Origin of the sequence: Massilia mucilaginosa, from assembly GCF_011682145.1 — a bacterium.
Taxonomy (GTDB): Bacteria; Pseudomonadota; Gammaproteobacteria; order Burkholderiales; family Burkholderiaceae_D; genus Telluria_A; species Telluria_A mucilaginosa.
Genome location: NZ_WHJH01000001.1, coordinates 1 through 115343, shown reverse-complemented (window position 1 = coordinate 115343; position 115343 = coordinate 1). Strand labels below are relative to the sequence as shown.

The following is a 115343-nucleotide window of genomic DNA, read 5'->3' as shown; positions in this document are numbered from 1 at the left end:
GGCCATCGCGCACGGCGACGAGCGCGACTTCGATCGCCTGCCGGACCGCTATACCAGCGCCGCGCTGCTGGAACTGGCGGTCAATCAATACAAATGCGCGCTCGACGCCATTCCCGGCCACCGCGTCGATGCGGCGCTGTTTGCCTTTGCCGCGCAGCGCTACGGCAGCGACGCCGACTGGCCCGCGATCGTCGCGCGCCACGGCCGCGACGCCATCGAGCGCGATGCCGGCGCCGACTGCGCGGCGCAGTGCTGGAACGTGTTCTGGACCGAACCCTTCATGCTTGCGCAGATCGCCAGGAAGTCCGGTGGACTGAGGCCGTACAACATCCCCGACGCCAGCTTCACGCAAGCGCTGGCCAAGGCTTGCCTCACGCTGCACCCGGCGTATTTTTACTGCATCCCCAAGCGCTGGGTGACCCAGTCCATGAGTAACGCCGCCAGCAAGGACCGGCCCGGCGAGATCGAGCATATTCCCGTGGCCCAGCGTACCAGGGCGATCTGCGAACGCGCCATCGAGAACGATGCCGCAACGGCGCTGGCGCTGGTGCCGCTGGCCCTGCGCAGTGTGGCGATGTGCGTCGCCGCGATGCGCGCCGACGGCGACGACAACCTGGTGCCCGGTGCGCTCTACCGCGAGGTGATCGACACCCTGATCGAACAGCACAGCGACGAGTTCAACGCCGGCTGGCTGTATCTGAGCCGGGCCGAAGGCGCGCTGCGCGCCACGCCGCCCCGGATCGACCTGGCCATCGCCGATTACCAGTTCGTGGCCGATGCCACTGAACATGCGGAGGTCGACGAGGAAAGCCGCGAGCACGCCCGCGAGGCGCTGGCGGCCTTGCAGTCGCAAACACCGGAACAATGGGCCAGCGGCGATCTGTTCGACTTCGTGGAGCCTTCCGAGCCGGTCGATTTCGACCGCCGCCGCTACGACCGGCTGATGGAAGACCTGATGGTTCTGGTGCGCCGCGGCGACAACCGCCACGCCCTGCCGCAGGTGGAGGAGGCCGAGCGGATGCTGCTGCGGACCGGCCACAGCGACGTTGTCAGGTGGGCCTATCTGCTCGATAAGAAAATCCACGTCGCGTCCGAACTTGGCCGCTGGGACGTGCTTGAGGCAAGCTGCCGCGCCGCCATCGCACGCCTGGGGAAAGAGCGTCTGTGGCAGTACCTGGCCGAGCATGACACGGTCCGCCACACCCTGCGCTGGAGCTACTTCCGCCTGGGTACCATGCGCGAGCACCACGGCCTGCCGCTGGCCGAGCTGCAAGCCGACCTGGCCCTGGTCGAGAAGGCGCTGGCGCTCATCGGCCCCACCGAAGACGCCAGCGTGCTCGATCCGTTCAGAAAAGACCATGCCGCGCTGCTCGGCATCCTGGCGGAGCGAGAGCTGTCCTACAAGGCTGCGTACCACGCCGCCGCAGCATTGACCGACTGAGCACATGAACAAGAGCCACACCCCGCTGGGCCCCGTGAGCGGCTATCCGACCATCACCATCGAGGAATTCATCGCGCGCTTTCCACATGTGGAAACCAACGAAGACGGCGCCGGGGACGGCGACGACGCCTTCAGCGACTACTACGCGTCAGAGAGCATCATCCTGCTCACCGGCGATGTGTTCATTTCCCAGGAGCGCCTGAAGGATCTGCATGAGCATTTTCATCTGAAGCTGGCGGTGGACGGCAATGTGCATGTCGACGGCGCGCCGGCCAACCTGTTTTATGTCAGCGGCGACCTGTTTTGCACCACGGTCGACCTGGCCGGCTTCGACTTGCGCGAACCGATTGGCGGCGCCATCGTCGCCACCGACTGCGCATGGCTCAGCGGCGAAGAGCCGGCCATGGTGCTCGATCCGCCCCTGGTGCGGCTGGACACGCCGTATCTGTTCGCGTGCTGGTACCGGGTCGGCCAGCTGGCGCTGTCGCCGCGCACCGTGCTGTTCATCTGCGGCGAGTGGCGGTACTCGGGCGTCTTTGCCGATCCGCGCGCGGTATTCATCGGTGCCCAAATGGTGTTCGTCCTCGACCAGCGCTTCCTGTGGCCATTCGAGCACGCGACGGTCAACGAGCCGCAGTGGCACACGCGCGAGATCGAAAGCGCCCTGCGCGCGGGCGAGGACATCCTGCGCAAGGATATGTCGATGGCCAGCGTTCCATTCGCGCAGGGCGCCGCCGACGCCATGCTGCTCGGCGACTACCGCAACGCATATCTGCTGTACAAGCAGGCGGCGACCCTGTCGCCTGGCGACTACATGGCGTGGTTCGGCATGGCCGACGCCCTGTTTGCAGAATGCGCATTCGCCCAGGCCTTGCCCTTGTACCAGAAGGCCAGCGCGCTGTTCCCGGACAACCAGACTGGCCTGGTCAACGAGGCAGCGCAAAACGCCGCGCTGTGCGCGGTTCGCTGCGGCGACGCGGCAACGGCGGTGCGCATGGCCACGCTGGCGATCGGGCACGCCACCACCTTGCGCGAAGACCCGTCGGTGCTTTCGTTCGCCTACGAACTGCGCGCCGAGGCCTGTCTGCAAACGAACGAGCTGGCGCTGGCCGAGGCCGATCTCACGCAAGCGCTGGCGCTCGACTGCGGCACGGGCTACGGCAACTGGCTGATGGGCGCCCTGCATTACCGCCGCGACGAGCCGGCGCTGGCGGCCGCCTGCCAGGCGAGGGCGGTGGCGGTCAATCCCGCCTTCGCCGCACCGTACGCCAGCCACGCCGGGATCGACTTCCTGTATCCGGCCCAGGTTCACGTCGACTGGACCGGCCAGCCTGGAAGCGCCGGTGTGGCGCCGGTGCGCGACGAAGCATTCTGGGGTGTGTATTTGCGCTACGAGGATCCCAACTGCATCCAGCGCGTGCCGGTGGCGCTGCGCACGCCGGCCCTGTGCATGGCTGTTCTTGAGCAGTACTCGTGGGGCCCGAACGTCAGCTTCACCCAGTATTTCCCGGACGCGGCGTTCACGCGCGAGATGGCTGAACACATGGTGCGGCGCTCTCCCTCGAACATCGCCGATGTTCCCGTGCGTCTGGTCGACGCCGCGCTGCTCGACCTGGTGGCGAACTCCGAACATGGCCTGCGCCTGTGCCACCTGCCGCCTCACCTGGTCGACCCTGCGGTCTGCCTGCGCGCGGTCATGGCCGGCGAAAATCTCGACCAGGTGCCGCCCGAACTGCAGGACGACGCCATGCGGGCGGCCGCGGTCCTGCACATCGGCGAAGGCGCCAGCGAAGTGCCTGAATGGGCCACCAAGCCCGTGCTGCGGCTGGCCGTGGCGACCTGCAAACAGGCTCTCGACAGCATCCCGGGCTTTGCTTTCGACCGCGACCTTTACGAACTGGCGCAGGCGACCTGGGGCGCCGACGCCGACTGGCCCGGGATCGTGGAAAGGCACGCGCAAGCGGCCTGCGTGGACGACAACTTCTGGACCGGCGCGGCCCGGAAATGCTGGCGCGTGTTCTGGGACGAGGACTTCATCCTGCGGCAAATGGCGCGCACCGACGGCGCCCATCTCCAGCCCAGGCATATTGCGCCGGAATGCATGACGCGCAAGGTCGCCGAGGCCTGCCTTGCGCAGCATCCGGACTGCCTGGAGTACGTTCCCGCCATCTGGATTTCGCAGTCCGCCTGCGAGCGTTTCATCACAGCTTATCCAAAGCGCCTCGGCAGCGTGCCGGTCGCCATGCGCAGTGCCAGCATATGCGCGGCCGCCATGGAGGCCGCGCCCGCCCAGCTGGCACTGGTGCCGATCGCGCTGCGCAGCGTCGCCTTTTGCGTGGCCGCCGTGCGCGCCGAACCGGATTGCGCGGACGAGGTGCCGAATGCGCTGATGCGCGACGTATTCACCGTCCTCCTCGATCAGCACGGCGACGAGCTCTATCGCGACTGGCTGACCATGCGCCGGGGCGACGGCGCCTTGTGCGCCGAACCGCCCGATATCGACCTGGCGCTGGCCGACTTTCACAGCGTGGCCGAGGCGCCGCCCAGCGAGGACTTCGACGGCGGGAATGTGGCCGAGGCACAGTGGATGATCGGCTACTGCCATCATCTGCGCGGCATGCATGCGCAGGCGGCGCAGTGGCGCGAGATGTCGGGTCTTGACGACGGCTACGACGAGATGGGCTTCGATGAACCTGTCGCGCCGTGCGACGCCGCCACCCGCCCGGCCGACCGCGAGGCGGCCCTGTCATGATCGACGATGGGCTGTTGCAGCACGCCGCCGATGACAGCTGGACCCACATTGCGGTCGAAGGCGACCTGTATCTGGACGGACGCGACGCCGGCGTGCGCGAAGCGCGCGGTATCGACCGGGTGTATCTTGCCGGCGGCGACCTGCATGCGCGCTCGGTCGGCCTGACCCGCATCCCCAGCAACGCAGTGGCGGGTCGCATCGTCGCCGACTGGGCCTGGCCGGAGGCCGAGTGGCGACGCTGAAAGACCAGGCCTACTGGGATGAGTTCATGCGCAAGCAGCCGGGCAATCCGTCCATGCTCGGCAGCGTGCCGGTGGAGTTCCGCAGCACCGGGATGTGCGAATGGCTGATGCAGAACTGCGGCGACAACGCCAGCTTTGTCAGGTTCATACCGGAGCAGGCATTCACGCGCGCCCTGGCGGAAGCGGCGCTGGTGCGATCGGCCCGGCTGTTCGGGTACATTCCGGCGCGGCTGATCGACAAGCAGGTATGCATGTCGGCGCGCGTCGGCGACGACGGCTTCGACCTTGCGCATGTACCGGCCCAGGTCATCGACCGCGAGGTGTGCGTGCACGCCCTGCGATGCGGCGCCAGGCTCGCCGACGTACCTCCCGCCCTGCTGGACAAGGCCATGTGCATGGCCGCCGTTACGCTCGGGCGCCATGCGCTCGACGAGCTGCCGATGGCGATGATCGACGACGACCTGATTGCTGCCGCCATCGCGCACGGCAGTTACGACAGCTTCAACGACGTCCTGCCGGAACTGTTCAAGTCACCGGACTACCTGGTCATGGCCATCGAGCGCGACAAGATCGCACTCGACGCCATCCCCGGTTGCCGCATCACCCGGCAAGTGTATGACTGCGCCCAGCGCCTGTACGGCGCCGACGCCGATTGGCCAGCCATCGTGGCGCGCCATGACGAATCGCGTATCGCGCAGGAGCCGGACGCCTTGTATGCCGAGGTATGCTGGAGCGTGTTCTGGACCGAGCCGGTGATGCTCGCGCAGATCGCCATGAAGAAGAGCGAGGGACTGTGGCCGTTCGAGATTCCGGCCGAGCGCTTTAGCAAGGCCGTCGCCCAAGCGTGCGTGGACGTGCATCCGCTCCATCTGAATTCGGTTCCTGCGCACTGGATCGACCAGGCCATGTGCGAACGCGTCAGCCTGGCGCCCCCCGACCTGCTCGACCTGATTCCGCTGGCCCGCCGCACCGACAAGATATGCGTGCGCGCGATGAAGGCCAATTACACCACGCTGGGCATGGTGCCGCTGGCGCAGCGCAGCGTCGGAATGTGCGTCGCCGCCCTGATCGCCAACCAGGACCGCTCGGACCAGGTTCCACTGGCCCTGCGGCGCGAGGTGTTCGACACGCTGGTCGCCAAACATGGCAGGCACTTCGACGCCAGCTGGCTGTACCTGAATCGGGGCGACGCCGCCCTTGGGGTCGAGCCGCGCCGGGTCGACCTGGCGCTGGCCGATTACCGCCATGTCGTCGACAGCGGCGCGAGCGAGGAGGCGAGCGAAGAACAGATCGACGCCGCCCTTTACATGATCGAGTATTGCCGCTATCTGCTCGGCGACACGGCAGGCATGTCTGCCGAGGACTGCGCCGAACATGCCAGGTCGTGGTTCGGCGAGGCGATCGCGCCGGTCGATGTCGACACCCCGCGCCTGTTCCTGCTGGTGGGAGACGCGCAGACTTTCAACGAGCGGGGCGACCACGCCCGCGCCCTGGCGCAGGCGCAGCGTGCCGGCGACCTGCTTCACGCCGCCGGCTGCGCCGACCCGGTATTGCTGGCCGAGGTGGCCGGCCAGAAGCGGCTTGCATTGAACGGTCTTGGACGCCGCGACGAGAGCGATCAGCTGTGCCAGGACGTGCTTGACACGCTCGGCGAAGAGTCGATGTACGACGACAGCGAGGCTTGCAACCGCTTGCGCGTGGCGGTGCGCGCCTGCTACCTGCAACTCTCCACGCGCCCCTTGGACAACGACCCCGCGCCGGGAGCGCTGGAACAGATCCTGGCGCTGCTCGACGGCGGCGCCGCCGTGGAAGCCGGCCCCGGTGAAGACGATGATGTGGCGCGCCCGTTCATCGAGTACCGGGCCGCGCTGCTGGCGCGCCTGGCCGCCGGGGATGGCTGAGGCCAGCGCATCCGCGCCGCCGGTGGTATACTTCAGCTACCCTTTTCTCCGGCGGGGACGACCCTGCCACTGACGGAGCCAGGCTTGGACGACCTTGCCAATCAAGGAGTTTGTCATGGCATGGATCTATTTGTTCGTCGCGGGTTTGCTGGAAGTCGGCTGGGCCGTCGGCCTGAAATACACACACGGTTTTTCGCGCCTCGTTCCCTCTGTACTGACCCTGACCGCCATGGCCGGCAGCGTCGGTTTGCTCGGCCTTGCGCTGCGCAACCTGCCGCTGGGGACCGCGTACGCCATCTGGACCGGTATCGGCACGGTCGGCACGGCGATCTTCGGCATGCTGGTGCTGGGCGAACCGGCCGGCGCCATGCGCCTTGGCTGCATCGCCCTGATCGTCGCCGGCATCCTGGGGCTCAAACTGCTCTCGCCGGGCTGATTCGCACGAACCTGGAAGAAGACTGACTCCGGCCCTGTGCCAATTTCGCCGCGGCGCCGCCGCCGCGGCACAAGACAATTGCGCGATCCCGGGGTATGCTGGGTACATGAAAACGATCACCATCATCGACTCCCATACCGGCGGCGAACCGACCCGCCTGATCATCGACGGCGGCCCGGACCTGGGTAGCGGGCCGCTGGCCGAACGGCGCGAGCGCTTCCGGCGCGACTTCGACCATGTGCGCTCGGCCGTCGTGTGCGAGCCGCGCGGCTCCGATGTGCTGGTCGGCGCGCTGCTGTGCGAGCCGTTCGCGCCCGACTGCGTGGCCGGCGTCATCTTCTTCAATAACGTGGCCTACCTCGGCATGTGCGGGCACGGCATGATCGGCGTGGTGGTCTCGCTCGCGTTCATGGGGCGCATCGCGCCCGGACGGCACCGCATCGATACGCCGGTCGGCGTGGTCGAGGCTCAGCTGCACGACGACGGGTCGGTCACCATCGACAACGTGGCCTCGTACCGCACGCGCCACGCGGTGACCGTGCAGGTGGACGGCATTGGCGCCGTGACGGGCGACGTGGCGTGGGGCGGCAACTGGTTTTTCCTGGTCTCCGGCCATGGCCTGGCGCTGCGCCGCACCAACGTCGACGCGCTCACCGCCTACTGCGTGGCGCTGCGCGATGCGCTCGAAGCGAGCGGCGTCAGCGGCGACGATGGCGCCCTGATCGATCATATCGAATTGTTCGACCAATCAAGCACGGGCGCCGACAGCCAGAGTTTCGTGCTCTGTCCCGGCAAGGCCTACGACCGTTCGCCCTGCGGCACCGGCACCAGCGCCAAGCTGGCATGCCTGGCGGCCGACGGCAAACTGGCCGAACACGCCCAATGGCGCCAGGAGAGCATTATCGGCAGCGTTTTCGAGGCCTCGTACCGCTACGACGGCGCACGCATCATGCCCAGCATTCGCGGCAAGGCCTGGGTCAACGCCACGGCGCAGATGCTGTTCGACGAGAGCGACCCGTTCGTGTGGGGCATTCGCTGAGCCGCGCCGCTGCTTACTCGGTAAAGCGTTCGAAGTCGGTGTTGGCGCGGGTCAGGTAGTACCACTCCGAGTTCGGCCCCGCGTTCACATCGGGGAACAGGATCTTGCCGTCGAATTCGGCCAGCACCGGCGTGCCGTCGGCGCGCGTGCCAATTCGGTCGCCCGTGGACACCGGGTCGAAACTGGCCCACACGCGGCTGAACTGGTCGCCCGCATCGAGCTTGTCGTGCACCACCACCATCGACAGCGCTTCCATCCGGTCGAGCGCGATCGGCTCGGGCTGCGGCGCGTCGATCAGGCCGAGGAAGGCCAGCGTATTGACGATGGCGCGGTAGCCCACGTCGGGCGCGGCCGGGTCGAGGTGCTGGCCGCATTCGAGCGTGAGCGCGTAGCCGCCGGTGCTGCGCATGTATTCGGTGGTGCCCATCCCGTAGCGCAGCACCAGGTCGAGGGTCGATGCGTCGCCGCTTTTCAGGCGCCGCCGCACGCCCTGGCCGTAGGTCGCCAGCCAGCCGTCCACGAAACGGCGCACCCCGAGGCGGCGCGCCAGCGCGCGTTCCTGTTCGGCGTGGCGGAACGGTTGCAGGGTGCCTTCGTTGTTGCGCGGGCCGACCATGACGAAGGGCTGGCTTTGCGCATTGAAGGAGTGCAGGTCGAGCAAGACGTCATGCTGTCCGAGCAGGGGGCACAGCCAGTTGGCGACGCGGTCTTCGAAGTCCCGCGGCTGCGGATTGGGGAACAGGTTGCGGTTCAGGTTACGCTCGCCCGAACGCTGGTTCAGCGCGTAGGCGAGGGGATTGGTCACCGGGACGAAGGTCACGCTGCCGGCCGCCACGTGCAGCGCGCCGCTGTCGATTTCTTCCATCACGCGCAGGATCGCCCTGGTGCCGCAAGTCTCGTTGCCATGCACGGCGCCGGTGACGATCAGGCGCGGGCCGGCGCCAAGGCCGGTGTAGTTGATCGATTTGAACTGCAACTCGCGTGCTGTGGTCATGGTCTGGGCTGGCCCTGTAGATTGGTGGTCGTCTATTTTAGCGGACATCGCTGGCGCCTGCCGGCGCCCCATGGCATCATCTGGCGCATGAAAAATCCCGCCTCCACAGAGCGCATCGAAGGTCTCGACACCCTGCGCGCGCTGGCCGTCACCCTGGTCGTGCTGCACCACTACGTGCTGTTCGTCAGCCGCGCCGATACCTTCGGCTGGGTGGGCAAGATCGGCTGGGTCGGGGTGGACCTGTTTTTCGCCCTGTCCGGTTACCTGATCGGCAACCAGATCTTCGCCGCCATGCGCTCGCCGCGCGCGTTTTCGCTGGCGCGCTTCTACGGCCGCCGCGCCCTGCGCACGCTGCCCGTGTTTTATGTGATGCTGGCGATTTACTACTTTTCGCCGTGGTTTCGGGCGGGCCTGGAACTGCCGCCGCTGTGGCGCTTCCTGACCTTCACGCAGAATATCAACCTGGCGCCCGGCACCGCGTTTTCGCACGCCTGGTCGCTGTGCATTGAGGAGCAGTTCTACCTGGCGCTGCCGGCGCTGGCCCTGGCGATCGCCTCGCTGCGCGGTTCCCTGCGCTGGGGCTGGGCCGCCATCGCGGCCGCCATCGTGGCCGGCATACTGGTGCGCGCAACGCTTTGGCGCGAGCTGGTCGATGGCCATCCGCACGGCTCGCGCAACTACTACCAGTACATCTATTACTCGACCTTGTGCCGCTTCGACGAACTGGTGGCCGGCGTGGCGCTGGCGCTGCTGAAAAATTTTCATCCGCGCCAGTGGCGCACGCTGACCTCCAGCGGCAACCTGGCCTGCGGTGCCGGGGTGGCAGTGCTTGGCCTGGCGATCTGGCTGTTCCTCGACGAGCGCCAGGGCTTCGGCGTGACGGTGTTCGGCTATCCGCTGCTGGCGCTGGGCTTTTCGCTGCTGATCGTGGCGGCCCTGAGCCGCGATTCGCTGCTGCGTTCCACGCGCGTGCCGGGCGCGGCCAGCATGGCGCTATGGTCGTATGCGATTTACCTGACGCACAAGCAGGTGTGCATCCTGGCCGCCACGCCGCTCAGGGAGCACGGTTACGGGGCCGGCTCGCCGGTGGCCATCGGCACCATGCTGGCGCTGTCGGTGTTGTCGGGCTGGGTGCTGTACCGCTGCGTCGAACGGCCGTTCATGGCGGTGCGCGGGCGCTACCTGCCGACCAACTTCAAGCCGCTCTGACGGGGCACGGCGTCGATCACGCCGAATGCGGCCGCACTCTCGCCCAGGAAGTCGAGCACGGCGCGCGGGTCGCCGTTGCTTTCTTCGATGGCGGCGCGCAGGCCGGGCAGGGCTTCCCTGGTGTACGGGCTGCGGTAGGCACTGGCCAGCAGCGCGACCAGGTCGAGCGGCTGGCCGCCGTGCTGTACGCGGCTGCCGATCATGCCCAGGATGACGCGTTGCATGTCCGGCGTGGGATTGGCGATGTGCGTGAAAATCATCGGTGTGTTGGCGATTTTTTCACACACGGCGCGCTCGATCTGGTCCGGCTTGAGGTCGGACGCGATGTCGAAATGCGCGCCGCTCCAGTGGGTACGCGCGTGGGCGTGCCCGGGAGGGAAGGAGTCGAGGGTGTCGAAGCCGCACACGCGGCTCACGTAGGCCAGGGCCTGGGTCAGGATTGGGAACATGCCTCCAGTGTAGCGCAAGATGTTCTCCTTGTGGTTGCGGGCGCCCGGTGCGTCAGGCGCCGAAGTGCCCGGCATGGAAGTGCCCGGCGCGGAAGTCCTCGACCGCCTGGAACACCTCGGCCTGGGTATTCATCACGAACGGGCCGTATTGGGCAATCGGTTCGTTCAGTGGACGCCCGGCGATCAGGATCAGGCGACTGTCCTGGGCGGCCATGATGCGCACGCCGTCGGCCTGCGCCGCATTGGCCAGGATCGCCATGCGGCCCGCGGGCACCGGTTTTTCGTCGACCAGCACCTGGCCCCGGAATACGTATAGAAACGCGTTGTGCCCCGGCGGCAGTACCTGATCGAACGTCGCGTTGGCCGGCAGGTCGACATCGAGGTAGAGCGGCTCGGTGCCTTCGCGCTGCACCGCGCCTGGCACGCCGTGGCTTTCGCCGGCGATCACCTGCACCGTTACCCCCGCCCCGGTGGTGAAGCGGGGGATCCCGGCGTTGGGAATGTCGCGGTACCAGGGCGCGGTCATCTTGTCCTTGGCCGGCAGGTTAAGCCACAGCTGGAAGCCTTCCATCAAGCCGTCGGTCTGCTCCGGCATTTCGGAGTGGGCCACGCCGCGCCCGGCCGTCATCCACTGCACGCCGCCGTCGGTGATCAGGCCTTCGTTGCCGGCGCTGTCGCGGTGGCGCATGCTGCCGGCGATCATGTACGAAATCGTCTCGAAACCCCGGTGCGGGTGTTCGGGGAAGCCGGCGATGTAGTCGCCCGGCTTGTCACTGCCGAAGGCGTCGAGCATCAAGAACGGGTCCAGCCGGCGCTGCAGCGATTGGGTGAGCACGCGATTGATCTTCACGCCGGCGCCGTCCATCACGAACTGGCCGCCCACCAGGCGCTCGACGGCGCGCGGCGTGTGCACGATGTTCATTTCTTGTGTCATTTTTCTCTCCTGCGTGTTCACTGTGATGCAGCTTCGTCCGGGGTGACTCAGGCCACTGCGGCTTCGATCTGGGCGTTCGCTTCGGCTTGTGCCTTGACGACGGCTTCCGGACCCATGGCCATGCCTTCCGAGTACACGAATGTGACATCGGTCATGCCGAGGAAACCGAGCAGCATCTTCAGGTGCGGGGTCTGGGTGTCGTTCGGGGTATCGCGGTACATGCCGCCACGGGCAAACGCCACGTACACTTTTTTGCCGGTCAGTTTGCCGACAGGGCCGGTGGCGGTGTAGGCGAAGGTGACGCCGGCACGGGCAATCGCATCGAACCAGCCTTTGAGCTGCACCGAGCTGCCGAAGTTGTACATCGGGGCGCCGATGACGATGGTGTCGGCGGCCTGCGCCTGGGCGATCAGGGCGTCGTCGAGGGCCACGCGCGCCGCTTGTTCCGGCGTGCGCTGGTCGGCTGGCGTGAACAATGCGCCCAGGGTCGGCTCGTCGAGCGCCGGATGCGGGTTGCTGGCCAGGTCGCGGCGGGTCAGTTGCGCGCCTGGGTTGGCCGCTTGCAGCTTGGCGACGATGGCGTCGGCCATGCGGGTGGACTCGGAACCGGTCGAACGGGCGCTGGAATTGATTTGCAAGATGTTCATTTTATTTCCTTTTTCTAAGTTGAACTGCGATGGTGTGACTTTACGCGTCCCATAATCAATGCGGAAGCCTGTAAAATGGATATCATTATTCAGCCATTGGGACAATCAAATGGATGTGGAACCGAATGACCTGCTCTTGTTCGCACGGATTGTCGAAGCGGGCAGTTTCAGCCAGGCCGCGCTGCGGGTCGACTTGCCCAAGTCAACCGTCTCGCGCCGGATCGCGCTGCTGGAAGCGAAACTCGGGGAGCGCCTGCTGCAGCGGACCACGCGCAAGCTGATGCTCACCGAGTTCGGCGCCAGCCTGCTCGATCACGCGCGCAAGGTGGTCGAGGAAGTCGAGGCGGCGGGTGCGCTGGTGCAGCACCGCCAGCAGGCGCCGAGCGGGCGGCTGCGCATTTCGATGCCGGCCGATTTCGCCAGCCTTGGCATGACCCAGGTGATGACTGAATTCATGGCGCAGTACCCGGCCATCACCCTGGAGCTGGACCTGTCGCCGCGCCGGGTCGACCTGGTGAGCGAAAATTTCGACATCGCGATCCGCATGGGCGACCTGCCGGACGACGCCTCGCTCAACGCGCGCCGCGTGGCGCTCGAAAAAATGGCGCTGTACGCGGCGCCATCCTACCTGGCGCTGCGCGGCTTGCCGGAGCATCCGGACGACCTGCTCAAGCACGACCTGCTCTGTCTTTTGAGTCGCGGCGGCGGCCCGGCGCCGTGGTGCCTCACGCGCGGCAAGACCGTGTGGGAGCGCGATTTGCCCGGCCGCCTGACCGCCAATTCGCCCGACCTGCTCACGCGCGTGGCGTGTGCCGGCGCCGGCATCGCGGCCAGTTCCGACCTGTTTGCGGCGCCCTCGGTGGCCAGGGGAGAGCTGGTGCGCGTGCTGCCCGAGTGGGATTTGCCGCAGGTGACCGGGTGGGCCGTGTTCCCCGGACGGCGCTTGATGCCGGCCAAGACCCGCGCCTTCCTCGACATGATGGAAGGGCTGTGCTGCACCGAAGCGCGCAAGCGCATGGGGATGGTTTAGGGAGAATTTTCGGCCCGGATACGCTGGATCGGGGAATCGCAGATAATAGGTCCCCCGCGGCGCCGCTCTCGTGTGCGCCCTGGCCTTGACACTACCCGAACGACTATACAAGAGGATATTCCATGCTGCTTGAAAAACTCCACTGGCGCTACGCCACCAAAAAATTCGACGCCACCAAGGTCGTATCGGAAGATAAAATCGACCGCATCCTGGAAGCCGTGCGCCTGGCGCCGACGTCGAGCGGCCTGCAGCCGTTCGAGCTGATCGTGGTCAGCAACCCGGAGCTGCGCGAAAAAATGCGTCCGATCGCCTCCAACCAGGGCCAGGTGGCCGATGGCTCGCACATGGTGGTTTTTGCGGCGTGGGACAACTACACCGAAGAACGCATCAACGCGATGTTCGACCTGGTGAACGAAGAGCGCGGCACGGTCAATGAAGGCTGGGAGAACTACCGCAAGTTCATCCTGTCGATCTATCCGCAGCGCGACCCGAAGGTCAACTTCGAGCACGCCGCGCGCCAGGCCTACATCGGCCTTGGCATCGGCTTGACGGCGGCCGCTTTCGAGCAGGTCGATGCGACCCCGATGGAAGGCTTCAATCCCGAGCAGCTCGACGAATTGCTTGGCTTGCGCGCACGTGGTTTGCGCTCGGTGGCGATCATGGCGCTCGGTTACCGCGAGGCCGAGGGTGACTGGCTGGTTGACCTGAAAAAGGTGCGCCGTCCGAACGAAGAGTTCATCACCCGCATGGCATAAATCCAGTCGTTGGCGTGGCGGCCGGCTTGTTGCCGGCTGCCCGCACGCCCTTTGGAAGGAAGAATGGTGCGGCAATATATACCGAAGGTGCAGATTGGGACCATCTGGCTCGGCCCCTTGGAAGACAGGGCCCATGTGCTCGAGGCATTGAATCAATATCATGTCGCATTGAAGCGGCGTCGCGTTTCACTGCCTGATCAGTTGGACAGTCAATTCCAGCGGATTGCCGATCATGTCGAGTACAAGCTCGATCATGGTGAGATGATGGCCTTGCCAGATATAGTCGATGACCTGTTACGACGTTGTGGTTATGGACACGAAAATACCAGCCTGTTTCTCTCGGCGCTCGCAGCGGGTGGAGAGGTTTGGGTCTGGCAGACGAAGTCCCCAGGTCGCTACAGAGTCGAGCACAGCGAGGGATGGTGTGTCGCGCTCGACGGACAAATTGCCGCAACCATTTGTTATACAAGCTGATTTACGTTCACATTCTGTTTGGACGCGTCAGCGGCCGATAATCCGAACGCGTGAAGCGCACTTTTACCTGTTTTGATTGCGCTGTCGCCGGCGCTTGCTGCCCAGGTAGTCATACGCTCCCTGAGACCACCACAACACGGATAACAGCACTTTCATATGCGGCGCTGCAAGTCTGTCCGCACCGTTTTCACGGCTTTTCCGTCAGCCGCTTGTTCATCCGCTCCAGCACCGGCACGATCTTGCTGCCCACCTTGATCTGCGGGTTCGAATAGCCATCGTCCTTGCCGGCTTCCGTTTCGCGTTGCAGGATGATCTTGCGCGCGGCGGCGTGCGCCTCGGTGAACGAACGCGTGGTGGTGCGCAGCTGTTCGTCGTACATGGCCCGGCCGAAGAACGTCAGCGGCGATTTTTTGCCGCAGCCGTAGGACGTATGGTCGGCGTCCGACGCCGTCATCACCAGTGTGCCGTCGGCCGCCAGCGGCGCGATCCAGTTGCCGGCGAAGCAGGCCGAAATCGACAGCACGCGGTAGCGGATGCCGGCCGCATCGAGCCATTCCTTCAACTCCGGCGGCATCACCGGCTCCACATCGATCGGCCAGAAATTGGCCGCCAGTTCGCCGTCCGACGCCCCGTGCGAGGTCAGGTGGATGAACAGCACATCCTCGTCGCGATCCATGATATCGCCGATGCCTTCAATGGCGCGCTGCAGGTTCAGCGGCGTGGCCCACGGCAGTTGTTCGGCCGTCTTGCGATGGTTGATCAGTTGCAGGCCGCGGCCGGCGGCGTCGAAGCGCTTCGCCATCACGTCGGCCACCATGGCGCTCTCGCGCCGGAACACTTCTTCGCCCTGGTAGGGCGCGAAGGTAATCGTGTACATGTCGATCATGCCCGGGCGCTGCGGCTTGAGCGCGTCGAGCTGCTCGTCCAGCAAGGACAGCTGGGCTTCCATCACCTCCTGGCTGAGCGTGAACGGCTCTTCCTGGGGCTGATCCTCGACTTTGGGTACGGCGCGCCACGCTGTCGGCGCGGGAGCGAGGTGATACTCCATCACCGCGATCAGCATCAGCACGCCGATAATGACCATCGTGCGCAGTGGCGCCAACGGACGGGCGGCGCGCAGCAGCAGCACCAGCCTTGCCAGCTCACACCACAGCAGCGGCAGGGACCAGGCCAGCGACTGGCCCCACGGGCTGTCCTCGGCGAATGCGCCGCTGCGAATCAGGGCGAAATACAGCCCCCAAATCAGCAGCGTGAAGCAGGTCGACAGCGCGATCAGCAAGGTGAACAAGTGCGCCGCGCCGGGCGCGCTGTGAGGGCCGCGCCGGACCTGCGGGTCGGGCTGGATCAGGTAGCACAACCACGCGTTGAGGATGGCGCCGAACCAACCCGCCACCAGGGCGCGCCAGATAAAGACAGCATCGCCATCGACGGAGATGCGTTGCAGCAGAACGCTCAGCCCGAGCTGGAGCAGCATCTGGAACGCCATCTGCCACGGCGACGCGGTCAGCCGCTGCCAGCGTGGCGCCAGGAACAGGGCCGAGCGCGCGCCTTCAAGCAGCCAGCCGGCTGCGGCCAGCACGCCAGGGCGTGGCGCGGACACTGTCTGCATCACCGGTGTCCCGGCGCTGTGGTCCAGCACGACGTCGCTCATGCCGCTGCCTCGTCAATCAGGCGCGTTTGGCGGACAGCTTGTCGCCCATCGCCTCACCGAGGCGCACCGGGCGTTCCGGCGCCCACTCGGGATTGAAGGCGATCGTGTCTTTTTTGAACAGCATGACGATGGTCGATCCGAGCAGGAAGCGGCCCATTTCTTCGCCTTTTTTGAGGACGATGTTCTTGTCGTCGTAGCGCCATTCCTTGATTACGCCAGGGCGCGGCGGGTTGACCAGGCCGTGCCAGGTGGTAGCCATGCTGCCGACGATGGTCGCGCCCACCAGGACCAGCACAAAGGCGCCATGCTCCTTCGAGTTGAACACGCAAACCACGCGCTCGTTGCGGGCGAACAGGCCGGGAATGCCGCGCGCGGTGGTCGGATTGACCGAGAACAGCGCACCGGGCACGTAGATCATGCGGGTCAGGCGGCCCTCGCACGGCATGTGCAGGCGGTGGTAATCCTTGGGGCTGAGGTACAGGTTGGCGAAACTGCCATGCTGGAACTGCGCCGCCAGTTCCGCGTCGCCGCCCACCAGCGCGGTGGTGCTGAACTTGTGGCCCTTGGCCTGGAAGATCTGGTCGTCGTCGATGCTGCCGAATTGGCTGATCGCGCCGTCGACCGGGCACACGAAATCGGCCTTGGCCAGGGGGCGCGCGTCCGGGCGCAGGGGACGGGTGAAAAATTCGTTGAAGCTGGCGTAGCTGGCGATGTCCGGATTGGCCGCTTCTTCCATGTTCACGCCGTATTGGCCGACGAACCAGCGAATCAGGGTGGTGGTGTACTGGCCGCCCTGGTGGCCGGCGACGCGGCCCGCGAACCGGGTCAGACCTTGCTTGGGAAGTAAATACTGGGGAATGACTTTTATGCGATCGGACACGGGCTTCAACCTGTTTAAAAAACGATGGCCAATTATAACGGCGCGCCGCGCCTGTGCAGCGCTTTCCGCTGCCTTGAGAGGCCAATGCAATGAAAAATAGTCAAGAAGAAGGCTTGGTGGCGCGTGAGCGTTGTCAGCGCGGTGTCAGGTCTGACATTCGCACACGACCTCGACAATCATCGGTCTCCGGTGGCATGCAGTGCTGACGAACGTCCAGCCCGTGTCCGAATGTCAGACCTGACACCGGGGTGAGATACCGGGGCGACACCGACGGCGGGGCGAACGACTGCCGAGCTCGTGTCCGAATGTCAGACCTGACACCGGGGGGGAGGCGACACCTGGGGAAAGGATCAGGCAGCGTAGAAATGTCAGTCAGCGCTGGCGCACGCCGCCGGCCAGCACGGCGGACGGATAGTGGCGCTTCAGGCTTTCGTACACGGCCCCCGATTTGACCGCGCCCGCCAGCAGGTTCTGGAGCGCGGCGCGGTCGCCCGCGCCGACCGTCTGCTTGGAGATATAGATGCCGCTCTCACCCCACGGCAGCTCTTCGAGCGGCTCGATGCGCAGCTTGGGCACCATCCAGGCGAAGCGCTTGTCGTCGGCGATGGCGCTGGCAAAGACCGTCGGCGCCATCAGGGTCACGTCGGCAAAGCCGGCATCGAGCACGCGCGCCACGGCGGCGCCGTCCTTTTCCAGCAGCAGGCGGCCCTGGGCCGACAATTGAACGACCAGCTCCAGGTAGGCGGTGCCGTAGTCGAAGCCGCGCACCAGCACCACGCGCAGCTCTTTGCGCGCCAGCAGTTCGCGGATCGAGCGCACCGGCGCGCGCGCGCCGTCGACCGAGAGCAGGGTGGCGCGGGTGCCGATCACGGGAACGAAGTAGCCATGCTGGTCGCGCCGCGGGGTGCGCACGGCCGGCAGCAGCAGATGCGATTTGCCGGCTTCGAACATGGCTTCCTGGCGCGCGCGCGGCACCACCGAAAACGTGAATTTGCAGTCGCTTCTGGCGCTCACGCCGCGCAGCAGGTCGGGGTAGATCCCGGCCACGGAATCGCCCTTGACCGTGACGCTCACGCCCGTGGGCGCGACCGGGACCAGGAACGGCTGCCCGCAGGAGGCCGTCGCCATGGCGCTGGCGCCGGCGGCGATGACGGCTGCGATCAGCGCGGCTGCGCGGGTCCCGCTGCGAGTGGAGGATTTGTCCATCTGCCAATTCTAGCGCATGCCTGCCTCACGTGCGCATCCGATGTGATTTGAAATAGAAAAGTGCAACGCCCACCGCCACGGCCTGCATCGCGGCGCACAAAAAGAAGGTGCTGCCGATGCGCCAGTCGTGCGGCGGCAGGTGGCTGGCCAGCCCCAGGATGGCGGTGCCCAGCAGCGGCATGAAGATCACCCCCAGGCTGCTGATCGATTGCAGCGAGCCCATCAGTTCCCCTTGGGAACTTGCATCGGAGCCGCGCGAGATGATGCTCTGCAACGCGGGTGCTACGGTAAACGACAACAAATTGCACAAGATGAAAACGTACATCATCCAGCCCTCGGTCGCCAGGCCATACAGGATGAAGGTGATGCAGCCCGAGACCATGCCCAGCAGCGACAGGCGCACCTCGCCGAAGCGCTTCATCAGCATGCCCAGCAAGCCCGCCTGCACCACGGCCGCCGACAGGCCCACGCAGAACAGGGCGATGCCGTTGTCGCCCGTGCTCCAGTTGAAGCGGAAGGTGGTGTAGAGCACCCAGGTCGATTGCAGCATCATCTGGGCGAAGCTGGTCAGGGCGAACACGATCACCACCGCGCGAATATCGGTGCGGCGCACCAGCTTGAGCAGCGACGTGAAGGGGTTGATCTTCGCGATCGTAAACGCCGAGCGGCGCGACAGCGGCAGCGATTCGGGCACCGCAACGTAACCGTAGACGAAGTTGGCCGCGCACAGGGCGGCGGCCACGTAGAACGGCAGTTGCAGGTTGATTTCGCCCAGCATGCCGCCCAGCGCGGGGCCGCAGATGAAGCCCAGGCCGAAGGCGGCGCCCACCTTGCCGAAGCTTTTGGCGCGCGTTTCCGGCGTCGATACGTCGGACGCATAGGCCGAGGCGACCGACATGCTGGCCGAGGACATCCCGCCGATCACGCGGCCGATGAACAGGAAGGCCAGGTTGGGCGCCCAGGCGGTAAACAGGAAGTTCAGGCACATGCCGGCCATGGAATAGAGCATCACCGGACGGCGCCCCACGCGGTCGCTGGCGGCGCCCAGCATGGGCATGAAGATGAACTGCATCAGCCCGAACACCATCGCCAGCACGCCGAACCAGAAGGCCTGTTCGTCGCGCCCGTTGACAAACTGGCCGACCAGCGCAGGCATGACGGGGATGATCAGGCCGATGCCGAGCATGTCGATGAAAACCGCGACCAGCACGAAATTGAGACTGGCCGGGACGGCGGGTGCGACGGGTGCGGCGGCGGGGCTGCTGCTCATGGAGGAAAGCCCGGGACCGGGCGCGAAAGGGCGATCCGCTATCTTAACGTACTACGCCCGTGCGGGCGCAGCCGTGCCTACAAAGCCCACTCCTGCGCAAAGGCGGCCCGGAATGTCGTCAGTTGCGCCAGACGCGCCGCGCCCAGCGCGCGCCCGGCTGCGGTCTGCATCATGCCAGGTAGTTTGGCCAGCTTGACTTCGATGTGGTCGAGCGCATAGGCGCGGTCGTCGCGCTCGCGGTGCTCGGCCAGCGGATCGTCGGGATGGGCCAGCGCGCTGCCCATCTGGCCGGCGATATAGAACAGGCGCGCCAGCCCGACCGCGCCCAGGGCGTCGAGGCGGTCGGCATCCTGCACCAGCTTCGCTTCGATGGTGTGGGGTGGCAGCGCCGCCGAAAAGCTGTGGGTTTCGATGGCGTGCGCCACCGCGTCCAACTGCGCGGCCGGGAAGCCGATGGCGGCCAGCTCGCGCCGCGCCAGTTCGGCCGAGCGGCGCGAGGCCATGCTGCGCTCCGGATGGTTCTTCGGCAGGTTGACCAGGTCGTGCAGGTAGCACGCCGCCATCACCGCCAGTGCGTCCGCTTCCGGGTGACTGGCCAGCAGCGCCTGCGCATTGCGCCAGACGCGGTGCAGGTGATTGATGTCGTGGGCGCCGTCGTCGCCGCAGGCGGCGCTGGCCAATGTTTGCAGGCGGGGCTGCCAGGCACTCAATTCGTCGGTGGTCATTCCATGCTCCTTGTAGGAGCGCGATTATGCCATGTCCGCGGGTCTGAACGCGGCCACGGCGCGCTGCGAGAGGGCGTCGGCGGCCTGGTTCTTGTGGCGCGGCAGCCAGCGCACGCAGGCGCCGTCGATCCGTGCCAGCAGCGCTTGCGCGCGCACGCGGTAGGCGCGCAGCGATGGCGCGCCGGCCGCGTCAAGGCCGTTCACATCGTCGATCACGACCCGGCTGTCGCCATGCACGCTCACGCCGCGCGCACCCGATTCGAGGGCCGATTCGAGCACCGCGATCAGCGCCAGGTATTCCGCTTCGCTGCTGTTGCCATAACCGGCCGGCTGCGCGATTTCGACGACTTGCCCGGCCGGGCCGGTGAGCAGGGCGCCGATGCCGCAGCGTCCCGGATTGGGATGGGCCGATCCGTCGAACCAGGCGCGCCAGGCGGATGGCGGTCCATCGTGTTTGACGGCAGTGGCGCTGCGCGCGCGTGCGCGCCTGGCGTCGCGCGCGGCCAGGCGCGCCGCCTCCATGGCCGCCAGCGCGGCGCGCTGGTCCAGCAGGTGCGCCAGGCCGTGCGCGCCGGCGCGTTGTTCGAGCGTGGCGCGCAAGGCCTGCTCTTCGCTGATGCCGGCGCGCGCGGCGAGCTTGCGGCTGGCGCTGCGTTCGGACTTGAAGGCGGCCGCCAGCAAATGGGTGAGTTCGGTCATGCCGACAGCATAACCGTAACGGCAGTTTGTTGCCAAAATGACGCGCTTGCGCCGGCTGGAATCCTTCATCAGCACGATTGTGACGCATCAAACTGCCGAGTCCGTCAGTGCCTAGTATGGCCCTTAGCGGTCCGCACGAGGCGAGTGGCATGTCCACTCGACCAGTTTCAATTATTCAAGGAGAACATCATGCGTAACCTGACCAGCACTGAACTGCAACACGTGTACGGCGGCGGCAAATCCGATTGCCACACGAAATGCCACAGCAAGAGCAAGAGCAAGAGCCGTTGCAAGAGCAAGAGCAAAAGCAAGGACAAGTGCAAAACCCGCGGCTGCGACAGCAAGTCGCGCGGCGGCGGCCTGCTCGGATGGCTGCTGTAAAACTTTACCTGCTTGAGCGTATTGCCAGGAACATGTTCCGTTAATTGTCGGAACTGCTTCTTCAGACCACCGCCGGACGCGGCGGTGGTCTGGATTTCCCAGTGAGGTTGCAAAATGCACGATCCCGACATCCGAGCAGACAGCACCGCGCCCGAGCGGCCGGCTCACGAAGAACTATGGCTGCTAGGCCAGGCGCCGCTGCAGAAGTATCTCGATTTCGCCGACGACCTGTGCGTCGAATCGCCCGAGGCCATCCGCCCCGCGCTGATCCGCGAATGGAGCGCGGCCAACCGGTATTACGAAGAACTGGCCAACACCGAAGCCGGCGTGGCCGACCACCCGGACTGCGCCGCGCTGCCGCCTGCGATGGCGCCGCTGGCCGCGCAGGTGTGCGCCAGTTCGCAGTACACGCGCACCTTCAACAGCCTGCCGACCCACATCGCCATGGTCGAACTGGGGCGCATGGTGGTGTGCCAGAACCACGTTACGCGCACCTTCGTGGACCAGCTCAAGGCGCGGCTGGGACCCAATCCCGATGCGGCAGCGCTGTATCACTTCTGCTTTCCGCCCGATCAAGTACGCGCACCGGTGCAGATCCGCGAGGCCGGTTCCAAGCGCTATGTGTTCCGCTCCGACTCCACCGATTTCCGCTTTCACGAACCGGTGCTGCTGCGCCCCGACCAGTTGCACGACTACCGCGCATCGGGCATGGTGGCCGGCGTGCTTGGCCTGGTGGTCGGCTACAGCGCCAACATCCTCAACGCCGTGTGCGACGACGACAGCGGCCGGCTGGTCCTCAACAACGGCTACCACCGCACCTGCGCCTTGCTCGAACTGGGCATCACCCATGCGCCGTGCGTGATCCAGACCGTCAGTTCGCGCGACGAACTCGATCTGGTCGCCAAGTCGATCGTCGCCCAGGATCCCGGCTACTTCTTCAACGCGCCACGCCCGCCGCTGATGCGCGACTTTGCCAATCCGCGCATCCGCAAGGTGCTGCGTATCAAAAGGATCGCGCGCATGATCGAGGTCAGTTACGATGTCCGAGACTACTTCATCGAAGAGTGAGGACGGGCAGCCGCTGTTCCGGCCGCAGGTGCTCAATGAACAGCAAACGCGCTGGCTCGGCACGGTCGCCATTCGTCCGCGCCTGTCGCACCGCTGGTACGCCGCCTTTTCGCTGTTGATCGTCGCCGCCGTCACTGCCACGCTGTTCATGCCCAGCTACACGCGCAAGGCACGCGTGGCCGGCTGGCTGGTGCCGGAGCAGGGCATGATCCGGGTGTTTTCGCCGCGCGTGGGCGTGGCCACCAAGCTGATGGTGGGCGAAGGCGACGTGGTCGCCGCCGGCCAGGCGCTGCTTGCGCTGTCGGGCGAGGAGCGCAGCGTGGCCGTGGGCGACACCAACGCGCAGGCGGCGCTGGAACTGCAGACGCAGCGCGCCAGCCTGGGCGCCGAGCAAGAGAACATGGTGCAGGAAATCGCCCTGCAAAAACGCCGCGTGGCGCTGCCCCGCACCTCCGAAAAGCGGCTCGGCGAACTCAAGGCGCGCGGCTTCATCTCGGCGCAGCAGGTGCAGATCACGGCCGAAGCGACGCTCGACCAGGCTGGCAAGCTGCGTTCGCTGGAGCGGGCCTTATCGTCGCTGGGGCGCGAACGCATGGCGCTGGAGGCGGAACTGAACGACATGCCGCTCAAGCTGGCCACGCAAAATGCGCTGGTGGCGCGCAGCACCAGCGCCATCGACCGCGAACTGGCCAGGTGGCGGCCAGGCGCGAACTGCTCATCACGGCCCCGCAGGCGGGCACCGTCACCGCGATCCATGCCGCGCGCGGGGCGGCGGTGGGTACCGGCACGCCGCTACTGAGCATCGTGCCGCGCGGCGCCACGCTCGAAGCGCACCTGTACGCGTCGTGCCGCGCCATCGGATTCCTGCGCCCGCGGCAGCAGGTGCACCTGCGCTACCTGGCCTACCCGTATCAAAAATTCGGGCACTACCGCGGCACCATCAAGAGCATTTCGCGCACCGGCATCGAGCCGGCCGAGCTGCCGGCCCAATTCGGGGCGGTGGCGGGCGGCGGCAAGGCGGGCGAAGCGCTGTACCGCATCACCGTCACGCTGGCGCGCCAGGACGTGACGGCTTACGGCGCGCGCGTGCCGCTTGCCCCCGGCATGCAGCTCGACGCCGACGTCTTGCTGGAGCGGCGCCGTTTGGTCGAATGGGTGCTCGATCCGGTCTACACCATCACCGGGAGACTGGGACGATGAGCAAACCCATTGATGCCGCCGCCGGCCTGGGCGTGCGCCTGCCGTCGATCCTGCAAACCGAAGCGGCCGAATGCGGACTGGCCTGCCTGGCGATGATCGCCGCCTACCACGGCAACGGTACCGACCTGGCGCATCTGCGGCGCCGCTTCGGCATGTCGCTGCGCGGCGCCACGCTCAAGGACCTGGTCGGCATCGGCGTGCATCTGGGACTGGCCTCGCGGCCGCTGCGGCCCGAACCCGACGAACTGGAAATGCTGGCCACGCCCTGCATCCTGCACTGGGACCTGAACCATTTCGTGGTTCTGAAACAGGTCACTGCCAAGGGAGTCGTGATCCACGATCCGGCGGTGGGCGTGCGCCGCCTGCCGCGCGCCACCGTGCTGAAACACTTTACCGGGGTTGCGCTGGAACTCAGTCCCACCGCCGCTTTCGAGTCGGGACAGGCGCGCCCGCGCGTGCGCCTCGCCGCGCTACTGGGGCGCATGACGGGTATCAGGCAGTCGCTGTTCGCACTGGCCGTCATGGCGCTGGCGATCGAGGTACTGGCCGTGGTCAGCCCGTTCTTCATGCAGTGGGTGGTCGACGAAGCCCTGGTCAGCGCCGACCGCGACCTGCTGCTCACGCTCGCGCTGGGGTTTGCCTTCTTGCTGATCATCCGGGTGGCGGTGACGGCGGCGCGCGGCGCCACCCTGATCGCCATTTCCAGCACCATCAAGGTGGCCGGGCGCGCCAGCCTGTTCGGCCACCTGGTCAGCCTGCCGGCGGTGTATTTCGAAAGCCGCCATCTGGGCGACATCATGTCGCGTTTCGGCTCCCAGGAAGTGATCCTGCAAGCCATCACCACCGACATGGTCGAAATCCTGCTCGACGGGCTGATGGCGGCCATTACCGGCCGGCGAATCGGTGGCCATTGCCGGCCCGTCCGGCTGCGGCAAGACGACCTTGCTGCGCCTGTTGGCCAGTTTGCTCGAACCGGTAGCTGGCGAGATCGAGATCGATGGCCGTGCGCTGAACCGGGGCGGCCTGGGCGAATACCGCGCGCAGTCGGCGTGGTGATGCAGGACGACCAGCTGTTCGCCGGCTCGATTGCCGACAACATCAGCTTCTTTGCCGATGCGCCGTCGATGGAGCGGATCCGCGACTGCGCGCGCCTTGCGGCGGTGGAAGACGATGTGAACGCGATGCCGATGGGTTTTCATACGCTGATCGGCGACATGGGCACGGTGCTGTCGGGCGGGCAGAAGCAGCGCATCCTGATCGCGCGCGCGCTGTACCGCGAACCGGTTCTGCTGCTGCTCGATGAAGCGACCAGCCATCTGGATGTGATGCGCGAGCAGGCCGTCAACGCTGCCATCCACGCCTTGCCGATGACCCGCATCATCGTCGCGCACCGGCGCGAAACGATTCTGTCGGCCGAGCGCATTATCGTGCTGGAAGAGGGCCAGGTGGCCTGCGACCTGCGCGGCGAAGAGGGCCGGGCGGCCTACCTCGCGCGCATGGAAAAAGCGCCAGCCGGGTAGCCGGGCTGGCGCTTCGTTACAACTTCAAGCCGGATCAGTCGCGGCGTGGGTTGTCTGGACGGGCATCGCGGCGGTTCGGAACGCCGTCGCCATCGCGGTCGCGGTCGGCGCGGTTCGGCACGCCGTCGTTGTCGCGATCGCGGTCGTAGGCGTCGGGCACGCCGTCACGGTCGCGGTCACGGTGTTCGAGGCGGTCCGGCACCCCGTCGCGGTTGCGGTCGCGGCCTTCGAGGCGGTCGGGGATGCCGTCACGGTCGCGGTCATGACGGTTCCAGCGGGCTGGCTCCATGTACCAGTTGCCATCGCGCTGAACCCAGGCCGGCTGCGAGTACACATAGCCCACGCGTTCGCGCACCCACTGGCCGCCGATCCATGCGTGGCGGTTGCCGCGCCATTCCCAGTGACCGGGAACCCACACATGGCCGGCGCGTGGACGCGGCATGCGTTCGTGGCGTGGCGGCGGCGGGGCTACCCGCACGACTGTGTAGTCGCGCTGCCCAACCTGCTGCCAGCCGCCCTGGTTGAGGCGATAGCTGTTGTTATCGCGGATCCATTCGGTGCGGCGGTATTCGTAGCCGCTGCGCGCGCTTTCCCAGTGGCCGGCGGTCCAGACGTGGCGGTTGTTTTCCCAGTTCCAGAATCCTGGCGCCCACACGTAGCCACGGCGTGGCGCCGGCACGCTCTCGAAGCGCGGCTCGGGCGGGGCGGTGTTGATGATCACGCGGAAATCAGTTTGAGCGACCGACGGCAGCGGCATGAAACCGGCGGCGCCAAGGGTGATCAGTGCTGCAAAGGTCAGGGTACGCTTCATTTTTACTTCTCCTTGTGAATTCCTATGAATCCAATATAGCAAGGCGCCTGGCGCTTCCCGGCCATTGATTCACCTGCTTACAATTGAAACAGAATCCGGGGCAAACGTAAATTCCGTTACGTGTGGCGGCAAGCTTGCGCAGTTGGCAAGGTTGCATGGTTTCGCTCCGCCCCCCGCTAGTGCCAGGCAGGCCACGCGCGAGGCGTGCCACGGTATTTGCGGAGAGATGATGACAGGCTGGCTCGATTCGGTAGTGCAGGCGTGGTGCGGGCGCCGGACGGCATGGCGCCGCGCGCGTCACTTGCGCCAGGGTGCGCGCGTACCAAGCGCGCCACGCACGTTCGCGCTCACGTCCGCGCACTGGATCGGCGCGGCCGGCGTCATCGCCACCCTGGCTGGCGCATTGCTGATCAGCGCCCACGCGCGCCATCTGGCCGCGTCGTCGCAACCCGGCGCGGCCGTCCTGCACGGCGCCGGCCTGCCGGTAGCGGCCGATGCCTTCCAGGGCACGCTGCCCGGAGCGCAGTTCAGCGTGGCGCCGCAGCCCGGCATCAGCGTCACTTCCCACGCTGGCGGAACGCTGCTGATCGCATCGAACCTGCGCAGCGCGCCGCCCGTGCGCATCGACCTGTGCACGCAAATGCTCGATACCGCCAATCCGCGCCTGCTCCCGCTGCGCATCGGCTACCAGTTCGCCGACGTGGCGCGCTGGGTCGAGCGCAACGAGGCCTCGGCCAGCCCGGTCACGCTGCGTAACATCGCCCTGGCCGGCCCGGACGTACCCGGCATGCCGCAAGTACAACTGAGCGGCAAGGCCAGTGCCGACTATGCCAACGCCTTGCGGCTCGAATGGACCGGTGCGCAAGCGGCCACGCGCTGGCTGGGCGAGGGCACTGGCGCCGCTGCCGGTGCGCGCGGCGCGGCCGAACTGCGGCGCGAAGGCTGGCTGGTCTGGAAAGATGCGGCCTTGCGCTTCCAGCGCCGCGCCAGCAGCCGCTGTCCGCAAGCCGGCGAGCTGCTGGTCCAGTTGTTCCGCAGCGGCGCCGCCGCCAGCGCCGCGAGGGCGCTGGTGGTGGCGTTTCCGGCTGAAGGCGCGGCGGTGCCGGCGTGGCTGTCGCCCGGGCGCTACCAGGTGCCGTTGCTGCCGCGCGCCAGCCTGGAAGACCAGGCGCTGTTCCAGTCCTTGCAGCAGCATGGGCTGGTGCGCCTCGGTTCGGCCGGCCTGGCGGAACTGGCGCCGCGCGACCTGGCGGCATGGCAGGCGGCCGGCGACGGCACGCGCGCCGCGCAACTGGCCGGCTGGCCGGGCGCGCGCCTCGATGCCGAGTCCCTCAAGCTGCTCAAGCGCCTGTACCGCATGGCCGACGGCGATTATGTGCGCGAACAGGTCCAGGTGTTCAACAGCGAACGGCGCCTGCTGGCGTGGCGCCTCAAGCCCGGGCAGGGCGGCGAGTGGCAGGCCAGCGTGGCCGGCGCGCCGGCGTCCACCACCGCGTCGATGCCGCCGGCGGCCGCGCGCCTGTTCGCCGATGTGCCGCAAGGCTGGGCGCCGTGGACCCGCGTCAAAGCCTGGCCGGATGCCGCCGCCGGTGCACCCGCGCGCATCACGCTTGCGCTTCCGCGTGCGGCCCGGGCCGGCCAGTCGCTCGAATTGATGCTGGTCGGACGCCTGCTGTCGGTGCACGGCGCGCGCCTGCGCGGCCAGCCCCGCGACACATGCAGCGGGCGCGATTGCCCGTCGGCGGCCTCGGTCCAGGCGCTGGTGCTCGATCTGGACCCGGGCGCGCGCAGCGTCAGCCTGAGCGCGGCGCCGCTGCGCATGGCCGGCCTGGCCGGCGACCAGCAGTATCGCCATCTGCGGGTGGCCGGCGGCCGCCTGGCATGGCAACCGCTGACGGCCAACAGCGCCACCGCGCGCGCCGCGCCCCTGGCATCGGTCACCCTGGCCGACCGCCACGGCACGCTGCTCTGGAGCGGTGGCGAGCCGACCCGCGCGGCGGTCGATGCCGGTCTGGCGCCGCTGCTCGGCATTCGCGCGGCGCACGCCAACAGCGTGGCCGGTATGCTGGCGCGCCTGCCTGCGCCCGATGGCGCGACCCACCAGGCGCGCCTGACGCTCGACCTGGCCCTGCAAACGGCCAGCCAGCAGGCCCTGGAGTGCATCGGCATGCGGCGCGGGCACTGGAACGGCGGCACCTGCGGCGGCGCGCAGGCGCTGGTTGCGGGGCGCCAGGCCGGCCTGGTCATCCTCGACACCGCCAGCGGCGACGTGCTGGCGGCGGCCGGCGCCGGCGGTGGCGCGCTCACGCCGGCCAACTGGAACGAAGTGCGCGATTTCGACCGCGCCAATCCGGCCCGCAGCCCCCTGCGCCTGCCGGCCTTCCAGCACGATGGCGGCGTCCACCGCAGCCCCGGCTCGACCTTCAAGGTCATCAGCGCGCTGGGCCTGGAACTGGCTGCCCGCCGCGACCCGCAGCTCGAAGCGTTGCTGGCCGGCCTGCCGCTGCCGTCGATCAACCGCATGGCGCGGTCCAAAGGGTTCGCCTTCCAGACCAACGCGGCCAGCTATCCGTTCGATACCAGACTGGCGCACATCACCAACTACAAGGACCAGCACCTTGACCGGCGCGCGCAGGATGGCCGGCTGGGCTTGTCGCAGGCGCTGACCTACAGCCTCAATACCTGGTTCGCCTGGTCCGGTGAACTGAGCGACCGCAGCCTGTTCGGCCGGCCGGACGGCGGCGCGCCGGACCTCCAGGCGCTCGACGATGGGGCGCTCGACAGCGTGCGCCCCATCGTGGCGATGGCGCACCGCCTCGGCTTCGAGCAGGCGGCGCGCCTCGACGGCGGCTTGTTGCCTCCCGATTTTTCATGGTCCACCTGGGACGCGCTGCAGGCCAGCCCCGCCCACATCGATCCGATCCACACGCGCCACGAGCTGCGCCAGATGGCCATCGGCCTGCGCATGCAGGTCACGCCGCTGCAAATGGCGCTGGTCTCAGGCGCGGTGGGCGAGGGCCGGGTGATCGCCCCGCGCCTGCTGCTCTCGCTCGACGGCTGCGACGCCCTTGCCGGCGACAGGCCGGCGCTCGCCGTGCGCCTGGACCGCGTGCGGGCCGGGATGAAGGGCGTGGTCGACAGCGGCACGGCGGCCGGCGCCTTTCGCGGCGCGCATCTGGCGGCGGTGCGGCGTGGCCTGTCCGGCAAGACCGGCACCTCGCCTTCGGTGGTCGACGGGCGCGACCTGGCCACGGTGTGGTTCACCGGCTGGCTGGAGCCTGGCACCTTGCCGGGCCAGACCCGGCGCCTGGCGGTGGCGGCCTTCGTCAGCCATTCCGACGCCACCGGCGGCGAGCACGCGGCGCCCATCGTGGCGGCCGTGCTGGGAGCGATGGCGGCGCAGAACCCGGAACAGAAGGGTAAATAGGGGTTTCAAGCGCGCCTTGCCGATCCCCGTTGTATGGCATCATTTTGATGCTAAAACAACGATGGGGATGGTATGCGCTTGCCGGGAACCCGGTATCAGGAGCAGGGCTGGGAACAGGTGCGCAAACTGCTTGGGCACTGCTCCCTGGAAGCGTTCGCCCTTCTTTCGCCCGCGCGCCTGCTCGATGCGCCCGACACGCTGGCCGATTATGTGGACCTGACGGCGCAGGCGCTGCATGCCTGCGCGCGCTCTGCGCGTGCCGAGGCGCCCGCCAACAGCTATGGCGAAAGCGTGCTCGAACTGTCACTGAGCCTGTTGTACGAATTGCGCGCGCGCCCCGCCGACTGGGCCGCCTTGTCCGCCGCGGTGGTCAACGAACACCAAAAACTCGGCGCGTTCTGGGCTGCGCCCGGCGGCGACGCCATCTTGCGCAAGAAGGTCAACGACATGTACGCGGGCGTGCGCGATAAAGTCGATTCCGACAATTACCAGGCCGCGTGCGGACGCACTTGCAGTCCTAACAAGATGTATGCGTATCGCATGCTGGACACCGCCTACAGCGACATCGCGCGCATCTTTGGCGCCTGGCGCGAGCATGCTGCGCAGGTAGGGGCCATCCTCGGGCGCGAGGTGGTGGTGATGCCGATCGAAGTACGCCAGATGCGCGCCATCGGCGCCTGCAAGGCCGACTGGGTGCTGCGCTGGAGCGAGTCGCTGGAACGCTTCGGCGGCGGTGCCGGTCCCCTGCACACCAAGTCGAAGCGCTTCGCCAGCCTGAAAAACAACCCTGAAAAAATCGGCGCCATGCTGCTCGAGATTGGCGACTACGAAGAATTGTCGTCCAACCGCGACAGCGACTGGCTGCACGACGCCGGCGAAGCGGCCAACTGGCTCGAAGACCTGTGGCGCGTGGCCGATGCCGTCGTGGCGGAGGGCGAGGCCCGCATCCTGCCGGAAGCGGACGACGATACCGATGCCCCGGAGCCCGACGCCGCCCCGCCAGAGGCACCTGAACCAATCCGCTACGACAGCGCGATTGCCGCCAGCCTTTCACTGCCCCCCCGCTTCATGGAACTGGCGTGGGCGGCGCAGGACCACGGCAGCTGGAGCGCCCGCGCACTGGCGGCGTATTCGCTGCCGGTGCGGCTGGCGGTGTACCTGAACATGATCGGTGGGCTGGACGACAGCTATCCCGGCGAATGGCTGGACCCGGCCACCGGCGAACTGCCGACCATGCAGCAGCTGGCGGTGCTGGACCAGGTCTCGCTGCCAACCCTGCGCAAGCGCCGCGACGCCGCCATCGCCAGCCTGCTCGACGCTGTTCCATGAAGGAGAATGATGTGAAAATGAACCAGGAAGCGGACCGCAAGCTGATTGAACGCCTGCTGTTGTCGCCGCGCGTGGAGGGCGACCGCCTGATGCTGGCCGACAGCGTGCTGCTGGCCGCGATCGACGGCAGCGGCCCATTGAACAGCGCGGAACTGGCTGCCCTGCGGGCGTCGCCCCTGACCCTGCGCCGCTTTCGCCAGCTGGCCATCGACCGGCGCGGCGATGCACGCGCCGCCAACGACGATGCCTGGAGCGGCAGCGCGGGCATGCTGCGCGCCGCCTCCGACGGCGCCGGCCTGGCGCGCCTGCTGACCGACGACGGCCACTGGACGCTGCATTTCGTCGCCCAGGATGACGACTGGCGCCTGATCCTGTCGCTCGACGCCGCCGCGCCGTTTGCCGCTCGCCTGCTGCGCGAGCAGCCGATGCTGCGCGTGGTCGAGGGCGGCGGCGCGATCCTGCTGCAAGGCCGTCTCGATGCCGACGGCGAAGTGGAATGCGGCTGGCACTTCGACGGCGCGCCCGCGTCGCACTTCCAGCAGTTCGGTGCGCGCTTCGCGGTCGAACCGGTGCCCGTGTGAGAAATACCATGATTGGCCTGTTCAAGCGCTCCCCCAAAGCCACGCTTCCCGATACGGCGGCGCTGGGCACGGCCACGCTGGCGCTGGGCATGGGTTCCGGCTGCACGGTGCCCAAGGGCTGCACCGGCGTGGTGGCCGATGACAAAGGCCATACCCGCCGCGTGGCGGAAGGCGGCCGCATCGTCCTGGCAGACAGCGAGAACGCGTTCTGCTTTCATCCCGGCCCGTACGGCGTCGACCTGGTGCCGTTTTGCGCCGCGCCCGAACTGGGCCTGCGCCTGTCGTTCGCCGTCGACGGCCCCGATCCGCGCGTGGCGCAGCAGCGCTTCGACCTGTTCTTGGCCAGCGAAGCGGGCGACACGCTCGGCGTGCGCGAGTTCGCGGCGGCCATCGAGTCCGCGCTGCGGCAGGAACTGGCGCTCGGTCACCTGGCGCTGCCGCCGTGCACCACCCTGGACGAGTGGAATGCCTTTCGCGGCGGTTTCAATCAACTGTTATATACGCGCTTCGGCATCAGCGTCGACGATTGCGTGCCGGTGGACCTGGGCGAGCGTGTCGACTACGCGCACATGCTGCTCGCGCGCGCGGCCAGCGTGCCGGAAGTGCAGGCTGCGCCGGCCCGGCCAGTCCCAATCGCCGCGCCGTTCGACGCGCACGGGAGCGATGCCAAAGCGCTGCGCCGGCTGTTTCTGGAGCTGCCTTGCGTCATGCACGGCCTGCGCATGGCGGTGCTGCCGCCGGGCCAGGCGCTGTTCCAGCAGCATATGGCGCTGCTGCGGCGTCTCGATCATGTCAGCCTGTCGGTGAACACCATGCCGGCTTTGGCCCTGGCCGCGCCTGGCGAGACGCTGCCGGCCGACCGCCAGCTCGCCCGCACGCGCCACAGCCTGCGCGCCAGTGCCGCGCTGGACCAAGCCTGGGCGCTGCTGGCGCGCCTCGGCCTGGCCAGTAGCAACGATCTGGCGGCACTGTTCGATGACGCCGACCGCATCGTCGCCAACCTCGAACACGAATGCGCCGCGCGCCGCGTGGCGATTATCCTCCCCGAAAGCGAGCCGGCATGACCATCGCGACTGACAAACGCCACGGGGCCGAGTGCCGCAGCTTGCTGGTCGGCGGCGCGCTGCTGACCGTCAGCGCCACCGTGCGCCCGCGCGCCGGCCGCGCCGACGTCAAATGCAGCGGCGCGGGCGACGCCGCCCTGGCCGAACGCATGCAGCAAGTGGTGCGCCTGGCGCGCCTGACCGAAGGCTGTTTCGACAGCCGCGACCAGGTCGTCATCAGCATCGACCGCGCGCCCGGGCGCCATGAACGCGACTGGGAACTGGCCGTGGTGCTGGCCGACCGCATGGTGCGTGGCGTGTGGCAGCCGGCCGGCCCGGTTGTGGCCAACGGCTGGTCCGAGGAGTGGCAACTGGGACGCATCGGCGGCCATGACGTGGCCAACGCCCCGGCGCACGCGCTGCTGGGCGGGCCGGATGGCCTGGGCTGGCTGGGAGCCCTGACCGGGCAGCCCGACAGCGCGGCCAGCGTGGCCTCGGCGCGCGCCTGGTTCCCGCTGCACAGCGGCGGCATCAACGACAGCTTGTGCTGGGTCGAAGTGAACGTGCATCCGCTGGCCGGTGCGGGAGGCGAGGAAGAAGAGACCATCGCCGCGCCCGGGCTCGACCCGGTCCAGCTGCTGGCGGTGCGCCAGGCGCTGGCCGGGGCGCGCCATTTCGACGGCCGCGCGCTGGGGCGCTGGCGCACGGTGGTGCGTTTCGGCCAGGCGCGCTTCCAGGGCAATTCGTTCGAACTGGCGCTGGTGATGGCCGACCGCATGGCGCGCGGCCGCGAATTTGTCGCGCGCGGCCGGGTTATCGCGAGCGGCTGCTCGGGTGCATGGCATGCGGGGCGGGTAGATACGGTCGAAGGCTGTGCGCCGAAATGTGCGCTGATTTTGCAGCAAAGCGTTGCCGGCGACCGGATTTTGCTGCCCAAGGCGTGGGAAAGCGCGCTGGCGCCGGGCTTTGCCGAGGCGGTGCGCGAGCGCGGCGCCAGCGTCGCGCTGGTCGAGCGGATCGGGATTATCTGAACAAGCGTTCAACGTGGGGGCGTGCGCGCCCGCCATCCCGGCCTTGCCCTGCTAAAATCGTGCTGGCCGAATGGGTTCGTTGAAAAGTGGTGCAAGTTGAACAACCAGGAGTCGATATGTTCCAGATGTTTGGTTTTGGCGGCGTCACCTGTCCGCGTTGCGAGCATCACAATGCCGGCGATTCGGGCTATTGCGCCAAGTGCGGGCTCACCTTGGGCGCGCCGCGCAACGAACCGGTGTTCCGCGAAAACCGCTGGATTCCCGGTCCTGACGAACTGGCCGTGTTTTTCGGCGTGGAGCAGCTATCCGGCCTGTTTGTAAAGACATTGCGGGTGCCGGCCACCACGCGCGCCTACATCCTCCAGGCGGGCAAGGCGACCGAGGTGCCGCAGGGCGAGTACGAGATCGAGGGCTTTTTCACGCGCCTCAATCACCTGCTGCGCAACCAGCATGCCGAAATCCTGATCACGCGCACCGCCGCCATGCCGGTCGAGTTCTCGCTCGACGGCCTGCAGACGTCCGAACACCTGGCCATCGGCGCGCAGTTCACGGTGAGCGTGAAGATCGAACAGGTCAGCGCCTTTGCCCAGCACTTCATGACCATGCCCGGCGCGGTCACCGCGCACCACCTGCGCGAGCTGCTCGAACCGTCGGTGCGCCAGCTGGCGGGCGAATTCATCGCCGGCCAGTCGATCCGCGACATGTCGGGCAACCGCGACCTGCGTCCGCAGCTCGACGAGCGCCTGCAAGGTTCGCTCAAGCTGCGCCTGGCCCAGTACGGGCTGGCGGTGGCGCAGGTCGATACGCTGGCCCTGCGCCACGATAAATTCGACGCCCACCAGGCCCGCATCGGCACTCTGTGGCTGGTGGCCGACGAGCGCCACGTCAAGCTGGAACACGCGAAGCAGCTCGACCAGCTGTACAACGACGAAGAATGGCAGCGCATCCGCGTCGAAGAGCAGGAAAGCCGCCTGCGCTACCGCCGCCAGGAGCTGCGCCAGGACGACAGCATCGAAAAGGCCGAACTGACCTTGCAGAACGCCGAGCGCCTGCAAGCGCTGCGCGCGCGCGAGATCGACCTGTATGGCCGCATCGTCGATTCCAAAAGCCGCAAGCAGGCGCTGGAGCGCGGCGCCGGCGACATCGTCACCGAACTGGAACACGAACTGGCCAAGAAGGGCGCGGCGCGCAAGGACGAATCGACCGAGTGGGCGCACCTGCGCCACCTGGCCCAGATCCGCATGCGCACCGAACTCGAAGTGGCGCAGCAGGGCGCGCTGGAGATGCGCCAGCTCGCGCAGCAGCGTTTCTCGCACCAGTTGCTGCAGCAGCAGATCCAGAACAAGATCACGCAGGCGCTGGGAATCGAAGACGAAGCGCGCAAACGCGCCGAACTGGCGCGCCTGCAAAAGGCCCAGCAAGCGGCCAGCGAACGCCAGTTGGCGATGGAAGCGGAGCAGCACACCGCCCAGTGGCAGTCGCTGGCCCTGGCCAACGCGGCCTACAAGCGCGAGACCGAGCGCATCGCCGAATGGGAGGAAGAACTGGCGCTGGACCGCAAGCGCGACCTGCTGCGCGCCGATATGCTCAAGGACGCGGGCGCCAGGGCCGATGCCGAACAAATCAACCAGAAGATCGAGACCCTGCGCCGCGGCGGTGCGCAGCAGGACGCGATCGCCCAGCACGAAAAACTGCTGCGCACCATCGACGCCGACGGCCGCCACGCGCGCCAGTCGCAGCAGATCGAACTGGAAGCCGAAGAACGGCGCCACGCGCTGCGCCAGCAGGAGCACGAAGCGGCCTGGCAGCAGGAACTCAAGCGCCTCGGTCACGAGCGCGAAACCCAGTTCGCGCAGCAGGCCCACGAAGCGGAACTGGCGCGCATCGAGATCAGCCGCGTGTCGACCATCGGCAATCTCAGCGACACGGGCAAGGTGGCGCTGGCGGCCGGCCCGAACGCGCTGGCGCTGGCCGACGTGATGAAAACCCAGGTCCACGCCAGCATGACGCCGCACCAGCTGGCGGCGCTGGCGTCGGTGGTGGCGGCGACCTACAGCGTGACGCCGGCGGAAGCGGCGCGCGGCGCGCAGGAACGGATCGAGCGTGAACGCGCGCTGCGCGACGCCGAAGTGGACAAGGACCGGCGCCACCAGCTCGACCTGCTGGGCATGCAGAACGACGTGAACAAGGCGGCGCTGGCCTCGCAGTCGGCTCTGGGCATCGGCGTGGCGCAGGGCGGGGCGAAGGTAGGCTATGATCAGGCCGCGCGCGGGCAGGTGCGCGTGTGCCGCATGTGCATTAACGGGCACCGGGCCGGTCCCAACGACAAATTCTGCGCCGAATGCGGCGCGGCGATCCAACCTTGACAGGACAGATGCAAACGGCAAGAGACAAGATCCGCGAACTGCGCAGCCTGCACGAAGACGGCCTGTTAAGCCAGCAGGAATTCGACAGCCGCAAGAACGCCATCCTGGACGCGGAGTACGCGCCGCCCGGCGGTAGCGGTACGCCCATGGCGCCGGCGATCCACATCCGCCAGGGCACCGAGATCGGGCTGATGGTGGGCCAGGAGATCGGCCCGCAAAACCGCCGCTACCGCCTCGAACAGCTGATCGCGCAGGGCGGCATGGGCCAGGTGTGGCAGGCGATGGACCTGGCCACGCACGCCGAACTCGGTCACAGCGCGATGGTCGCGCTCAAGATCCTGCCGCCGCAATTCACGCAAAGCGCGACCCACGCCAAGCTGCTGATCGAAGAGGCGACCCAGGCGCGCCGCCTGGCGCACGAACACATCGTGCGGGTCTACGAGTGGGCGCAGGACCCGGCCACGTCGAGCTACTTCATCATCATGGAATGCCTGGAAGGCGAGGATCTCGACAGCCTGCTGGCGCGCGAAGGCCCACTCCCCCTGGAGCGCGTGCAGGAACTGCTCGCGCCGATTGCCGAGGCCTTGCAGTATGCGTGGGACAAACACAAGCTGGTTCACCGCGACATCAAGCCGGGGAACGTGTTTGTGACCAAAAAGGGCGAGATTAAACTGCTCGACTTCGGCATCGCCGCGCGGGCGCGCAGCAGCGCGAGCAGCATCGGTCTTGAAGCGCCGGGCAATTCGGGCACCGCCGGCTACCGCGCACCCGAAGCGGGCACCCTGCAACGCCAGCCGAGCCGCGCGCTCGACGTGTACGCGGTGGCGGTGATGATCTACCAGATGGTCGAAGGACATATGCCGTTCGACGGACCGCGCAGCGCCAGTCACGAGCCGCCCCGGCCCGAGGCATTGTCCGCGCGCGAATGGGACGCGCTGCGCAGCGGTTTTGCGTTCGACCCGGACCAGCGCCCGGTGACGGTGCCGGACCTGCTGGCCGCCTTGCGCGGCGCGGTGGGACCATCGCCGCAGGAGCTGGCGGCGCAGCACGCCGCGCAGCAGGCGCAGGAGCAGGTTGCGCACGCCGCGCAGCAGGCCGCCCAGCGCGCGCAGGAAGAAGTCCGCGCCAGGCAGCTGGCGGTGCAGCGCAAGACCGAAGCCGACGCCGCCGCCGCGGCCCAGCTGCTCAAGGAAAAGCAGCGCAAGGAACAAGAAGCGACCCTGCGCGCCGAAGCCGATGCGGCCAAGCGCGAACGCAAGGAAGCCTTGAGCCGCCAACTGCGCGAACGGCGCGAGGCCGACTTTGAGGCCGAGCGCAAGGCGCGCGAAGAGCAGCAGCGCAAGGCGATGCAGGCCAAGGCGGTGGCGGCGTATCGCGCCGAGCAGCAGCGCGCGCGCGAAGAGATGGCCGAACGCAGCGTGGCCGAATCGGCGGTCGATCCGTCGCCCCAGGTGTCGGAAGCGGGCAGCCCCGTTGCCGACACCGACGGCGTGCTGCGCGACCGGTTTCTGGACGGGACGGGCAAGGGGCCGGAGCTGGTGCTGCTGCCGACCGGGCGCTTCCAGATGGGGTCCCCGGAGCACGAGCGCAAGATCGCGATGCGGGCCGGATCGCAGCAATCGTGGGTGGAGCGTGAAACGCCGCAGCACTGGGTCGGTATCGAGCAGCCGCTGGCGATGGGGCGTTTTCCGGTCACGGTGGGCGAGTGGCGCCAGTTCGTGCGCGCCACCGGCTGGCAGCCGCACGGGGAGGTCAATTGGGCCGATCCGGGGTTCGCCCAGACCGACGACCATCCGGTGGTGGGCGTGACCTGGCACGACGCGCAGCTGTACGTGCGCTGGCTGAGCGACAAGACCGGGCAGGTGTACCGCCTGCCGAGCGAGGCGGAGTGGGAGTACGCCTGCCGCGCCGGTACCAAGACCGCCTTCAGCTTCGGCGACGAGATCGACGCCAGCCTGGCCAATTACGACGGCAACTACACCTATAACGGCAGTCCCAAGGGCGAATACCGCCAGGGCACCACGCGCGGCGGGTTGTTCGCGCCCAATCCGTGGGGGCTGTACGACATGCACGGCAACGTGTGGGAGTGGGTGCAGGACCCGGTGCACGACAATTACCAGGGCGCGCCGAACACCGGCGACGCCTGGGAGCAGGGCGGGGATCAGAGCCGGCGCATCCTGCGCGGCGGCTCGTGGCTGTACAACCCGCGCTACCTGCGCTCGGCGCTGCGCAATGGGTTTTCGGCGCAGCTCAGCAACGATATCGTCGGCTTTCGGGTCGCGCGCAATATCATCGCGCCCGGATAACAATCTCCTTGTGAGAAAATGGTTCTTTCCCGCAGCCCGAGTGATGGCAGACATGCGCGATCGGCAGAAGCATGCGCTCGCTTGATGTGTCCTGACTTACCGGCCAAATTTCATGTGCACCCATAAACCTTGGTAAAGTTGGCCAATGAAGAATCGTCGTCGTAGTTTTTTCCCGATCATCTTGCTCGCGGCTTTCGTGTGCGTGAGCAGCAAGTCATTTTCCCAGGAATCCGAGCATCCTACGCATCAGGCGGACGAATCTGCGCGGATTAATTTGTCAACTTGCACCAAACCGGCGTATCCGACTGCGGCGCTCAGAAAGGATGAGCAAGGTACTGTCACCCTCTTTTTCTTGATCGGCCCAGCCGGCAAGGTATTGGAATCGAAGGTACTCCGGTCGAGCGGAAGTGCCCATTTGGACGAAGCTGCCCGCTTCGCCCTCGAAAAATGCAGGTTTTCACCAGCGCTCGTCGACGGGAAACCAGTCGAGGCTTGGACAAAAATGCAATACGTCTGGACACTTACCGAGAAATCGCCGTATTTCCCGCATTACTTCTAAGCGCTTTCTGTGCGATTGTGAAGGACACCACCACCGAAAGGCTCGTCACCTCCCGGTTTGAACGGTGGCGGTGAAGCTTTGCTGGCCTGGCCGATACCCCTGCTGGTATCTCGCCGGCGTGACGGAAGTGCGTACATTGGCGTCAGCCATTGCACGGATCGAGGTAAAAGCGGTGCCATCCCCCCATTCCGTGGGATGCGCAATCCCGCGAAAGGGTGTAAATTCCGCCAACACCCACCCTGATCCAGAAGGAAACCCATGTCCATTACCGTCAAGCGCGATCTGTCGCAACCGATGCGCCATATCGTCCACGTGCGCAACCACCTGATTGCCGCCGATGGCTCGGTCGAGGAGGGCGGGGCCGATGCAGGACCGTCGCCGCACGACCTGTACGACGCCGCCCTGGGCGCCTGCAAGGCGCTCACGGTGGTCTGGTACGCGCAGCGCAAGGGCATTCCGGTGCGGGACATCGAAGTGACCATCGAGCGCGACGCCAGCGAAGAACGCAAGGGCGTGTACCGCCTGTCGGCCGCGCTGCACCTGGGCGGCGACCTGTCCGACACCCAGCGCGCCGAGCTGCTGGCCGCCGCCGAAAAATGCCCGATCCAGAAACTGATGACCGGCGTGACCACTGACATCACCACCACCCTGGTACAGCCATGAGCGTCGCCCACTTCTTGAAGCCGCACGAAAAGGATATCGGCGGCGGTTTTCGCGTGCGCCGCGTGCTGCCGGCCGCCGCCAGGCAGGCGGTCGGGCCGTTCATCTTCTTCGACCACTTCGGTCCCATCGACGCGCCGGCCGAGGCCGATCACGACGTGCGCCCGCATCCGCACATTGGCCTGGCCACGGTGACCTATCTGTACGAAGGCGCCATGGAGCACCGCGACAGCGTCGGTTCGGTGCAGCGCATCGAGCCGGGCGCGATCAACTGGATGACGGCCGGCAGCGGCATCGTCCATTCCGAGCGCACTCCGCTCGACCTGGCGGGCAAGCCGCGCCGCTCGCACGGCTTGCAGCTGTGGGCCGCGCTGCCGCGCGCGCACGAGGAAGACGCGCCGCGTTTTTCGCACACGCCGGCCAGCGCGATTCCCCAGGTACAGCTCGACGGCGCGCTGGTGCGGGTCCTGATCGGCAGCGCCTTCGGCCACACCTCGCCGGTGGCCACTTTCAGCGAAACGCTGTATCTCGACATCACGCTCGATGCCTGCCGCAGCATCGAGCTGGTCGACTTGCCGCAGGAAGCGGCGATCTATCCGGTGGCGGGCGAGATTGCCATCGATGGCGAACTGCTGGCGCCGCACACGATGGCGTATCTGGAGGCCGGCACCGGCGCGAGCGTGTATGCCGGCGCCGGCGCGCAGTTCGTGGTGATCGGCGGCGCGCCGCTCGACGGCCACCGCCATATGTACTGGAATTTCGTCTCGTCGAGCAAGGAGCGCATCGCGCGCGCCGCCGACGACTGGGAACAGCAGCGCTTCGACAAGGTACCCGGCGAGACCGAGTTCATTCCTTTGCCGAAACGTTAGACTGGCTTCAAAGGGAACTTTTCAGCGCGCCCGGAGTCCAAGCCTTCACGCAAACAAGCTGTGGAGGCGATCATGAAGATTCCTGAAGAGCTGCAAATTCCCGCTGTCGTGTTCAGCTTGCAGGCGGCGCTGCTGCTCGGCGTGGCAATGGTGTTCCTGGTACTGTTGCCGTACTGACCACGCCCCTGGCCGGCAGCCGCGCGCTGCCGGTGTTTCACCTCCTCACTCCTCCGCTTTTCCTCCCCGCCATCCCCGCATGTCCGCGCCAGCGGACGCGCACGCCCGTCATTGCGAGAATGCATATTCAATTTTGCATGCAAGAAAACTACCCTTCGCGCGGAAGATTATTCGTTCGGCCATGGAGAAGCGCTCCAATGCCCGGTTGTGTTTCCTCAATACAACGATTTGGGGAATTCGAAGGCTTCCTCGGTATTCAAATAGTTGCCCGTAGTCCACAATCCGTTCCCTGAAATAACTATACCTTTGAGGATAAAGAATGAATCAACCACTGCGCCTGGCCTTGGTCACAGCGATCCTGGCAGCCTTCAGTGTTTCATCGCACGCCGCCGATGATGCGCCTACCGTCACCATCAGCGGATTCGGCACTGCCGCCCTGACGGCCGCCGATACGGACGATGTCGAGTACGCACGTTTCAACCAGGCCGCTGGCGTGGGCAACAGCCCGCGCACCGGCGTGGACTCCAATTTCGGTATCCAGGGCACCGCCAAGATCAATCACTGGCTGTCGTTCACGGCACAGGGCCTGGCCCGCAAGAATGCGCGCGATTCCTACGGCGCCGAACTGAGCTGGGCGTTCGCCAAGTTCAAGATCAACGATGAAATCTCGGTCCGCGTCGGCCGCATCGGCATGCCGGTCTACATGATTTCCGATTTCCGCCAGGTGGGCTACGCCAACACCATGATCCGTCCGTCGCAGGAAGTGTACGGCCAGATCTACGGCGATTCGTACGATGGCGTCGACGCGGTGTATCAGCACAATTTTGGCGACACCACCGTCACCGCGCAGGTCGGCGTGGGCAAGATGTCGACCAAGATCACCGACGACAACCTCGTCGAGTACAAGCCGGCGACCACGATCCATATCGTGGCCGAAAACGGTCCGTTCACGGTGCGCTTCGGCCGCGCCGACGCCAAGGTCAGCCTGCAAGGCAGCGAAACGCTCGACGGCCTGCTGGCCACCCTGGGCCGCGTGGGTATGGGCAAGGTCGCCAGCGACCTGTCGGTCACCGATGTCGACGGTTCGTTCACCTCGCTCGGCTTCACCATGGACTACAAGAATATCCTGGTCCAGAGCGAATACGCAGTGCGCAAGACCGATTCGCTGGTGATCCACGACACCACCTCGTACTACACCATGCTCGGCTACCGCTTCGGCAAGATCACGCCTTACTACTATTATGGCAACGTCAAGCAGGACAGCGACCGTGCGTACGCGGGCTTGCCATCGACCGGTCCGCTGGCGGCACTGTCGGCCGGCGTGAACACGGCGATGAAGGCCGGCCTGCAGTCGACCAATGCGGTCGGCGTGCGCTGGGACTTCCATAAATCGGCCGCGCTGAAGGTGCAGGTCGACCGCATCAAGCCGCGCGATGGTTCGGGCACGTTCCTGAACGCCAAGCCGGGCTTCCGCGATGCGGTCAATGTCTACGCCGCCGGCGTCGACTTCGTATTCTAAGGAGCGCAGCATGACAACAACTATCGGCAAAATGCTGCTGGCGGCGGGCTTGCTCGCGGCAACCGTGCCCGCCCTGGCGGAGATCGTGGTGATCGTCAACCCGAAGAATCCGGCCACGCGCATGTTCAGCGAGCAGGCGGGGCAATTCTTCATCGGCAAGTCGGCCTTGTTTACGCCGGTCGAGTTCAACGAAGGCGCGGCCATCCGCAGCGAGTTCTACAGCAAGGTGCTGCAGAAGGAACCGGCGCAGGTTAAGGCCATCTGGTCCAAGCTGGTGTTCACCGGCAAGGGCACGGCGCCCAAGGAATACCACACCGCAGCCGAGGTCAAGAAGGCGGTTGCGGCCGATGTCAGCGCGATTGGCTACATCGACAAGTCGGCCGTGGACGACAGCGTCAAGGTCATCCTGACGGTGCAGTAATCGATGGCGGCCCGCGCGCGCGCGTGGGCCGTGCTCATCATTCAGTACCCATTGCGCCGCGCATCGCGAGCGGCGCAATGCGCTTTGCAGCCATCCCCGCCGTCATCATTTTTTCCCCTCCGGTTCTTCTTTGATTGCCACGCGTAATGCACGCTTGCGCTTCGTCACATTCAAACAGATTCTCTTTTGGCATGCCATAAAAATACGCTTCGCGGAGAAGGTTATTTGTTCGGCCATATTAAAGCGCGCCAATGCCTGTCTATGTTCCTTCGATACAACGCTTTCGTTAATTATGCGCCGTGAGCAGTACACAAAGAGTTACTCCTGGTCCACACTAGGGCCTCAGCACTTGCGAACTATCGAGGAGAAAATATGAATAAACCACTGCGTCTTGCCATGGTCTCTGCAATCCTGGCAGCTTTTTGCATGTCGTCGCATGCGGCCGATGGTCCAACGTTGACCATCAGCGGTTTCGGCACCGCGGCCCTGACCGCGACCGATACCGACGACGTCGAATTCGCCCGGCCGAATCAACAAGCCGGCGTGGGCAAGAGCCCGCGGCCAGGGGTCGATTCCAATCTGGGCATCCAGGGCATGGCCAAGATGAACAATTGGCTTTCCTTCACGGTGCAGGGACTGGCACGCAAGAATGCGCGCGACGCTTGGGGCGCGGAACTGGCGTGGGCATTTGCCAAGTTCAAGGTCAATGACGAGTTGTCGGTGCGCGTCGGCCGCATGGGCATGCCGATCTATATGATTTCGGACTTCCGCCAGGTAGGCTACGCCAACACGATGATCCGTCCGCCCACGGAAGTGTATCGCCAGGTCAACGGCGATTCCTTCGATGGCGTCGACCTGATCTATCAGCGCAGTTTCGGCGACACCACGGTGACCGCGCAGGCCGGTATCGGCAATGTGTCGGCCAAGATCACCGACGACAACCGGGTCAAGTACAAACCGGCCACGATGGTCCATATCGTGGCCGAAAACGGCCCCTTCACCTTCCGCGTCGGCCGTGCCGACGCCAAGGTGACGATCGAGGACAGCGAACAGCTCGAAGGCTTGCTGGCCACCTTGCGCCGCGTCGGCCTGACCCAGGTTGCGAACGATCTCAGCATCACCGATGTGGACGGTTCGTTTACCTCGGCCGGTTTCACCATGGACTACAAGAATTTCCTGGTGCAGACAGAATATGCGATCCGTAGAACCGACTCGCGCATTGTCCCGGATACCAATTCGTATTACGCGATGTTTGGCTACCGCTTCGGCAAGATTACCCCTTACTATTTCTACGGCGACACCAAGCAGGACAACGCCCGCACCTACGCCGGTCTGCCCACCGCCGGCCCGCTGGCCCCGCTCACAGCCGGCGTGAACGGGGTGGTCAAGGCGGCCCAGCAGTCGACCAATGCGATCGGGGTGCGCTGGGACTTCGCCAAGTCCGCCGCCTTGAAAGTGCAGGTCGACCGCATCAAGCCGCGCGATGGCGCCGGTACCTTCCTGCGCGCCAGGCCGGGTTTCAACGACACCGTCAACGTGTATGCCGCCGGCATCGATTTCGTATTCTAAGGAGAGCAGCATGAAGACAACAATCGGCAAGATGCTGCTGGCGGCAGGCATGTTCGCGGCGAGCGTGCCCGCCTTTGCGGAAATCGTGGTGATCGTCAACCCCAAGAACCCGGCGACGCGCATGTTCAGCGAGCAGGCGAGCCAGTTTTTCATCGGCAAATCGACCTTGTTCACGCCGGTCGAATTCAATGAGGGCGCGGCCATCCGCAACGAGTTCTACAGCAAGGTGCTGCAAAAGGAACCGGCCCAGGTGAAGGCGATCTGGTCCAAGCTGGTGTTCACCGGCAAGGGCACGGCGCCGAAGGAATATCACTCGGCAGCCGAGGTGAAGAAAGCGGTCGCGGCCGATGTGAGCGCGATCGGCTACATCGACAAGTCGGCCGTGGACGATAGCGTCAAGGTCATTCTCACGGTGCAGTAAGCAGCGCGGCAACGCGCGGGTACGCCGGCCCTCCAGCCCCGCTGGAGGGCCTTGTCGTTTTTAGTTTGCCGTTGCGGGACCGCATCTGCTAGGCTGGGCGCCCGCCGCTCACTTTGCTACTGCGATGACGCCACTTTCCGCCGCGCCTTCCACCGTTCCCGGTCCGGACGGCAATCCCTCCGTCGGCCGCTTTGCCGGCGCGACCACGCGCTTCGACTGGTCTGCCCTGGCCGCGCCGTACGCGCGCAGCCGCTGGTGGCGGCGCTTTCACCACAAGCGCTGGCATTACACCGCGCTCGCCACCGATCAACTGTTCTGCGGCATCGCCATCGTCGATGTCGGCTGGACCAACACGGCTTTTGCCTACGTGTTCGAGCGCACGCGGCGCGAGGTGGTGGCCGGCTTCTCGCGCGATGGCGTGCCGGGCCTGACGGCGCGCCTGGCCGCTCATGCGGGCGGGGACAGCGTTTTCCGCTTCGGCGCCAGCCGCATCGCCATGTCGGCAAGCGCGCTGTCGCTGCGCCGCAAGGGCCTGGAGATCGATGCCGCCTTCGCAGCACCGGGCGCGCCCTTGTTGCTGGCCGTCGGGCCGGTGCGCGGCGGGGCGGTGCATGCGACGCAGAAATCATCCGGCCTGGCGCTGAGCGGCAGCGTGCGGGTCGGCTCGCAAGTCTACGCGCTCGACGGCGGGGTAGCCAGCTTCGACTATTCCAACGGCTTGCTGGCGCGCGAGACGGCGTGGCGCTGGGCCTCGGCGCACAGCCTGGCGCTCGGCTTCAACTTGCAGGCGGGCTACTTCGGCGCGCACGAGAACGCCTTGTGGCTGGACGGGCAATTGATCGGCCTCGGCGCGGCCACCTTCGCCTTCAACGAACACGATCCGATGGCGCCGTGGCATGTGTTCACCGACGACGGTTTGCTCGACCTGCATTTCACGCCGGAAGGGTGCCGCCGCGAAGACAAGAACCTGCTGGTGGCGGCGAGCCGCTACGTGCAGCCGATCGGCACGTTTTCGGGATGGGTGAGGGCGCGTGCGGATGCGCCGCGCCGCGCCGTGACCCGGCTGGCCGGCGTGACCGAGGACCACGCGTCGCGCTGGTAGGCGCGCGCACGCCTGCGTCCGCCCTGCGCAACAGCAAACTCTTTTTATCTTGACATCAAAATTCAAGCAGCATATATTCCACCTGCCTGAGTTGGAATCGTTTCCATAACAAGTGGAACGGGTTGTTTCCTCGCTCCAATAATTCAACAGGCTCCACGCAGCATGCGCCATCAGGCACAGTGCGGTGCCGCTGAGGGTGGAAAGCTTTCCACAGCGTTTGGCCCCGGCGCCGCGTTTATGAAGAGTAGTTTTCAGGAGACATTGTGAAAAATCAAAATAACATTCAGGCAAAGCGCAAATTCGTGCTGTCGGCAATCGCGGGCGGCATTTTCGCCATCTACGGCGCCGGGGCGCACGCCAGCGTGACCAATCCCGTCATCGGCCAGCTGCTGTGGTCGGAAGAGTTCAACGGTCCCAGCCTCAATACCTCGTTCTGGACGCCGGACGACGGCAACGGTTGCCAGATCAACCTGTGCGGCTACGGCAACCAGGAATTGCAGTACTACAGCCCCAACAATCTGTCGATCGTCAACGTGCCGTTCGAGTCCAACTCGCGCGCGCTGGCGATCAAGGCCCAGCGCCAGACGGTTGGCAGCAACTCCTTTACTTCCGGCAAAATCACATCCGCCGGCAAGGTGCAGGTGCAGTACGGCATGATCGAAATGCGCGTGAGCACGCCGCCGCTCGGCACCGGCTTGTGGCCGGCCGGATGGCTGCTCGGTTCGAGCCCGCAAACCTGGCCGCGCAACGGCGAGATCGATATTCTCGAGATGGGCCATCGCGCCTCGTATCGTTCCGGCGGGGCGGGCATCGATAACTTCGTCGGCTCGAACGTCATCACGTATCAGCAGGCGGCCTGCGTGCCGGGTAACGAAAGCTGCGCCGCGTCGACCGCGTGGCAAACCAAGAACTGGTATATCGCGCCGACCTCGATGGCGAACCGCTTCGTCACCTATCGTTTTTACTGGACTGAATCGCAGATGCGCTTCACGGTCGTCGATAACGGCGTCGAACACAATTTGTACGACAACCCGCTGGCGGTCAATTCGAGCGCGCTGCAGGCACCGTTCTACCTGCTGCTGAACATGGCCGTGGGCGGTAACTTTACCGATGCCGCTTCGCCCGGACAAGTCACCGCGCCGCTGCCGGGCACCATGTACGTCGATTATGTGCGCGTGTATCAGCTCGACGGCAAGGGATCGGTCAAGCTGGGCAGCCAGTCGACGCCGGAAGTGGGCAAATTCGGTGTCTTCACCGATACCACCGCGGTCAATAACAAGCAGGTGGCCGGCACCAGTTCCGATGTCTTCGTGTGGAATAACGCGTCCATGTCGGCCGGTAACATCGCGCCGTTCGAGGGCAGCAATGTCATGGCCTTGAACTACACCGCGCCGAACCAGTGGTTCGGCGGCAGCGTGCAATCGCGCCAGGCGCACGATATGAGCAATTTCAGGAACGGCAACCTGAAATTCCGCATCAAGATGCCGGCCAATGTGGCGTTCAATGTGAGTATCCAGGATACCTACACGAACCAGAATGCGGTCAAGTTCCCGGCCAATGCAACCACCTATGGCCTGGTGCGTAATGGTGAATGGGCCACGGCGACGATTCCGGTATCGACCCTGGTCGGGCCGAAAGTGGCGTTGCAGTCGATGCTGGACCTGTTCCAGTTTTCGAGCGAAGCGACGCAATTGCCGACGGCGCCGTTCCAGATGGCGATTGACGATATTGTGTGGGAGTCGGGTACGCCGACGCCAACGCCAACGCCGACGCCGACGCCGACGCCGACGCCGACGCCGACGCCGACCCCGCCCCCGCCGCCGCGCCCGGCCCCGCCGCCGGGGGCGGGGCCGGCCCCGACCCCGCCCACGCCCCCGCCGTCTCACGCGCGCTCTGCGATTGGACCGCTGACGCCTACCCCGACTCCCACGCCGACGCCGACGCCGACGCCAACCCCGACACCAACCCCGACGCCAATCTCGGTCAGCGCCACTCAGACCGGCCCGACCACGCTGCAGTTCGCGGTGCGTTCATCGAGCTGGGCCGACGTGCATTACACGGTCAATTCCGGCGGCCAGCAAAACATCCGCATGCGCCAGGATGCCGGCAACAACACCTACGCCGCCGGCGGACTGAAGGCAGGCGACGTGGTCAAGTACAGTTTCACGTACTGGGACGTGGCGAAGAACTACGCTGTCGACACTGCGCAGCAAACGTTCACGATGAAGTAAGCGGCAAGGGCGGGGCGCTTGCCATCATCGTGGCCGTCTTGCCTGTCTTACCTGGCCTTGGCCGGCTGCACCGGCAAGGCCGGCTTGCTGCCGGCCGACGCCCCAGCCAGCCATTGTGTCGTTGGCGGCGCCACGTTCGGTTTGCGCTCCGCGGCGAAGGCCGCCGCAAGCGCCGTTGGACTCATGTCGCGGAACAGGCGAATCCATTTGCCGTCCTCGGCCACCAGCATGGGCACGACGGGTTTGATGGCTTTTACGGTGTCCATGATGTAAAACAGCAAGGAAAAATCGCGTTCCACCTGTTGCGGCGTGAGAGCGCACGCTTTCGGCGCCGGCAAGGTGCGCTTCACCCAGAACGTCTGCCATGCCAGGGCCGGCTCGGCGTCGCAGCGGATCTTGGCCACCTTTTCCAGCGCCGGCACGGCTGCGGGATCGCTTCCCCACAAGGAGGAGGGCACCAGGTAAAAGGTCGTGTTCAGGCTTGACGCGGCCTTGGCCAGGTCTTTTTCCAGCATTCGGCAGCCCGGACAATCGATCGCCGAAAACATCAGGATCTTGCGCCCGCCGCCATTGCCGTAGCTTATCTTGATCATTTTGTCGAAATCGAGATTGGCCATGACTTCGGCGCGCACTTCATTCACTTGCAGGGGCGTTAAGCGAATTGGTTTGCCGGCTTGCAGCCCGACACTGCTCAAGCCGCCGCCTTTGGTGGTGAGTGTCCCCGCATCGTTGGTGAGGGAAATCATTTTTCCGGCCGGCGTGAAAATGCCATACATGCCTTTCACGTGCGTCGGCACCATCTGGGCGGTGGCCGGAGTCACGTCCGCAAACGTCACGCCCGCTTTTTGCATGTTGGCAAAAAAATTGGTCCTGGCGGTATGCTGATCGGCCAGTGCGCTGCTTGGCCCGATCGCCGCCAACAGGCCCAGCAATGCCGCAACGATGATGCGCTCCGGCTTGCGCGGGGCGCGGGTGTCGTGGTGTGACATGGTTTTCATGAGAACTGTCAATCTGCGCCGTCGAGCCAGAAAATGGCGTATGCCTTGGCCGGGGTCTTTTCGGTCGGCTTTTCAATCTGGACCTGGGCGCAATCTTCCGCCACCAGGCTGCGCCAGTTGGGAATGCCGGCATTGGCAAACACCGTGGTCGCTTTCGACGCCAGGCTGATATCGAGCGCCAGGCGCGCATTGCGCGGGCCGGTCTTGGCGTAATTGACGCCGCGCAGTTCGAAGCCGAAAGACGTCAGCCACGGCTCCCACAGGCCCGATTCCACGCCCTGCACGATGCGGCCGAACATGTCCTTGAGCGGCAAGCCTTTTTTGATCACGCCGCGCAGCGGTTCGAGCGACGGCGCCGTGCGCGCATCGGTCGACAGCTTGCCGGCGCCACGGTCGCCGATCGCCTTGATTTCCTTGGAAAAGGCCGCATCGCGTTCGGTGTAATCGCGCATCCGCGAGAAAAACTCGGTACTGATGAACGGGTTTTCAGGACGGCCGGCTGGTTCCTCGGGCGCGCGTTTAGCCGGAGGCTGTTTTTTGGTGGTCATAGATTCGGAACTGGAGTGTAAGGGGCGTAGTTTAACTTACTTGCCGAGCAGGGCAAGCGACTCATTCCATTGCCCCCGCCACGGATAGAGGAAATCGTGCGCCTGGAATGCACGTTTGAGTTGCGAAATCGGCACGCGGTATGCATCGTTCATTCCCAGGGCAAGCGTCACCGGATTCCACATGGCCTGCTTTTTCGATTTGCGCGCACTTCCCTTGATGCGCGCACCTTCATCGCCGAAAATGCCGCCGGCGTCATCGAGCGCCTTGTTCATATCGATCCGCAGCATGGTCCCGAATGCGGCCATCACTTCATCCTTGCTGATGCCGACGCGCGCCTCGCTAGCCGTTTCGACCGGCTCCGGCTCCGGCTTCGGCTGCGCATCGCGTTTGAGCTTGGCGACCAGGCGTTCGAGCTCCTTTTTGAGAAAGCGCAGCTCGTGCAGCTCGCGCCGGAAACCCGGCGCCGGCAGCTGGGCCACGATTTTATAGGCGTCCTTGGTGATCGTGATCAGCACATCCTCGCTGCCGGCCGCCAGGCGCGCGGTATCGGCTTCCAGGAAGATCGGCGCCGCATAACCGCCATTGGCGTCGCCGAACAGATCGGCGTGATTGGCGTCGTAATTGAGCCACACATAGGGCGTGAGCGCGTTTTCCAGCAGCCGCGCCAGGGTCCACGGCGTGCCGGTTTGCTGTTCCATCCACGCGCAGGATTGTTCGGTTGTCGCCCGAAACGGGAGTTCGATGATCGTCATGATGTGTCCACTTGCAGAAATTGAGCCACCGGGATGCCCGGTCAATACCGCCATGATAGGCGATCCACGGCCCGGTCAGGCATTTCAGGGCGCCTGCCGCATGAGATAATGGCCGCCATGACGCTCAAAATATCCAGGATTCTCCACGCCGGTTACGTGTTCGAATGCGACGGCACGCGCATCGCTTTCGATCCCGTGGTCGAAAACCCGTTCAGCCGCAATTGCCACGCCTTTCCCGACGTCCGCTTCGACCATGCGCAGTTCCGTGACGTGCGTTTCGACGCTGTTTTCATTTCTCACTTCCACGACGACCACTGTTCGTTCGACAGCCTCGACTTGCTCGACCGCGCCACGCCGATCTACCTCTACTGCCTGTTCGAGGAATTGTTCGAGATGGTGCGCGAGTTGGGATTCACCGATGTGCACCAGCTGCGCATCGACGTGCCGGTGCAGGTCGGCGCCATCGCGGTGATTCCGCGCGAGGCCATGGATGCGGATGTGGACTCCATGTTCCACGTGCAGGCGGCCGGCCTGAATGTGCTCAATGTCGTCGATTCGTGGATCGATCCGAAGATGCTGCCGTCGCTGGCGCGCTTTGCCCCTTGGGATATGGTGCTGTGGCCGTTCCAGACCATGCGCGAGATCGAAGTCTTGTCGCCCTCGCGCGCCGCGCCCGCGCCGCCGCAGTTGCCGGAAGAATGGATCGAACAGCTGGCCGCGCTCAAGCCGCGCTATGTGGTGCCCAGTTCCTGCCAGTTCGTGCAGGAGCCGTGGTCCTGGTATAACCATGCGTTTTTCCCGATCACCTACCGCCAGTTCCACGATGAAGTCGGGGCGGCTTTGCCGGATGCGCAGGTCGTGCGCATGAACCCTTCGGTGTCGTTTGTGCTGGAGCGCGATTGCCTGCGCGCCGCGCCGCCATTGAGCTGGGTAGTGCCGGTCGGTGAACAGGATGTCGATTACCAGTACCAGGGCCATGCTACGCCGCCACGCACGGCCGATATTGCGCGCCATTTTCCAGCCCTGACGGCGGCCCGGCATGCGCGGGTAATGGATTATTGCGCCACGGGCCTGCTTGAAAAATATCGCGGCATGGAACTGCCGGAAGAGAGTTTTTTCGACAAACCGCGCGTATGGCGCTTATCGGTATTCGATCATGCGGGGGAGGGCACGCATTTTCATTACCGGATCGAGGGCGATCACATCGAGATGATTGCCGGCGTGCCGGATGCATTGTCGTGGACGACCGAAGTGCCGCTCGCCAGGCTGTATGCGGCGCTGGAATTGGGCGAGGCGCTGACCTCGATGTATATGCGGATCAACGATGCGCTGTTCGACCAGGAGACCGAGGCCGATTTGTGCGATGCGGAACTGGTGGATGACCCGCTGATCCGCTGCCTGTTTAACGATGTGTTCGGGGCGTATCAGGCGGCGCAGTTACGGCGCATAAAAGAACGAGGCCAAGTTGTAGACATAGCGCCGGTACGCGCTTATTAATCGCCCCTTGGAGCGCTTGATAAAATGTTGTAACTCAGACTTTTTCTGACAGCTACTGTCAGATGAGTTGGAGTCTTCCACAGGCCGCTTTCGGCCAAAAGCGGCCGGTCGCGCGCCTTCGTCACCCTTAGGAATAAGATAATGCTTATCGAAACCCAAGCAGAACTGCTGGACTCCCTGATTGGTCAACACGAATTACATGCTGTCACGGAGACCATCAAGCGCGCTGCTTACACACGGGTGGATCTAATGTCAGCAGGCGAGGAAACCTACGCAACATTGGGGACTAGTCGGTTTGGCGGCGATCCAGATATCCCTATAAACTGCTCATGGCTCGATCGCCTTGAAGGGATGGTCTTTGTCTTTCAGGTATGCCTCGCTGATTTGGTCTGGAGCACTAGCCTTGGGCTGCCACCGAGCGGAATGCTATACGTGTTTGCAGATGAGGAGGCCCTTAGCGCCTCCACTTTTTACTTCCCGGGCGCGTCTGATGAACTTATTAGACATCGCATGCCCGCCCCGCAGCCTGACAACATCTTTTCGGAAATGAAGTGCCTCCGATTGAAAGGATCGTTGGGAATCGATCTGCCAAGGTACGGTTCCGACGAATTTGATGAGATCGAAGAGCTTGGGCTTGATGAGGGCTACCATTCCCTTGAGGAGCGACTAACGCCTGGGGACGAGGTATTTTGTCAGCTAAGGGGGCGTTGTGCCGAACTCAACGGCGATCTGCGCGAGGATGCAGCCAAAGCTGGCGGTGGGAATGCCCGAGACTGGCGCTCGCTCTGGAAAATTTTTTCAAGCCTCGAGTCCGGCCTTGTGATCAGTGACCATCATGTTCTTCACGGCATGATCAAAGATCAAGAGCTCGCGACGCGTGCTTTTGCGAATGTGTTTTCGATCAGAGAAGTTGTGTAAGCGTCCTCATATGGACGCTGTTTTGATGCAGGTGCGCCTCCTTTGCGGAAATACACCCGAGCAGCCCCTGAACGTCCGCCTTGGGGCGAAACCCGCCGGCGGTCTGACGCAATTTGTCAGATGAAGTTTGAGCTACTACAGATAAAACCTATCAACGTACTCCAGCAGACCAGTGATCACAGCCGTTCGAAAATTTTGTATTCGCCACCGGTAATCTCAAGAAAATTGACGACGTCGTCTTCCGCCTCCTCGCGCTGCTCGCGTGTCAGATCGGTACCACTTGACCATAAAATCACCTTCCCGTCGGCGAGTGGCTCGATGATTAGGATGGCTACGTCATTCTCATCATCGATTGTTCCCGGCGGAACTTTGAACGCCAAAATTTTCGACGATCCCGGCAGTGCCGGCCACTCGCCCATTGCCATGGTTTCAGGCGGCAGACGCGCATCACTGATGGCACTTTCTATCGACGGGAACACGCCCGAAAACATGCCGACAAAGTACTTTTGTTTTGCATCGATTGGCAGCGTCGGCTCAGTTCGTCCAACCTGAGGGACAGGCAAGGCACTTGACACAGCAAGTCCCGTAAGTTGTTTGGATTCCATCATTGATGACCTTTGTAATTGAGCGCAGGTCTGCTCCTGGCAGACACCGGACGCGGGATGGCTCAGTGTACGAGGTTGTTGCCAATGAGGCAAGCAATGCGCTTGTCGTGCGCAATTCGCCTGCACACCGTCGCAGCCACCGAGCAGGCGGGGCGACGGCTCGACTGCCGGAAGCCTGGATCAAGCCGTATGCATCTCCACCGCCGCATGCGTCGATTTCAATGCCGTGCGCACGATCCAGCATTCCGGATATGACTCGCTGGCAAAGCGCGTATGACGCGGAAACTGTGCCAGCCGGTCCAGCGGCGCACCCGGGCTGAGCGCCGTTTCTTTTCCGGTGTCCGGATCCAGATGCCAGAAACCGCCATTCTGGTGATACAGAACCGGCATCATAGCCGCCCTCGGCGCGGCGCCAAACGGCGCCAGCGGGAAGCCCGGATGCTTGCCCGGCTCCAAAAAGTAAAAACACTCGGCGTGCGCACCCTGGTCGATGCGGTGCACGATCACCCCGTGCGGCATCACCGCCGTCACATTCAGCACCACAATCCCCTTGATGCTGGCCGACAGCTCGATGCGCATCCCCAAGCGCAGCGGTACCGGCTTGTTCTTGCCCGGCCACACACCGTCGAGCAGGATGCCGTAACGCGACACATCTTCGATCTCGAACCCGTTCATGCCGCGCCGGATCACCGCGTGGCGCCCCGACAGGCGGCGCGTGAGGCCGTCGCGGTCCTGGCCGTCTTCGCCAAAGTGGGTCAACAGCACGTCGGCGTCGGGATCGTACAGTTCGAACCGGCCGAGCACGCACTCCGGCATCGCAAACAGCCGTACCTGGCGCTGCGACCCGGCCTCGGGCGCCGCATTGACCAGGCAGGCGCAGGCGGTCGGGTGCGGATGCGGTTCGGCATGCGCCGGCACGTCGATCTCGATCAGGTCTTCGTCCCAGGCAATGGTCGAAAAGCCCATGTCGACCTTGCCCGGCTTGGCGTCCAGATTCAAATTGGCGATCGAGGCGTTGCGCGCATGCACGTCGATATCGAGCCGCCCGCCGCCGGCCTGGGCGTTCACCCGGGCGATGGAAGCGTCATCCGCCATGACGCGCACGTTTTTGTGGGTCGACAGGAAAGTCTGGTGGATGTCGGTCAGAGTGGCATCGGGACGCGGTACCAGGATGACCAGGGTGCACACCCATTTATGGCGGATCCGCCCATCTTGCAGATTGAACAGCTCAACCTCGATGCGGTATTGCCCGTGTTCCTTGTCGCGCGAGGAAAATTCGATGAACAGCGGCCGCCAGTCGCCGCGCAGGGTACGTACGAAGGAGTGGCGCGCGTTGCCCTGCGCGATCAATGCCGACTGTAATTGCATGGTGACCAGCGGCGCACTGTCGGGCGGCATGCCGCGCAGCTCGACCTTGATGGCCTGGCGTCCGCCGGCGGCGCGCGGGTCGAAGCCGCTGATGTGCAGGTGCGGACGCTGCAAGGCTGGCGGCGCCTCGTCCGGGTAGCTGAACGGCGCCGCCTCTGGCCTGGCGCTCGGGCGCGCGCTGCGCAGGGCGCTGATCAGTTCGTAGCTGGAATTGGCCGGCGCTGTCGCGGGCACGGCCGCAGCCGGTACGGCGGACTGGCCATGGCCATTCGCGCATGCAGTTTCCCCTGGCATGACCCAGAAGGTGCAATGCGGATGCAAGGGGTTGTTGCATTTTCTCATAGCAATATTCGCCGTTCGTGAGTATCAAAGCTTACGCGCTTTTCTTGAAGTGTGGCACGCCAAACGTCTGTGCCTAACAACAATATTTGTGTTTCGAAACAACATCTTGCCGAGTCATTAAGGCTCTCCGCCGCAACGTTGTTGGCTTGCTATCGGCGCCGCCGTCTCATCGTGGACCAGCGGCCGCAGCACGATGGCGGTCAGATTGTCGATATGCAGCTCGGGCGGGGGATTGCTTGTCATTTCGGCAAACAGGGCCTCGGTCATGGCGCGCGCGCTGGGCTGCGACTTGAACAGCCCCGGCCAGCGGGCCAGCCAGGCGCCCGGGTCGGCGCAGGCCCAGAAACCGTCGCTGGCCAGCAGGTAGACCGCGCGCGGATCGAGTTCCAGCGCGCGCCGGTCCGGCAAGTGGTACAGATAGGACGGCAAGTTGCGTGGAGACAGTTCAAACAGCCCATCGGCCAGCTCGGCCGGATTGGCGAACGCATTGCCCAGGATGAAAGCCTGCGAGATCTGGCAGCGATGCTCGCCATGCACCTGCTGCCACCACTCGTGCTCGCCCAGCAAGCCGCCCATCGCGAAGGCGGTGGCCGGAACGTGGTCGATGGTCATCGGGGTAACTTGCGCATCGACAATTTCGTACAGGCGCGAATCGCCCACGTGGTACAGCAAGGCCGGCTTGCCGGGGCGCAGTTCGAGCATGGTCAGGGTGGTGCCGGGCCGTTTGCCGGACACCGGATCGCAGCCGAAATAGTCCTGCAACTGGGCGTGCAGCAGGTCGAGCCGGGCCGACAGCTCGCTCAGCGTGTTGCAGGCCGGCATGTCCAGCAAGCCGCCCACGACCGCTTCGGCCGCCTCGCGCCCGCGGCCGTGGCCGCCCATGCCGTCGAGCACCGCCACGCGCATGTGTCCCGACGGCCAGCCGGGCACCTGCTGGCGCTGCCCGGCCTGCTCGTACAGGAACACCGCGCTGCCGGTGCGGTCGATGACCAGGTAGTTATCCTGGTTCTCCAGGCGCTGCGGCGCGTCGGCGCCGGCGCTGGAATGCACCGACACATCGAGATAGGGGCCAAAATCGAGGCTGGGAGCTGCTGTTGTCATCGGGCGTGGCCGTCGTGTTTGGCAATCCTGACAGGGTAGCGGAAAAGCTGCCGCGCCAAAACGATGATCAGATGGATGTTTCCCGCTTTCCTGTCGCGAGTGCGATGGCGTTGACGATCACGCAGGCGCCGGCGGCGGCCAGGGCCGCCTGCACGCCCAGCTTGTCGGCCAGCGCGCCCCAGACCATGCTGCCCACGGTGTAGCCGCCGGCCATCACGAACAGGTAGATCGACAGGGTGCGCGCGCGTATGCTTGCCGGAAAAGCCAGCTGCGCCGCCGCGTTCAGGGTCGAGACGGTGGCCGACCACGCCATGCCGGCCGCGACGATGAGCGGCACCAGCAAGGCCAGCGAGCGGATGAAGGGCAGCAGGCACAGCATGGCGCCATAGACCAGCAGCGACGCGCTCAGCAAACGCGTCTTGCCGATACGGCAACGCAGCGACGGCAGCAGGAAGGCGCCCAACACCGCGCCCGCGCCCAGGCTGCCCATCAGGATGCCGAACACGCTCGAATCCATGTGCAGCACGTGCTTGACGAACACCGGCAGCAAGGCCGCGAATGCAATGGTCGAGAAGAACACCGTACATACATTCAACAGGATGCGGCGGTAGCGCGCGCAGCCGAACGCGGTGCTGACACCGAGCTTGAGGCTGCTGGCAAAATCGACCCTGGGGCGCGGCTCGGGCACGCCGTCGCGCCACCACGACCAGTACACCGTCAGCAAGCCGACGAAGGACAGGGCATTGACCAGGAACAGCGCGCCGGCCCCGACCCAGTTGAACAGCAGCCCGCCCAGCGCCGGTCCGAGGATGGCCGCCACGTTGTAGCTGAGGTTGTTCAGGGTGGCGGCCGCTTCCACCTCGTCCGGCTCGACCAGGCCCGACATCGACGCTTGCCAGGCTGGCCACATGAAGGCCGCGCCGGCGCCCATGCAGAAGGTCAAGGCCAGCACGGGCGCGGTCGAGATCCGGCCACTGATGGCCAGCGCCGCCATGGCGCAGGCGCACAGGGCCATGAACAGATTGCAGAAGAACAAGAATTTGGGCCGGTCGACGGCGTCGGCAATCACGCCGGCGAACAGGGCGAACAAAAAAATGGGGATGTAGCTGGCGGTCTGCACCAGGCTCGCGGTCGAAGCCGAACTTGCCACAAGGGTAATCAGCCAGGCCGAGGCGAAGGTCTGGGTCCAGGTACCGAGGTTCGATATCAGGTTGGCGGTCCACAGTTGCCGGTAGCGCGCGTGGCGCAGCGGCTTGGACAAGGGCACCTTGGGCCGCAGCGACGGCGCCGGCAGCGGTACGGACAGGCTCGGTTTAGGCATGATCGCTCCAGTCTAAAGCGCGTTCGTGCCGTGCGTCAACATGCGGGCGCAAATGACCTGCACATTCGCGTCCAAACGTGCACAATGGGCGTACTGCCAACCTTCCCATGCCGAGAATGCATATTCGTCCTATCGAGCACAGCGATGTTACGGCCGTTGCCGCCATGTTCCGTGCGCTGGCCATCGAGTTCATCGTTCACGCATCGCCGCCGGAAGCGGCCGCCACCTTCCTGCGCGACAATGACGAAGAAGGATTCCTGGGCTTTTTGCGCCTGGGGCATGCCTATCACGTCGCCGAGGTGGATGGCGAACTGGCCGGGTTTATCGCGGTGCGCGAGCGCCAGCATCTGTATCACATGTTCGTGGCCAAAAAATTCCATGGACGCGGCATCGCGCGCGCCATGTGGGACGTGGCGCGGCGCCAGGCGATTGTGGCCGGCGGCGACGGCAGCTTTACCGTCAACGCCTCCAACTACGCGCTGCCGGTCTACCAGGCCATGGGCTTCCAGCGCACCGCGCCGATGCAGTGCGTGAATGGCCTGTATTTCAACCCGATGCAGCGCCCGGCCTGAGAACGGTCAGCGCCGCGCTTCCTCGGCGCGCCGCAGCCACAGGCTGCTCGACCAGCCGCGTACCTCCTTGCCGTCGATGCGCGCGCTGACCTGCCACCAGTCGCCGTCGCGCAGGCCGGTCGTGGTCACCACCGTCCCTGCCGGCGCCACCGCGATGCGCGGCGCGCCGATGCCTTTGTCCGCACGCAGGTTCAGGTCGTCGAATACCGTGTAGCTGATGCCCGCATGCGGCGGCAGCGCCGTTGCGGCCATGACCGGACTGGCCGCCGGCAGCGGCGACAGCAGCAGGGCGCCCAGCCCCCAGGTGCCGGCCACCAGGATGCCGGCCGCGCGCAGGTTCGGCCGGCGCCACCAGCGCGCCGGCGTCAGCCAGGCCGCCAGCACCAGGGTGGCGATCAGGCCCGTCGCGTAGGCCAGCACCGTAAGGTAGTTCGCGCTTGGCATGGCAGGCTCCTTACGCGTCGAAACGCAGCACGTAGTGGCCCGCCACCAGATGGTGGCCGGCGGGCAGCAGGTACGGCTGCTCGGCGCTCGCTTCGCCGATGCTGGCCACGAAGGCCAGCTTGTCGTCGAGGTGATACAGCGCCTGGGTGGCCGAAAGGCGCCCGATCAGGTAACCGTTCGGCCCCGCCTCGAAGCTGAAGGCGCTGCGCGACAGGCCGATGCGGTCGGCGCTGGCGCTGTCCGCGCCGCTCACAAGGCGCAGGAAGCGCGGCGAATCGAGCACGCGCAGCGCGGCCAGCATCGGCGCGCTGCGCCCGAAGGCAAAGCGCGCACCGCTGGCGACCGGCGCGGCAACCGGGTGCGGCAGGCGCAGCACGGCGCAGTAGCGGTCGGCCATGGCCGGGGCGACCGCCAGCAGGTCGACCGTGCGCGCGTCGACCGGCGTGAAGGTGGCGGGTGCGGCAACCGGCTGGCGCCCGGCGCTGGTCAGGGCATACAGCTGGTCGTCCGCATTCACGCCGAAGGTCAGCGCCGCCGCCTCGCCGTCGCCGGCCAGCATCAGAGATGGGGCCAGGGCGATTTCCATCGACACCGCGCCGGTGTCGCGGTAGCGCGAGAGGCAGGGGAGCGCCAGGCCGACCAGGCTGACCCGCTGCTGCGCCAGCGGCGCGTAGGTGGCGTCGCTTTCGATTGGCGCCGCGGCCGGACGGTGGCTGAAGGGCACGGCGGTGTCGCCGCTGTCGATGCCGGCGGGAGCGCGCGGCTTCCACACGGCGGCCGGCTTGGCTGACGCAGCGGGGATGGGAACCGAACCTGCGCGCCGCACGCGCATCAGCAGGCGCGCGGCCGGATCGCCCTTGGCGGTGACGACGTACTGGCCGCTGAGGGCGTCGAGCGCGCAGTCGAACGCGCCCTTGGGCCGCACCTGCACCTCGATCGGGGCGTCGGGACCATCGTTAATGAGCAAAATGGCACCGGCGGTACCGAACGGCCAGCTTGGTACCGCATGGCTGGCCACGTCGGCGTCGTGGCCGATCAGCGCCAGGCGCTGTTGCGGGTAGATCGGGCACACCGCTTGCCAGACGGCGCTGTCGCGCGAGGTTTCCACTGTATACAAAGGCTGTTCGCCGGCGGCCGGGAGGTAGACCGCATGACCGAACTTGACCTCCACCTGGCCCGGTTCCAGCGCATCGGTGCCGACCACGTCGTAGCGCACGTCGTCGCTGCCGAGCAGGTCGCCGAAATCCTTCTGGTGCAGGGCCGTGAGCGACTGCGCCAGGTCGCGCACGCGGGCGCCGCGCGTCAGGTGGCGGTCGTCGTCGACTTCGTCCTGCGCCAGCATCAGGGTGATGTGCGAGAAGCAGCGCGTGGGAGCGCGCCCGCGATGCTCGCGCGGGGAGCGCTCCAGCAGGTCGCGCAGCAGCGGGCGGCGCGAGAACAGCGCCAGGCCGGGCGCCTGCCACAGGGTTTCGGCGTTGAACACATCGTTCACCTTGCCCAGGACTTCATGTTGGACGTAGACCGGCATGCTTGATTCTCCTCGAATGATTGCGCACTGATTGCACTGAACGCTAGCAGGGGGCAGATGAAAAACAGCAGATGGCTGCCGCCGGCCGACAGAAAACTCATGGGCTGGCCCATGATCGGGAAGATCGCCAGGTTGGTCCCCCATGACAGCAAAAAGTGGCCCAGCACGAACGCCGCGCCGCCGCACAGGGCGAAGCAGCGGAAGCGCCACAGCCAGGCCTGGCGAAAGTCGCGCGTCTGCTCGCTGGCCCCGAAACAGCGCGCCGCCGTTTGCATCAGGCCGACCAGGAACAGCGCTTGCAGCGCCCACAGCGCCAGTGCGCCCAGTAAACCATGGCGGTTCAAGAAGAAGGAGGGTGCAAAGTCGTCCTGCACCGCCGGAATATGCAGCGCGCTGCCGCCGATCTGGCCCATGGCGCCCAGGCCGAGCCGGCTGTCTGCGCCCCACCACGCGCCTTCGGCTATGGCGCGCGCGGCCAGCAGCAACTGCTGGCCGGTATGCGGATGCTGGGCCGGGTCGAGCCACACCAGGAAGCGGTCGGCATAAAAGCCCCACTGCGCCACTTCGGCCACGCCGGCGCTGCGCAGCCAGGCGATGCTGCCGGCGGCCAGGCAGGCCACGCCGAACAGGGCGGCGGTGGCAACATGGGTGCGGGTGGCGAGCGACCAGGCCAGGGCCATCGCCATGCACCACACCAGCAACAGGATCAGGGGTGAATAATCGTCCACCTGGACCAGGGCCAGCCCGAGCAGCGCGGCGAACAGCAGCACCGGCGCGGCCAGGCGCAGCCAGCGCTGCGCGGGACTCGATTGCTCCGGCATGTCCGCGTGCCAGCCAAGGCCGATGGCGAGGCAGTGCGCGGTCAGCGCGGTCAGGGCCAGCTTGGCAAATTCGACCGGCTGCAAGTCGAACACGCCGGTTTCATCGCCGAAGACCACCTGCATCAGGAGCGCGCCGAGCGCCGCCAGCGCGAACAGGGCAAGCACCCATTCGAGGGCGGTCTGCGGCAGGGCCGGCGCGGCGGCGCGCACGCGCAGGCGCAGGTGCGCGCCGATGCCAAGGCCGATCGCCAGCAGCGCCACCGACTTCTGGAAGTGGCGCAGCGCGGCCGATTCGGCGCCGCCGAAGCCCAGTTCGAGCTGCGCCAGCAAGCCCACCGCCAGCAGCAGCACGCCAGCGGCGGTGGCCAATGTCAGGCGCGCCGGTACCAGCAGGCAGCCCCACAGCGCGGCCCAGGCCAGCAGCATCGACCAGCCGACCCCCGGTGCGCCGCCCGAACGCTGGAACAGCAGCGCGGCCACCCCGGCGATGACCAGCAGCGCGCTGGCGCCCGCCGCCGCGCGCACTGCGCGGGTTGTAGTGCGTGTAAACGGCCATGCGCCGCGCTGCCAGTTCGCGCCCGCCGCCACGGCCAGCAACACGCACAGGCCCAGCGCGACCGACCAGGCATGCCCGGCCGGCAGGGTCCAGATGCCGCGTTTTTTCCATTGCCACGCCACCTGCGCCGGCAGCAGCGCCTCGGCGTCGGCGTACAGCGCAACATGGCGCAGCGGCAGCAGGTGCAGCACGCCGTCGTCGACCTGCACGCCGAGCCGGGTGCGGCCGGCGACCAGTGTTTGCACGCCGGCCAGCGGTTCCGCGCGGCGCGCCAGGTCGACCTGGCCGGCGCTTGACGACATCATCAGCGGTGCGCGCTCGGCTGCGCCCGAGAGCAGCAGGCCATCCCTGGTGCGCGCGATGGCGGCGCTGGCGCCTTCCACATACGCGATGCCGAGCCGGTTGCCGCAGTACAGATTGCCGCCGAAGGTGAGCGGACGCGCCGCCGTCAGCGCCTGCGGCATGGCGCGGTTCCACAGCGCGATGACGCGCGCGGCGACACCCGCGTCGGGGCATGCCGGCTGGGCGCTGTCGTCGCGGTACAGGGTGGCGCCGTCGTAGCGCCACTGCGCGCCGGGGCCGGCGAAGTCGACTTGGCGCGCGCTGGCGTCAGTGACATCGAAGCGCGCTGCGCCGATGCGGAACGACTGGCCGGGGCGCAGCGCACTAGACCCCATGCGGCGGTCCATGCCGTCACGTTGCAGCAGCACCTGCTTGGCGGCGCTGACGTTGCCGGCCCACCATCTGCCGTCGGCGGCGCGGCGCACGGCCAGATGGGCGTTGTCGGCTTGCGGCGCCGCCAGTTCGGCGTCGCCCAGCGTGATCGACTCGCCCGGGCGCAGCGTCACCGAGATACGCTCCGGCGACCAGGCCGGCGGCGCGCGCCACAGGCACACCAGCTGCAACAGGCACAGGAGCGCGAGCAGGGCGGCGGTCAGGATGAAACCGGGCGAACGGTCCGCAAGGTGCTTCATGGCCGCTCGCTCGCAGGCAAGGCGGCGCGGATGGCGCCGATCATGCGGCTGATCTGCATGGCGTGGCACGGGCGCTGCGCGCGGTCGGCATGGAGCAGGGCGCGCAGCAGGAGCAGCGCTTCGGCCGCGCCGCCGCCGTGCGAGACGCTGTCCGGCGTCCAGGTGCCGGCGTGTGCCTGATTGCCGAAGGCGCGCGCGAAATGCGTCGCTTCATCGTCGTGCAGGGTGGGAGGAGGGCGGTTGCCGTGGCGTGCCAGCAGCATGGCAGCGCCGTCGCCACGGTGTTCGCGGTAGGCCTGGCCGCAGTCGCCGCAAAAGCGCAGCGGCAAACCACCGGTGACCAGATAGTAGAACAGCGCCCCGAGGGCAAAGTAATCGGTGCGGGTGTCGGTATCGTAGCCGCCGGCGGCATCCGGGAAGAACTGTTCCGGGGCCTGCCAGCTGGCGGTGCCGGCGTAGGTGCTGGCCTGGCCGTCGGCCAGCAGGCGGCTGGTGCCGAAGTCGGCCAGCTTGACGCTGCCGTGCCGGCGCGAGAGCAGCACATTGGCCGGTTTCAGGTCCAGGTACGACCAGCCATACTGATGGACCTTGGCCAGCGCCTGGTTGATCTGCCCGAGCCAGTCGAGCAGCTGCGTGTTGGTGAGCGGGCGCCCGGCATCGCGTTCGATGGCGATGTGGCGGCCAAGGTCGGTGTCGAGCAGTTCGAGCGCCATGACGGGCAGGCCATTGTGTTCGCCGCTGTCGAGCAGGCGCACCACATGGCGCTCGTCCCAGGGCGCGAGCGACTGCAGGAAGGCGATTTCGTTGCGGGCGCTGGCGATCCAGCGCTCCTGTTGCAGGGGATGGGCGCGCGCCATCTGTTCGCGGTTGACCAGCTTGAGCGCCACCTCGCCGGCCGGCCCCATGGCGCGCCACACCACGCCGTAGGCGGAGCCGCCCAACTGGCCGCACAGGCGGTACCGGCCCGCGCCAAGTGCGATGATCGCGTCCGCTGTTTCCATGCTTCCCCCAAGAGGCGCCGGCACGTGCCGTCAGCAAGCCATAGCGGAGGGAGGTGGGAAAAGGAGGGGTGTATACGAAAAAAGGCACGAGAGTCTCGTGCCAAGGCAAAGCAGGTAAGCTGACGGTGATTAGCGGCCGTATCCGTATCCATGACCACGTCCGTGGCCGCGCCCATGGCCGTAGCCGTGATGGCGGTGTCCGCGGCCGCGTTCAACATACACGACCGCCGGCGGGCCGTAGTAGCGTGGCGGCGGTGCGTAATACACCGGGGCAGGCTGGTAATAGCTGCGCGACTCGACATACACGCGTGCCGGTTCACGGTACGGACGCTCGTAACGGCGCTCTTCGTAGCGGGTTTCGTAGCGATTGTCGTAACGGTTGTCGTAGTAGCCGCGGTTGTTGTCGCGGTCGCGGGTGCTGACCGAATTGCCGACCACCGCACCGAGCACGCCGCCTACCAGCGCGCCGTTGCGCGATCCCGTGCTGTGGCCAATGGCTGCGCCGGCGACGGCGCCGATTGCCGTATTGACACCTCGGTCGCTAGCCATTGCGGTGGAGGAGATGGCCGCTGCGGCCAGGATCACCGCACCAGCAAATTTAGTATTCAACATAGCGTTTCCTTTGGCCTCAACCGAGATCGGGATGATCACGCAAGCGCTGGGGCATGACTCCACTATATCCCGGCTTCATGGGAACTCCATTCTTTATACATAAACTTACAAATACGGGAACAGTGTAACAAGGCAGGTAAACCATCCTCACTGAAGTGAGCCTAAAAAGCCCGTTTACTCAGTCACATTGAACTTAACCAATTTCTGACTTCCGCTTGGTTAATTCTGCCCTGACTTCCGCCATGTTTGATGGCTCCACGACTGTTTCCGGCGGGTGCTTCTTGGTAAGGGCAGAGAGGAACTGGACCGGCAAATTCAGCTGCCTGATCGCCCCGCCGCCAAGCACTCGAGGATAGGCGTTTTGGACATCCGCAGTGCCAAGCCCATTCTTCAGAGGTGGTGAGATAACGACAAATTCCAGTTTGGCGAGGGGTTTCGGTTTCATCCTGGTCTCCTGTTGCTTGGCCCATGATGCGCTTTTCCGGGGCCAAACGCAAAAATCCACCTCTGTGCCCTAATGCCGCTAACTTATGCTCCGTCTTTCCCGCGAAGGCGGGAATCCAAGGCATCTTTGGTGAGCGACGGTGCCTTCGATTCCCGCCTTCGCGGGAAAGACGGTTTTGACGTTTGTGGTCATAAAACCGCTTAACTTATCGGCGTTGACCTCTGTGCCCCGTGTTTGACGCAGATAAACGCAGGCGTCACTCGGGGCGCCTTGTGGCGGTGCCATCTTCCCCCTTGCGTAAGGCTGGCGCCGCCCCATCTGGGACCGGTTACCCTCTTTTCCGGACCTGCCCATGCCTGCGCGCGCCGTCTTCATCGTCCTGGCACTTCTGTCAATGTTACATCTCTATATAGGCTTGCGGCTGGTGCCGGCCATCGATCCCGGGCCGCTGGGCGTGGCCGTGGCCGTCGCGCTGCTGGCCGCGTCGACCTTGCTGATGCCCGCCGGTTTGCTGTCGGTGCGTTTCAAGCGCTGGCGCTGGTCCGACCAGCTGGCGTGGGCCGGCATGCTGACCATGGGTTTCTTTTCATCGCTGCTGGTGCTCACCGTGCTGCGCGACGTGGCGCTGCTGGCGCTGACCGTGTTCGGCGCCGCCGGCGCGGCGGTGGTGCGGGGCACGGCGATTGCGGTGCCGCTGGTGGCGCTGGGCGTGACCCTGATTGGACTGGTCAACGCCCGCAGGGTGGCGCGCGTGGTCGAGGTGGAGGTGCCGATCGCCGGCCTGCCGGCCGCGCTGCACGGCTACTCGATCGTCCAGATCTCCGACCTGCACGTGGGGCCGACCATCAAGCGCGGCTACCTGAACGCCATCGTCACCAAAGTCAATGCGCTCAAACCCGACGCCATCGCCATTACCGGCGACACGGTCGACGGCAGCGTGCGGCGCCTGCGCTTGCACACCGAGCCGCTGGCGCGTCTGGCGGCCCGCGACGGCGCCTTTTTCGTCACCGGCAACCACGAATACTATTCCGGCGCCGACGAATGGATCGCCGAGATGCGCCGTCTCGGCCTGACGGTGCTGATGAACCAGCACGTCGTGTGCGAGCGCGGCGACGCGGCCCTGATGATCGCCGGCGTGACCGACTTCACCGCCCACCACTTCAACGAATCGCATCGCAGCAATCCGCGCGCGGCGGCGGCCGGCGCGCCCGATCATGTGACAGTACGCATCCTGCTGGCGCACCAGCCGCGCAGCGCCCCGGCGGCGGCGGACGCCGGCTTCCACCTGCAACTGTCGGGCCATACGCACGGCGGCCAGTTCTTCCCGTGGAACCTGTTTGTACCCTTGCAGCAGCCGTTTACCGCAGGCCTGAACCGCATGCGCGATCTGTGGGTCTACACCAGCCGCGGCACCGGCTACTGGGGACCGCCCAAGCGCTTCGGAGCGCCGTCCGAGATCACGCGGGTGCGCCTGGTGGCCGCTTGATGGTCCGTCGAACCTTGGCCGCGACGTCCTCCGGCACGGATGGCGCAAATGCGCTATCGTTGGAATCCCTCCGCCATCTTCAAGGATTGACCGCATGTCACGCACGTACCATCAGCCTGTGTTGTCCCTTCTCGCCGCCAGCATGATCGGCGCCAACGCGTTTGCCGCCGCTCCCGGCAACGACCCCGCCGCGCTGGCGAACATCCGCGACACCGCGCTCAAAAGCGACTGGGCCTACGAGCGCCTGGCCGACATGACGGACCTGATCGGCCCGCGCCTGTCCGGATCGGCCGGCGCCGCCGCCGCTGTGACCCAGGTGGCCGACGCCATGCGCAAGCTGGGCGCGACCGTCACGCTGCAACCGGTCAAGGTGCCGCACTGGGTGCGCGGCGAAGAGAAGGGCGAACTGGTGGACTATCGCGGGCGTCCGGCCGGCGTGACCCAGCGCGTGGTGCTCACCGCCCTGGGCGGCTCGTCGGCCACCCCGGCGGCCGGGCTGGTGGCGCCGGTGATCGTGGTGCGCAGCTTCGATGAACTCAAGGCGCGCGGCGCCGAGGTGAAGGGACGCATCGTGCTGTTCGACGTCGCCTTCGACCAGGGCATGGCCGAGCGCGGCCAGGCGTCGCAAGCCTACCGCCAGGGCTCGAAATACCGCGTCGGCGGGCCGCGCATGGCGGCCGAGATGGGCGCGGCGGCGGCGCTGGTGCGCTCGGTCGGCGGGGCCGACTTCCGTCTGCCGCACACCGGCAACAGCGGCATGCGCGACGGCGCGCGCATTCCGGCGGCCGCCGTCAGCGCCGAAGACGCGATGCTGATGGTGCGCCTGGCCGCGCGCGGTCCCTTGTCCATGCGCCTGACGCTGCCCCCGCAAATCCTGCCCGACGCCGACAGTTTCAATGTCATTGCCGACTTGCCCGGCACCGACAAGGCCGACGAAATCGTGATCGTCTCGGGCCACCTCGATTCGTGGGACCTGGCCACCGGCGCCAACGACGACGGCACCGGCGTGGCCAGCGCGATGGCGGTGATCGAGACGCTGAAAAAGCTCGACTACCGGCCGCGCCGCACGATCCGCGTGATCGCCTGGGCCAACGAAGAAAACGGCGGGCGCGGTGCGCAGGCCTATTACGAGGCGCACAAGGCGGCGCTGGGCAAGCAGATCGCCGCCATCGAGAGCGACAGCGGCGCCGGCCGTCCGTTCGGCTTGCGCGCCAGCGTGCGCGCGCGCGACGTGGCGCAGTTCGCGCCCTTGCAGGCGGCGCTCGAACCGATGGGCGCCGGCGCTTTTCAGCGCGCCGATGCGCTCAGTACGGGCGACCTGCACGAACTCGAACAGGCCGGCGTGCCGAGCTTCTCGCCGCTGCTCGACACCGCCAACTACTTCCACTACCACCATTCGGCGGCCGATACGCTCGACAAGGTCGATCCGGAGAACCTGCGCCGCCATGTGGCCGTCATGGCCGCCACCACCTGGTTCCTGGCCAATACCGACAAGCCGCTGGCGCGCTGGGTCGACGCCGCCAGGGAGTAAGCGCCAGGCCGCGCTGCGCGCCTCAGAACGCGTCGAGCGGAATCTTCAGGTAGCGCACGCCGTTTTCCTCGGGTGCCGGCAGTTCGCCGGCATTGAGGTTGACCTGGATCGCGGGCAGGATCAGGGTCGGCATGGCCAGGGTGGCGTCGCGCCGCGTGCGCATGGCCACGAAGTCGGCCTCGCTCACGCCGTCGTGCACGTGGATGTTGTGCGCGCGCTGGTCGGCGACGGTGGTTTCCCATGCCGGCGCGCGGCCGTCCGGTGGATAGTCGTGGCACATGAACAGGCGCGTGCCTGGCGCCAGCGCCAGGATGCGGCGCACCGACCGGTACAGCATTGCCGCGCAGCCGCCGGGGAAGTCGCAGCGCGCCGTGCCGACGTCGGGCATGAACAGCGTGTCGCCGACAAACACGGCGTCGCCGATCCGGTAAGCCATGTCGGCCGGCGTGTGGCCGGGCACGTGCAGCGCGCGCGCTTGCAGCTCGCCGATGGCGAAGTCTTCGTTGGGCGCGAACAGGTGGTTGAAGCGGGTGGCGTCGCCGGTATCGGCAAACAGCGCCGAAAAGGCGCGCTGCACGGTGCGGATGCCGGCGCCGATGGCGGTGCGGCCGCCCAGTTGCGCGGCCAGGAAGGGCGCAGCCGACAGATGGTCGGCGTGGGCGTGGGTTTCGAGCAGCCATGCCACCGTGAGCGCATTTGTGCGCACAAAGTCGATCACCCGTTCGGCCGAGGCGGTGGAGGTGCGCCCGGATTTGGGATCGAAATCGAGCACCGGATCGATGATCGCGCAGGGCGTGCCGGCGCCCGCGTGGACCACGTAGGTGACGGTGGCGGTGCTGTCGTCGTAAAAGGCCTGGATCTGTGCTTGCGTCATGGCCGGATTATATGCCCAGCGGACGTTTCCATCAGGCGTAAAAAAGCCCGGCGGTTCCGTTGGGAACTGGCCGGGCCGCTTGCGCTGTGTAGCGACTACAGGTTCAGGCGTGGCAGGTAGCCGCCTGGAATGATGCCGAAGACCGACAGGACGATCAGAATCAGCAGGATGATGAACAGCACCCGGACAATCTGCGCCACGGGAGCCGGCAGCGGCAGCATGCTGACGAGCCACCAGATCAATCCGAAGATGACCAAATAGATGATGAGGCTGATGAGGATATTCATTTTTGTTTTCCAATACGGCTGTTGTTATATATAGGTAGTGCGTCGGAGTAGACAGAACGGACGATATCGGAAAAGCATGTGTCGATCCGTTCGGTAGGGCACATAAGCACGCGTTCAGTCGACCGGCACCCGCCGCACGGCGCGCGCGCGGCCCCGAAACGGCCGGCCGTACATGGTCTGGATGCCGCTCGTGAAGTTTTGCCCCCACACCAGGTGCGCGCGCGGCTCCTGCGTTTCGCACGACCAATACCACATGCGCTGGAAATGTTCGTGCAAATTGGCGTAGAGCAATGCCAGTTCGCGCCGGGTCGGCAGTTGCCCACCGCAGGCCAGCGCCCAGTCGCGGGCGATTCCCCACGGGACGTCCGCCACTTCGTCCGGCAACAGCACCAGATGGTGGTCGCAACAATTGTTCTTTCCGAGTATGAGGCCGGCGTAGTGCTCCCCGGCCGGAAGGGTGAGCCTGACGTTGGTGTAGTCGCGCATAGGTTCTCCGTCAAAGTGAATTTACTTCTTAGAGCGGCTTTGCCCACGCGAGTTGCAGCCAGGTGTTTGATTTCCATCGGGATACTACTGGTGTGGTTCTCATATTTGACAGAAATTTTCCTGTCAAATCATTGAACCTATTTATTTGATCCCGCTCAAACCTTGCTCATTCACGTAAAAAAGTAAGGAACCTGTAATGAATAAATTTGTCACCTTTGCTTCGGAAATCCGTGTTCACGCCTTGCTGTGCAGCAGCATGACCGTCTTGCTGGCCGCTTGCGGCGGCGGTAGCGGCGAACAGGACGCGTCCCAAGCCAAGCAACAAACGCAGACGGCCGCTTACATGGTCAGCAGCGACGGATCCAGTGCCGGGACGGCCCCGGTCGATGCGCTGATGGCCAACCGGGCCGACGGCGAACAGGCCGAACCGGCTGCGGCCCCGGCCCGGGATGACGCCGGCCAGGCTGCGGACGCCGCTCCATCCAATTACAGCGAGAAAGATTTTGCCCTGATCGGCTACGGCGCCGGCGACGCCATGCCGCACAGCGCCACCGCCTATGGCGCCACCGACGCTGCCGCCCTGGCCGCCGCCACCGCCGCCCAGGGCGCGGACCTGCCGGTAGCGGCGCAAGCGGTCCCCGTCATTCCCTCGACCACCTACAAACTGTATGTGGCGCCGAACGGTAACGACAGCAACGCGGGCAGCGCCGCCGCGCCGTTCAAGACCATCGCCCGCGCCGCCCGCGCAACCAGGGGCAGCACCACCGTGTTCGTGGCGCCCGGCACTTACACCGGCGGCATCAAGACCACCGTCAGCGGCTCCGCTTCGGCGCGCATCTATTTCGTCTCGACCACCAAATGGGGCGCCAAGATCGTCGCTTCCGGTTCGAGCGGCAAGACCGGCTGGGATAACCGCGGCAACTACGTCGACATCGTCGGCTTCGAAGTCAACGGCAAGGGCGGCAAGTGGACCGGCGGCATCTACAACGGCGGCTCCTACGACATGATCCGCGCCAACTACGTGCACGACATCGCCAAAGGCGTCGGCTGCACCAGCGGCGGCGGTTCGGCCATCGGCGTGGACAGCTACTACAAGGGCGTCAAGTCCGACGTCGTCGGCAACCTCGTGCACGATATCGGCCCGGCCGGCTGCCGTTTCGTGCAGGGCATCTACGTCAGTACCTCGGGCAGCGTGAAGAACAACGTGGTCTACCGCGTGGCCGAAGGCGCGATCCACCTGTGGCACGATGCCAACCGCGTGATCATCACCAACAATACGGTGACGACCTCGAACACCGGCATCATTGTCGGCGGCGGCGACTACTATCACACCCGGGGTCCGGCCGATTACATCGCCGTCTACAGCAATATCGTGTACGACAACAAGATGGGCGTGTCGGAGCAGGGCAAGACGGGCAAGAACAATACCTACCGCAACAACCTGGTATTCAAGAACTCGACCTACAACTGGCAGCTCAAGAACGGCCTGACCCACAGCGGCACCGTCAGCTCCGAGCCGCTGTTCGTGGCCTACAGCCGCAGCGGCACGCCGGACCTGCGCCTGTCGAGCAGCTCGCCCGCCATCGGACGCGGCACCCCGACCGAAGCGCTCGACTTCGACTTCCTCGAACGTCCGCGTAACACGACGACAGGTTTCGACATCGGCGCCTATCAGCACTGATCGTTCGTAAAACAGCGGCAATTCCCCCGATGCGTCAGGCCGCTAACGGCTGGCGCATCGTCAATACGGCACGCCTGGTTCGACCACCGGGCGTGCGCATTCGGCAGCCATCCGGTACGATGAAGGAAGAAACCCCCATTGTTAAGGAGATACCCGATGTTGCCCACCCTGTTCCCACGCCCCTTGTCCTCTTGCATCGCCGCCGCCCTGACGGCGCTGGCGCTGCCCGCCGCGCAGGCACAATTGCCCACCAGTGATGTGCCGCCCGCCGCCAAAGGCTGGCGCGCGGAAACGGTGAGCGAAGGCTTGTCGCATCCCTGGGCGGTGAACTGGTTGCCGGACGGGCGCATGCTGGTGAGCACCAAGAATGGCAAGCTGTATATGCTCAAGGGCAAGCGCTTCGCGGAAGTGCCGATGGAAGGCTTGCCGCCGGTCTTCACCAACGGCCAGGGCGGCCTGCTCGACATTGCCATCCATCCGGGCGACAAGATCAATCCGCGTGTCTACATGACGATGTCCACCGGCACCGACCAGGCCAACCGGACCACCCTGGTGCAGGGCGTGTTCGACGGCAAGGCCGTGAGCGGCATCAAGACCATTTTCAAGGCCCAGCCCGACAAGAGCGGCGGCCAGCACTTCGGCTCGCGCCTGCTGTGGCACAAGGATGGCACCTTGCTGATGAGCATCGGCGACGGCGGCAATCCACCGCAGCAGGTGGGCGGCATGCTGGCGCGCGACCAGGCCCAGAACCTGGGCAGCCACAACGGGTCGATCCTGCGCCTGACCGATGCCGGCAAGGCCGCGCCCGGCAATCCGCTGGCCACGCGCCCGGGTGCGCTGCCGGAAATCTGGAGTTACGGCCACCGCAACATCCAGGGCATGGCGCTCGACGCCAGCGGCCGCGTGTGGGCCTCCGAACACGGACCGCGCGGCGGCGATGAACTGAACCTGGTCGAAGCGGGTCAAAACCATGGATGGCCGCTGCAAAGCTACGGCCGCGATTACCGCACGGGCGAACCGGTCGGCCAGCCGGTCGTGCCGGGCATGACGCAGCCGAAGATTGCATGGGTGCCGTCGCCGGGCGCGTCCGGGCTGGTGCAGTACAGCGGTAGCCAGTTCCCGCAATGGCGCGGCAGCCTGTTCAGCGGCGGTCTGGCCACCACCGACGTGCGCCGCATCGTGCTCGACAAGGATGCCAATGTGGTGTCGCAGGAACGCCTGCTGATCGGCAAGCGCGTGCGCGATGTGCGCCAGGGGCCGGACGGGCATCTGTACGTCATCACCGACGAAGACAACGGCCAGTTGCTGCGCATCGTGCCGCAGTAAGCAATGCCGCTCAGATAAACTTTTAGCCCAAAAACTAAGCTCCGTCATTCCTGCCACTGGCAAAAATGACGGATCCTGGCGTAAAGCGTCAGCTATTCATGCCATCGTGCAACTGCGCCGGCTGCCCCGACGAATCGAGTCCGCCCGACGCGGCGTCGGCCGCGCCCACCGGCGTCTGGCCGAAGTTCTGGATGATGCCGCCCATGTACTCGTAACCGGTCAGCGACGGCCCCCAACTGCTGCCATTCCACCATTTGTGGTACAGCGCGCTGTCCGATCCGGTGGCGAACACATCCAGCCGGTTCGCAGCCCACGCCACCACCCGCGGTTGCGAGGACAGGATCCCGCCCATCGCTTCGTACCCCAGCAGGGACGGACCCCAGTTGCTGCCGTCCCACCATTTGTGATACAGCGCGCTGTCGGTGCCGACCACGAACACGTCGATCCGGTTCGGTCCCCACGACACCGCTTCGGGGTTGCCGATGCACACGCCGCCGAGCCGTTCCAGGTTATTCCCCGAGGGCAGCCACTGGTTGCCGTTCCACCATTTGTGATACAGCGCGCCATCGGTGCCGGTCACAAACACATCGAGGCGGTTGTTGCCCCAGGCGACCGCGCGCGGCGCCGAGGTGCACACGCCGCCCAGTTTTTCGTAGCCGGTCAGCGAGGGCCCCCAGTTGCTGCCATCCCACCACTTGTGATACAGCGCGCGGTCGGTGCCGATGACGAACACGTCGAGCCGGTTCGGACCCCACGAGACCACTTCGGGCTGCTCCATGATAATGCCGCCCATGTTTTCGTAGCCGGTCAGCGATGGTCCCCAGGTCGAACCGCTGCGCCACTTGTGATACAGCGCGCGGTCGGTGCCGATGACAAACACGTCGAGCCGGTTGGGGCCCCATGAGATGGCGCGCGGGTCGCCGATGCATATGCCGCCCAGATTGGTGTAGCCGGTCAGCGACGGCACCCAGGCGCTACCGTTGAAGTTCTTGTGATACAGGGCGCTGTCGGTGCCTGTGACAAACAGGTCGAGGCGGTTGACCTGGGTCGAGATGGCCTGCGGCACGCTGGTGCCGACCCCGCCCATGAATTCGTAACCGGTCACGGACGGATTCCAGCTTGAGCCGTTCCACCACTTGTGATACATGCCGCGATTGGTGCCGAGCGCGAACACGTCAAGCCGGTTCGGACCCCACGCCACCACCGGGCCCGAGCTGGGCTTGCGCGGACCCGCCTGCGCCGCGAGTGCCTGGGCATCGGGTGTGTCGTCCTGCACGCCAGCCGCCGCGGGCTGGCTCATCATGCTGGCACCCGGCATGCCGCGCGCGCCTTGCGGTACGGCGCTGGCGCTGGCGCTGTTGCCGCTGCTGCCGCCATGCATCGCACCGCTGCTCATGCTGTCCGAATTTTCCGTATTTTCCGATTGCATTGATTTCATGCTGTCTTCCTTCCGGTTCGTTGATCGTGTTCCTGCCCGGCTCCGTGGCCACGGAGTGCGTACGCAGGCCTGGTGAAATTATCCTGGCATTTCCACTGGGAACTTTTGACGGAGATGCAAGGATGGTGCTGTCATCTTCGGCTGCGGCAATAGAAATACCAATCCCATCCGCAAAGCCGATAGCGTGCTTTCAAAAAATGCCACGATGCGGGTGTGCGGCGCCGCAATGCCAGCATGCCGGCGATGCCGAGTCCGACCAGCGTGAGCGAAGCAGGCTCGGGCACCTTGACGGGCGGCACGGTGATCTCCGTCCGGCTCAGGGAAAAACTCATGTCGTTGAATTCGTACGGCCCGCCGCGCAAGTCCTCGAAACTGATCAGCGTGACATCCGGGAGCCAGTTTTCCTGGGCGCGCGCATGGGCGCGGCGGTCGGCGTTGCGGCTGGCCTTGCCCGAATAGAAATCGCGCCCCGTATTGTTAACATGCAGCCGAAACACCAGTTCGCTGCCGGACGCAAACCGGCCCAGCTCAAGGGTCGCGCCCACGGGCGTGCTGCGGTTGTTAAACATGAACAGGTCGTTGTTGTCGATCCCGTCATCGGTGAACAGGTAGACATCGTTGGCATAGTCGGCGGAGCTGCCCAGGTAGGTCGCCACCATAGCGCCCGGACCTGTCGCCAGCACGGCCCGGCCTTCGGTGCCGCTGCTGGCGATGGGAATGGCGCGCGCGGCGCCCGGCATGGCCAGGCCGGCCATGGCCGCGCTGCAGGCAAGCAATGAACGAAGCAACTTCATGTGCATGAGCTCCTCTTGAAACGGCGGTCCACGCCGTCGATCGGATGGCCCATCATAAGCAGGCGGGCAGCTGATGAATAGCTATGCGATTTGCGTATAGCTTTTTCGCGAATATTCATATTTCAGGGGTGGCTCGCAGGCTTAGACTGCCTGTCATTCTTGACTAATGGCTAAGCAATGAAAATCATCAAACTGACGACGTACCGGGTTCCGCCGCGCTGGATGCTGCTCAAGATCGAGACAGACGAAGGCATCGTCGGCTGGGGCGAACCCGTGATCGAAGGGCGCGCGCGCACGGTCGAAGCGGCCGTCCACGAGATGACGCCATTCTTGATCGGCCAGGATCCGGGCCGCATCAACGACCTGTGGCAAGCCATGTACCGCGGCGGCTTCTACCGCGGCGGCGCGATTTTGATGAGCGCCATCGCCGGCATCGACCAGGCCCTGTGGGACATCAAGGGCAAGGCGCTCGGCGTGCCGGTCTACGACCTGCTGGGCGGCCGGGTACGCGACAAGATGAAGATGTACAGCTGGGTCGGGGGCGACCGTCCGCTTGATGTCATCGCCGGCATCCGCAAGCTGCGCGAAGTCGGCATCGACACCTTCAAGATGAACGGCACCGAAGAACTGCGCATGCTCGACAGCGCGCGCGCGGTCGACCAGGCGGTCGGACGCATCGCCGAAATCCGCGAAGCCTTCGGCAACGACATCGAATTCGGCATCGACTTCCACGGCCGCGTGGCCGCGCCCATGGCCAAGGTGCTGCTGCGCGCGCTGGAGCCGTACCGCCCCCTGTTCGTCGAAGAGCCGGTGCTGGCCGAGCAGGCCGAGTACTATCCGCGCCTGGCCGAATCGACCTCGATTCCGCTGGCGGCCGGCGAGCGCATGTACTCGCGCTTCGAGTTCAAGCGCGTGCTCGAACAGGGCGGCCTGGCGATCCTGCAGCCCGACCTGTCGCACGCCGGCGGCATCACCGAGTGCGTCAAGATCGCGGCCATGGCCGAAGCCTACGATGTCGCCGTGGCGCCGCATTGCCCGCTCGGCCCGGTGGCGCTGGCGGCCTGCCTGCACCTCGATTTTGTATCGCACAACGCGGTGCTGCAGGAGCAGAGCATGGGCATCCATTACAACCAGGGCGCCGAACTGCTCGACTACGTCATCAACAAGGATGACTTCCGCATGGACGGCGGCTACATCGCCGCCCTCACCAAGCCGGGGCTGGGGGTCGAGGTCGACGAAGAACGCGTGCTCGAAGCGAGCAAGAACGCACCCGACTGGCGCAATCCCCTGTGGCGCCACGAGGATGGCAGCGTCGCCGAGTGGTAGCCCTGCCGTCATCCACACCGTCGTCCACGCCGCCATCTCGCTTGTCGCACCATCCCGGGCGCTGCCTGCGCTGGGATGCGCACAGCCGCCGCTGGTGGTGGACCGGTAGCGCGGCCCACGCGGTACACGCGTACGCCACGCAAGACGCGGCGCCGCTGGCCTGCCGCCTGCCCGACGCCGCCGGCCTGCTGGCGCACTGCCGGTCCGGGCGTGTGCTGCTGGGCCTGAGCAAGCGCCTCGGCGTGGCGCAGCCGGGCAGGGAAACCAGCGCGCGCCAGCTGCGCGTGCAGCCGCTGGTGGCGGTGGACGCCGCCGAACCGCGCACCGCGATCAGCGACGGCTGCACCGACCGCCGCGGTTTCCTGGTCTTCGGCACCCGCAACGTGGCCGAAGACGGGCGCGCGATCGGCAGTTTTTATCAGTATTCGCGCCAGCACGGCTTGCGCCGCCTGGCCTTGCCGGTGGTGGCCGAGGCGAGCGCCATCTGCTTTTCCGCCGACGGCAGGCGCATGTTCTTCGCCGACGCCCGCGCCAGCCGCATCATGGCCTGCGACTACGACGCCGACGCCGGCAGCGTGGGCGCGCCCAAGGTGTTCGCGCAGCTCGATGCCGGCGTCAGCCCGCGCGGCGCGGCGCTCGACCTCGATGGCTGCATGTGGAGCGCCCAGACCGGCCGGTTGCTGCGCTACGCACCGGATGGCAAGGTAGTACAGCGCATTGCGCACGATTGCACCAGCATCGCCTTTGGCGGCGCCGGCCTGACGCAGCTCGCCGCCGTTGGCGCGGGCGGCTTGTATGCAGTCCCTGGTCCCGGCGTCGCGGGTCAGGCAGACAGTCCGTTCGACGATCATCCACCACAATAAATCGATAACTAACAGGAGACCACCATGAAATTACGTATCTTCGCAAAAATCGCCGCCGCAGCCCTGGTGACATGCGCTTTCGGCGCCGCCCACGCGGCCGATCCGGTCAAGATCGGCTTCCTGGTCAAGCAGGCCGAGGAACCGTGGTTCCAGGATGAATGGCGTTTCGCCGAGCAGGCCGCCAAGGACAAGGGTTTCACGCTGATCAAGATCGGCATTCCGAACGGCGAAAAAATGATCGCCGCGATCGACAACCTGGCCGCGCAAAAAGCACAGGGCTTCGTCATCTGCGCGCCCGACGTCAAGCTGGGCAAGGCGGTCGAACGCGCCGCCAGGCGCAACAACATGAAAGTCATCTCGGTCGACGACCGCCTGCTCGATGGCGCCGGCAAGCCGCTGGCATCGGTGCCGCATATGGGCATTTCGGGCTACGAGATCGGCAAGCAGGTGGGCGCGGGTCTGGCCGCCGAAATCAAGGCGCGCGGCTGGAATCCGGCCGAAGTGGGCATCCTGCGCATCGCCTACGACCAGCTGCCGACCGCCAGGGAGCGCACCATGGGTGCGGTCGACACCTTGACTGCGGCCGGCATCCCGGCGGCCAACGTGATCGACGCGCCGCAGTCGAAGACCGATACCGAATCGGCCTTCAACGCCGCCAACATCGCCTACACCAAGCAGCAGCGCTTCAAGAAGTGGGTCGCGGTGGCCCTGAACGATGAATCGGTGATGGGTGCGGTGCGCGCCGCCGAAGGACGCGGCATGCGCGCCGACGCCATGATCGGCATCGGCATCGGCGGCAGCAAGACGGCGCAGAACGAATTCGCCAAGCCGCAGCCGACCGGTTTCTTCGGCACCGTGATGATCAGCCCCAAACGCCATGGTTACGAAACCGCCGCCAACCTGTACGACTGGATTGCCACCAACAAGGTCCCGGCTGCGGAAACGCTCACCGCCGGCATGCTGATGACGCGCGCAAATGCCGACAAGGTGCGCGCCGAGATGGGGCAGTGATCGACGATGTCCGCTTATCTCCAGTTTGACCAGGTCTCGAAACACTTCCCCGGCGTGATCGCGCTCGGGGGCGTGAGCTTCGAGGCCCACGCCGGAACCGTGCATGGCCTGCTGGGCGAAAACGGCGCCGGCAAGTCGACCCTGCTCAAGATCCTGGGCGGGCAGTACCGCCCGGACGGCGGGCGCCTGCTGGTCGACGGGCGCGAAGTGCGCTTCGGTTCGGCCAGCGACGCCATCGCCGCGGGGGTGTCGATCATCCACCAGGAACTGCAGTATGTTCCCGAGTTGACGGTGGCCGAGAACGTCCTGCTGGGCCGCATGCCGACCCGCATGGGCTTTCTCGACAAGGGCGCCGCCAACCAGCTGGTCTCAAGACGCCTGGCCAAAATCGGGGTCGACCTCGACCCGAACGCGCGCCTGGCCGACCTGTCGATCGCGCAGCGCCAGATGGTCGAGATCTGCAAGGCCGTGATGCAGGATGCCCAGGTGATCGCCTTCGACGAGCCGACCAGCAGCCTGTCGCACCGCGAAACCGAGATCCTGTTCCGCCTGGTGCGCGACCTGCGCGCCGAAGGGCGCACCCTGATCTACATCTCGCACCGGCTGGAAGAACTGTACGCGCTGTGCGACGCCTGCACCATCTTCCGCGACGGGCGCAAGGTCGCCACGCACCCGGTCATGGCCGAGGTGCCGCGCGAGCGCCTGATCAGCGACATGGTCGGGCGTGAACTGAGCGACATCTACGACTACCGCGAACGCGCACTGGGCGCCGAGCGCCTGGTGGTGCGCGGCATGGCCGAGGGTTGCGACTTTTCGGTGCGCGCCGGCGAAGTGCTGGGCTTCTTTGGCCTGGTGGGCGCCGGGCGCAGCGAATTGATGCGCCAGATGTACGGCGCCGACAAGCGCCTGCCCGGCACCGTGCTGCTCGACGGCGCGCAGGTGGCAATGGGCGGCCCGTCGGCGGCGATTGCGGCCGGCATCGTGCTGTGTCCCGAAGACCGCAAGGAGCAGGGCATCCTGGCCCAGTCCTCGGTGGCCGAGAACATCAACATCAGCTGCCGCCGCCATGCGCTGCTGGGCGGGATTTTCCTGCGCCATGCGCGCGAGGCTGCGCTGGCCGACGAATTCATCGCGCGCCTGCGCATCAAGACCCCCAGCCGCGAACAGGAAATCCGCCTGCTCTCGGGCGGCAACCAGCAGAAAGTGATCCTGGCGCGCTGGCTGGCCGAACCGGACCTGAAGGTACTGGTGCTGGACGAACCGACGCGCGGGATCGACGTCGGCGCCAAGAACGACATCTACCGCATCATCCACGAGGTGGCCGCGCGCGGCTGCTGCGTGATCGTCATTTCGAGCGAACTGCCCGAAGTGCTGGGCATTGCCGACCGCGTGGCGGTGATGCGCGACGGCCGCATTGTCGGCCAGCTGGCGCGTGCGGACGCCGACGAAAAAGCGGTGCTGAGCCTGGCGCTGCCGGACCCGCTGGGCGACGCCGATACCAGCAACGATAACAACAACGATAACAACAACGATAACAACGGCGACAACGCCGATAACACCTCCCGGAGAATTGCATGAGCACCATCCCAGTCACCCACGGCGGCGCCCCGGCGCTGGCCAGCCGCCAGCGCGCGCTCCTGATCGAATACAGCATGCCGCTGGCGTACGCGCTGCTGTTCGCCGTGCTCGCGGCCACGGTCGATAACTTCTTCTCGGTCGCCAACGTGGTCGGCCTGATGCTCTCGGTCGCGCAGATCGGCATGGTCGCCTGCACCATGATGCTGTGCCTGGCCTCGCGCGACTTCGACCTGTCGGTCGGCTCCACCATCGCCTTTGCCGGCGTGCTCGGGGCCATGGTCCTGGAACGCAGCGGCAGCGTCGCCCTGGCCGTCGGCGCGGGCCTCGGCGCCGGTGCGCTGATCGGCGCCGGCAACGGCGTGCTGATTGCTTACCTGCGCGTCAACGCGCTGATCGCCACCCTGGCCACCATGCTGATGGTGCGCGGGCTGGCGTTCATCGTCTCGCAAGGGCAGGCGGTCGGGATCAACTCCGATGCCTTCATCGCCTTCGGCGACACCCAGGTGTTCGGCCTGCCGCTGCCGGTGCTGATGGCCGGCGCCTGCTTCCTGGTGTTCGGGGTGCTGCTCAATCATACGGTGTTCGGCCGCAATACCCTGGCCATCGGCGGCAATCCGGAAGCGGCGCGCCTGGCCGGCGTCAAGGTCGAGAAGCTGCGCGTGTGGATCTTTCTGCTGCAAGGGCTGGTTACCGCGCTGGCGGGCCTGATCCTGGCCTCGCGCATCACCAGCGGCCAGCCGAATGCGGCGCAGGGTTTCGAGCTCGATGTGATTTCGGCCTGCGTGCTCGGTGGGGTCTCGCTCCAGGGCGGCAAGGCGCGCATTTTCGGGGTGCTGATCGGGGTGCTGATCATGGGGACCGTGGAAAATGTCATGAATCTGCTGAACGTCGATTCGTTCTACCAGTACCTGGTGCGCGGTTCGATCCTGCTGGCGGCGGTGCTGCTCGATCAGTTGAAGGCGCGCGGGGAGCGCCGCACCTGAGAGAGGTACCTTGTCGGAGGTCATACATGTTGACGATTTAGCCATCAGGCATATATCATCGACATCCCCGACCCCGACAGCCACCCATGCCAGATCCACGCTCCGACCGCTTCGTCCGTTCGCACCTCAAGACCCGCCACCTGGTGCTGCTGGTCGAACTTGGCCGGCACGGCTCCATCATGCATGCGGCGCAAGCCGCGAACCTGACCCAGCCGGCCGCTTCCAAACTGCTCGGCGAACTTGAACACGCGCTCGGCGTGCAGCTGTTCGAGCGCCTGCCGCGCGGCGTGGCGCCGACCTGGTACGGCCAGGTGCTGATCCGGCGCGCCGGCGCCGCCCTGGCCGAGATGGACGCGGCCCACCAGGAAGTCATGGAACTGCTCTCCGGCCTGCGTGGCCGGGTCGACGTGGGCACCGTGCTCACGCCGTCCACCAGCCTGGTGCCGGAGGCGGTCAACCTGCTCAAGGCGCGCCACGCGCGCGTGCATGTCTCGATCAGCGTCGATACCAGCAAGATCCTGGTGCAGCGCCTGCGCGCCGGCGAACTCGATCTGGTGGTCGGGCGCATCCTCGACACCGGCGCGGCCGCCGAGCTGCGCTTCGAACCGGTCACCGACGAACCGCACAGCCTGATCGCGCGCGCCGGCCACCCGCTGGCCGAACGCAGCGACCTCACGCTCGACGAACTGGCGCGCCAGGGCTGGATTTTGCCGCCCAACGGCAGCATCCTGCGCGACCGCCTGACCGCCCTGTTCCTCGCGCGCGGCCTCGAACCGCCGGCCGAAACGGTCGAAACGCTGGCCCTGCCGGTCATCGCGCACCTGCTGACCGGCAGCGATATGGTGGTGGCGCTGCCGCTGGAACTGGTGCAGCCTTACCTGCAAACGGGCCTGCTGACCGTGCTGCCGTTCGACCTGGGCATCCGCATGGACATGTACGGCATCATCACGCGCCGTCACCACCAGCTTTCGCCCGGCGCCGAGAGCATGCTGGCCACGATGCGCGACGTGGCGGCGCTGCGCTATCCGCCCGCCGCTTGAGGTATATGATTTGCGTATACCTATTTTCAAATAAGCAATTGGAATCATATCCCGGGAAAACGTAGCATTCTGACCATGACGCCGGAACTTCGACCGCGTTTTGCTGTCCAAAAGACAAGCATCGGGCCGCAGGCATTCCCGCGCCGGCCGTTCATTTTCAGAAGAGGCAGCATGCACACGCAATTACTTGGAATCGACTGGGGAACCAGCAACCGCCGCGCCTATCTGGTCGGGCGCGACGGCAAATGCCTCGCGCGCCATGCCGATGACCAGGGCATGCTGGCCGTGGGCGGCGACTTCGCCGGCTCGCTGGCGGCCCTGCGCGCGCGCATGGCGGTGGCCGACGGCGTGCCGGTCGTGATGTCGGGCATGGTCGGCTCGGCCAGCGGCTGGCAGGAAGTGCCCTATCTCGACACCAGGGTGCCGCTGACCGGGCTGCCGGCCCATCTGGCGCCCGTGCAAGGGCAGGCCGGCTGCTTCATCGTGCCCGGCTACTGCACCCGCGACGGCGCGGTGGACGTGATGCGCGGCGAAGAGACGCAACTGCTCGGCGCGGTCGGGCGCGGCCTGCTCGATGGCTGGGTGGTGCTGCCCGGGACCCACAGCAAGTGGGTTTACCTGCGTGGCGGCAAGGTCGACCAGCTGGTGACCTACATGACCGGCGAACTGTTCTCGATGCTGGCGGCCGGCGGCACCCTGGCCGCGCTGATGGCCGGCGCGCTCGATGACGACAGCGCCTTTGGCGCCGGCCTGCAGGAAGCGCGGCGCGCGCGGCCGTTGTCGAACGCACTGTTCGGCGTGCGCGCGCGGGTGGTATCGAAGACGATGGCGGCGGCGCAGGCGCGCAGTTTTGTCAGCGGCCTGCTGATCGGCACCGAATTCGTGGCGGCGCAGGGCCACGCCGACGGCGCCATCGACATCATCGGCTCGCCGCTACTCGCCGCGCGCTACCGGAGCGCGGCTGCGCACTTCGGCATGCCGGCGCGCGCGCACGACCCCGACGAGGTTTACCTGGCCGCGCTGGCCTACTTTTTCGAAAGCGTTTGATCATGGATACGACACAATTGACGCCACCCCTGGTCGCCATCTTGCGCGGCCTGCAACCGGCCGAGGCCGAAGCGGCCGGCGCAGCCCTGTTCGAAGCCGGCTTCCGCCTGCTCGAAGTACCGCTCAACCGGCCCGGCGCGCTCGAATCGATCGCGCTGCTGGCGCGCATGGCGCCGGCCGGCGCCATCGTCGGCGGCGGCACAATGCTCAGCGTGGCCGACGTGGACGCGGTGCACGCGGCCGGCGGGCGCATGCTGGTCGCGCCGAACTGCAACACGCAGGTGATCGCGCGCGCCGCCGCCCTCGGCATGCTGTGCGCGCCCGGCGTGGCCACGCCGAGCGAAGCGTTCGCCGCGCTTGGCGCCGGCGCCGACGCGCTCAAGATCTTCCCGGCCGAGATGGTCGGCTACGCCGGCCTGAAAGCCTTCAAGACCGTGCTGCCGCCGGCTACGCCGCTGTGGCCGGTGGGCGGGGTCTCGCCGGGGACCATGGCGGAGTGGGTCGCGGCCGGCGCCACCGGCTTCGGCATCGGCGGCGCCTTGTACTCGCCGGGTACCACGCCGGAGATCCTCAGCGCGCGCGCGCAGGCCTTCGTCGCCGCCTGGCACGCCACGCAACATAGTGTCCCGAGTCGGAAATTCGTTGAATAAATATGACGATAATCGCGCCGATACCGCGTCACAAATGCTCGCCAGGCATTTCGACAGTACGATCAACAAGAAACGAGGAAACATCATGGAATTTGCGAACTACCCGAGCCTGGCCGGCAAGGCCGTTTTCGTCACCGGCGGCGGTTCGGGCATCGGGGCCGATATCGTGGCCGCGTTTGCGCACCAGGGCGCGCGCGTGGCCTTTGCCGACCGCGACATCGCCTCGTCCAGCGAACTGGTCGACGGCCTGGCGGGCACGGTCGCGCACACGCCGTACTTCATCGGCTGCGACCTGTCCGATATCGATGCGCTGCGCGCCAGCGTCAAGGCGGCCGGCGCGAAGCTGGGCGACTTCGATGTGCTGGTCAATAACGCCGCCAGCGACGAGCGCCACGACTTCCTGCAGGTCACCCCCGAATACTTCGACGCCAAGCTGGCGATCAACCTGAAGGTCGCGTTCTTCGCGGCCCAGGCGGTGGTGGAAGGCATGCAGCGGCGCGGCGGCGGGGCCATCGTCAACCTCGGCTCGACCGGCTGGAAGAACAAGGTGGCCGGCTACCCGGTGTACGCCACCGCCAAGTCGGCCGTGAACGGCCTCACGCGCAGCCTGGCGCGCGAATACGGCAAGAGCGGGATCCGCGTCAACACGCTCACGCCGGGCTGGGTGATGACCGCGCGCCAGCTCGACAAATGGGTGGACCGGGACGGCGAGCGCGCCATGGACGAGAACCAGTGCTTGCCGGGGCGCATCGTCGGCGCCGACGTGGCCAGCATGGCGCTGTTCCTCGGCGCGCACGACAGCCGCATGATCACGGCCCAGGAGTTCGTGGTCGACGCCGGCTGGACCTGAGCGTACCGGACGCCGTACCGGACGCCGGTTTCAACGGTGCGCCAAGTTGCGAATGTTACAAGTTAAAATTGGTGACAGACACGACGAGGTGCAACGAGGGGATGGTTTTGGTAACTTGGTTATACGATGAGGCGGGCAGGGCGTCCGCCATCCTGGATGAATTCTGCCTGCGCACGGTCGACGGCGAGCCGGCCGGCTATGTGTTCGGCCTGAGCGCGTTTTCGGTCAAGGGCGAGCACATCGGCTGGTTCGAAGATGGCGTGCTGTACGACGTCGAGAACCGCGTGCTCGGCTTCCTGCCGGGCGCGCGCGGCATGGCGCACCATTTTCCCGAGTTGCAGCCGCCGCCGCCGGAGCCGGTCTTCGGCAAGCGTCCCAATGTGCCGACCTTGCGCGCGCGGCCGGTGCGCCGTCCGGCCGGCGGCTGGTCGCGCCATGCGCTGGCCGACTACGTCGATGGCGGCGCGGCCGCGGTCGGCACCCTGCTGCCGGCAGCCCATCCCACCTTGAACGAGCGGCCGGGCTGATCCCTCCGCGGTGTTGCCACGCGTGTACGTTGGACAAACCATACGTCGCATGCTCCCACAATAATGATACGATCAGGCATGCGCCAGGCGGCGCGCATTCCACCTATCACTATCGGCGACAAGCAACCGGGCACTGGATGCGTTTGACATTTGACTTCCTCTCCAACGGCGGAGAACCCGGCGCCCTGATGCGCGCCAAGGACTGGAGCGCGACCCCGCTCGGTCCGCCCGAACAATGGCCCACGCTGCTCAAGAGCACGATTCGCCTGATCCTCACGTCCAGCCACCCCATGTTCCTGTGGTGGGGCAAGGATTTGGTGCAGTTTTACAACGACGCCTACCGCCAGACCATGGGGCCGGAACGCCATCCGAGCGCGCTGGGCGGATGCGGGCGTGTCTGCTGGGAAGAAATCTGGCCCATCATCGGCCCGCAGATCGCGCTGGTGATGACCGGCGGCGGCAGCACCTGGCATGAAGACCAGCTGGTGCCGGTCACGCGCCACGGCAAGCGCGAGGATGTCTGGTGGACCTACGGCTACAGTCCGATCGAGGACCACGACGGCGTGCACGGCGTGCTGGTGGTGTGCAACGATGTGACCGCCCAGCACAAGGCCAAGGCGGCGCTCGAGCGCATGAACCTGGCCCTGACCGAACAGATCACCCAGCGCGAACATGCGCAGCGGCACGAAGCGATCCAGACCTCGCAGCGCCTGCGCGCCGAACAGGCCCTGCGCGAACAGCGCGAAGCCGAAACCATGCGCCTGCGCCTGCTGTTCGAGCAGGCCCACGGCTTCATGTGCATCCTGCGCGGGCCGCAGCATGTGTTCGAGTTCGCCAATTCGGCCTACCTGCGCCTGGTGGGCCAGCGTGCGCTGATCGGCAAGGCCGTGCGCGAAGCGCTGCCGGAGGTGGTGGGGCAGGGCTTCGTCGAGCTGCTCGATGGCGTGTACGCCGGCGGCATGCCGTACAAGGCGGGCGACCTGCGCATCGAACTGCGCGCCACGCCCGACAGCGCGCCGACCCACGCCTACATCGACTTCGTGTACCAGCCGATCATGGAAAACGGGATTGTGAGCGGGATTTTCGTGCAGGGTTTCGACGTCACCGACCGCTCGATGGCGCGCCAGGCCCTGCAGCGCAGCGAACTGCGCCTGAAAGAAGGCCTGAAAGTGGCGCGCATGGTGGTGTGGGACTGGGACCTGGACAGCAACGAGGTGGTCTTTTCCGACAACGCACCCGAGCTGTTCGGCGCCAGCTGGACCAATATGCACCAGGTATGGCACTGTTTCGACCCCGACGACCTGAAACGGATGGAACTTGCGCGCCGCGAGGCACTCCAATCACATGGAAGCTACGGCGATGTGGTGCGCCTGCGCCGGCCCGATAACGGCCAGGTGGTCTGGCTGCAGGTGTACGGCACCGTGGTTGCGGACGAGGCCGGCAATGCCAGATGCATACGCGGCGTCTCGATCGATGTCGGCGCCCGCAAGCGCGCCGAGGAATCCTTGCGCGAGGCGGGGCGCCACAAAGATGAATTCCTGGCGATGCTGTCGCACGAACTGCGCAATCCGCTCGCGCCGATCCGTTCCGCAGCGCATTTGCTGGGCATGGCGCCGGACAATATTTCGCGGGTAAAGATGTCGAGTGTCATTATCGAACGCCAGGTCAACCACATGACCAGCCTGATCAACGACCTGCTCGATGTGTCGCGGGTCAACACCGGGCTGGTGGTGCTCGACAAGGAGGTGATCGACCTGCACCAGGTGGTGCTGGAATCGGTAGAGCAGACCCAGCCGCTCATCAGCGAGCGCGGCCATGAGCTGAGCCGGGACGTGCCGGCCGAAGGCGTGGTGGCGGTGCTGGGCGACCGCAAGCGGCTGGTGCAGGTGCTGACCAACCTGCTGCACAATGCGGCCAAGTACACGCCGAGCGGTGGACGGATCGCGCTCGAGGTCAGCCATCATGGCGACACGGTCGAGTTGCATGTGCGCGACAACGGCATCGGCGTCGACGCCATGCTGATGCCGCATATTTTTGACTTGTTCACGCAAGAAAAACGCTCGTCCGACCGCTCGCAGGGCGGGCTCGGCCTGGGGCTGGCGCTGGTGCGCAGCCTGGTGCTGCTGCATGGCGGGCATGTGACGGCGGCCAGTCCGGGGCCGGGGGAGGGTGCGACGTTTTCGGTGTACCTGCCAAAGCACGCGCTGGCGGGCAGCGCCGGCGCGGCCCGCCGCGGACCCGGCAGCCACGCGGGCGAGGGCTTGCGCCTGATGCTGGTCGACGACAACAAGGACGCCGCCAATGCCATGGCCATGGTGCTCGAATCGGCCGGCCACGTGGTCATGGTCGAGCACGATCCGCTGCACGCGCTCGACAGCGTGGGCAGCTTCGCGCCGGACGCCTGCCTGCTCGACATCGGCCTGCCCGGCATGGACGGCAACGAACTGGCGCGCCGGCTCAGGGCAAGCACGCATGCGCGCGCGGCCACGCTGATCGCCGTCACCGGTTACGGCAACAAGTACGACAAGGCCAGCGCGGTGCAGGCCGGCTTCGACCATTATTTCGTCAAGCCGGCCAACACGGCCGAGCTGGTCGGGGTACTGGCCCGCATCAAGCCGGTGGCGCGTGAACGGCAGAGTGCGCCGGCTGCCGAGCGGATCGCGGGCTGACGCCGGCAGCGTGAGTGGGGGGGGCATGGCGGCCATGGCGTCAACGTCGGGCCTGGTTGGCCCGGTCAAGCGGCGCCATCATGGGCGGACATGACGGTGCTGCACGCGGCGGCAAGGGTAAAGCTGTTCACGCTCCAGCAGGCATGTCGCGCAGGCTGGCGTCGGGCCCAGCCGCTGCGGCGCAGCTCGCGGGCGATCATGCTGTTGATGATGCCGTGCGCCACCAGTACGACCGGCCCCGCTTGCGCCAGTGCGATCAGGCGGGCCGCCGCCTCACGCGCGCGCAGGCGCGTTGCCCGCCTGCTCTCGACGCCATTGGCGTAGCCCGCCATCCACATCAGGCGCAGCAGCACCGCCCACAGCGCCGGCGGCAAGCGCGCAAAGCGGCACCACGCGGGCATGGATGGGGTGGGAAGTGCCGCCTCGCGGAACATCGCATCGACCTCGGCCGGCGTATGACCGAGCGCCCCGACCGACGCCAGTGCCCTGGGCAAGGGGCTGGCAACGATGGTCGCGGCCGCGCCGGCCGCCGCCAGGCTGGCCGGCGGAATCGGCTCGTCGACAATCTGGGCCAGGTCGTAGGCGGCGATCCAGGCCGGCATGCCGGCCAGCGCCACCCATCCGCCGGCGCTCAGCAATGGCTTGCCGTGGCGCATCAACATGATCTGTGCGCGCGGGGCCGGGGATGATGCCTTGCTGTGATATGCCAGAATGGGTCCGCCTCGGATCGCCTGAGCGCTGCCGTATTGAAAACGCAATATTCCGCGCTGATGATACAGTTTACCATTATTGAACTCCACGTCAGCGCCCCCATGCCCGCCCCGCTTTTTATCATTCTCAACGCCGGTTCCGGCCACGCCGAAACCGAACTCCAGCGCACGACCATCGAAGACCTGCTGACCGCGGCGGGGCGCGAATTCGAGCTCGCCGTGGTGGACCAGGCGGACGAGCTTGGCGCCATCGCGCGCCACATGGCCGGGCGCGCGTGCCAGACCGGCGGGGTGCTGGTGGCCGCCGGCGGCGACGGCACCATCAACACCGTGGCGCGCCAGGCGGTCGAGAGCGGCTGCAAGTTCGGCGTGCTGCCGCAGGGCACCTTCAACTATTTCGGGCGCACCCACAGCATCCCGGAAGACCTGGGCGAAGCGGTGCAGGCGCTGCTGACGGCGCGGGTGGAGCCGGTGCAGGTGGGATTGGTCAACGAGCGCGTGTTCCTGGTCAACGCCAGCATCGGCCTGTATCCCAAGCTGCTCGAAGAACGCGAAATCGACAAGAAGCAATACGGGCGCAGCCGGCTGGTGGCCATGCTGTCGGCCCTGAAGACGGTGCTCGGATCGTACCGGCACCTGCACATCAACGTCGAGCTCGATGGCAAGGCGCGCACCATCCGCACGCCTACTTTATTCGTCGGCAACAACCGCTTGCAGATGGAGCAGGTCGGCTTCGCGCCGCTGGCCGACCGCATCGAAGATGGCAAGCTGGCCGCGCTGGCGCCCCAGCCGGTGGGCAAGTTCGGCATGCTGGCCTTGCTGGCGCGTGGCGCGCTCGGGCGCCTGAGCGACGCGCCCAACCTGCATGCCTTCGGCCTGACCCGCATGACCGTCAAGCAGCGCGGGCTGGTGGGGCGGCGCCGCATGAAGGTCGCGATCGACGGCGAGGTGACGCATCTGGACGCGCCGCTGGTGTTTCGCGTGCTGGAAGGCCAGCTGCTGCTGCTCAAACCCGTGCCGGCCACCTCGCAGGCCGGGCGCGAAGCGATGGCGCTCGCATCCTGACGCCGGCTGGCCGCACCCGGCGGCGTGTGTTTTTTGTGGCCGGCGCCCCACAGCGCCCGTATTGACTGGTCTACAATGCGGGCTTGTCCGTATGAGCCTGGTCGACCATGAACGCTTTTAACCTGATGCGCAGTACCCACCGCCACCCGTCCGCCATCCTCCTGATGGTGCAGCTGCTCGGGATGCTGCTGTACCCCTTCATCGAATCGACCCCGAGCGGGCTGGTGGTGTTCAACGCCTTCGGCATCATCGTGCTCGGTTTTACCACCCGCATGGTGCGGCGCACGCCCGGCCACGCCTGGATCAGCGCCAGCATCGCGCTGCCGATCATCGTGCTGCTGGTGCTGCAAATGATCTTCGGCCGCGACACGCTGCTGCCCTGGTCGTCCGCGCTCGAAGCGCTGTTCTACTTTTACGCCGCCGCCAGCCTGATCGCCTACATGATGGAAGACCACCGCGCCACCACCGACGAACTGTTCGCCGCCGGCGCCACCTTCACCTTGATTGCCTGGGGCTTCACGCACCTGTTCGTGCTGGTGCAGGCGATGCATCCCGGGACCTACGCGGCCGCCGTCAACGCCGCCGACGCGCGCACCTGGACCGAACTCAATTACCTCAGCTTCGCGCTGCTATCGAGCACCGGCATCGGCGACGTGATTCCGCTGACCGCGCACGCGCGCGCGCTGGCCAGCGTCGAGATGTTCGTCGGCCTGATTTACCTGGCGGCGGTGGTGTCGCGCCTGATCGGGTTTACCCTGCAGCAGACCAAAGACGGCCGCGATTAAGCTTCCAGCTGTGCGTGGACGATGCGCCCGAGCGTGGCCAGCGCCGCCTCGGCGCGCGCGTCCCACAGGTGGCCGTAGTTCAGGCGCAGGCAATTCTCGAACCCCGGCTGCGGCGAAAAGATCGGACCGGGCGCCACGCTGATGCCCTCGGCCAGCGCGGCGGCGTGCACCGCCAGCGCATCGGCCGCGCCGGGCAGCTCCAGCCATAACAGATAGCCGCCTTTGGGGCGCGTGACGCGCGTGCCCTCGGGGAAGTGGCGCCGCACGGCGTCCATGAACACCGCCTGCTGCGCCGCCAGTTTGTGGCGCAGCAGGCGCAGATGGCGGTCGTAGCCGCCTTTTTCAAGGTACAGGGCCAGTGCGCCCTGGGCCGGAGCGCAGGTGGTCAGGGTGCTGGCCAGCTTCTGGCGCGCCACCTGGCGCGTGAAGCGGCCGGCCGCCACCCAGCCGACCCGGTAGCCGGGCGCCAGGCATTTCGAGAACGACGAACAGTGCATCACCAGGCCCTCGGTATCGAAGGCCTTGGCCGGGAGCGGGCGCTTGGCGCCGAAATACAGCTCGCCGAAGACATCGTCCTCGATCAGCGGCACCTGGTAGCGCGCCAGCAGGCGCACCAGGTCGCGCTTTTTCTCGTCGGGCATCAGGCTGCCCAGCGGATTCTGGAAGTTGGTCATCAGCCAGCAGGCTTTGGGACGATGCCGTTCGAGCGCGCGCTCGGCCGCGGCCAGGTCCATGCCGTCGCGCGGGTGGGTCGGCACCGCGATCGCCTCCAGGCCCTGGCGCTCGATCGCCTGCAGCGAAGCGTAGAACGCGGGCGACTCGATCAGCACCGCGTCGCCGGGACGCGCCACCGCCATCAGGCACAGGTTGAGCGCCTCGAGCGCGCCGTTGGTGACGACGATTTCGTCGGTGTGCACCGTCATCCCGTCGATCAGGTAGCGCAGCGAGAGCTGGCGCCGCAGGCGCGCGTTGCCGGGGGTGAGATCGTCGACGCTGGCCCACGGATCGAGCTGCTGCACGCTGGTGCTCATCAGGCGAGCCAGGCGCGCCAGCGGGAACAGCAGCGGGCTGGGAAAGGCCGAACCGAAGGGCACCACATCGCGCCGCATGGTGGTTTCCAGCAGGTCGAACACGCGCTCGCTCATGGCCAGCGGCAGCGCATCCTCGGCCGGGCGCGAAGCGGTATCGGGCTCCGGCGGCAGGCGTTCGGCGCTGACGCTGACGAAATAGCCGGAGCGCTCGCGCGCCTGCACCAGTCCCTGGGCTTCGAGCGTGTAATAGGCCTCGAACACGGTGGCCGGGCTGACGCCGCGGCTGGCGCTGGTTTTGCGCACGGACGGCAGGCGGTCGCCCGGCTGCAGCGCGCCGCTCAGGATCGACTCGGAAATATCGCGCGCAAGCGCCTCGTAAAGTTTCATGATGCAGCAACGGCCCGACGGGGCCGGTAGACGGAATGGCTGCATCTTAATGCAAATCGGCCACCTCGGCCCTTCCAGCCCCCAACGTTTCCTAACCGGGGCCAGAGCTCCGACTCGAAACATGCAACACCGGGGTCTGACCTTCAACACCGGGGTCAGAGCTCTGACTCGAAACATTGTTAAATTCCTGCGCCTGTCGCGGGCGGCGGCAGCGCTGACCCCGGCCCGTCTGGCGCCGTGCGCCTACTGTTGGAACGGGCATAATGTCATACGGCGGGTACGGGCGTAATATGGCACCAACTGTTAAATGTTTCGAATTGGAGCTCTGACCCCGGTTGTAGGAGTTCGGGAGTCAGATGGCAACACCGGGGTCAGAGCTCTGAGTCGAAACATTGTTAAATTTGTGTGCCTGTCGCGGGCGGCGGCACCGCTGGCCCAGGCCCTTCCGGCGCCGTGCATCCCCTGTCGGAAGGGCATAAGGTCATACGGCTGGTACGGGCGTAATAGGGCACCAACTGTTAAATGTTTCGAATTGGAGCTCTGACCCCGGTTGTAGGAGTTTTGGCGTCAGGTGTTGCGGAAAATGAGTTCTTTCATCCGTTGCAGCCTCGGATAAACCACCGGGACCGTCAGCATGGTGCTGGCGATGGCCATCAGCAGCAGGGCGGTGAAGGTTTCGCTGGTGATGATCTGCTTGTCGAGCAGGATGTTGACGAAGATGATCATGATCAGCGCTTTGGTTTGCAGCAGCCAGCCGATAATCCCGGCTTCTCCCTTCTTCCACTTGAGGATGCGCCCCGCGATGTGCGCTCCGATCAGTTTGCCGCCGACCGAGGCCACCAGCAGCACGCCGGCCGCGATGAACACGGCGGCGCTGCCCATGTCCCAGTTGGTCCGCAGCCCCGTGCTGAGGAAGTACACGGGCATGATCGCCAGCAGTACGTGGTGGCGCATCAGGTCCATCTTGGCCTGGTCGAACCAGTGCGCGTCCATCACCGCGCCAGCCAGGAACGCGCCGACCATGAAGTGCAGCCCGGCCCAGTCGGCGCCGAAACCGCACAGCGCCAGCCAGATCAGGCCGACATACCAGCGATCACGCTCGGGCAGCCAGACCATCAGGCGGCGGTACAGCACGGTGGCGATGCCGAAGGCGAGCAGGAAGCCGAGCTGGCGCCCGACCCGGTTCCAGTCGAGCAGGATCAGGGCCAGCACGCCCCAGATGGCGATGTCGTCCAGGCTGGCGTAGCGCAGGATGCGCTGGCCGATCGGCTGGCGCAGGATGTCGAGCTTTTCCATCAGCAGGATGAGTATCGGCAGCGCCGTCACCGCACAGGCCATCCCGACCCCGACCACGAACTGCCAGGTCATCGCTTTCGGCCCGATCCAGCCGGCGTAGCCCAGCATGCCCGCCGCCACCACGGCGCCGAACACCAGCGGCACGCCCAGCGCAAGGACTGAGGTGATAGTGGTTTCGCGGCGGTGCGCCCAGGCTTGCTTGAGGTCGAGTTCGATGCCGGCGATCATGACGAAGATCATCACCGCCCACCAGGCAATCCCGTTCATGGCCAGCATGACGGAGGGGTTGAAGATGAATTTGTAGTAATCCGGATATGCCGCACCCATCACGCCAGGTCCCAGCAGGACGCCGGTGATGATCTGCACCACCACCAGCGGGGCGTAGTAATCGGTCTTGAAAACCCGCCAGATCAGGTAGGGAATGGAGAAAATCAGGAGCATCGCGAGGAGGAAAATCTCCGTCGTGTTCATTGCTGTGTGCATGGGACTGTCTCGGTATTGTTCTGGGGGGGGCGCGCGAATGTGGTCCTCGGCTGCCTGGGAGCGGTTCCAAAATCACGTAGTAAAATTTCGGAAATGCCGCAAGCCAATGCTAGCTCAACAATTGAGTAAGTTCAACAACTATGTTGGGATGACAATCCGGCCGGGATTGGTTGTGCGAAAGGAACAATCAGACGCCGGTGCTGGCGACTGCGCCGCCTTGCGCGGTATAGTCGGTGGTGTCGGCCGCCGCACCGCGCCGGTCACACCTCGCTAACCATCTTTTCGAGACCCTGCCATGTCCCATTCATCCGAAACCCGCATTTTCACGGCGCCTGCCGCCAGCGTTCCGTCACGACTTGCCAGCGTCGAGGATTACGAGGCCCTGGCGCGCGGCCCGGGCGGGCGTGCCTGCGCGCGCACCGACAAGCTGCATCACGTCTTCGGCAGCACGCGCAGCGGTTACGCGATCTACTTTTTCGGCGAGCTTCTGGCGGCGTTCGATTTTCCGGCGTTGACCTTCCTGACCGACAGCGGCCAGCAGTACGCGTTCGAAGGCGAGTACGGCACCACGCTGGTCGAGGTGCTCGATGCGGAAAAACAGCGCGCGGTGATCGTCCAGATGAATGCCTTGTTCGCCGCCCTCAAGGCCAATCCCACGATCGCCTACGAGGCCGAAACCTTCGGCCATCTGTGCGACGACGATATCGAAAAAGCGCTGGCGCGCGATTATGTCAGCGGCCGGCCGTACGCCGATACCGAGGTCTATGGCGACGAGGGCGATACGGCAGACTACCTGTTCACCTACCTTCGCAGCGTCCTCAAAGTGGTCGAAAATGCGCTGGACGAAGGCCTGCTGGTCGTTTTCAGCGGCGAGTTGTAGCCATTGCCGCCGATCGCCGTCGGTCCGTAGGCAAGCAGTTGGTACGACAGGTCATGGATCAACGCCGGGCGCGCCCGCCTGCTCGGGAATTCCCGGTAGGCGAGCTTGACTTCACCTCCGCTCACACCCTGGTAGATCACCTCCGCATGCGGCCCGTCCAGGGTTGGCGTCCCGCTCTCGCTCTTCTCCACGGTGTAGTCGGCCGGCGAGACGAGCGTGGTGCAAATCATGGTCAAGCTGCCGTTGCGGACAAAAACCTCGCCGGAGAAACCGGCTTTGGCTTGACGCGGCTGGCCTCGTCCGGTTGCGCCGCCGCCGCATGCGGTGGCGCGACCGGAAAACGTGCATCGCTTCTACGCGGGGCCGATCAAGGCCGCCACACCGGACGCACCTTGCTATTGATGTCGACGGCCTGTCCCACCGTCGATTCGGCATCGACGAAGCCGGAGCGGTTACCTGAACTGAGATTGAGGCCTTCCCCGCGGTATTCCACATCGCCGTACAGATTCAGGCTGCCCGATGCGGCCTGGCCACGCTCGAAGAATCCCAGCGGGTAGAACGTGGTGCGCACTTGGGCCGAGCCGCCGACGATGAAGGCGTTGTCGCCGTTGTTGCCACGCTCGCCGATGATGCTCAAGCCGCCCACCGTGCCACCCGATACCGAGCCGTTGGCAACGATGGCCTGGTCTTCGATGCGCGCATTGCCCGTCACCGAAGTGCCTGGAAGGACAGTCGCATACGGTCCGACGTACGCGCTGGCCGATGTGGTCGACGGCGCGCAGCCGCCGCCGTTGGCATGCCGCGCCGTCCCCGCCGGGCACGGATCGCGCTGGCCGTTCTGGAAGCCCTGCGGCCAGGCATTGGCCACTTCGATCATGTAGGGATAGCGCCAGATGCTGGCGTAATCCTGCTCGCCGTTGATCACCTGTAGTACCGACGGCGTAGCCGTCACCACCATGAACAGCGGCTCGCCGGCCTTGACGGCGAAGGTCAGGTTGGCGTCGAGACCCTTCTGCATGGCGCTGTAGCGCGCCGACGTGAATTGCGCGTTGGTCGCGACCAGGCCCCAGCGGTAGTCGGCGTTCGAGCCGGCCTGGTTCGCGCCGCGGAACTTGACGCTCACCGTGCTGGCGCCCGCGGCAGGATACAGGCGCACCACGTTGTAGCCGAAACGCTGCGGCGCGCCGTAGTAGGGCGAGACGAAGCGGCGATTGGCGGCCCAGCCGGTGTCGAGCGCTTCGAGCGGCATCAGGCGGTGCATGCGCTCCGACTTGTCGGTCTGCGTGATGTTGCCGAAGCTGTTGCGGAAGGCGGCCGGCGTGGCCTTGTAGTCCCACACCACATTGTGCATGGCCCAGTCGCCGAAGAAGTCATTCAGCTGCGACACGCTCCATCCGCGCGACTTCTGGATATTGGCGAAGGTGTCGCTGCCCGGGGTGGTGAAGATCTGGCTGACCGCGGCCGGGCATTGCTTGTCCTTCAGGTATTCCATGTACTGCCAGTTGCAGTACTGGTCGCGGCTCGATCCCAGGTACAGGTGCGGCGCGTTGGTCAGCATTTCGCTGCAATGGGCTTCGTTCTTGTACTCGGGCAGCTGGTGCGCGGTGTAGTTGGCGTGGCCTTCGGCGATGGCGCGGCAGTTGTGCGGATTGGTGCAGTTCAGGCCACCGTTCGACATCCACCACGATTGCCACGCATGCGTGAACTCGTGGGTCAGGCCCCAGTGGTCGAGCAGGGCGCCGGGCCCGATCCACATGCCGATGCGGTCGCGCGCCCAACCGCCGGCAGTCAAGCCGTCGGTGGAGTGGATGTGGATCGACGGCTTGATTTTGTTCGGGGTGTTGACGAAGGGCTCGGGCATGAACAGGTTGGCATTGAAGAGGTTATGCCACACCGTGTTTTCGAGTGTGTTGACGGCCAGGGTGAGGTCGGCGTCGGAGATCTTTTCGTCCGAGTAGAAGGCGAAGTGCGCCGATTCCTTGACCAGCTTGTAGTTCGCGCGGTCGGGCGAGGGGCCGCCGGCGACCCAGGTGCCGGGCGTGGTCTCCGGCTTGGTGGTGGCGCAGCCGGAGGCCCAGGCAGTGCTTGTGCTGCCCTGGTCGACCGCCGGCGTCGGGGTTGGCGTGGGCGTTGGCGTCGGAGTCGGAGTCGGCGTCGGCGTCGGCGTCGGCGTGGGAGTCGGGGTAGGCGTCAGCGGTCCAATCGCACAGTACTTTTTCGTGCCGGAGACAGGATCGCCGAAGGTCGCATTGGTGCATGCCACATTGCCGGACAAGGTCTTGGTGACCCACTTGTTCGCAGCGCCATACGACACTTTCCGCTTGGTGGCGCCGACGGCGCAGGTTTCTTTTTCGGTGGCGCACTTGGTATAAGCGCTGGGCCAGTCGGCGGCGAACGCCGGTGCCAGCGCGCCGCAGGCCAGCAGCGCGCTGGCGCTGGCGATCAATGTTTTGCGAATAAGGTAAGTCATGTCCATCCCTCTGATGTTGCATTATTGGAAATGGTATGTTATCAGATGACTTGTCCAAATTGTAACTATAATCGACGCCGCTGCGCATATTTATCCATTCCGCGCAGGAAGCTGCAACGTTTAAGGGTGGACGGTCACGCCGCCCGGCTGACAACGGCCATGATGATCCCCGCGATGGCCCCGGCGACGCCAACGCCGACAAGAACCAGCAAGCCATACAGCAATGGCGTGCCCCAGCTCCGGTGCTGGTAGTTCTTGCCGTACGTGGTGGCGACGAAGCGGATCTGCTCGCGCGCGCTGATGACGTACCAGGCGACAAGCGCGGCGAGGCTGAAGATGAAGTTGAACCTGCCAAGCGACCCCGACAGCGACTCCGGCTTGGCGAACGCCAGCGTGAACGAGAAGAGGAAAAGCAGCGCACTGCCGATGAGCCAGCGCTTCGATGCCGCCGCCTTGTCGGGCTTGCCCAGGACTTGCCAGTTTTTCATATGAATCCAGGAACCAAACATAATGCCAAACACCAGGCACCATGCGGCTGCCGCGCCTGGATTCCAGATTGGCGGGCTCAGCCTGGTATCGCCGGTCATGGTGCCCCCGGTCGCTTGCGGCGGGGCGTAGGGGTTGTCGGACATTGTGATCTCGCATGGCGTCGGTGCCGGCCAGGGTGGCCGCTTGTTATCTTTCAGACCAGCGAAACGCCTTTTGGTTCCCGCGCGGACGCGCATCCCCGATCGCCATGCGCAAGCGGGCAGCAGTGGCAATCGCCGGAAAAGTGGCCGTATCGACCATATCCTGTGCTAAAATCTTGCCCGCTGCCCGGATGGTGAAACTGGTAGACACCCGAGACTTAAAATCTCGTGCTCGTAAGGGCGTACCGGTTCGATTCCGGTTCCGGGCACCAGCAATGGCGGGGTTTTGCTTAGTTCAAAGCTCCGCCACCTTTTCCGCAAAATCCATTTTGCCGGCGCGATTCGTTTCCCGCGACGATGCCCCGCACGCTGCGGCCTCCACACGGCGTCGATTGCCCGATGTAATTTCCCACTCCAATCAAGCTATAGTAGCTACGGGCGCATTCGCGTTTGAGAGAAGTGAAGACCTGACTGGTCGCCGCATGCGGATCCGCGCGTGCACATCGAGAGAGACATATGTTTTCCGTGATACTTCTGTTTGGCTTTGTCGCAATTGGAGTGTGGATGGTCTCGCTTGCCGAGCGTCGGCGGGATCGCCGCGTCCGCGAATCCCTGCAGAAGCGCGAGGCAGGAAACAGGCCAGTGCCGGTCACGGCATCAATTTTTGGCAAACCAGCCGCCAGGACCTCAGCGCAGGGCCCGAAACGGCCGCGCCGCAAGGACGAGGAGGACAAGGACGACGAGGCCGGGCGGACATCGACACCTCAAGCTGATGCCGTTCCGATGTATTACGACGAATCCTACACGACGCTGCGATCGCACACAGCGCCGTCAGCGGAGAGCTATCACGGACGTGGTGGTGGAAGGTGGAGCAGTCTGCCGGACGACGACGGATATTCCAGGCCGACGAGTTTGTCGTCGTACAACTCCGACTCGTCGAGCTCGCCGCATTGCTCCGGGCCCAGCTCCAGCTCCAAACCCGGCTCCGACTCCGACTCCAGCCCCAGCTCCAGCTCCTCGTCATCATGGTCCGGCTTCGGTTCGTCGAGTTCATCGGGCAGCTGCAGCTCGTCGACATCGTCGGACAGCGACGATCGCAATGCGTCAGACGATTAGTTGTTTCGGCCCGCCGTGCCCACCTTATCCCGGATAAGTTGGAGCGGCAACTGCGCGCAGCCGGCCGGCGCCGCGTGAGGCGTAGCGCCCGTTTGATTCCCCTCGCCAGCGGTATGGTGTAGCATTCGTGGCGGCGTGCCGCAGTCCGGCCCGCCGCAGTACTTACAAGGACACGAATTGAACATCACTATCAACGAGGAACTGCGTTCCTTCATCGACCCGCTCACCGCCAACGAATACGCCGCGCTCGAACGCAGCCTGCTGGCCGAGGGCTGCCGCGACGCCCTGGTGCTGTGGAACGATGTGCTGATCGACGGCCACAATCGCTACGAAATCTGCCAGAAACACAGCATCCCCTTCAAAACGGTGCAGAACGCGACCTTCGCCTCGCTCGACGACGTCATGCTGTGGATGATCGATAACCACCTGGCGCGCCGCAGCGTATCGGACTACCAGCGCGGCGTGCTTGCGCTGCGCAAGAAGGATATCGTCGCCGCCCGTGTGGCCCAGCGCGCGGCCGAACCGGAAAGTCCGCAAGCTGCCGCGCCCGACGCGGCCAAGGTGCCCGAGTCGCCACCCTGGAACACGCGCGAAGACGTGGCCAAGGCCGCGCGCGTGTCGAGCAATACCATCAGCCAGATCGAACGCATCCAGAAGGCGGCCACGCCGCAGCTGGTCGAAGCGGTGCGCTCGGGGACCATCTCGATCAACGCCGCCGCCAACGTGGCGTCGCTGCCCGAATCGGTGCAGATCGCGGCAGTGGCCGGCGGACGCAAGGAACTCCAGCAGGCGGCGCGCCAGGTGCGCGAACAGAAAGCATCGAGCCGTCCGCCCAAGGAGCCGGCGGCCGACGCCGAAGCCGACCTGCGCGCCCAGGTGGCGACCCTGCGCGAGAAGGTCGACACCCTCAGCGCCGAGAACGACGCCCTCAGGGAGCGCCTTGCGGCCCTGGGCGAGACCGCCGCGTAGCTGCGCGCGGGCGTGTCCCGCTTTTGAAAATCGTCAGGAGATTCATCGATGCTTCGACCCTTTCTCGTTTCGACACTGCTTGGCTGCGCCACCGTTGCAGCCGCGCTGCCCGCCGGCGCCGCGCTGGACAAGCGCGCCGGCGTGTCATCAGCTGTGACGCCCGAACAGGCGCGCTGGAACAGGACAGCGCGGCGCGTGACCATCATGCGCGACAAGTGGGGCATTCCCCACGTCTTCGGCAAGACCGACGCCGACGCCGTCTTCGGCCTGCTGTACGCGCAGGCGGAGGACGATTTCAACCGGGTCGAACTCAATTACATCAACGCGCTCGGGCGCCTGGCGGAAGTCGAAGGCGAGGCCGAAATCTGGCGCGACCTGCGCATGAAAATGTTCGTCACGCCCGAGGACATGCGGGCCAAGTACGCGGCCAGCCCGGCGTGGCTCAAAAAATTGATGGTCGCCTTTGCCGATGGCCTGAACTTCTACCTGCACACCCATCCCGAGGTCAAACCCAGGCTGATCACGCATTTCGAACCGTGGATGGCGCTCGCATTCAGCGAAGGCAGCATCGGCGGCGATATCGAGTCGATCGACCTCAAGGAGCTGGAACGGTTCTATGGCAAGAAGAGCGCGCTGGCGCTGGCCGGCTCGCCGAATGCGCTCGACCGCGAACCGCGCGGCTCGAACGGCTTCGCTATCGCGCCCAAACTGAGCGCGTCCGGGCGCGCACTCCTGCTGATCAACCCGCACACCTCGTTCTACTTCCGCCCCGAAGTCCACGTCGTCAGCGACGAGGGCCTGAACGCCTACGGCGCGGTGACCTGGGGCCAGTTCTTCGTCTACCAGGGCTTCAACGACAAGGCTGGCTGGATGCACACCTCGGGCGGCGGCGATGTGATCGACGAGTACCTCGAAACCGTGACCGAAAAAGACGGCAGCTACGTCTACCGGTACGGCAGCGGCGAGCGCGCCCTGCGTGAAGTGAAGGTGACCTTGCCCTACAAGAGCGCCGGCGGCATGGCCAGCAAGACCGTCACCGCCTACTTCAGCCACCACGGCCCGGTGGTGCGCGAGGAGGGCGGCAAATGGGTCGCGGTCAAGCTGATGGAGGAGCCGCTCAAGGCCCTGACGCAGTCGTACACGCGCACCAAGGCCCGCAATTACAAACAGTTCCGCAAGACGATGGAGCTGCGCACCAATTCGTCGAACAATACCGTGTATGCGGATGCCGACGGCAGCATCGCCTACTTCCACGGGAATTTTGTGCCGAAGCGCGACACCGCTTTCGACTGGAAGAAGCCGGTCGACGGCAGCAATCCGGCCACCGAGTGGCAAGGCCTGCACGCCATCGACGAGACCATCACGCTGCTCAATCCGGCCAGCGGCTGGATCCAGAACACCAACAACTGGCCGTTCGCGGCGGCGGGTGCGAACAGCCCGCGCCGGCAGGACTATCCTCTGTATATGTGGTCGCTGCCGGAAAACGCGCGCGGCCTGCATGCGGTCGCCGTGCTCGACAAACGCAAGGACTTCACCCTCGACAGCCTGATCGCCGCCGCCTACGACAGCCACCTGACCGCCTTCGACCCGCTGATCGCCTCACTCGCCGCCGCCTACGACGAACTGCCCGCAGGCGACGCGCTCAGGGCGCAACTGGCGCCACAGATGGCGGCCTTGCGCGCGTGGGACCGCCGCTACGGCGTCGATTCGGTGCCGACCTCGCTGGCCATCTACTGGGGCCAGGACATGGTCGAGAAAGCGTCAGCCGCCGCCAAAGCGCAGGGCGTGCCGACGGTCGATTTCATCCGCGACAGCCTTGCGCCGGCCGAGCGCCTGCAAGCGCTGGTGCGCGCCACGGCCAAGCTGGAGGCCGACTTCGGCACCTGGCAAACGCCATGGGGCGAGATCAACCGCTTCCAGCGCGCCAGCGGCGACATCAAGCAGCGGTACGACGACGCCAAGCCGAGTTTTCCGGTGGCGTTCGCGTCGGCCAACTGGGGCTCGCTGGCCGCTTTCGGCATGGTGGCGCCGCAAAAAACCAGGCGCATTTACGGCGACCGTGGCAACAGCTTCGTGGCGGCCGTGGAGTTCGGGCCGCGCGTACGCGCCAAGAGCATTCTGGCCGGGGGCAACAGCAGCAATCCGGCCTCGCCGCATTTCAGCGACCAGGCCGAGATGTACAGCAAGGGGCAGTTCAAGGATGTGCTGTTCTACAAAGCCGATATCGAGAAGCATCTCGAACGCAAATACCATCCCGGCGACAGGAGCGATCAATGAGCATGAGCGAAAAACAGAAGATGCTGGCCGGCGAAGCGTATCGCCCCGGCGACGGTGAGATCCATGCCGACCAGTCGGCCGCCAAGGCGTGGATGGTGCGCTACAACGCCGCCCTGGGCGAGTCGGCGTCGGCGCGCCGCGTGCTGCTGGCCGCGCAGCTTGGCGCGGTGGGCGAGGGCGCGGTGATCCGCCCGCCGTTTCACTGCGATTACGGCTACAACATCCACCTCGGCAAAGACGTTTTCCTGAACTTCAACTGCGTCATTCTCGACGTGGTGAGCGTGACCATCGGCGAGGGCACGCAGATCGGGCCGGCCGTGCAGATTTACACGGCCGACCATCCGCGCGACCCGGCAGAGCGCCGCGCGGGCCTGGAATTCGGGCGTCCGATCAGCATCGGGCGCAATGTGTGGATCGGCGGCGGCGCCATCATCCTGCCCGGCGTGAGCATCGGCGACGATGCCGTCATCGGCGCCGGCAGCGTGGTCACGCGCGACGTGCCGGCCGGCGCGACGGCGGTCGGCAACCCCGCGCGCGTACTACCGGTCTGAATTGCGCGGCTCCAGGCGCGCCTTCAAAAAATCGACGAACAGCCGCGTGCGCGCCGAGACCAGGCGCGTATCGGTAATCGCATGCACTGGAATCGGCGCCAGGCGCCATTCCGGCAGCACCCGCAGCAGCCGTCCCGACGCCAGTTCCTCGCGCGCGATCACCTCGTCGAGGATTGCGATGCCCGCTCCCTCGGCCGCCAGCGCGCGGCTCAGGCCCACGCTGTTCATCAGGAAGCGCGCATTGACCGGCACCGTGCGGCTGGCCGCGCCGTTGAACAGCGTCCATCCATCCTGCCGGATGCCCGGGGCGGCGCACAAGGCGTGGCGTATCAGGTCGTCCGGATGATCGAGCGGCGGCGCCCGATCGAGGTAGGCCGGCGCCGCGTACAGCTGGCGCTCCAGCAGCGCGATCCGGCGCGCGACCAGGGTCGATGGCGCCGTCGGCGCAGGTCCCATGCGGATCGCCAGGTCGAACGGTTCGGCCAGCAGGTCGACCCGGCGCGAAGCGGCGTCGAGTTCGAAGTCGATCAGCGGGTAGGCCACGGCGAATTCGGCCAGCAGCGGCGCCAGGTAGTTGATCGCCAGGTCCACCGGCATCGAGATGCGCAAGGTGCCGCTCGGGCGGGCCGCATCGCCGCGCAGCGCTTCGTGCGCCACGTTGGCTTCTTCGACGATGCCCTGGCAGCGGTTGAAGTACGCTTGCCCGGCCTCGGTCAGCTCGACCCGGCGCGTGGAGCGGTGCAGCAGCCGTACGCCGATTTCTTTTTCCAGCGCGGCGATATTGCGCGACAGCGTGGAGCTCGACATGCCCAGGGTATCGGCCGCCTTGCGGAAATTCCTGGTCTTGGCCACTTCCACGTAGAGCTGCATGTAGTTCAGTAGTTGCATGTCGATTGCTCCATTTATGCAGCAGTGAATCTTGATTTTGTCTGTTTGTCTCATTGGTGCAGCAATGTACCATGGCTTTTCACTCAGCCAGAAGGGAAACAGATGAACACCTTATTCACCCCGCTCGAACTCGGCCAACTGACACTGCCCAACCGCATCGTGATGGCGCCGATGACGCGCTCGCGCTCCGACGACGCCAGCGGCGTGCCGTCCGCCGCCGTCGCCACATATTACGCGCAGCGCGCCGACGCCGGCCTCCTGATCACCGAAGGGACCTTCCCCGGCCCGATGGGCAAGGGCTATGTACGCACGCCCGGCATTCACACGGACGCGCAGATCGCCGCCTGGAAGGATGTCACCGACGCCGTGCACCGCAAGGGTGGACGCATTTTCATGCAGCTGATGCACTGCGGGCGCATGTCGCATCCGAGCATGCTGCCGGACGGCGCGGCGCCGCTGGCGCCATCGGCGATCACGCCGGCCGGCACGGTCTACACCGCCACCGGACCGCTCGAACTGACGCAGCCGCGCGCATTGTCCATCAGCGAGGTGCAAGGCGTGATCGACGAGTACCGGATGGCGACCCGCAACGCGCTCGCCGCCTGCTTCGACGGGGTCGAACTGCATGCGGCATCGGGCTATTTGCCGGAGCAGTTCCTGTCCTCGTCCACCAACGAGCGCACCGACCAATACGGCGGCTCGCTTGAAAACCGCGCGCGTTTCATCCTCGACGTGCTGGCCGCGATGGCGGGCGAGGCGGGCGGTGCGCGTGTCGGCATCAAGATCGCGCCGGAGATGGGCTTTAACGACATCAGCGACGCCACGCCGCAGGAGACCTACAGCTATCTGGTGCGCCAGCTCGCTCCCCTCAAGCTGGCCTACCTGCACGTGGCCCAGTTCAAGACATCGTTCGACTACCACGCGGCGCTGCGCCCGCTGTTCGCCGGCGCCTACCTGCAGGGCGGCGGCTTGGCAAAAGAGAGCGCCGGCGCGGCCATCGGCGCGCAGCGTGCCGACGCGGCAGTGTTTGGAGGCCTGTACCTGGCGAACCCCGACCTGGTGCAGCGCTTGCGTCAGGGCGCGCCGCTCAACACGCCCGACGCGGCGACCTTCTATTCACCCGGCACGGCCGGGTACACCGACTACCCGGCGCTGGGAGAAGCGGCATGAACCGCGCCGTTCGCATTCACGCCTACGGCGGCGCCGATGTGGTGCGGGTCGACCAGGTCGACGTACCCGCGCCGGCAGCCGGCGAGGTGCTGGTGCGGGTGCGCGCCGCCGGCGTCAATGCGCTGGACTGGAAGATCCGCCAGGGCTATCTGCAAGCGGTATTCCCGCTCGCGCTGCCGGCCACCCTCGGCATCGAGCTGGCCGGGGAGGTGATGGCGCTCGGCGACGGCGTGACCGGCTTTGCGCCGGGCGACCGGGTCATGGGACCGTTTGGCGCCCTGGGAGCGTATGCCGACGTGGTGGCGGTGGCGGCGCACAAGCTGGCGCTGGTACCGCAGGCGATGGATTACGTGCAGGCCGCGGCGCTGCCGGTGGCCAGCCTGACCGCGTGGCAGGCATTGCGCGCCGCCGGCCCGCTGCTGGCCGGCCGGCAGGTGCTGATCCACGGCGCGGCCGGCGCGGTTGGGGGCTTTGCGGTGCAGTTTGCAAAAGCGGCGGGCGCCGTGGTGCTGGCCACCGCGTCGGCGTCGAGCCGCGGCCATGTGCTGGCGCTGGGCGCGGAGCGCGTGATCGACCGTCACGCCGAACGCTTCGAAGAGCAGGTGCGCGATATCGACCTGGTGCTCGATCTGGTCGGCGGCGACACGCTCGAGCGCTCCTGGCAGGTGCTGGCCGACGGCGGCGCCATCGTCAGCACGGCCGCACCCGACATCGGCGCGCGCGCACCGGCCGGGCGGCGCGGCCTGTGGTTCGCGATGGTGCCGCACCGGCAGCAATTGAGCGACATCGCCGCCATGGTCGCCGCGGGGACGGTACGCTCGACGATTGCCCGCGTCACCGGCATCGATGGCCTGGCGCAGGCGATCGAGCAAAGCCACGGCGGGCATGCGCCCGGCAAGGTGGTCGTCGATTTCGCCCGCTGATACCAAGATGCAACAGTCGCGCCCGCCGCGCTTGCTATAATGACGCGCTTCATTCGGTGGGAACACGCAGTGGCAAAACTTTATTTCAGGTATTCGGCGATGAACGCCGGCAAGTCGACAGCGCTGCTGCAAGTAGCGCATAACTATGAAGAGCAGGGCCAGCAGGTAAAACTGTACACGGCCGCGATCGACAGCCGTTATGGCGTGGGGCAGGTGACATCACGCCTGGGTCCGCAGCGCGAGGTCGACATGTTCGATAGCGCGACCGATTTCCTGACCGATGCGCCGAAAGTGGCGTGCGTGCTGGTCGATGAAGCGCAGTTTTTATCGACCGCGCAGGTGCAGCAATTGCACCAGCTGGCGCAGGTGCGCGGCGTGCCGGTGATTTGCTACGGTTTGCGCAGCGATTTCCGGGGCGAGCCGTTTCCCGGATCGGCCTATTTGCTGGCGCTGGCCGACGATATCGAGGAATTGAAGAATATCTGCACCTGCGGGAAAAAAGCCACGATGAATATCCGCGTGGACGCGCAGGGCAAGCGGATCAGGGAAGGCGAGCAAGTGTCCATCGGCGGCAACGAGCAATACCGCCAGGCTTGCGGCCGGTGTTTTTACGCGGGCTGACGTGGCCCGAGGGTAAGGAGGTGTTTGCATGTCCCATCCTGTCACCTATATGCATCTGGCGCCCGGCACGCTGCCCACCGGGCGGGTGCGGCCGGCGCCGTACAAAATGGTGGTCATCGCCGATGCGGCCGGCGCGCCCGAATGGCAATCGCAGGTGAGCGACTGGATCGTCAAATCCGGTTGCCGCTACATGATCGCCTGGGGCGTCGACTGCAGTTCTTGGGATGACGCGGTCGATATGGCCAATATCGAAGCATTCGACTTCGGCGATATCCCCGACCAGCATTTCATTCCCACCTCCTGGCATGCGGACGATCCGATCGAGGAGGTGTTCGGCTTTTGCAAATACGACGCCGCGCATCCGGTGCTGGAACTGAGGCAAACGGTGTTGCTGCATATTGCCGACGCGGCAAACGAGAAAGCGCTGCTGCAAGCTTACGCGGCGGCGTGAGCCAGGGTTACCCTCTGGAACGCTTGCCCAGTCCCGCCGCGACATCCCGGCGTACCGACGGGCTCTTGATCAGATTGACTGCCAGGGCCTTGATGTGGTCCGCTTCATGCGGATCTCCGTTGCCAGCCAGGACGGTCAGTACCCGCCTGACTTCGCTGACGTAGGTCGTGATCTCGGCGCGGCGCTCGGGCGCTGGCGAATAGGGCCGCTGTTTGATTGCCGCAATGTCCTGTTCGAGCACGCGCGCCATTTCGCGCACGAACGGCTCCGCCGGCGGCATCAGTTTGGCCGCCAGGGCATAGTCCTGCGCTTCCACAATGGCCGGCATGGCAATCAGCGCACAGTCGGCGGCAAACACCGGCGAGGCCGCGGCCAGGGCCTTGTAGAACTGATAGGTCGCCGCCGTATCGCCGAGTTCCGCATCGATGATGACGATATCCCAGAACACTTCACGGTCGTTCGCGCCGGCCAGCAGGGCCTTTTCCTTGTCGGCGCGGATGGTGCGCAGCGCGTCGAGCGCCTTGGGGTAGGCCTGGCCCAGTTCGACCCACATGCCGATCAAGTAGTAGCGCATTTCTTCCAGCGCCGCATCTTCTTCCAGGGCGTGCTGGTAGAACCAGACAAAGCCTTGCAGCGCCTCGTCATGGCGGCCATCGTACATGGCGTTTTCGGCATCGGCGAATCGTGTCAGAGCTGTCATGGTGTCCTTTCAAGTTGGGCAAGTCGCCCGAAAGGCGCATGATGCCATACTTGCCATTGACGCAGAAGGCGGCATCGAAGAGCGTTGTACTCGCCGCGAATCTGGGGGATAATTCGCCTCATGAACGATACCACTACACTCCCCCCATTGCCCGACCGCCTGTCGATCGACCCGCGCTGCCCTTTTCACAATGAAGCGGCGTTCGAACGCGACGTCGTTATCAAGCTCAACGACAAAGAATACGTCAACGTCGAGGAATACTGCATCAGCGAAGGCTGGATCAAGATTCCATCCGGCAAAGCACTGGACCGCAAGGGCCATCCGATGCTGATCAAACTCAAAGGCAAGGTCGAAGCGTTCCATAAATAGAGCGAGTCGTCCCCGTCCGGCCGCGATGCGGCCCGGCTGGCCAACCCGTGATCCATCTTCATCCCCGCTGACACTGCCGGGCCATGTATGTGCGTGGCGGCTGTGTTGCCGGGGATATTCTTTTGTGCAAGGGAAGCGCAGTGCACTGGATTCTGCAAGAAGGTTTTTTGTCCGAGAACGGCTGGGATGCCCTGATCGCCACGCTCGAGCGCTTCGGCATCGCCTGTTCGGTGCACGCGGTGGTGCCGAAAACCGGTGAGCTGCTGCCCGCGCCCGTCATCGCTCACGCCAACGTGATGTGCATCGGGTCGTATTCGATGCGGCACGTGGCGGCGAAACACGGCTGGGTTCCGGGGGTGTTCGATCTGTATGCGCAGGATTTCGAACAGCAGCGCGCGCACTGGGGCGGGCATATGCTCAACGCCGGCGCCGTGGTAAGCAGCGTGCGCGAGGCCCGTTTCAGCGGCGAGCGCATGTTCGTGCGCCCGGTCCACGATTCCAAGTACTTTGCGGGGCGCGTGTTCGATGCCGACGCCTTCAGCGCCTGGCAACACGCCGTCTGCGCTGCGGCGCCAAACCGCGCTGGCAGCCTGGCGCCGGATACCCTGATCCAGTTATCGCGTCCGGTCGCCATTTACGCCGAATACCGTTTCTGGGTGGTGGGCGGCGAGATCGTCACGCAGTCGCTGTACAAGCGCGGCAGCCAGGTGATCTATGCGAGCGATGTCGATGAACGCCTCACGCAGTTTGTCGCGGCGCGCATCGGCGAATGGTCGCCGCACGAAACGTTCGTGATCGACGCCTGCGATTGCGCCGAGGGCATGAAGATCGTCGAAATCAATACCCTCAATTCGTCCGGCTTTTACGCCGCCGATGTGCAGCGCCTGGTGCTTGCGCTGGAACAGCGCTACAGCGCAGGATGAATCCGGACGCCCGCGCCCAGCTGGACCGGCTGCGCCAGCACCTGCGCAGCGCCGCGCTGGCCACCATCGGCGGCTTTCGTCCGCCGCAAGACCCGCTCACCTCCTGGTTCGGGCGCGGCGCCGGCTTGCCGCATGAAACCTTGCCCGAATTTGAAGGCGCACCCATGTTCCCGCTGCTGCAAATCCGCGTGGACGAACTGCCGTACGTTCCCGCGCAGTTGCGCGATGTGGCTTTGCTGGTGCTGTTCCACAACCAGTCGCGCCATCCCTTCGACTTGCCGCATGGCGAAGGATGGCTGATCCGGGAGTACGCCAGCCTCGACGGCCTGGTGGCGCTGCCGCAGGTGGCGCAGCGCATCAAGCCGTTTCCCATCCGCTGGCGCCGCGTGGACGACGATGCGCCGGGCTGGGAGGGAGCCTGGGAACTCGTCGACCTGGCGCCGGTCAATGACGACGAGGCCGCGACCGACGCGTTTTTCGACGGCTTTACGCGCAATATGGGCACCAAGGTGGGCGGCTATCCCTACGAAATCCAGCACGGCGTCGGGAGCCACGATTTCGTGTTCCAGATCGGCTCGGAAGAGAAGGCCGGCTGGATGTGGGGCGACAATGGCGTCGGCTACTTCTTCCGCGCGGCCGATGGCCAGTGGCGCTGGGATTGCCAGTTCTATTAAGCCGCGCACGATAGCATGCCCGCGTCTTGCCAGGCTGGTCTATGGTATAAATTCGGCGATGAACGCCGGCCAATTCCCCGCATGAAAGACATGCTCCTCTACCTCGCGCCCTCGGTCGGGCTGGCGCTGGTGATCCGGGTGCTGGCCGGGGCGCATCCCTTCTTTTTCCTGTTCACCGTCGCCGGCACCATCTGCCACGAACTGGCCCACTTCGTTGCCGGTCTCTTGACCGGCGCGCGGCCGGCCTCGTTCACCGTGATTCCGCGCCGGGTAGGGCGGCACTGGGAACTGGGCTCGGTCACCCTGACCCGGGTGCGCTGGTACAACGCCGCCCCGGCCGCGCTGGCGCCGCTGGTGATCGTGCTGCTGCCGTTCTGCGTGGCCTGGTGGCGCACGCGCGGCCCCTGGCAGTTCGACCCGCGCGACCTGCTCATCGCGCTGGCGCTGGCGCCCCAGTTCCTGTCGTTCTGGCCGTCGATGGTCGACTGGCGCATCGCGCTGCGCTCCTGGCCGTATCTGTTCATTATCGGCGCGGGACTCTGGCTGCTGTTTCACTTCCGGCCACACCTGTTTCAATTTGTAAATCCATGAACCCCTAAGGCCACCAGCCCGTAAGCTCGGTTTCGCGCCGGTGCGTCGGTGGCTCTGCCCCACGCCACTATCCTGTTAGAATCAGCGGCAGTAGCCGATTTAGCGGCTGGGCGCCCTTGCACTGCACGGTTTCGCCCGCAGATAACACCAGTTCCCGCTCGGAGAGACAACGAATGAAGAAGCACATGTTGATGGTCGCACTGGCATTTGCCGCGACGACACACGCGGCAGTCCCGCAGCCCGTCAAGGCGGTCGCCCAGCCTGCCAAAGCCGGCGCCACGCCGCTCAAGCCGGTTGCCACGCAAACCCAGGCCGCCGTCTGGGCCGCCACGGTCTTCGGACGCCACCACTACAAGGTCACCCCGCTCGACGATGCGATGTCGGAAAAGATTTTCGACCGCTACCTCAAATCCCTCGACAGCGACCGCCTGCATTTCCTGCAGAGCGATGTCGACGGTTTCGACCCTATCCGCACCAAGCTCGACGATGCGATCCGGGCCGAAAACCTGACCACGCCGTTTTCCATGTACAGCCTGTACCAGCAGCGTTTCAACGAGCGTTTCGCGTATTCGCGTGAGCTGCTCAAAGGCAAGTTCGACTTCACCACCGACGAAACCTTCCAGATCGACCGCGAAAAAGCGGCCTGGCCGAAGAACATCGAGGAAGCGCGCGACCTGTGGCGCAAGCGCGTCAAGAACGACTGGCTGCGCCTCAAGCTGGCCGGCAAAGACGACAAGTCGATCCGCGAAACGCTCGACAAGCGCTACGAAAACTACGTCGGCCGCATGGGCAAAGTGGACAGCGAAGATGTGTTCATGACCTTCATGAACGCCTACGCCACCTCGATCGAGCCGCACACCAACTACCTCGGCCCGCGCTCGGCCGACAATTTCGCCATCGCCATGCGGCTCTCGCTGGACGGCATCGGCGCCGTGCTGCAGCAGCGCGAAGACTACACCGTCATCCGCGAAATCGTGGTCGGCAGCCCGGCCGGCATGTCCGGCAAGCTGAAGGTCGGCGACCGCATCGTCGGCGTGGCCCAGGCCGATTCGCCGGGCTTCACCGACGTGCTCGGCTGGCGCATCGACGACGTGGTCCAGCTGATCCGTGGTCCCAAGGAATCGGTGGTGCGCCTGAACGTGCTGCCGGTCGACGCCGGCACCGACGGCAAGACCGTCACGGTGGCGCTGGTGCGCAAGAAAATCAACATGGAAGAGCAGGCCGCCAAGAAAACCATCATCGAAGTCAAGGATGGCGGCGTCAAGCGCCGGGTCGGCGTGATTTCGCTGCCGACCTTCTACCTCGACTTCGAAGCGCGCCGCCGCGGCGACAAGGACTACAAGAGCGCCACGCGCGACGTGGCCCGCATCCTTGGCGAGCTCAAGAAAGAAAAAGTCGACAATGTGCTGATCGACCTGCGCAACAATGGCGGCGGCGCCCTGGGCGAAGCGGTCGAGCTGACCGGCCTGTTCATCGACAAGGGCCCGGTCGTGATGCAGCGCAGCGCCGACGGCGGCGTGGCGGTCGAGAGCGACACCCAGGCCGGCCTGGCGTGGGATGGCCCGATGGGCGTGCTGATCAACCGTGGCTCGGCTTCGGCGTCCGAGATTTTTGCCGCCGCGATCCAGGATTACGGGCGCGGCCTGGTGCTGGGCGAACCGAGCTTCGGCAAGGGTACGGTCCAGACCCTGGTCAACCTCGACCGTGGCAACCCGGGCGAAAAAGCCCGCTACGGCGAGCTCAAGATGACGATTGCGCAATTCTTCCGCATCAACGGCGGCACCACGCAGTTGCGCGGCGTCACGCCCGATATCAAGATGCCGGTCACTTCCGACCCGGAAGGCTTCGGCGAGTCGAGCTACGACAATGCCTTGCCGTGGGTGGCGATCAAGCCGGTGGCGTTCACGCCGTCGGGCAATCTGAAGCAGCTGATCGCACCGCTGCAAAAGCGCCACGAAACGCGCATCGCCAAGGACAAGGACTTCCAGTATTTGCAGGAAGACATGGCCGAGCTGCGTAAATTGCGCAAAGACAACGTGATTTCGCTGAACGAAGCGGTGCGCCGCAAGGAACGCGATGCGCTGGAAGCCAAGGCCAAGCAGCGCGAAGCACGCCAGGTAGCCCTGCGCGCCGCCGTCACCGACGAGCCGGCCGACGTGGCCGACGCCAAGGATGCGCGCAGCAAGCTGGCGCCGCCGGCCAAGGCGGCCAAGACGGCTGCGACCAAGCCGAACCGCCAGGACGACGGCTTGCAGGCCGACGAGCGCAACCTGGCATCCGAACTGGCCGCCGAAAAAGCGGCCAAGGATGCCAAGGACGTGATGTTGCAGGAAGCGGCGCATATCCTGGCCGACGAGATCGAGATGCTCAAGACCGATACGCGCATGGCGGCGCGCCTGATGCCTTACCTGCCGGCGGTCAAAGCGGGTAACTGAGCAGGAACGCGGTAGTGTGCAGCGACGGGGCCTGAATGGCCCCGTCGTCGTTTACCGGGCAAGCAGTGTCGGCTTGCTCGCAACCGCCGCGCAGCGCGACGATAGCTCACCGGCCGGCCGCGCCATCGCCTGCCGGCGGCGCCGGCGCGGCCACGTTGCCGATCACGAACGGCTTGCTGAGCGCGGTAGCGCTGCGCAGGCCCTCCGACACGGACAGGTAGATCAGCGCCTGTTTCGAAGGCTGCAAGTCGTGCATGTCGAGTTCCAGATAATTGCGCCAGGCCGGAACCAGTCCCAGCGGTATCCAGCTGGCGCCGTTGTCCGGACTGTACTGCGCATACACGAGGGCCTGCGGGGCGAGGCCGGTGAGCGACCAGCCGATGCGCGCCAGCGGCGATCGCCACAGTTCGCCAGCCTGCGGCGCCAGCAAGGCAATTGCCGGCGCCGGTCCGCTGCGTTCGAGCGTGCGCACCGCTTTGCCGTTGAGCTCGATTACCGCTTGCCGCAGCGCCGGATCGAAGGGTGCGATCACGGCAAACTGGCGCACATCGGGCACATGGCCGGAGCCGCGCTGCTCGGCAAACGGAATGCGCACCTGTTGCCCGTTAGCGTTGCGCAAGACCAGCGCGTGCGGCCCGGGTGGCGTCAGCGGCAGCTGGGCGGTCGTGAGCTTGCGCACAAACTGCAAGGCAGCAAGCGCACCATCGGAACCAATCCGTCCGGAGACAAGCAGGATTTCACGCGGATTGGTGGCGGCAGCGGCGGCCGTGGTCGCTGGGGGAAGGACGCGGATGCCGGCGGGGGTGCACGCACCGACCGGATCATTGAAGCTGGCGCTCGATCCGGTAAAGAAACGGTGTGCCGGGTCGAGCGCAATGCAGCGATCGAACCACTGCTGGAGACGGTAAAAATTGATGTCCGAGATCCACAGCTCATTGCCCCAGACAGGCAGGGCAGGCGCGGGACCGTAGGACATCAGATCGTGGACAACGTTGCTGTCACTCACTGCGCAGCGTGGAAACAGCAAGGTGTCCGTGCTCGTCTGGCACGGTGCGATCGGACTCAAGGTCCAGGTGCCGAAATCGTCGGGCGTGCGGGGAGGCGGGCCGTTACGCCGCATGATCAGTCCGAACGCGCCGTCGTTGAATCCGCTTGCCTCGTCGACCACGCCGATCGCGCCGTGGAGGTAGGGCCATGCCTCCCAGTCTCCAAGGGTACCGCCGGCACTTTCGCCGTGCCCGCTGCTCACATGATTCATGCCGATGTTGTGGCCGATTTCCTGCCCTGCCGTGCTGGGCGACAGGTTGGACAAGGCTCCGGGGGTGTTATACCAGCCGTAGCCGAGGCAGCCGGGAGGGTTGCGCGCGATAAACAGATTCGACCAGTAGTTGACATTCAGGATCGCCGTGCCGGCCGTGGTGCCGGCCGCTGCCGCGTGAAGGTTGCCCAGCATGGTGCTGCAATCGGTGGCGGCCGTGCTGTCGACCGGCAGCGTTCCGCCATGACGCAGGCGGATATTGCCGGAGACGGGAAAGATATCCTCCAGGTAGCGCACCAGGCGCTGTCCGGTGATCATGGTCGGGGTCGGGCCGGCGCCGGGATCGCGCACACGAAACAGATTCACCCCCATCCTGTAGGGGCCTTTGAACGAGACGTTTATCTGGTGCAGGATACCGTAGCGCGCCGAGCCGCGCAGGTTCAGCCGCATGCTGCGGGCATTGGCCAGGAACGTGCCTGGAATCACATAGTCGAGCGAGGAATCGACCTGGGCCCGGCGCAGCACCAGTTCACGCTGCTGAGCCAGTGGGGTTGTGGCGCGTGTGCGCGGCACGCTGCGGCCACCAGCGGTATTTTCCGTGATGGTCCTGGTACGCGCCGTGCCGTCGCGGTCGGTGACCACGATCAGCAGTTCGGAATTGAAGTCCGCTATGTCGCGCTCGCTGGCGCCAAGGAAAAAGCGCACCGCCAGGTTGCGGCCGGCGACAAAGCTCAGGCGCTTCGACGGCAGGCCCTGCAGACGCGTGTCCGGCCTGGTATCGATGCTCCGGCCGGGCCGCGTCAGGCGCGACATCACGCCCTGGCTCATTTCATAGGCGAGCACTGACACGACGTTCGGCGGGACCGGCGGCGGCACTGGATCGATCGGAACAATATCGCGGGCGGTCGTGAGCACCAGGTCGTCGATGGTCATGTGGTCGAAGCAGTCCGCCGACGGGGTGGCGACGATGCGCGTAATGTCGCCTTCATCGGCGCCCGCCCGCAGCACAATATCGCGCGACATCGGCGGCAGCGGCTCCAGGAAGCTGGGAGGGCGCGCGGAAAATTCGTTCAGGTCCACTTGCAGCGCGCCCGCGTAGGCGGCAACGCTGTAGGAGCGCAGGTGGCGGTTGAGGACGCGCAGGCGTACTTCGCGCACGCCCATCGGCGCGCTCATCTCGACGATCAGCGGCCCGCATGTGCGCTCTTCGCCTTGCTGCAGGAGCTGGTTGCCGAAGAAGGCGGCGATGATGGGGCGCGAGGGAAAGCGCACGCCCTGCGCCACGTACAGATTGGTGGCTTCGGCTCCCAGCGCCGTCCCCGCGTCGAAGTTGATCGTCACGGTGGCGGCGCGCGCCGGCGCCTGTAGCGCCATCAAAGCAAGCCCGGCCGTTAGCAGCGCACGCGCGGCGGAGGTGAAATAGAGTCTCATGGGAATCTCGCAGGTAGCTGAACTGAGCTATCAAGCTACCATCGCGACTTTCGCATGCGGCTGACTTCGCTCAACGCGGGCAGTTGATGGCGCGCGGGGCGTCATGCCGCCATTCCCGGCAGCGTCAGCCTGTTCTATTCCGCATCAACGCGTGTGCCTTCCAGGCGGCGCAAATGAGCACGATGGCAATCGCGGCGAAAGCCATGCTCGTCGTCACCATGTTGAACAGCGCGTGTTCGGTGGATCTCGTGCTTCGAAACAGCAATCCCCAGGCCCCACCGAGCATGGCTGCGCCACCCACCGCGGCCAGGGCCAATAGCCGCTGTCTGTTGCTGAACGATGGCTGATAAGGTGGCCCCGGCTCGCTGCGTGAAAACCAGGCCATGCTATAACTGGCGATCACGATGAATCCAAGCAGGCTGCTCGTGTGCTGAAGAAGTTTGAACGCGGGTAGATGGAAACCGCCGATTGGAACCAGCGTGCGTAACAGTGCAATGCGCGAGACTAGGACTGTGTTGGGGTGAGTAAATGCATCCCAGATAATATGGGTCGACGCGCCGATTGCCAGTGAGGCGAGCAGGGCCGACGCCGCGCGCGCACTCTGCAAAGGCATGGGGATGCGCCACGCCATGCGGGCGCTGAGCGCTTGCGGCAGCCACGCCAGGAATGCTGGCCTCAACAGTGCGCAATACAGCAGATACACCAGGGCGCCGACCGGAACGCAATACAGGAATATGCCGGGCACGCTGTGACTGAACCTGCCGCTCATACCGAATGAAAAGAAGTAGACGAAGTCCGGCATCATGCTGCCGATCGCCAGCGCCGGCAGGGAAGTGACACCCCTTGCATATCGATGCAAGGGAATGACGATGGCCGGGTGACACAAGGTAAATGGCATCTGTGCCTTTACTGCGGGGCCAATGGCCCGCGCATTGTCGCCGGCTGTCCGGCGCGATCGTTCGGCTTACTTGGGACGGTGCAATGCGCAGAGCTTGTTGCCGTCCGGATCGCGTACATACGACAAGTAGACGGAACCCATGTCGCTTTCACGCAGGCCCGGCGGGCCTTCGCAGGAGACGCCGCCATGTGCCACCGCGACATCGTGAAATTGCGTTACCTGCTCCGGCGAGTTGCATTTGAAGCCGATGGTCGCGCCGTTGGCGCAGGTCGCTTCTTCGCCATTGATCGGCTCGGTGATGCAAAACGTGTTGCCATCATGGCGATAGAAAAGACGGATGTGACCGGAACCGGCCACATTGCGGATCGGTTCGCCGGCGCCGAGCATGCCGAGCAGCGCATCGTAGAACCGTTTCGAGCGCTCGATGTCGTTTGAACCGACCATCACATGATTGAACATACTTTTCTCCTTTGTGTCCTGAGCATTTTCAGGGCGTGACTCTTGTGGTGAATGGAATTGACACTGACGGCAACAACGACGGACGACGTCCACATCTTCCTGTCGCGTTGCAAAAAGTTCCGTGATCATAGCGGTTTACCGGCGTTACGTGGCAGCTGCACATGTCATTGGCATGCAATTTCCATCGTGCAAGTGCGAAACATGGCCAGACAAGGACAATGATGAGTAATCTCGCGTATCTGTTCGGGAAGGCAGGTGAATTTTTGTGCGGTGGGGAACTTTTGCGTCCGGTTGCCGGATCATGATCGGATCCGGCGCAGCCGACGTCAGGCGCGCACAGGCCACCAAGGTGCGTCCAGCCCCTCCACCGATGAATTCCTGATCAGCCGGACCAAACTATTCCACCTGCACGAAAGCCCAGCAGCAGGAATACGCCGTCAACGCGCGCGATGGTCTTGGCGCTGTCATTCATCGAACAAGCGTAAAAAAATCTGCCTCTTTCACGCACGCTCTGACACAGAACAAATTTTCGTAACTGTTCAGCCTGAGTGACGATGAAATATACATGTTGTAAACGCCGGACGCTTCGTTCATCATAGCGGCATGGCAAACAAGCTCCCGCGTCCCGACCTTTCCAAGCTTTCCGAGTCCGACAAGAACAAGGTAATCATGGCGCTGTTCGACCATATCGACGCCTTGTTGGCCCGTGTGGAAACGCTGGAGGCGC

104 protein-coding genes, 1 tRNA gene and 1 pseudogene (1 of these 106 running past the window's edge) are annotated in these 115343 nt (G+C 65.7%); 65 read left to right on the top strand and 41 right to left on the bottom strand.

All coding sequences use genetic code 11. The annotated features are described in order from the left end of the window. The 6 genes from F2P45_RS00535 to F2P45_RS00510 all read left to right on the top strand — a co-directional run. Positions 1-1441 carry the 3' portion of a tetratricopeptide repeat protein gene (locus tag F2P45_RS00535; protein WP_166869828.1) on the top strand. It extends 1811 nt beyond the left edge of the window, so the window shows 1441 of its 3252 coding nt (coding positions 1812-3252); its start codon lies off the left edge, out of view; the stop codon is at positions 1439-1441. A 4-nt stretch (positions 1442-1445) separates the two neighbouring features. Next, the gene (locus F2P45_RS00530) at positions 1446-4193 is read left to right on the top strand and encodes a tetratricopeptide repeat protein (protein ID WP_166869827.1); all 2748 of its coding nucleotides are present in this window, start codon (positions 1446-1448) and stop codon (positions 4191-4193) included. After that, a complete protein-coding gene (locus tag F2P45_RS00525) occupies positions 4190-4435 on the top strand; it encodes a hypothetical protein (RefSeq protein WP_166869826.1) in 246 nt (81 codons plus the stop codon). Before F2P45_RS00530 ends, F2P45_RS00525 begins: the two co-directional genes overlap by 4 nt. Continuing rightward, entirely contained in the window at positions 4423-6336 is a 1914-nt protein-coding gene (locus tag F2P45_RS00520) for a hypothetical protein (RefSeq protein ID WP_166869825.1), read from the top strand. The genes F2P45_RS00525 and F2P45_RS00520 overlap by 13 nt, the downstream gene beginning before the upstream one ends. 115 nt (positions 6337-6451) lie before the next feature. Beyond that, complete coding sequence (gene sugE, locus F2P45_RS00515; protein ID WP_166869824.1) at positions 6452-6772, top strand: quaternary ammonium compound efflux SMR transporter SugE; 321 nt, start codon at positions 6452-6454, stop codon at positions 6770-6772. Positions 6773-6878: 106 nt separating this feature from the next. Then, positions 6879-7811: a 4-hydroxyproline epimerase gene (locus tag F2P45_RS00510; protein ID WP_166869823.1), complete on the top strand. Its 933-nt coding sequence runs from the start codon at positions 6879-6881 to the stop codon at positions 7809-7811. 13 nt (positions 7812-7824) lie between these two features. Here the strand turns inward: F2P45_RS00510 and F2P45_RS00505 are convergent, their stop codons facing one another. After that, positions 7825-8805: a M14 family metallopeptidase gene (locus F2P45_RS00505; protein WP_166869822.1), complete on the bottom strand. Its 981-nt coding sequence runs from the start codon at positions 8803-8805 to the stop codon at positions 7825-7827. Positions 8806-8892: 87 nt separating this feature from the next. On the opposite strand from F2P45_RS00505, the gene F2P45_RS00500 reads away from it, so the two are divergent. Beyond that, positions 8893-10014, top strand: a complete 1122-nt coding sequence (locus F2P45_RS00500; RefSeq protein ID WP_166869821.1) for an acyltransferase family protein — start codon at positions 8893-8895, stop codon at positions 10012-10014. Here the strand turns inward: F2P45_RS00500 and F2P45_RS00495 are convergent. From F2P45_RS00495 to F2P45_RS00485, 3 genes are read right to left on the bottom strand one after another with little or no spacing between them, the layout of a single operon-like run. Then, complete coding sequence (locus F2P45_RS00495; RefSeq protein WP_229504866.1) at positions 9984-10481, bottom strand: hypothetical protein; 498 nt, start codon at positions 10479-10481, stop codon at positions 9984-9986. The two genes, F2P45_RS00500 and F2P45_RS00495, sit on opposite strands and share 31 nt — an antisense overlap. 34 nt (positions 10482-10515) lie before the next feature. Further along, positions 10516-11397, bottom strand: coding sequence for a pirin family protein (locus tag F2P45_RS00490; RefSeq protein ID WP_166869820.1), 882 nt, complete (start codon positions 11395-11397; stop codon positions 10516-10518). Positions 11398-11444: 47 nt separating this feature from the next. Continuing rightward, positions 11445-12044, bottom strand: a complete 600-nt coding sequence (locus tag F2P45_RS00485) for an FMN-dependent NADH-azoreductase (RefSeq protein WP_166869819.1) — start codon at positions 12042-12044, stop codon at positions 11445-11447. A gap of 109 nt (positions 12045-12153) precedes the next feature. Here F2P45_RS00485 and F2P45_RS00480 point away from each other — a divergent pair, with 109 nt between their 5' ends. The 3 genes from F2P45_RS00480 to F2P45_RS00470 all read left to right on the top strand — a co-directional run bounded on the left by F2P45_RS00480 (position 12154) and on the right by F2P45_RS00470 (position 14303). Next, positions 12154-13074 (top strand): LysR family transcriptional regulator, encoded by a 921-nt coding sequence (locus tag F2P45_RS00480; protein ID WP_166869818.1) that lies wholly within the window; start codon positions 12154-12156, stop codon positions 13072-13074. A gap of 122 nt (positions 13075-13196) precedes the next feature. Beyond that, positions 13197-13829 carry an NAD(P)H-dependent oxidoreductase gene (locus tag F2P45_RS00475; protein WP_166869817.1) on the top strand — a complete coding sequence of 211 codons (633 nt, stop codon included), beginning with the start codon at positions 13197-13199 and terminating at the stop codon, positions 13827-13829. A gap of 63 nt (positions 13830-13892) precedes the next feature. After that, the gene (locus tag F2P45_RS00470) at positions 13893-14303 is read left to right on the top strand and encodes a hypothetical protein (protein ID WP_166869816.1); all 411 of its coding nucleotides are present in this window, start codon (positions 13893-13895) and stop codon (positions 14301-14303) included. Between the two features lie 187 nt (positions 14304-14490). Here the strand turns inward: F2P45_RS00470 and F2P45_RS00465 are convergent, their stop codons facing one another. The 6 genes from F2P45_RS00465 to F2P45_RS00440 all read right to left on the bottom strand — a co-directional run bounded on the left by F2P45_RS00465 (position 14491) and on the right by F2P45_RS00440 (position 20734). Next, complete coding sequence (locus F2P45_RS00465; protein WP_166869815.1) at positions 14491-15954, bottom strand: C13 family peptidase; 1464 nt, start codon at positions 15952-15954, stop codon at positions 14491-14493. A 16-nt stretch (positions 15955-15970) separates the two neighbouring features. Next, positions 15971-16834 carry an archaetidylserine decarboxylase gene (gene asd, locus F2P45_RS00460; RefSeq protein ID WP_166869814.1) on the bottom strand — a complete coding sequence of 288 codons (864 nt, stop codon included), beginning with the start codon at positions 16832-16834 and terminating at the stop codon, positions 15971-15973. Between the two features lie 372 nt (positions 16835-17206). Continuing rightward, complete coding sequence (locus F2P45_RS00455; protein WP_166869813.1) at positions 17207-18040, bottom strand: substrate-binding periplasmic protein; 834 nt, start codon at positions 18038-18040, stop codon at positions 17207-17209. A 25-nt stretch (positions 18041-18065) separates the two neighbouring features. Continuing rightward, positions 18066-19310 (bottom strand): MFS transporter, encoded by a 1245-nt coding sequence (locus F2P45_RS00450; protein WP_166869812.1) that lies wholly within the window; start codon positions 19308-19310, stop codon positions 18066-18068. 77 nt (positions 19311-19387) lie between these two features. Further along, entirely contained in the window at positions 19388-20035 is a 648-nt protein-coding gene (locus tag F2P45_RS00445) for an HD domain-containing protein (RefSeq protein ID WP_166869811.1), read from the bottom strand. A gap of 24 nt (positions 20036-20059) precedes the next feature. Continuing rightward, positions 20060-20734, bottom strand: coding sequence for a ribonuclease HI family protein (locus tag F2P45_RS00440; protein ID WP_166869810.1), 675 nt, complete (start codon positions 20732-20734; stop codon positions 20060-20062). A gap of 189 nt (positions 20735-20923) precedes the next feature. Here F2P45_RS00440 and F2P45_RS00435 point away from each other — a divergent pair, with 189 nt between their 5' ends. The 5 genes from F2P45_RS00435 to F2P45_RS37430 all read left to right on the top strand — a co-directional run bounded on the left by F2P45_RS00435 (position 20924) and on the right by F2P45_RS37430 (position 24903). Continuing rightward, on the top strand, positions 20924-21115 hold the full coding sequence (locus F2P45_RS00435; RefSeq protein WP_166869809.1) for a hypothetical protein: 192 nt from the start codon (positions 20924-20926) through the stop codon (positions 21113-21115). Positions 21116-21229: 114 nt separating this feature from the next. Next, entirely contained in the window at positions 21230-22183 is a 954-nt protein-coding gene (locus F2P45_RS00430) for a hypothetical protein (protein WP_166869808.1), read from the top strand. Beyond that, on the top strand, positions 22155-22982 hold the full coding sequence (locus F2P45_RS00425) for an HlyD family secretion protein (protein ID WP_166869807.1): 828 nt from the start codon (positions 22155-22157) through the stop codon (positions 22980-22982). Before F2P45_RS00430 ends, F2P45_RS00425 begins: the two co-directional genes overlap by 29 nt. Beyond that, complete coding sequence (locus F2P45_RS00420) at positions 22958-23383, top strand: beta-barrel domain-containing protein (RefSeq protein ID WP_370663192.1); 426 nt, start codon at positions 22958-22960, stop codon at positions 23381-23383. The genes F2P45_RS00425 and F2P45_RS00420 overlap by 25 nt, the downstream gene beginning before the upstream one ends. Next, complete coding sequence (locus tag F2P45_RS37430) at positions 23380-24903, top strand: cysteine peptidase family C39 domain-containing protein (protein ID WP_441295242.1); 1524 nt, start codon at positions 23380-23382, stop codon at positions 24901-24903. Before F2P45_RS00420 ends, F2P45_RS37430 begins: the two co-directional genes overlap by 4 nt. A 34-nt stretch (positions 24904-24937) precedes the next feature. Here F2P45_RS37430 and F2P45_RS37160 read toward each other — a convergent pair whose 3' ends face one another. Both F2P45_RS37160 and F2P45_RS37155 read right to left on the bottom strand, forming a co-directional pair. Then, positions 24938-25345 (bottom strand): YXWGXW repeat-containing protein, encoded by a 408-nt coding sequence (locus F2P45_RS37160; protein WP_166870177.1) that lies wholly within the window; start codon positions 25343-25345, stop codon positions 24938-24940. A 159-nt stretch (positions 25346-25504) separates the two neighbouring features. Next, positions 25505-25660: pseudogene (locus tag F2P45_RS37155) on the bottom strand (YXWGXW repeat-containing protein); the annotation flags it as partial. Positions 25661-25943: 283 nt separating this feature from the next. Between F2P45_RS37155 and F2P45_RS00400 the strand changes: the two are divergent. From F2P45_RS00400 to F2P45_RS00325, 16 genes are all read left to right on the top strand, one after another. Further along, positions 25944-29141 carry a penicillin-binding transpeptidase domain-containing protein gene (locus tag F2P45_RS00400; protein ID WP_166869805.1) on the top strand — a complete coding sequence of 1066 codons (3198 nt, stop codon included), beginning with the start codon at positions 25944-25946 and terminating at the stop codon, positions 29139-29141. Positions 29142-29213: 72 nt separating this feature from the next. Further along, positions 29214-30470: a hypothetical protein gene (locus F2P45_RS00395; protein ID WP_166869804.1), complete on the top strand. Its 1257-nt coding sequence runs from the start codon at positions 29214-29216 to the stop codon at positions 30468-30470. Positions 30471-30487: 17 nt separating this feature from the next. Then, the gene (locus F2P45_RS00390; protein ID WP_229504881.1) at positions 30488-31051 is read left to right on the top strand and encodes a Rieske (2Fe-2S) protein; all 564 of its coding nucleotides are present in this window, start codon (positions 30488-30490) and stop codon (positions 31049-31051) included. An 8-nt stretch (positions 31052-31059) separates the two neighbouring features. Further along, positions 31060-32115 carry a hypothetical protein gene (locus tag F2P45_RS00385; RefSeq protein WP_166869802.1) on the top strand — a complete coding sequence of 352 codons (1056 nt, stop codon included), beginning with the start codon at positions 31060-31062 and terminating at the stop codon, positions 32113-32115. Beyond that, positions 32112-33125 carry a hypothetical protein gene (locus tag F2P45_RS00380; protein WP_166869801.1) on the top strand — a complete coding sequence of 338 codons (1014 nt, stop codon included), beginning with the start codon at positions 32112-32114 and terminating at the stop codon, positions 33123-33125. Before F2P45_RS00385 ends, F2P45_RS00380 begins: the two co-directional genes overlap by 4 nt. A 116-nt stretch (positions 33126-33241) precedes the next feature. Next, complete coding sequence (locus tag F2P45_RS00375; RefSeq protein ID WP_166869800.1) at positions 33242-35491, top strand: SPFH domain-containing protein; 2250 nt, start codon at positions 33242-33244, stop codon at positions 35489-35491. 8 nt (positions 35492-35499) lie between these two features. Beyond that, positions 35500-37797: an SUMF1/EgtB/PvdO family nonheme iron enzyme gene (locus F2P45_RS00370; RefSeq protein ID WP_166869799.1), complete on the top strand. Its 2298-nt coding sequence runs from the start codon at positions 35500-35502 to the stop codon at positions 37795-37797. A gap of 145 nt (positions 37798-37942) precedes the next feature. Beyond that, positions 37943-38356, top strand: a complete 414-nt coding sequence (locus F2P45_RS00365) for an energy transducer TonB (RefSeq protein ID WP_166869798.1) — start codon at positions 37943-37945, stop codon at positions 38354-38356. Positions 38357-38614: 258 nt separating this feature from the next. Then, positions 38615-39019: an OsmC family protein gene (locus F2P45_RS00360; protein ID WP_166869797.1), complete on the top strand. Its 405-nt coding sequence runs from the start codon at positions 38615-38617 to the stop codon at positions 39017-39019. After that, on the top strand, positions 39016-39885 hold the full coding sequence (locus F2P45_RS00355; RefSeq protein ID WP_166869796.1) for a pirin family protein: 870 nt from the start codon (positions 39016-39018) through the stop codon (positions 39883-39885). Before F2P45_RS00360 ends, F2P45_RS00355 begins: the two co-directional genes overlap by 4 nt. Before the next feature lie 496 nt (positions 39886-40381). Further along, a complete protein-coding gene (locus F2P45_RS00350; protein WP_166869795.1) occupies positions 40382-41581 on the top strand; it encodes a hypothetical protein in 1200 nt (399 codons plus the stop codon). 10 nt (positions 41582-41591) lie between these two features. Beyond that, positions 41592-42002 (top strand): hypothetical protein, encoded by a 411-nt coding sequence (locus F2P45_RS00345; protein WP_166869794.1) that lies wholly within the window; start codon positions 41592-41594, stop codon positions 42000-42002. Positions 42003-42374: 372 nt separating this feature from the next. Further along, entirely contained in the window at positions 42375-43571 is a 1197-nt protein-coding gene (locus F2P45_RS00340) for a porin (RefSeq protein ID WP_166869793.1), read from the top strand. A 10-nt stretch (positions 43572-43581) separates the two neighbouring features. Beyond that, entirely contained in the window at positions 43582-43992 is a 411-nt protein-coding gene (locus tag F2P45_RS00335) for a hypothetical protein (protein WP_166869792.1), read from the top strand. 124 nt (positions 43993-44116) lie between these two features. Next, positions 44117-45094, top strand: coding sequence for a DUF2804 domain-containing protein (locus F2P45_RS00330; RefSeq protein WP_166869791.1), 978 nt, complete (start codon positions 44117-44119; stop codon positions 45092-45094). A 263-nt stretch (positions 45095-45357) separates the two neighbouring features. Continuing rightward, complete coding sequence (locus F2P45_RS00325) at positions 45358-47325, top strand: glycoside hydrolase family 16 protein (protein WP_370663191.1); 1968 nt, start codon at positions 45358-45360, stop codon at positions 47323-47325. A 47-nt stretch (positions 47326-47372) separates the two neighbouring features. Here the strand turns inward: F2P45_RS00325 and F2P45_RS00320 are convergent, their stop codons facing one another. Genes F2P45_RS00320 through F2P45_RS00310 form a run of 3 tightly spaced genes read right to left on the bottom strand, consistent with a single transcriptional unit; the run spans position 47373 to position 49624 of the window. Continuing rightward, positions 47373-48323, bottom strand: coding sequence for a thioredoxin domain-containing protein (locus F2P45_RS00320; protein ID WP_166869790.1), 951 nt, complete (start codon positions 48321-48323; stop codon positions 47373-47375). An 8-nt stretch (positions 48324-48331) separates the two neighbouring features. Then, positions 48332-48871, bottom strand: coding sequence for a hypothetical protein (locus F2P45_RS00315; protein ID WP_166869789.1), 540 nt, complete (start codon positions 48869-48871; stop codon positions 48332-48334). A 36-nt stretch (positions 48872-48907) separates the two neighbouring features. Beyond that, positions 48908-49624, bottom strand: coding sequence for a hypothetical protein (locus F2P45_RS00310; protein ID WP_166869788.1), 717 nt, complete (start codon positions 49622-49624; stop codon positions 48908-48910). Positions 49625-49741: 117 nt separating this feature from the next. On the opposite strand from F2P45_RS00310, the gene F2P45_RS00305 reads away from it, so the two are divergent. Both F2P45_RS00305 and F2P45_RS00300 read left to right on the top strand, forming a co-directional pair. After that, a complete protein-coding gene (locus F2P45_RS00305) occupies positions 49742-51121 on the top strand; it encodes an MBL fold metallo-hydrolase (RefSeq protein ID WP_166869787.1) in 1380 nt (459 codons plus the stop codon). 141 nt (positions 51122-51262) lie between these two features. After that, complete coding sequence (locus F2P45_RS00300; protein ID WP_166869786.1) at positions 51263-52039, top strand: DUF1963 domain-containing protein; 777 nt, start codon at positions 51263-51265, stop codon at positions 52037-52039. 176 nt (positions 52040-52215) lie between these two features. On the opposite strand, the gene F2P45_RS00295 is transcribed toward F2P45_RS00300, so the two are convergent. The 4 genes from F2P45_RS00295 to F2P45_RS00280 form a co-directional block, all read right to left on the bottom strand. After that, a complete protein-coding gene (locus F2P45_RS00295) occupies positions 52216-52647 on the bottom strand; it encodes a hypothetical protein (RefSeq protein ID WP_166869785.1) in 432 nt (143 codons plus the stop codon). 177 nt (positions 52648-52824) lie between these two features. Continuing rightward, a complete protein-coding gene (locus F2P45_RS00290) occupies positions 52825-54246 on the bottom strand; it encodes an FHA domain-containing protein (protein ID WP_370663190.1) in 1422 nt (473 codons plus the stop codon). 225 nt (positions 54247-54471) lie between these two features. Beyond that, complete coding sequence (locus F2P45_RS00285) at positions 54472-55455, bottom strand: PP2C family protein-serine/threonine phosphatase (protein ID WP_166869783.1); 984 nt, start codon at positions 55453-55455, stop codon at positions 54472-54474. Between the two features lie 67 nt (positions 55456-55522). Next, entirely contained in the window at positions 55523-56776 is a 1254-nt protein-coding gene (locus tag F2P45_RS00280; protein ID WP_166869782.1) for an MFS transporter, read from the bottom strand. 116 nt (positions 56777-56892) lie between these two features. Here F2P45_RS00280 and F2P45_RS00275 point away from each other — a divergent pair, with 116 nt between their 5' ends. Next, positions 56893-57348, top strand: coding sequence for a GNAT family N-acetyltransferase (locus tag F2P45_RS00275; RefSeq protein ID WP_166869781.1), 456 nt, complete (start codon positions 56893-56895; stop codon positions 57346-57348). 6 nt (positions 57349-57354) lie between these two features. Here F2P45_RS00275 and F2P45_RS00270 read toward each other — a convergent pair whose 3' ends face one another. The 6 genes from F2P45_RS00270 to F2P45_RS00245 form a co-directional block, all read right to left on the bottom strand. Continuing rightward, a complete protein-coding gene (locus F2P45_RS00270; RefSeq protein ID WP_166869780.1) occupies positions 57355-57792 on the bottom strand; it encodes an SH3 domain-containing protein in 438 nt (145 codons plus the stop codon). 10 nt (positions 57793-57802) lie between these two features. Next, on the bottom strand, positions 57803-59320 hold the full coding sequence (locus F2P45_RS00265) for a hypothetical protein (protein ID WP_166869779.1): 1518 nt from the start codon (positions 59318-59320) through the stop codon (positions 57803-57805). Further along, entirely contained in the window at positions 59281-61671 is a 2391-nt protein-coding gene (locus F2P45_RS00260) for an FtsW/RodA/SpoVE family cell cycle protein (protein WP_166869778.1), read from the bottom strand. Before F2P45_RS00260 ends, F2P45_RS00265 begins: the two co-directional genes overlap by 40 nt. After that, positions 61668-62672: a serine/threonine-protein kinase gene (locus F2P45_RS00255; RefSeq protein ID WP_166869777.1), complete on the bottom strand. Its 1005-nt coding sequence runs from the start codon at positions 62670-62672 to the stop codon at positions 61668-61670. The genes F2P45_RS00260 and F2P45_RS00255 overlap by 4 nt, the downstream gene beginning before the upstream one ends. Before the next feature lie 129 nt (positions 62673-62801). Beyond that, positions 62802-63284 (bottom strand): YMGG-like glycine zipper-containing protein, encoded by a 483-nt coding sequence (locus F2P45_RS00250; protein WP_166869776.1) that lies wholly within the window; start codon positions 63282-63284, stop codon positions 62802-62804. 193 nt (positions 63285-63477) lie between these two features. Then, on the bottom strand, positions 63478-63729 hold the full coding sequence (locus tag F2P45_RS00245; RefSeq protein ID WP_166869775.1) for a hypothetical protein: 252 nt from the start codon (positions 63727-63729) through the stop codon (positions 63478-63480). Positions 63730-64081: 352 nt separating this feature from the next. On the opposite strand from F2P45_RS00245, the gene F2P45_RS00240 reads away from it, so the two are divergent. Both F2P45_RS00240 and F2P45_RS00235 read left to right on the top strand, forming a co-directional pair. Beyond that, a complete protein-coding gene (locus F2P45_RS00240) occupies positions 64082-65215 on the top strand; it encodes a metallophosphoesterase (protein WP_166869774.1) in 1134 nt (377 codons plus the stop codon). Positions 65216-65309: 94 nt separating this feature from the next. After that, complete coding sequence (locus tag F2P45_RS00235) at positions 65310-66746, top strand: M20/M25/M40 family metallo-hydrolase (RefSeq protein ID WP_166869773.1); 1437 nt, start codon at positions 65310-65312, stop codon at positions 66744-66746. Positions 66747-66768: 22 nt separating this feature from the next. Here the strand turns inward: F2P45_RS00235 and F2P45_RS00230 are convergent, their stop codons facing one another. From F2P45_RS00230 to F2P45_RS00220, 3 genes are all read right to left on the bottom strand, one after another. Further along, complete coding sequence (locus F2P45_RS00230) at positions 66769-67620, bottom strand: MBL fold metallo-hydrolase (protein WP_166869772.1); 852 nt, start codon at positions 67618-67620, stop codon at positions 66769-66771. Positions 67621-67715: 95 nt separating this feature from the next. Beyond that, entirely contained in the window at positions 67716-67907 is a 192-nt protein-coding gene (locus tag F2P45_RS00225) for a Thivi_2564 family membrane protein (RefSeq protein WP_126073335.1), read from the bottom strand. A gap of 114 nt (positions 67908-68021) precedes the next feature. After that, complete coding sequence (locus tag F2P45_RS00220) at positions 68022-68393, bottom strand: DUF1566 domain-containing protein (RefSeq protein WP_166869771.1); 372 nt, start codon at positions 68391-68393, stop codon at positions 68022-68024. A 196-nt stretch (positions 68394-68589) separates the two neighbouring features. On the opposite strand from F2P45_RS00220, the gene F2P45_RS00215 reads away from it, so the two are divergent. Then, positions 68590-70074, top strand: a complete 1485-nt coding sequence (locus F2P45_RS00215; RefSeq protein WP_166869770.1) for a DUF1565 domain-containing protein — start codon at positions 68590-68592, stop codon at positions 70072-70074. Positions 70075-70230: 156 nt separating this feature from the next. After that, entirely contained in the window at positions 70231-71400 is a 1170-nt protein-coding gene (locus F2P45_RS00210) for a PQQ-dependent sugar dehydrogenase (protein ID WP_166869769.1), read from the top strand. An 88-nt stretch (positions 71401-71488) separates the two neighbouring features. Here F2P45_RS00210 and F2P45_RS00205 read toward each other — a convergent pair whose 3' ends face one another. Both F2P45_RS00205 and F2P45_RS00200 read right to left on the bottom strand, forming a co-directional pair. After that, positions 71489-72838 carry a PLL family lectin gene (locus tag F2P45_RS00205; RefSeq protein ID WP_166869768.1) on the bottom strand — a complete coding sequence of 450 codons (1350 nt, stop codon included), beginning with the start codon at positions 72836-72838 and terminating at the stop codon, positions 71489-71491. A 131-nt stretch (positions 72839-72969) separates the two neighbouring features. Continuing rightward, complete coding sequence (locus F2P45_RS00200) at positions 72970-73632, bottom strand: PEP-CTERM sorting domain-containing protein (protein WP_166869767.1); 663 nt, start codon at positions 73630-73632, stop codon at positions 72970-72972. Between the two features lie 177 nt (positions 73633-73809). On the opposite strand from F2P45_RS00200, the gene dgoD reads away from it, so the two are divergent. From dgoD to F2P45_RS00145, 11 genes are all read left to right on the top strand, one after another. Continuing rightward, complete coding sequence (dgoD, locus tag F2P45_RS00195; RefSeq protein WP_166869766.1) at positions 73810-74958, top strand: galactonate dehydratase; 1149 nt, start codon at positions 73810-73812, stop codon at positions 74956-74958. 41 nt (positions 74959-74999) lie between these two features. Next, the gene (locus tag F2P45_RS00190) at positions 75000-75821 is read left to right on the top strand and encodes an SMP-30/gluconolactonase/LRE family protein (RefSeq protein ID WP_166869765.1); all 822 of its coding nucleotides are present in this window, start codon (positions 75000-75002) and stop codon (positions 75819-75821) included. A gap of 24 nt (positions 75822-75845) precedes the next feature. Next, positions 75846-76832 (top strand): arabinose ABC transporter substrate-binding protein, encoded by a 987-nt coding sequence (locus F2P45_RS00185; protein WP_166869764.1) that lies wholly within the window; start codon positions 75846-75848, stop codon positions 76830-76832. A gap of 6 nt (positions 76833-76838) precedes the next feature. Beyond that, entirely contained in the window at positions 76839-78410 is a 1572-nt protein-coding gene (araG, locus tag F2P45_RS00180; RefSeq protein ID WP_166869763.1) for an L-arabinose ABC transporter ATP-binding protein AraG, read from the top strand. After that, positions 78407-79393 carry an L-arabinose ABC transporter permease AraH gene (araH, locus tag F2P45_RS00175; RefSeq protein ID WP_166869762.1) on the top strand — a complete coding sequence of 329 codons (987 nt, stop codon included), beginning with the start codon at positions 78407-78409 and terminating at the stop codon, positions 79391-79393. The genes araG and araH overlap by 4 nt, the downstream gene beginning before the upstream one ends. 86 nt (positions 79394-79479) lie before the next feature. Continuing rightward, positions 79480-80433: a LysR substrate-binding domain-containing protein gene (locus F2P45_RS00170; protein WP_166869761.1), complete on the top strand. Its 954-nt coding sequence runs from the start codon at positions 79480-79482 to the stop codon at positions 80431-80433. A gap of 171 nt (positions 80434-80604) precedes the next feature. Then, on the top strand, positions 80605-81480 hold the full coding sequence (locus F2P45_RS00165; protein ID WP_166869760.1) for a 2-dehydro-3-deoxygalactonokinase: 876 nt from the start codon (positions 80605-80607) through the stop codon (positions 81478-81480). A 2-nt stretch (positions 81481-81482) separates the two neighbouring features. Then, positions 81483-82130, top strand: a complete 648-nt coding sequence (locus tag F2P45_RS00160) for a 2-dehydro-3-deoxy-6-phosphogalactonate aldolase (RefSeq protein WP_166869759.1) — start codon at positions 81483-81485, stop codon at positions 82128-82130. A gap of 85 nt (positions 82131-82215) precedes the next feature. Next, on the top strand, positions 82216-82980 hold the full coding sequence (locus F2P45_RS00155; RefSeq protein WP_166869758.1) for an SDR family NAD(P)-dependent oxidoreductase: 765 nt from the start codon (positions 82216-82218) through the stop codon (positions 82978-82980). A 107-nt stretch (positions 82981-83087) separates the two neighbouring features. After that, complete coding sequence (locus tag F2P45_RS00150; protein WP_166869757.1) at positions 83088-83507, top strand: 4-fold beta flower protein; 420 nt, start codon at positions 83088-83090, stop codon at positions 83505-83507. Between the two features lie 143 nt (positions 83508-83650). Continuing rightward, positions 83651-86176, top strand: a complete 2526-nt coding sequence (locus F2P45_RS00145) for a hybrid sensor histidine kinase/response regulator (RefSeq protein ID WP_223164648.1) — start codon at positions 83651-83653, stop codon at positions 86174-86176. 65 nt (positions 86177-86241) lie between these two features. Here F2P45_RS00145 and F2P45_RS00140 read toward each other — a convergent pair whose 3' ends face one another. Continuing rightward, on the bottom strand, positions 86242-86838 hold the full coding sequence (locus tag F2P45_RS00140) for a histidine phosphatase family protein (protein WP_166869755.1): 597 nt from the start codon (positions 86836-86838) through the stop codon (positions 86242-86244). Between the two features lie 150 nt (positions 86839-86988). Here F2P45_RS00140 and F2P45_RS00135 point away from each other — a divergent pair, with 150 nt between their 5' ends. Next, the gene (locus F2P45_RS00135) at positions 86989-87951 is read left to right on the top strand and encodes a diacylglycerol/lipid kinase family protein (protein WP_166869754.1); all 963 of its coding nucleotides are present in this window, start codon (positions 86989-86991) and stop codon (positions 87949-87951) included. Positions 87952-88058: 107 nt separating this feature from the next. Further along, the gene (locus tag F2P45_RS00130; RefSeq protein WP_187367119.1) at positions 88059-88736 is read left to right on the top strand and encodes an ion channel; all 678 of its coding nucleotides are present in this window, start codon (positions 88059-88061) and stop codon (positions 88734-88736) included. Here F2P45_RS00130 and F2P45_RS00125 read toward each other — a convergent pair. Beyond that, entirely contained in the window at positions 88733-90154 is a 1422-nt protein-coding gene (locus F2P45_RS00125; protein WP_166869753.1) for an aminotransferase-like domain-containing protein, read from the bottom strand. The two genes, F2P45_RS00130 and F2P45_RS00125, sit on opposite strands and share 4 nt — an antisense overlap. Before the next feature lie 567 nt (positions 90155-90721). Continuing rightward, positions 90722-91933 carry a cation:proton antiporter gene (locus F2P45_RS00120; protein WP_166869752.1) on the bottom strand — a complete coding sequence of 404 codons (1212 nt, stop codon included), beginning with the start codon at positions 91931-91933 and terminating at the stop codon, positions 90722-90724. 295 nt (positions 91934-92228) lie between these two features. On the opposite strand from F2P45_RS00120, the gene F2P45_RS00115 reads away from it, so the two are divergent. Further along, positions 92229-92813, top strand: a complete 585-nt coding sequence (locus F2P45_RS00115; RefSeq protein ID WP_166869751.1) for a hypothetical protein — start codon at positions 92229-92231, stop codon at positions 92811-92813. 367 nt (positions 92814-93180) lie between these two features. On the opposite strand, the gene F2P45_RS35525 is transcribed toward F2P45_RS00115, so the two are convergent. Further along, a complete protein-coding gene (locus tag F2P45_RS35525) occupies positions 93181-95283 on the bottom strand; it encodes a DUF6055 domain-containing protein (RefSeq protein ID WP_223164647.1) in 2103 nt (700 codons plus the stop codon). A 134-nt stretch (positions 95284-95417) separates the two neighbouring features. Further along, the gene (locus tag F2P45_RS00100) at positions 95418-95870 is read right to left on the bottom strand and encodes a hypothetical protein (RefSeq protein ID WP_223164646.1); all 453 of its coding nucleotides are present in this window, start codon (positions 95868-95870) and stop codon (positions 95418-95420) included. Between the two features lie 227 nt (positions 95871-96097). On the opposite strand from F2P45_RS00100, the gene F2P45_RS00095 reads away from it, so the two are divergent. Continuing rightward, positions 96098-96184 (top strand) — tRNA-Leu (locus F2P45_RS00095). 573 nt (positions 96185-96757) lie between these two features. On the opposite strand, the gene F2P45_RS00090 is transcribed toward F2P45_RS00095, so the two are convergent. Further along, positions 96758-97012: a hypothetical protein gene (locus F2P45_RS00090; RefSeq protein WP_166869749.1), complete on the bottom strand. Its 255-nt coding sequence runs from the start codon at positions 97010-97012 to the stop codon at positions 96758-96760. Between the two features lie 193 nt (positions 97013-97205). Here F2P45_RS00090 and F2P45_RS00085 point away from each other — a divergent pair, with 193 nt between their 5' ends. The 3 genes from F2P45_RS00085 to F2P45_RS00075 are packed head-to-tail and all read left to right on the top strand — an operon-like array spanning position 97206 to position 100825. Beyond that, positions 97206-97997, top strand: coding sequence for a hypothetical protein (locus F2P45_RS00085; protein WP_166869748.1), 792 nt, complete (start codon positions 97206-97208; stop codon positions 97995-97997). A gap of 48 nt (positions 97998-98045) precedes the next feature. Further along, the gene (locus F2P45_RS00080) at positions 98046-100274 is read left to right on the top strand and encodes an acylase (RefSeq protein ID WP_166869747.1); all 2229 of its coding nucleotides are present in this window, start codon (positions 98046-98048) and stop codon (positions 100272-100274) included. Next, on the top strand, positions 100271-100825 hold the full coding sequence (locus tag F2P45_RS00075) for a sugar O-acetyltransferase (protein WP_166869746.1): 555 nt from the start codon (positions 100271-100273) through the stop codon (positions 100823-100825). The genes F2P45_RS00080 and F2P45_RS00075 overlap by 4 nt, the downstream gene beginning before the upstream one ends. On the opposite strand, the gene F2P45_RS00070 is transcribed toward F2P45_RS00075, so the two are convergent. Next, on the bottom strand, positions 100814-101713 hold the full coding sequence (locus tag F2P45_RS00070; protein ID WP_166869745.1) for a LysR family transcriptional regulator: 900 nt from the start codon (positions 101711-101713) through the stop codon (positions 100814-100816). The genes F2P45_RS00075 and F2P45_RS00070 overlap by 12 nt on opposite strands. A 102-nt stretch (positions 101714-101815) precedes the next feature. Between F2P45_RS00070 and F2P45_RS00065 the strand changes: the two genes are divergently transcribed. From F2P45_RS00065 to F2P45_RS00050, 4 genes are all read left to right on the top strand, one after another. Next, complete coding sequence (locus F2P45_RS00065; protein WP_166869744.1) at positions 101816-102883, top strand: alkene reductase; 1068 nt, start codon at positions 101816-101818, stop codon at positions 102881-102883. Next, a complete protein-coding gene (locus F2P45_RS00060) occupies positions 102880-103806 on the top strand; it encodes an NADP-dependent oxidoreductase (protein ID WP_166869743.1) in 927 nt (308 codons plus the stop codon). Before F2P45_RS00065 ends, F2P45_RS00060 begins: the two co-directional genes overlap by 4 nt. A gap of 69 nt (positions 103807-103875) precedes the next feature. Next, complete coding sequence (locus tag F2P45_RS00055) at positions 103876-104427, top strand: thymidine kinase (RefSeq protein WP_166869742.1); 552 nt, start codon at positions 103876-103878, stop codon at positions 104425-104427. Between the two features lie 28 nt (positions 104428-104455). Then, a complete protein-coding gene (locus tag F2P45_RS00050) occupies positions 104456-104878 on the top strand; it encodes a DUF7684 family protein (RefSeq protein WP_166869741.1) in 423 nt (140 codons plus the stop codon). Positions 104879-104885: 7 nt separating this feature from the next. Here the strand turns inward: F2P45_RS00050 and F2P45_RS00045 are convergent, their stop codons facing one another. After that, complete coding sequence (locus F2P45_RS00045) at positions 104886-105578, bottom strand: hypothetical protein (RefSeq protein ID WP_166869740.1); 693 nt, start codon at positions 105576-105578, stop codon at positions 104886-104888. Positions 105579-105698: 120 nt separating this feature from the next. Between F2P45_RS00045 and F2P45_RS00040 the strand changes: the two genes are divergently transcribed. The 5 genes from F2P45_RS00040 (at position 105699) to F2P45_RS00020 (ending at position 110570) form a co-directional block, all read left to right on the top strand. Continuing rightward, positions 105699-105947, top strand: a complete 249-nt coding sequence (locus F2P45_RS00040; protein WP_166869739.1) for a DUF3297 family protein — start codon at positions 105699-105701, stop codon at positions 105945-105947. Between the two features lie 140 nt (positions 105948-106087). Continuing rightward, positions 106088-106870: an ATP-grasp domain-containing protein gene (locus tag F2P45_RS00035; protein ID WP_166869738.1), complete on the top strand. Its 783-nt coding sequence runs from the start codon at positions 106088-106090 to the stop codon at positions 106868-106870. Further along, positions 106867-107544, top strand: a complete 678-nt coding sequence (locus F2P45_RS00030) for a DUF1963 domain-containing protein (RefSeq protein WP_166869737.1) — start codon at positions 106867-106869, stop codon at positions 107542-107544. Before F2P45_RS00035 ends, F2P45_RS00030 begins: the two co-directional genes overlap by 4 nt. 90 nt (positions 107545-107634) lie before the next feature. Then, entirely contained in the window at positions 107635-108135 is a 501-nt protein-coding gene (locus F2P45_RS00025) for a hypothetical protein (protein ID WP_166869736.1), read from the top strand. 173 nt (positions 108136-108308) lie between these two features. Continuing rightward, a complete protein-coding gene (locus tag F2P45_RS00020; protein ID WP_166869735.1) occupies positions 108309-110570 on the top strand; it encodes a carboxy terminal-processing peptidase in 2262 nt (753 codons plus the stop codon). 106 nt (positions 110571-110676) lie between these two features. Here F2P45_RS00020 and F2P45_RS00015 read toward each other — a convergent pair whose 3' ends face one another. From F2P45_RS00015 to F2P45_RS00005, 3 genes are all read right to left on the bottom strand, one after another. Then, positions 110677-113259, bottom strand: a complete 2583-nt coding sequence (locus tag F2P45_RS00015) for a hypothetical protein (protein WP_166869734.1) — start codon at positions 113257-113259, stop codon at positions 110677-110679. A 124-nt stretch (positions 113260-113383) separates the two neighbouring features. Next, entirely contained in the window at positions 113384-114157 is a 774-nt protein-coding gene (locus F2P45_RS00010; RefSeq protein ID WP_166869733.1) for a DUF4184 family protein, read from the bottom strand. A gap of 66 nt (positions 114158-114223) precedes the next feature. Then, positions 114224-114616, bottom strand: coding sequence for a VOC family protein (locus F2P45_RS00005; RefSeq protein ID WP_166869732.1), 393 nt, complete (start codon positions 114614-114616; stop codon positions 114224-114226). Between the last annotated feature and the right edge of the window lie 727 nt (positions 114617-115343).

Coding starts and splice junctions, on each gene's coding strand:
- F2P45_RS00530 (WP_166869827.1), top strand. CDS start 1,446: ATGAACAAGAGCCACACCCCGCTGGGCCCCGTGAGCGGCTATCCGACC.
- F2P45_RS00525 (WP_166869826.1), top strand. CDS start 4,190: ATGATCGACGATGGGCTGTTGCAGCACGCCGCCGATGACAGCTGGACC.
- sugE (WP_166869824.1), top strand. CDS start 6,452: ATGGCATGGATCTATTTGTTCGTCGCGGGTTTGCTGGAAGTCGGCTGG.
- F2P45_RS00510 (WP_166869823.1), top strand. CDS start 6,879: ATGAAAACGATCACCATCATCGACTCCCATACCGGCGGCGAACCGACC.
- F2P45_RS00505 (WP_166869822.1), bottom strand. CDS start 8,805: ATGACCACAGCACGCGAGTTGCAGTTCAAATCGATCAACTACACCGGC.
- F2P45_RS00500 (WP_166869821.1), top strand. CDS start 8,893: ATGAAAAATCCCGCCTCCACAGAGCGCATCGAAGGTCTCGACACCCTG.
- F2P45_RS00490 (WP_166869820.1), bottom strand. CDS start 11,397: ATGACACAAGAAATGAACATCGTGCACACGCCGCGCGCCGTCGAGCGC.
- F2P45_RS00485 (WP_166869819.1), bottom strand. CDS start 12,044: ATGAACATCTTGCAAATCAATTCCAGCGCCCGTTCGACCGGTTCCGAG.
- F2P45_RS00480 (WP_166869818.1), top strand. CDS start 12,154: ATGGATGTGGAACCGAATGACCTGCTCTTGTTCGCACGGATTGTCGAA.
- F2P45_RS00475 (WP_166869817.1), top strand. CDS start 13,197: ATGCTGCTTGAAAAACTCCACTGGCGCTACGCCACCAAAAAATTCGAC.
- F2P45_RS00470 (WP_166869816.1), top strand. CDS start 13,893: ATGGTGCGGCAATATATACCGAAGGTGCAGATTGGGACCATCTGGCTC.
- F2P45_RS00465 (WP_166869815.1), bottom strand. CDS start 15,954: ATGAGCGACGTCGTGCTGGACCACAGCGCCGGGACACCGGTGATGCAG.
- F2P45_RS00455 (WP_166869813.1), bottom strand. CDS start 18,040: ATGGACAAATCCTCCACTCGCAGCGGGACCCGCGCAGCCGCGCTGATC.
- F2P45_RS00450 (WP_166869812.1), bottom strand. CDS start 19,310: ATGAGCAGCAGCCCCGCCGCCGCACCCGTCGCACCCGCCGTCCCGGCC.
- F2P45_RS00445 (WP_166869811.1), bottom strand. CDS start 20,035: ATGACCACCGACGAATTGAGTGCCTGGCAGCCCCGCCTGCAAACATTG.
- F2P45_RS00440 (WP_166869810.1), bottom strand. CDS start 20,734: ATGACCGAACTCACCCATTTGCTGGCGGCCGCCTTCAAGTCCGAACGC.
- F2P45_RS00435 (WP_166869809.1), top strand. CDS start 20,924: ATGCGTAACCTGACCAGCACTGAACTGCAACACGTGTACGGCGGCGGC.
- F2P45_RS00430 (WP_166869808.1), top strand. CDS start 21,230: ATGCACGATCCCGACATCCGAGCAGACAGCACCGCGCCCGAGCGGCCG.
- F2P45_RS00425 (WP_166869807.1), top strand. CDS start 22,155: ATGTCCGAGACTACTTCATCGAAGAGTGAGGACGGGCAGCCGCTGTTC.
- F2P45_RS37430 (WP_441295242.1), top strand. CDS start 23,380: ATGAGCAAACCCATTGATGCCGCCGCCGGCCTGGGCGTGCGCCTGCCG.
- F2P45_RS37160 (WP_166870177.1), bottom strand. CDS start 25,345: ATGCCGCGTCCACGCGCCGGCCATGTGTGGGTTCCCGGTCACTGGGAA.
- F2P45_RS00400 (WP_166869805.1), top strand. CDS start 25,944: ATGACAGGCTGGCTCGATTCGGTAGTGCAGGCGTGGTGCGGGCGCCGG.
- F2P45_RS00395 (WP_166869804.1), top strand. CDS start 29,214: ATGCGCTTGCCGGGAACCCGGTATCAGGAGCAGGGCTGGGAACAGGTG.
- F2P45_RS00390 (WP_229504881.1), top strand. CDS start 30,488: ATGAACCAGGAAGCGGACCGCAAGCTGATTGAACGCCTGCTGTTGTCG.
- F2P45_RS00385 (WP_166869802.1), top strand. CDS start 31,060: ATGATTGGCCTGTTCAAGCGCTCCCCCAAAGCCACGCTTCCCGATACG.
- F2P45_RS00380 (WP_166869801.1), top strand. CDS start 32,112: ATGACCATCGCGACTGACAAACGCCACGGGGCCGAGTGCCGCAGCTTG.
- F2P45_RS00375 (WP_166869800.1), top strand. CDS start 33,242: ATGTTCCAGATGTTTGGTTTTGGCGGCGTCACCTGTCCGCGTTGCGAG.
- F2P45_RS00370 (WP_166869799.1), top strand. CDS start 35,500: ATGCAAACGGCAAGAGACAAGATCCGCGAACTGCGCAGCCTGCACGAA.
- F2P45_RS00365 (WP_166869798.1), top strand. CDS start 37,943: ATGAAGAATCGTCGTCGTAGTTTTTTCCCGATCATCTTGCTCGCGGCT.
- F2P45_RS00360 (WP_166869797.1), top strand. CDS start 38,615: ATGTCCATTACCGTCAAGCGCGATCTGTCGCAACCGATGCGCCATATC.
- F2P45_RS00355 (WP_166869796.1), top strand. CDS start 39,016: ATGAGCGTCGCCCACTTCTTGAAGCCGCACGAAAAGGATATCGGCGGC.
- F2P45_RS00350 (WP_166869795.1), top strand. CDS start 40,382: ATGAATCAACCACTGCGCCTGGCCTTGGTCACAGCGATCCTGGCAGCC.
- F2P45_RS00345 (WP_166869794.1), top strand. CDS start 41,592: ATGACAACAACTATCGGCAAAATGCTGCTGGCGGCGGGCTTGCTCGCG.
- F2P45_RS00340 (WP_166869793.1), top strand. CDS start 42,375: ATGAATAAACCACTGCGTCTTGCCATGGTCTCTGCAATCCTGGCAGCT.
- F2P45_RS00335 (WP_166869792.1), top strand. CDS start 43,582: ATGAAGACAACAATCGGCAAGATGCTGCTGGCGGCAGGCATGTTCGCG.
- F2P45_RS00330 (WP_166869791.1), top strand. CDS start 44,117: ATGACGCCACTTTCCGCCGCGCCTTCCACCGTTCCCGGTCCGGACGGC.
- F2P45_RS00320 (WP_166869790.1), bottom strand. CDS start 48,323: ATGAAAACCATGTCACACCACGACACCCGCGCCCCGCGCAAGCCGGAG.
- F2P45_RS00315 (WP_166869789.1), bottom strand. CDS start 48,871: ATGACCACCAAAAAACAGCCTCCGGCTAAACGCGCGCCCGAGGAACCA.
- F2P45_RS00310 (WP_166869788.1), bottom strand. CDS start 49,624: ATGACGATCATCGAACTCCCGTTTCGGGCGACAACCGAACAATCCTGC.
- F2P45_RS00305 (WP_166869787.1), top strand. CDS start 49,742: ATGACGCTCAAAATATCCAGGATTCTCCACGCCGGTTACGTGTTCGAA.
- F2P45_RS00300 (WP_166869786.1), top strand. CDS start 51,263: ATGCTTATCGAAACCCAAGCAGAACTGCTGGACTCCCTGATTGGTCAA.
- F2P45_RS00295 (WP_166869785.1), bottom strand. CDS start 52,647: ATGATGGAATCCAAACAACTTACGGGACTTGCTGTGTCAAGTGCCTTG.
- F2P45_RS00285 (WP_166869783.1), bottom strand. CDS start 55,455: ATGACAACAGCAGCTCCCAGCCTCGATTTTGGCCCCTATCTCGATGTG.
- F2P45_RS00280 (WP_166869782.1), bottom strand. CDS start 56,776: ATGCCTAAACCGAGCCTGTCCGTACCGCTGCCGGCGCCGTCGCTGCGG.
- F2P45_RS00275 (WP_166869781.1), top strand. CDS start 56,893: ATGCATATTCGTCCTATCGAGCACAGCGATGTTACGGCCGTTGCCGCC.
- F2P45_RS00270 (WP_166869780.1), bottom strand. CDS start 57,792: ATGCCAAGCGCGAACTACCTTACGGTGCTGGCCTACGCGACGGGCCTG.
- F2P45_RS00265 (WP_166869779.1), bottom strand. CDS start 59,320: ATGCCGGTCTACGTCCAACATGAAGTCCTGGGCAAGGTGAACGATGTG.
- F2P45_RS00260 (WP_166869778.1), bottom strand. CDS start 61,671: ATGAAGCACCTTGCGGACCGTTCGCCCGGTTTCATCCTGACCGCCGCC.
- F2P45_RS00255 (WP_166869777.1), bottom strand. CDS start 62,672: ATGGAAACAGCGGACGCGATCATCGCACTTGGCGCGGGCCGGTACCGC.
- F2P45_RS00250 (WP_166869776.1), bottom strand. CDS start 63,284: ATGTTGAATACTAAATTTGCTGGTGCGGTGATCCTGGCCGCAGCGGCC.
- F2P45_RS00245 (WP_166869775.1), bottom strand. CDS start 63,729: ATGAAACCGAAACCCCTCGCCAAACTGGAATTTGTCGTTATCTCACCA.
- F2P45_RS00240 (WP_166869774.1), top strand. CDS start 64,082: ATGCCTGCGCGCGCCGTCTTCATCGTCCTGGCACTTCTGTCAATGTTA.
- F2P45_RS00235 (WP_166869773.1), top strand. CDS start 65,310: ATGTCACGCACGTACCATCAGCCTGTGTTGTCCCTTCTCGCCGCCAGC.
- F2P45_RS00230 (WP_166869772.1), bottom strand. CDS start 67,620: ATGACGCAAGCACAGATCCAGGCCTTTTACGACGACAGCACCGCCACC.
- F2P45_RS00225 (WP_126073335.1), bottom strand. CDS start 67,907: ATGAATATCCTCATCAGCCTCATCATCTATTTGGTCATCTTCGGATTG.
- F2P45_RS00220 (WP_166869771.1), bottom strand. CDS start 68,393: ATGCGCGACTACACCAACGTCAGGCTCACCCTTCCGGCCGGGGAGCAC.
- F2P45_RS00215 (WP_166869770.1), top strand. CDS start 68,590: ATGAATAAATTTGTCACCTTTGCTTCGGAAATCCGTGTTCACGCCTTG.
- F2P45_RS00210 (WP_166869769.1), top strand. CDS start 70,231: ATGTTGCCCACCCTGTTCCCACGCCCCTTGTCCTCTTGCATCGCCGCC.
- F2P45_RS00205 (WP_166869768.1), bottom strand. CDS start 72,838: ATGAAATCAATGCAATCGGAAAATACGGAAAATTCGGACAGCATGAGC.
- F2P45_RS00200 (WP_166869767.1), bottom strand. CDS start 73,632: ATGAAGTTGCTTCGTTCATTGCTTGCCTGCAGCGCGGCCATGGCCGGC.
- dgoD (WP_166869766.1), top strand. CDS start 73,810: ATGAAAATCATCAAACTGACGACGTACCGGGTTCCGCCGCGCTGGATG.
- F2P45_RS00185 (WP_166869764.1), top strand. CDS start 75,846: ATGAAATTACGTATCTTCGCAAAAATCGCCGCCGCAGCCCTGGTGACA.
- araG (WP_166869763.1), top strand. CDS start 76,839: ATGTCCGCTTATCTCCAGTTTGACCAGGTCTCGAAACACTTCCCCGGC.
- araH (WP_166869762.1), top strand. CDS start 78,407: ATGAGCACCATCCCAGTCACCCACGGCGGCGCCCCGGCGCTGGCCAGC.
- F2P45_RS00170 (WP_166869761.1), top strand. CDS start 79,480: ATGCCAGATCCACGCTCCGACCGCTTCGTCCGTTCGCACCTCAAGACC.
- F2P45_RS00165 (WP_166869760.1), top strand. CDS start 80,605: ATGCACACGCAATTACTTGGAATCGACTGGGGAACCAGCAACCGCCGC.
- F2P45_RS00160 (WP_166869759.1), top strand. CDS start 81,483: ATGGATACGACACAATTGACGCCACCCCTGGTCGCCATCTTGCGCGGC.
- F2P45_RS00155 (WP_166869758.1), top strand. CDS start 82,216: ATGGAATTTGCGAACTACCCGAGCCTGGCCGGCAAGGCCGTTTTCGTC.
- F2P45_RS00140 (WP_166869755.1), bottom strand. CDS start 86,838: ATGTTGATGCGCCACGGCAAGCCATTGCTGAGCGCCGGCGGATGGGTG.
- F2P45_RS00135 (WP_166869754.1), top strand. CDS start 86,989: ATGCCCGCCCCGCTTTTTATCATTCTCAACGCCGGTTCCGGCCACGCC.
- F2P45_RS00130 (WP_187367119.1), top strand. CDS start 88,059: ATGAACGCTTTTAACCTGATGCGCAGTACCCACCGCCACCCGTCCGCC.
- F2P45_RS00125 (WP_166869753.1), bottom strand. CDS start 90,154: ATGAAACTTTACGAGGCGCTTGCGCGCGATATTTCCGAGTCGATCCTG.
- F2P45_RS00120 (WP_166869752.1), bottom strand. CDS start 91,933: ATGCACACAGCAATGAACACGACGGAGATTTTCCTCCTCGCGATGCTC.
- F2P45_RS00115 (WP_166869751.1), top strand. CDS start 92,229: ATGTCCCATTCATCCGAAACCCGCATTTTCACGGCGCCTGCCGCCAGC.
- F2P45_RS35525 (WP_223164647.1), bottom strand. CDS start 95,283: ATGACTTACCTTATTCGCAAAACATTGATCGCCAGCGCCAGCGCGCTG.
- F2P45_RS00100 (WP_223164646.1), bottom strand. CDS start 95,870: ATGACCGGCGATACCAGGCTGAGCCCGCCAATCTGGAATCCAGGCGCG.
- F2P45_RS00080 (WP_166869747.1), top strand. CDS start 98,046: ATGCTTCGACCCTTTCTCGTTTCGACACTGCTTGGCTGCGCCACCGTT.
- F2P45_RS00075 (WP_166869746.1), top strand. CDS start 100,271: ATGAGCATGAGCGAAAAACAGAAGATGCTGGCCGGCGAAGCGTATCGC.
- F2P45_RS00070 (WP_166869745.1), bottom strand. CDS start 101,713: ATGCAACTACTGAACTACATGCAGCTCTACGTGGAAGTGGCCAAGACC.
- F2P45_RS00065 (WP_166869744.1), top strand. CDS start 101,816: ATGAACACCTTATTCACCCCGCTCGAACTCGGCCAACTGACACTGCCC.
- F2P45_RS00060 (WP_166869743.1), top strand. CDS start 102,880: ATGAACCGCGCCGTTCGCATTCACGCCTACGGCGGCGCCGATGTGGTG.
- F2P45_RS00050 (WP_166869741.1), top strand. CDS start 104,456: ATGTCCCATCCTGTCACCTATATGCATCTGGCGCCCGGCACGCTGCCC.
- F2P45_RS00045 (WP_166869740.1), bottom strand. CDS start 105,578: ATGACAGCTCTGACACGATTCGCCGATGCCGAAAACGCCATGTACGAT.
- F2P45_RS00040 (WP_166869739.1), top strand. CDS start 105,699: ATGAACGATACCACTACACTCCCCCCATTGCCCGACCGCCTGTCGATC.
- F2P45_RS00030 (WP_166869737.1), top strand. CDS start 106,867: ATGAATCCGGACGCCCGCGCCCAGCTGGACCGGCTGCGCCAGCACCTG.
- F2P45_RS00025 (WP_166869736.1), top strand. CDS start 107,635: ATGCTCCTCTACCTCGCGCCCTCGGTCGGGCTGGCGCTGGTGATCCGG.
- F2P45_RS00020 (WP_166869735.1), top strand. CDS start 108,309: ATGAAGAAGCACATGTTGATGGTCGCACTGGCATTTGCCGCGACGACA.
- F2P45_RS00015 (WP_166869734.1), bottom strand. CDS start 113,259: ATGAGACTCTATTTCACCTCCGCCGCGCGTGCGCTGCTAACGGCCGGG.
- F2P45_RS00010 (WP_166869733.1), bottom strand. CDS start 114,157: ATGCCATTTACCTTGTGTCACCCGGCCATCGTCATTCCCTTGCATCGA.
- F2P45_RS00005 (WP_166869732.1), bottom strand. CDS start 114,616: ATGTTCAATCATGTGATGGTCGGTTCAAACGACATCGAGCGCTCGAAA.